The following is a 114,282-nucleotide window of genomic DNA, read 5'->3' as shown; positions in this document are numbered from 1 at the left end:
GCCGCACCGGAGGTGAAGGCCGGCAGCCGCCCGGAGAGCACCGCGGTCTCCAGCGCGTCCAGGCCGGGGCCCCGGGTCACCCGGTTGAGCACGAAGAGCCGGAACACCCCGTCGACCGGCTGCCCGGCGACCAGCGGCGTCCCGTCTTCGGCGAGGCTGACCGAGGCGACCGCCTCGATCGGCATGACCAGGCCGAACCGCGCGGCCCGCTCGGTGACCGGTGCGAGGACCCGGCGCATCAGGTCCGGGTCGTCCAGGCCGGGGTAGTCGGAGTCGAAGTCCAGCAGCAGCGGCACCACGGCACCCTCGGGCAGCCCGAGGGTGGACCGGATCGCCGCGAACCGGGTGTCCATCGCCGACGGTGCCGGCCGGACCGGGACGGTGTCGAGGATGCCCCGCTGCTCGTAGATCCGGGTGAACCGCTCGAGGACGGTGTCGGCGTCCAGGACCCCGCCGATGCTGCTGTCGATGTTGAACTCGACGACCCGGGGCACCCCGTCGCTGAGCAGCACGTCGGGGCGGACGGCGGCGAGCAGGTGCGCGTCGAGCGGCTCGTCGGTGGGCAGCATCCGCGTCCCGACCGGGTCGACCCCGAGCACGGCGGCCAGCTCACCCGTGGTGCGGGCCCGGCGCTGGGCGGCCTCCAGCAGCAGCTGGGCCAGCCGGTCGACGGTGGCGACCAGCACCCGGTAGCTCTGGGCGGTCAGCACCGGTGGCCGGGCCAGCCGCCACTGCTTGTTGTAGGTGGCCCGGCCGTGGAAGATCTCCGCCCAGTTCTCGGCACCGGCGGCCACCATGCCGGCGCGGACCGACTCCGGCAGGTCGAACCACGCCTGTCCCGCGGCGGGCCAGGCGTACGTCGCGTCGATCATCTATCCGTCCTTCGTGACGTGGTGGATGGCGGCGGTGAGCTGTTCCCGGCTGGGCTGCACGGCCCGGTCCAGGGCCTGCGCGAACGGCAGCACCGCGCCGTCCGGGCGGGTGACCCGGGCCGGGGGCGCGACCATCCGGACCCGTTCGGACATGGTCGCGATGATCTCTCCGGCGATGCCGCAGGAGCGGTTGGAGTCGTCGACGACGACCAGCCGGCCGGTCCGTTCGACGGAGGCGGCCAGCCCGTCCCAGTCGAACGGGTAGAGGGTGCGCGGGTCGAACACCTCCACCGACACCCGGTCGGCGAGGTCCTCGGCGACGGCGAGCGCGTCGTGCACCAGGTGACCGACGGCGACCACGGTGACGTCGGTGCCGGGGCGACGGACCGCGCCGGCCCCGATCGGCACCGGGGCGAGGGCGGCGAAGTCCACGTCGGCACGGACCCCGAGCGCCCCGGCCGGGGCGAAGACCACCACCGGGTCGTCGTGCCGGATCGCCGAGACCAGCAGCCCGTACGCGTCGGCCGGGGTGGCCGGCACGACGGTGGTGATCCCCACGTGCGCGAAGAGGCTGTACGGGTGGTCGGAGTGCTGCCCCGCCCAGCCGGTCCGTGACCCGGAGCCGGGCACCAGGTAGGTGACCGGGGCGGCGCACTGCCCCCCGGTCATCAGCGGGAACTTGTGCGCGTGGTTGACGATCTGCTCGAAGACCAGGAACAGCAGCGACGGGATCTGGAACTCGATCACCGGTCGCATCCCGGCCAGCGCCGCGCCGGTGGCGAAGCTGGTGAACGCCTGCTCCGACAGCGGGGTGTCGAGCACCCGCTCCGGCCCGAACCGCTTGAGCAGCCCGGCGGTGACGTTCGACGCGCCGACCCGGATGTCCTCACCGAGCAGGAACACGTCCTCGTCGCGGGCCAGTTCGTCGCCGAGCGCCCGGTTGAGCGCCTTGAGGTACGACAGCCGTGGCATCAGTGGCCTCCCGCCCGGGCGACCAGCCCGCTCGCGTACAGGTGGTCGAGGGCCCCGGCCGGGTCCGGCTCGTCGCCGGAGAGGGCGAACTGCACCGCCTCGGCCAGCAGCGTCTCGATCTCGGCGTCGACCCGCGCCCGGACGTCGGCGGCGAGCCGGTCGCCCTGAATGGCGACCGGGTCACGGGAGCGGCCCCGGGCCACCTCGTCGGCGTCGCGGTAGTCGAGGCGTACCGCGTGCTCGAAGGTGTGGTGGGCGTCGAAGCGGTAGGTGCGGGCCTCGATCAGCTCCGGTCCCCCGCCGGAGCGGGCCCGCGCCACGGCGGCGGCCGTGACGTCGCGGACCGCCTCCGGGTCCTGGCCGTCCACCACGGTGGCCCGGATGCCGAACGCCTCGGCCCGGCCGGTGATGGTGCCGGCCACCGCGCCGTCGACCGGCATGGTGGTGGCGTAGCCGTTGTTCTCGCAGACGAACAGCACCGGCACCTGCCAGAGGGCGGCCAGGTTGAACGCCTCCAGCAGCATGCCCTCGTTGACCGCGCCGTCGCCGAAGAAACTCACCCCGACCTGGTCGCCGCCCCGGCGGCGCAGCGCCCAGACCGCCCCGGTGATGATCGCCCCGGACGCGCCGACGATGGCGTTCGCCCCGTAGACGCCGACGCCGAAGTCGGCGGCGTGCATCGAGCCGCCCCGGCCGCGGTTGAGGCCGTTCTCCCGGCCGCACAGCTCGGCGAGCATCCGGGCCGGGTCCGCGCCCTTGGCGAGCACGTGCCCGTGCCCCCGGTGGGTGCCGGCGACGATGTCGTCCGCCCGGAGGGCGCCGCAGACACCGGCCGCGACGCCCTCCTGTCCGAGGTACGGGTGGATACCGCCGACGATCGCGCCGGAGCGGACGAGGTCGATCGCCCGCTCCTCGAAACGCCGGATCAGCCGTACGGTCCGGTAGAGCCGGACCGCCTCGGGCTCCGCCACTATCCGCGTCCCTCCTTGACGGCCGCGAGGATGTCGTCCCAGAGCCGGGCCCGGGCGGCGAGCGCGGTGTTGACGGTGTCCGCGCACTCCTGCCACTTGGTGTCGTCGTCGCCGCAGAGGTCGGCGAGCATCTGCATCGCCATCGGGGTGTGCTGCTCGCCGTCGACCTCGATGTGCCGCTCCAGGTAGTCGACGAACTTGTTGAGCTTCTGGCTGCGCTCGTTGACCGCGACGACCTGGGTGAACATCTCCGGGATGAGGTCCTCGCGGCCGAAGGCGAAGGCCGCCGCCTGGCAGTGCACCGGGGTGTTCTCGATGATGTTCCAGGTGGTGCCGGCGAACGCCGCCGATCCGGCGGGCACGCCCGCCTCGGCCAGCGCCTCGGTCACGCCGCGTCCGGCGCGCAGCAGGTCGACCAGGGTGTCGACGGCGGTGGTGTCCGCGCCGGCCTCCCGCATGCCCTGCACGTACAGCTCGAAGTGGCTGATGTAGCCGTCGCCGAGCTCGTCGCTCTCCTCGACCATGACGATGTCGTTGATCAGGCGGCGGCTGCCGGTGGGCCCGGTGGGGATCCACGGGACGGTCACGCAGGTGAGCTGCCGCTGGAGCGACTTCAGCAGGGACATGAAGTCCCAGACGGCGAAGACGTGGTGCTCCATGAAGGTCACCAGGGCGGCATGGGTGTCCAGGTTGGCGTAGAGCGGGTGCTGGACCACCACGTCGCGGCGGGCGGTGACCGCCTGCTCCAGCCGTTCGATGCCCGGGTGGGTCTTGCCCCAGTCGTACCGTGACATGTCAGTCTCCCTGCGGGGCGCTCGCGCGCCAGATGACCGGGCAGATTTCGGGGTCGGCGTAGTCGGGCCGCCCGTCGGCGGTGCGGCGGACCAGCACGTCGTGGTTGTACGCGGCGAGCGTGCCGTCGGAGAGCGGGTACTCCCGCCAGCGGTTGGCGCCGTCCTGGAGGTGCAGCGAGACGGCCCGGCGCGGGCGTCCGCTGACGTTGGCACCGCTGCCGTGGTAGGTGCGGCAGTGGTGGAAACTGACGTGTCCCCGGGGGATCACCACCGGGATCTTGCGGATCTCGGCGTTGTTGTGGGCCGCGTTCTCGGCCAGCATCTCCTCGAGCTGGCTGCGGTCGCGGTCGGCGAAGTGCCGCACCACGGTGTCGTCGGCCCCGATCTCCTGCCAGCGGTGCGAACCGTCGACCATGGTGATGGTGCCCATCTCCTCGCCGCAGTCGTGGAACGGGATGAACGCGGTGAGCATGTTCTCCGAGGACGACGACGCCCAGTAGTGCTTGTCGAAGTGCCACGGCACGATGTTGCTCGGCTCGCCGGAGATCGGCGGCTTGTAGATCAGCGTGGACTGGAACACCCGGATCTCGTCGGCCCGGGCGAGCCGGGCGGCCACCGCGCCGAGCAGCGGCTTGCGCAGGATCCGGCTGAGCGCGTCGTGCTCGTAGTGGACGTAGTCGTTGTGCCGCTGCACGTCGCCCCTTGCCGGCTCCCAGTAGGCGAGCTTCGGCGGGCGCACCGGCAGCCGCCGGTCCCGTTCGCCGGCGTAGTACCGGTCCGAGGCGGCGACGAGTGCGTCGACCTCGGCGTCGGTGAACAGTTTCTTCGACAGGTACCAGCCGTGTTCGGCGTAGAAGGCGACGTCGTCGTCGGACGGGAGGAGCGCCTCCTCCTCGGCGGTCAACGTCGGGTCGGTGATGGTCTCGGTCGTGGTCATGCCCCCACCTTCTGTAGAGCCGCCGCGGTGGCGGCCAGCTCCCGTTCCTTTGCCTCGTAGAGCGCCTTGATGTTGCCGCTGCCGAAGGTGAGCGCCCCCCGGCGCTCGATCAGCTCCAGGAAGAGCGTCCGGCGGACGTGCATCGACTCGGTGAAGATCTGCAACAACTGGCCGGCGTGGTCGCGGTCGACCAGCACGCCCAGGTCCCGCAGCCGCTCGATGGGAGCCCCGACGGCGCCCACCCGCTCCTCCAGGCCGTCGTAGTAGCTGCCCGGGGTGCCGGCGAAGCGGACGCCCCGGGCGCCCAGTTCCTCGACGGCGGTGATGATGTCGTCGGTGCGCAGCCCGAGGTGTTGCACCCCCGCCCCGGCGTGCTGGGTGAGGAAGGCGTCGATCTGCCCCGGCCGGCGGGACACGTCCGGCTCGATGATCACCAGGGTGACCTGGCCCGACGGGCTCTGCACCACCCGGGAGTGCATGCCCTGGCCGGCCACCTCGATGTACTCCTCGAAGATCTCGGCGAAGCCGAAGACCTCCCGGTAGCGCCGGACCGTGTCGTCGAGCTGGCCGGGCGGCACGCAGATCGCCAGGTGGTCGATGCCGGCGAGCGGCCCGCCGTCCACCCCGGCCGGAGCGGGCAGCATCTCGACCGCGCCGGGCAGGAACTCCGTCCGGTCACCGGCGCGCTGCACCAGCCGGTGCCGCACGTCGCCGAAGCCGCCGACCTCGGCGAGGACCACCTCGGTGTCCGCGCCGGTGTAGGTGCGTGGCGGGGTCACCGCCGTCGCGCCCCGGGCGACCAGTTCGGCGTACGCCCCGGCGGCGTCGTCGACCGCCAGCGCCACCACGGCGATGCCGTCGCCGTGCCGCTGCACGTACGTCGAGGCGGGGTGCTCGGCGGTCAGCCCGGAGGTGAGCACCATCCGGACGTCGGCCTGGCGCAGCAGCAGCGAGCGCTGGTCGGTCAGGCCGGTCTCCGGACCGCCCTGCCCGCAGAGGTGGAAGCCGACCGCCGTGCCGAAGTAGAAGGCCGCCTGTCGGGCATCCCCCACGAACATTTCGATATGGTCAATTCCACGGATTTCCATTGCACAACCTCTCCACAGATCCCCCCGTGAGGTTCGGACCGGGCGCGTCGCCCGGGTGCTGCGTCGATCACCTCCCCGGCCCGGCGACGCGGCCGAACAGCAGGCTGACGTTCTGCCCGCCGAAGCCGAAGGAGTTGGACAGCGCGTACTCCGGCGTGGCCGCGCGGGCCCCGACGCGGATGTGGTCCGCCGGGCAGTCCGGATCCGGGTCGTCCAGGTGGTACGTCGGCGGCAGCAGTCCCCGGCCCAGGGCCAGGGCGGTCACCGCCGCCTCCAGCACCCCGGACGCGCCGAGCAGGTGCCCGGTGAGCCCCTTGGTGGAGCTGACCGGCACGCCGCCGGCACCGAAGACCGCGGCCAGGGCGGTGGTCTCGGCGATGTCGCCGAGTTTCGTCCCGGTGCCGTGCGCGTTGACGTAGCCCACATCCGTCGCGTCGACGTCCCCGCTGGCCAGGGCACGGCGCATGCTCTCCGCCGCGCCGGTGCCGTCCGGCCGGGGCGCGGTCGGGTGGTGGGCGTCGGTGGTGACCCCGTAGCCGGCGAGCGTGGCGTAGCCGGTCACGCCCCGGGCGCGGGCGTGCTCGGCGCGCTCCAGCACCAGCAGCGCGGCCCCCTCGGCGAGGACGAACCCGTTGCGCCGCCGGTCGAACGGTCGACTCGCCTCGGTCGGGTCGGCCCAGCCCCGGGCCAGGGCGCGGGCGTTGCCGAAGGTGTCGGCAAAGGTCGGGAAGAGCGGGGCCTCGCTCGCCCCGCACAGCACCACGTCGGCCTCGCCGGAGCGGATCAGCCGGATCCCGTCGGCGACGGCCTGCGCGCCGGACGCGCAGGCGGTGCCGACCGAGGACGCGTAGCCCCGGATGCCGTGGGCGATGGCGATCCGCGCCGCCGGCATGTTCGGCAGGATGCCGGTGAGCAGGTACGGACTCACCGCCGCCCGGCCCCGCTCGGCCCGTGCGACGGCCTGCGCCTCCAGGGTGGCCAGTCCGCCGACTCCGCCGACGATCACGCCGATCCGGCCCGGGTCGACGTCCCGGCCGACCTCGATACCGGCGTCGGCGAGCGCCTCGGCGGCGGTGAGCAGCGCCAGCACCACCGTGCGGTCCAGCACCCGGGTCTCCGGGCCGGAGGCGACCGTGCGCGGGTCGACCTCCGGCAGGAACCCGCCCACCTCCAGCGACGCCTCGGCGGGGTGTCCCGCCGGGGGACGGCCCAGCCCGGACCGGCCGGTGGTGAGCGCCTCGAAGGTCTCGGCGACGCCCCGCCCGGCCGGGGTGAACAGCCCCATCCCGGTGATCAGCACGGTCATGACGGTGTCTCCGTGAGGTACCGCTCGCGCAGCACCACCTTGCGGACCTTGCCGGTGACGGTGACCGGGATGTCCGCGCTGTTCACCGGCACCACCCGGCGCAGGGTGGCCCCGACCTCCGGCCCGAGCGCGGCGCGGACCGCCTCGGTGCGGTCGGTGGCGGGATCCGCTCCGGCGGCCAGTTCCAGCAACACGTCGGTGACCACGCCGTCCGGCTCGCGGACGATGACCGCGGTGCAGTCGACGACGTCCGGGCAGGCGGCGAGGATCCGTTCCTCGCTGAGCGCGGTGAAGAACCGCCGGCCGTCCCCGGCGTCGACCGAGTCGACCGCGCGGTCCAGGTGGTAGTAGCGGCCCTCGTCGTCGGCGTACACGAGGTCGCCGGTGAGGTACCAGCCGCGCAGCCGGGACCGGTGGGTGGTCACCGAGTCGTTCCAGTAACCACGGAACAGCGACGGCGAGTCGATGCCGAGCCAGCCGACCTCGCCGGGCGGGAGCGGGTCGCCCTCGGCGTCGAGGACGGCGACCCTGGCGAACTCGTACGGGCGGCCGACGCAGCGGCCGTACCGGTCGGTGTCGGTGCGGTGGGTGATGTGGAACATCGAGTGTCCCATTTCGCTGGAGCCGAGCCCGTCGATGAAGACCGAACCGGGCACCCGCCGCACGCCCTCGCGGGTGACGGTGTCCCGGGAACCGACCGCGACCAGCTTGCGCACGTGCGGCTCGTGCGAGCAGTCGCCGGTGTTGAACCAGAGCCGTACCGAGTCCAGGTCGTAGCCGGACAGGTCGAACCGGGCCAGCTCCGCCCAGGTCACCGAGAAACCGAAGACGCCGTCCGGCCGCCAGCGCTGGATCGCGTCGAGCACCCGCTCGCCGCTCTGCTCCGAGAGCAGGAACATCTCCGCGCGGTTGCCGAGGGCCTGGTTGACCATCAGCACGGTGGCGGTGTGCGGGGCGGGCAGCGCGTTGAGGATCCGGCTGGTGCCCTGCGCCTGCGGCATGGTGAGCAGGTGCCGGGTGGCGGCGAAGAGGCTGGCGTGCGAGTGCAGCACCGCCTTCGGGATGCCGGTGGTGCCGGAGGTGTGGGTGATCACGATCGGGTCGTCCGGGTGGTGCCGGTACGGCGCCGGGGCGGTGGCCGGGTCGCCGCCGCCGGTCTCGGCGGGCGTACCGAGCAGCGGCACGCCGAGGTCGTGCCCGGCGAGCAGGGCGGTGTGGTCGGCGTCGGCGAGCACACCGGTCCCGCGCAGCCGGCGGATGTACTCGGCGGCGATCTCCGGCCGCAGTTTGCCGTTCATCAGGGCGGGAATCGCGCCGAGGCGGGTCAGGGCGAGGTAGCTGAGCACCATGTCGGCGGCGGTGCCGGCCCAGACCGCGATCGGGTCGCGGGGCCTGACCCCCCGGGTGTGCAGCCAGGCGGCACGGGCGTCGACCATCCGGTCGAGCTGGCCGAGGGTGACCGGGTGTTCGGCCGGGTGGCCGTCGACCGGCGTGTCGAAGGTGAGACCCGGTCCGTCCGGGTCGGCGCCGTGGGCCAGCACCCGGGCCAGCACGTTGCCCGCGCCGATCAGCTCGTCGGCGGCGAGCCGTCCGCGAAGTCCCCTGGAACGCATGCGGTTTCTCCTTGCCCCAGCAGCACCGCGACCGCGTGGTCGCCGGTCGCGGTTTGTTCGATCAGGACCAGCAACGCCTCGTCCGCGTCGCCGTCGTACAGCAGCAGGTCCGCCTCGGCGGTGGCGTCGGCGCGGGCGTCCCCGGTGGGGCTCAGGCAGAGCACCGGCCCGCCGAGACCCCAGCGCGCCGCCACGTGCCCGGCGACGCTGTTCGGCACGGACTGGAAGAAGAACAGCGGGCCCGGCCGGCCGCCGGAGGCCACGGTGTCGTGGACGTGCCCGGCGCTGGCCTGGTCGCCGCTGGCGCTGACCAGCAGCACGGCGGTCCGCGCGCCGGGCCCGGCCGGGGCGGGCGCGGTGCCGTACCGCCGGGTCAGGCAGCGGTCGGCGACCGCGGCGACCAGCGGCGGGAACGTGGAGTGCACGAACCCGGGCACGGTCGGGGGCGCGGTGTCGCCCGGTTCCGGCCAGCGCGCCTCGGCCAGCACCCGCAGCGGGCCGGGGACCCGGTCGGCCGGTCGCCCCGCCGCGTCACCGCTGCCGTGGCCGCCGGCCCCGGGGGCGGACGGCGTGGTCGCGCTCATGCCGCACCGACCAGCAGGGCGGTGTTCGCGCCGCCGAAGGCGGCGTTCAGACTGAGCGCGTACGGGGTCGCCGCCGGGCGGGGCGCGTCCAGGACCACGTCCAGCGGGCACGCCTCGTCCGGGCCGAGGAAGCCGGCGTTGACCGGCAGTTTCCCGTGCCGTACGGCGAGGACGGTGACCACCAGTTCGAGCAGCCCGGACGCCTCCAGGGCGTGCCCGTGCACCGCCTTGGTGGAACTGACCGGCACCCGGTCGACCGCCGCGCCCAGCGCCCGCCGCAACGCGTTCGCCTCGGAGGCGTCGCTGAAGCCGGTGCCGGTGGCGTTGGCGTTGACGTATCCCACCGCGTCGGCGGGCAGGCCCGCACGGTGCAGCGCCGCCTCCACCGCCCGGGCCAGGCCCCGCCCCTCGGGGTCCGGCCGGCAGGCGTGGAAGGCGTCCCCGGCCCGACCCCAGCCCAGCAGGTCGGCCAGCGGCCGACGGGCGACCGTGGTGGACTCCAGCACCACCGCCGCCACCCCGTCGCCGAGCAGCAACCCGGCCCGGCCGGCGCTGAACGGCCGGACCGCGCCGTCGGTGGCGAGCGCGCGGCCGGCGTCGAAGAGCGCGTACTGGTCGGGCTCGACGAGGTAGCCGGCGGCGACCACCACCCGGTCGGCGTCGCCCCGGCGGATCAGCGCGGCCGCGTCGGCCACCGCCGAGCTGGCCGACACGCAGGCGGTCGTGTAGACGCGGCGCGGCCCGTCGATCCCGGTGCGCCGGGCCAGGCCGGCGGCGAGCGGACCGGCGTCCGGTCCGCCGTGGACGGCCAGCAGCAGGGCGGCGGCGGTCCGGTCGGCGGCGGTGAGCCCGGCGTCGGCGCAGGCGGCGTCGACCGCGGCGGCGAGTTCGTCGGCGAGCGGGCCGACATCGGTCAGGGTCGCCGCCCGGTCCACCCGCCGGGCGGTCGTGTCGAAGCGGGTCACCGGCCCGAACGCCGGTTCCCCGGCGAGGACGCCGGCGAGCTGCGCCCCGGCTCCCCGGCCGAGGGCGCTGGTCGCGTGGACACCGGTGATGCGGGCGACGGCGCTCCCCTCAGCCATCTGCGGGGGCGGTCAGGCAGGCGCGGAAGACCTCCTGGGCGTCGTCGACGGTGCGGATCCCGGCGAGCTGGTCGTCGGTGAGGTCGAGGCGGGTGTCGTAGCGCTGCTCGACGAGGTGCACCAGCCAGGCCAGCTCCATCGAGCCGAGCCGCTCGGGCACCTCGGACGCCGGCTTGTTGGTCAGCTCGGCGAGCATCTCGACCAGTTCCGCCCGTTCGGGTCCGGGGCGGGCGGCCATCAGGCGACGTCGCTCGTGGCCTTGGCGGAGACCCGGTCGGCCACCATGCGGGTGAACTCCCCGACCGTCATCAGGGCCAGCTTCTCGTTCTCGTCGTCGGCGAACTTCAGGCCGTAGTGGTCCTCGACCCGTACGGCCAGGTCGGCCAGGGCCAGGGACTCCAGGTCGACGCCGGCGGGGCCCAGCGTGGTGTCGTCGTCGATGTCCTCGACGTCGTAGTTCATGTCCGTCAGTTGCTCGATGACGAAGGTGCGGACCTCGTCGGACATGGGGTTAACCTCTTTTCCGTGAGCCAGCTACCGGTGCCCGGTCGGGACACCGTGTACGTGTGGATCAGCCGTACCTGCGACGGTCAGTCGGAGGTGACGCGGCGGCTGCTGGTGCGCGCGGGGGTGGCACTGCTCGGCCGCGACGGGTCGGAGATCTCGGTGGAGCGGGAGGCGGGTGGCCGCCCGCGGGTCCGGGGCAACGGCGTGGAGCTGCCGGTGAGCGTCAGTCACGTCGACGGCGTGGTCGCCGTCGCCGCCTGCCGGGACGCCCCGGTCGGGGTGGACGTCGAGCGCCACCGGCCGGTGCCGGCGGTGGCGTTGGCGCGGCGGTGGTTCGAGCCGGCGGCCGTGGCGTGGCTGCGCGACCGTCCGGCCGGCGACCGGGCGGAGGGTTTCCTGCTGCTCTGGACGGCCAAGGAGGCAGTGGGCAAGGCCCTCGGTGTCGGCCTGCGCGACGGCGGGCTGACCCGACCGGTGCCCCGGCCGGACGGGGTGGGGCCACTGCTGCGCCCGGTGCCCGGCGACGGTGGCCTGTGGGTGGGCCACCCACCGGCCGGGCCGGGACTGGTGCTGGCCGTGGCGGTCGGCGGAGTGCCCCGCGAGGTCGTCGTGGTCGACGCCGGGGGCCCCGGTCATGAGGTGGCCGCCCGCAGCACCTCGGTGGCGCGGACCAGCTTGCCGGTGGTGGTCCGGGGCAGCTGGTCCAGCAGGTGCAGGGTGCGCGGACGTTTGTAGCCGGCGAGCCGTTCGGCGAGCTGCTTGTCCAGGGCGTCCTCGGTGAGAGGTCCGGCCGGTTGGACGTAGGCGGTGATGCCGTTGTCGTAGACGACGACGGCGGCGGCCACCCCGGGCAGGGCCGCCACGGTCGCCTCGACCTCGGTGAGGTCGACCTTCATGCCGCCGACGCTGACCTGCGAGTCGAGCCGTCCCCGCACGGTGACCAGGCCGGTCGTCGGGTCGACCGTGCCGGCGTCGCGGGTGTGCAGCCAGCCGTCGGCCCACCGGGTCGGATCGGACAGTCCGATGTACGGCGAGGCCGGGCAGCTGATCAGCAGCTCACCGTCGACGACGCGGACCTCGATGCCGGGGGCGGGCGTGATCGACGGGCGGTGCCGGCCGTACAGGTCGGTGCCGATGACGCCGACCTCGGTCATCCCGTACATGTTGCCCAGCGGCACGCCGTAGCGGTCGTCGAAGGCCTGCGCGACGGCGGCCGGGACCAGCTCGCCGCCGGTGGTCATCCGCCGGAACTGCGGCAACGGGGCCGGCGGCCGGGTGGAGGCGAGCAGGCCGATGTGGAACGGTACGCCCAGGACGGTGGCCGGCGAGTCCTGCGCGGCGATGGCGGCGAGCACGGCGTCACCGCTGAGCCGCTCCGGTGGCACCAGCTCGACCCGGGCGTGCAGCCCGTAGAGCAGACCGCCGACCAGCCCGAGGACGTGCACCATGGACGGCAGCAGGATGATCCGCTCGCCGGGCCGGGCGACGCCGTCGATCTCGGTGTAGCGGCGGACCTCGGCGACCAGGTCCTCGGCGGTGCGCCCGATGACCTTGGACGGTCCGGTGGATCCGGAGCTGAGCTGGACGACGGCGTGCGGGCTGCCGGCCGGGCGGTCCGAGTAGGCGATCAGTCCGGCGGTGACGTCGACGAAGACCCGCAGCGCCCCGCCACCCGTGCGCACCGGCGCGACGACCACCTGCGGGTGGAGGCGTTCCAGCGCACGGTCGACCTCGTAGTCGGTGAGCCGGTGGTCGAGAAGGACGGCCTGACCGCCACCACGCCAGACCGCCAGCAGGTGGACCACGTAGGACAGCGAGGGGGGCAGGCGCAGCGCGACCGCGCCGCCGGGACGGAGCCCGGTCTCGGCGAGTCGGGTCTGCGCGTCGGCGACCAGCCGGCGAAGGGTGCCCCGCTCGACCGGTTCCGGCAGCCGCAGGCAGACGTCCGTGGCCGGGCCGGCGAGCAGGACGTCGTCCACCCAACCCGCATCCGGTGCCGCAGGATCTTCCGCCGAACGCATCATCGTCACCGCCGTCCAGCGCTCAGCACAAAATTGGGCGGTTACGCCCATTCCGTACATCTGATTGGTTGCTGCGGGAACCCTACGACAGCCGTTCGAGGCGTGACCAGATGCGAATGGCTAGATCAATTAGAGCGCCGGGTCCGATTGCCGGAAGCCGGCCGGCACGGCAGGATCGTCCAGCTGAGCACCCCTGGGGCGGGTGTCCTGTTTGACTGTCCGATCAGTCAAGTTGGGCCGATCGTACGATGGATCGACATCTTTCGTCGGCCCGACGGTCAGCGGCCGACGCCGGTCGGGGCTACCGACGCCCGAGGGCCGTCCGGTCGCCGGCCGGGCACGCCGACGGGCCCGGCGGCCGGACGACACCGTCGTCCCGACCGCCGGGCCCCGACCCGCCGGTGTCCACCTCACCAGTGCGCGACGTCGACCTCCGCCGGGACCGAGCAGACGGCCTCCGGTGCGGGAGTCTGGGCGTGCACCAGGAACCGCAGCGACCTCGCCTCGGTGAAGCACTCCCGCATCGGCCGCAGCAGCTCCCGGTGCCCGGCGCTGCGCTCCCACGCCTCGAAGTCGGCCAGGGTCGCCCACTCGCTGGTCACCAACCACTGCTCCGGATCGACGGCCGACCGGCAGACCTGGTCGACCAGGTGCCCCGGCACCCCGCTGACCTGGTGCCGCACCAGCTCGTACGCCCGGAGGAAGTCCGCCGTCCGGTCCACCGCCACCCGTACCAGGAACAGCACACGCGCCCGTCGTTCGATCATGGTCCCCCGCTCCCTTCCCCAGACGGCTGCGCCCGGCGCAGCACCAGTGCGCTGTTGAAGCCGTCGAAGCCGCGGGCGCACACCACCGCGACCCCGGTTTCCGGCCGCCGTGGCCGGCGCAGGAAGTCCAGCTCGCAACCGTCCGCCGGGCGCGCCGGCCCGGCGGAGACGGGCAGCTGGCCGTGGTGCAGGGCGAGCAGCGCGGTCGCGACGTCCAACGCCGACCCGCCCTGGTGGGCCCGCCCGGTGAGAGGCTTCTGGGTGGTGACCGGCGGCGGCCGGCTGCCGAACACCGCCCGCAGGGCCGCCGCCTCGGCGCGGTCGTGGCGGGCCGTGCCGAGGGCGTCCGGCAGCACCACGTCCACCTCCTCCGGGTGCACGCCGGCCCGCCCCAGGGCCAACCGCACGGCCCGCGCGTAGTGGACCGGGTCCCCGGTGCTCTCCGCCGTGGTGTGCGCCGCGTCGTGGGTGGCGCCCCAACCGGTCACCTCGCCGTAGATCCGCGCGCCCCGGGCCACCGCGTGCCCCCGCTCCTCGACCACGAAGACCGCGCCGCCCTCGGCCGGCACGTACCCGCTGGCCTCGACGTCGAACGGCCGGTAGGCGCGCTCCGGGTCGGTGACCGCGCTGAGCAGTCCGGAGCGCAGCTGGCAGGCCAGCGCGTACGGGCTGAGTGGACACTCGGTGGCCCCGGCGACGACCACCGGGGTGCCGCGCCGGACGGTCCGCGCCGCGTGCGCCAGGCTGTCCAGCCCACCGGCGGACTCGGTGACCAGCACCCCGCACGGCCCCTTGAGCTGGTGGTGGATGGAGAGCTGGCCGACGCTGGCCGCGTAGAACCAGGCGATCGACTGGTACGCCCCGACCGTGCGGGACGGCCCGTTCCAGAGTCGTTGCAGCTCCCGCTGGCCGAACAGGTTGCCGCCGGAGGAACTGGCCAGGGTGACCGCGTACCCGTACGGGTAGGGGGCCCGCTGGGGCAGTCCGGCGTCGGCCAGCGCCAGCGCGGTGGCCGCGAACCCCAGGTGCGTCCAGCGGTCGGTCTGCACCAACCGCCGGTTGTCGACGTACCGGGCGGCGTCGAAGCCGGGCACCTCGCCGGCGATCCGGGTCGGGTAGCGGTCGTCCGGGTCGAAGAGGGTGATCGGCCCGGTCGACCGGGTGCCCGCGGTCACCGTGCGCCAGTGCGCGTCCACGCCGATGCCGCTCGGGGCGACCACCCCGATGCCGGTGACCACCGCCCGGGGGCTCACTCCCGCACCGACCCGGCCAGCCGACGGAAGATCAACGCGGACTGGAAACCACCGAAACCGCTACCCACCGAGAGCGCCACGTCGACCGGCACCTCCCGGGCGACGTTCGGCACGTAGTCCAGGTCGCACTCCGGGTCCCGGGTGGCCCAGTTCGCCGTCGGCGGCACCACCCCGTACTCGATGGCCAGGGCGCAGGCGGCCATCTCGATCGAGCCGATCGCACCGAGCGAGTGCCCCACCATCGACTTGATCGAGCTGATCGGCACCCGGTACGCGGCCTCGCCGAGGGCACGTTTGAACGCGGCGGTCTCGTGCCGGTCGTTCTGCCGGGTGCCGGAGCCGTGGGCGCTGACGTACGACACGTCGGCCGGAGCCAGCCGGGCCTGCCGCATCGCGTCGGTGATGGCCAGGGCCATCTCCAGCCCGTCCGGGCGCAGGCCGGTCATGTGGTAGCCGTTGCTGCGGCTGGCGTAACCGACCACCTCGCAGTAGACGTGCGCGCCCCGACGCCGGGCGTGCTCGGCCTCCTCGAGCACCAGCACCGCCGCTCCCTCGGCGAGGACGAACCCGCGCCGGTCGGCGTCGAACGGCCGGGAGGCGTGCGCCGGATCGTCGTTGTCCGGACTGGTCGCCTGGATCGCGTCGAACGAGGCGACGGTGACCGGGGAGATCGGCGAGTCGGACGCCCCGGCGAGCAGCACGTCGGCCTCGCCGTCGACGATGAGCTGGTGGGCGTAGCCGATGGCGTCGATGCCCGACGTGCAACCGGTGGAGACCACCTGCGCCGGGCCGTGCAGCCCGTGCCGGCAGGCCACGTCGGCGGCCAGGCTGCTGGGCACCAGCGCCTGGTAGAGGTACGGGCCGGCGCGACCCGGGTCGACCAGCCAGTGTGTGCCGTGGTCGCTGACCCGGACGTACTCCTGCTCCAGCGCGGTGGTGCCGCCCACCGCGGAGCCCAGCACGACCCCGGCGTTGTCCCGTACGGCATCGGTGAGGTCCAGACCACTGTCGGCGAGCGCCTCGGTGGAGCAGGCCAGGGCGAACTGGACGTACCGGTCGGCGCGGCGGCGTTCGGCGAGGGTGAGCCCGGCGGCGTCCGGGTCGAAGTCGCACTCCGCGGCGATCCGGGACCGGAACGGGGACGGGTCGAAGAAGGTGATCCGACGGGTGGCGGTGCGCCCCTCGGTGATCGTCTTCCAGAACCGGTCCCGGGTGGCGCCGCCCGGGGCGACCACCCCGACACCCGTCACCACCGTGCGGCGCCCGCTCATGACGTCGCCTCCGCGACCTCGGTGTCGACGTGACCCAGCTCCGGTCGGGGCGCCAGCGGCCCGAGGTGGAACACCACCTCGGCCGGCTCGTCGCCGGTGTTGCGCAACCGGTGGCGCGTGTTGACCGGCACGAACAGCGCCTCCCCGGTGGCGAGCGGCACCGGCCGGTCGTCGAGGTCGACGGTGATCGCGCCCCGGGTGACGTAGAGGAACTCCTCGCTGTAGGGGTGGTAGTGCTCGGCGATGCGCTCCCCGGGCAGCAGCGCCGCCACCCCCATGAACCCGGAGGTGGAGCCGACCGTCTTCGGTCCGAGCAGCACCCGCAGCTCCGCGCCGCGCCGCCGGTCGGCGGCCACGTCGCGGGCCGCGACGACCCGGTCGGTGGTCTCACTCATCGTCGTCCGCCTCCAGACCCCGCTGCCGGGCGATCCGCTCGACCTTGTCGCGGATGATCGTCATCTGCTCCCGGGTGCCGGCGTTGAGCCGGGCCTCCATGCCCCGGTCGTCGACCGGCGCGTCGGGCCGCAGGTGGAAGTCCTGGATCCAGGTCATCCGGGTGCCCCCGTCGGGTTCGGAGTCGTAGCGCCAGTGCAGGCGCATGTACTCGAACGGCCCGGTCTCCACCCGGTGGGCGTGTACCTGCCAGGTGGCCGGGTCGGCGGTGCGTTCGCTGACCCAGCTCCACACCGTGCCGTCCGGGTCGGGGTGCATGGTCAACCGGAACCGCACCGTGTTCCCCTCCCGGTGCAGCACCTCCACCGACCGGTACTCGGTGAACAGGTCGGTCCAGTTCGCCACGTCGTTGGTGAGGTCCCAGACCAGCCGTCGCGGCGCGTCGATCACGATGCTGTTCTCGGTGTGACCGGGCCGGTCGGCCCGCTCCGGGGAGTCGAGCGGGCCGGTCTGCTCGACGACCAGGTCGGCGACGGCGGGGATGCTCAGGTGCCCCGTCTCGGTCGGGATCCGCGCGCCGTACCGGTCGGCGACCACGGCCTGCAACTCCAGCAGGGCCAGGGAGTCCATGCCGAGTTCCGCCAGGGAGGCGTCCGGGGCACGGGCCGCGGCGTCGGGGTCGAGCCCACAGTGCACGACCAGGATGTCGGTGATCTCGTTGGTCAGGGCCGCTCCGGCCGGTCCTCGGGTGACGGTCATGGTGGTCCTCCTCAGCTGTGGCCGGAGCTGCGGCGGGGGCGTCCGCGCCGGGCCGGTACGGGTGTGGGTGGTGCGGTCGCGGTCACGGCTGTCGCCCGGTGCGGGAGGCGTCCCAGCGGTAGAAGCAGCGCGCCATGGCGTCGCGGGGGGAGCGCCAGGTCGGCAGGTACGGCGAGATGTACGGCCGCAGCCGGTCGCTGACCCGGACGAACTCGGCGTGCCGGCGGACGGTCTCCACCGCCCCTTCCCCCGCCGACTCGGTCTCCAGCAGGTGCACGTAGAGGTCGTGCAGCCGGTACAGCGACCGGTGGTGCACCCCGGCCAGGCGCGGCAGTTCGGTCGCGTCCGACTCGGCGAAGATCTCGGCGACCCGCGACTCCGCGGTCGGCAGCACCTTCGCGACGATCAACGTACGGTCCATCGATGTCTCCCCACGGCGGACGTCGGCCCGCGCGGCCGGACGACTGCCGACACGATGCCGAGACCGCCGTCACCACGCCGTCACCACGGACCGTCCACTGACACCCCACAGTCGTGACGCTGGGTTGACGGCGAACGGGCACACTGCGCGGCGCACCTGCCCGCGCAGCGGGAGGAGGAGACAGATCAATGCAGCTCAGAGGCATTCTCAGGGACGCGCCGAGAAGGTCGGAATGACGACCACTCGGTTGACCCAGCGTAACCGCTATTGATAATCTTCGTCGCTATCAGCCCGGCGGTGGCGCTCGCCCCGCGACGGGACACCGACGTCGCGGGCACCCTCCGACGGGCACCGTGGACGACAGGACGAGGGTTCCGCTGCAGGGGGGTGCGCGGCCGTGGCCTCTGACACCAGCACGCCGACGACCACTCCCCGGGTGCGCCTGCTGCTGCTCGGCGGCTTCCGCCTGCTGCACGACGACCAGCCGGTGGTCGTCCCCCGTGGACTGCAACGGATCATCGCGCTGATCGGGCTGCGCCCCGGTGCCACCCGCAGCCACGTCGCCGGGCTGCTCTGGCCCGACGCACCCGAGGACCGCGCCCTGTCGTCGCTGCGCACCGCCCTGTGGCGACTGCGCCAGGACCCCTGCTGCCCCATGCTGACCACCGGCGACACCGTACGACTCGACCCGGCCGTCCACGTCGACGTCGACGAGCTGGTACGGACCGCCGCCCGGGTCGGCGACGGTGGCGACCCGCGCGGCGCCGCCGCGGCGCTCGCCGCCGGTCGGCACGACCTGCTCCCCGGCTGGTACGACGACTGGGTCCTGCTGGAGCGGGAACGACTGCGCCAGCTCCGCCTGCACATGCTGGAACACCTCGCCCGCACCCACCTCCAGGACGGTCGACACGGCGAGGCCCTCCAGGCAGCCCTGGAGGCGATGGCCGCCGAGCCCCTGCGGGAGACCCCGCACCGGCTGGTGGTGCAGATCCACCTCGCCGAGGGCAACGCCTTCGAGGCACTGCACGCCTTCTACGTCTACCGCGACCTGATCCTGCGGGAACTCGACCTGGAACCGTCGGCGGCGATGTGTGCGCTGCTCGACGACACCCTCGCCCCGATCCGCCGCCGCGCCGCACCACCCGGCGCCCGGCGCCCCACCCGCCCGGCGACCGGACCGTCACCGCCCACCGACTCGCGGTGACGGCGACGTGACAGGCACGCCGGCAGGGTGGGACCCACCAGGGTGTCCCACAGGCTCGCGGGATGCCGGCCGCGAAAGGGGACCCGATGAGTCGGCTTCTGATCGTCAGCAGGATCGTCCCGGGCACGGAGGAGCAGGTGGCGGAGATCTTCGCCGAGTCCGACGCCACCGAACTGCCCGCCATGACCGGCGTCCGGCACCGCTCCCTGTACTGCCTGCACGACCTCTGCGTCCATCTGATGGAGACCGACGTGGACCCCGGCGCCGTCGCCGCGGCCCGCACCCACCCGCTCTACCTGCGGGTCAACGAGCGGCTGGCCACGCACACCTCCCCGTACCTGCCGACCTGGCGCTCACCCCGGGACGCGATCGCCGGCTGCTTCTACCGCTGGGACGCCGCCACCGCCCCGGCCGTCGGCACCGTCGACTGACCCGCGCAAGGAGCCGTGATGTCCTCCAGCCGTCCACACGTCCTGGTGATCGGCGCCGGCACCGGCGGGATGTGCCTGGCCCACGGCCTGCGCCGGGCCGGGATCAGCGTCGCCGTCTACGAACGCCACCGCACCCGTACCGACGGACTGCTCGGCTACCGGGTCGGCATCGGGCCGACCGGCAGCCGGGCGCTGCGCGAATGCCTGCCGCCGGAACTGTTCGACACCTTCGTCGCCACGTGCGCCCGCTCCCCGCGCTACTTCAACGTCATCACCCAGCGGCTGCGCCAGACCGCCTCCTTCGAGCTGCGGCCCGACACCGACCCGGTGAACACCGACCGCTCGGTCTCCCGGATGACCCTGCGGCAGGTCCTGCTCACCGGCATGGAGGACGTCGTCCACTTCGACCGGACCTTCACCCGGTACGAGCAGCACGACGACGGCACGGTCACCGCCCACTTCGCCGACGGCAGCTCCGCCGTGGGGGACCTGCTGGTGGCCGCCGACGGCACCCACTCCGCCGTACGCCGGCAGTACCTGCCGCACGCGGTGACCCGGGACGCCGGCAGCATCAACATCGCGGTGAAGATCCCGCTCACCGAACACACCCGCAGCCTGCTGCCGCCACGCGTCCTGGAGGGCATCTCCCTCATCTTCGGCACCCACGGGATGATGGGCATCCTCCACGTCATGGAGTTCAAGTGGGACAGCGGCGGCGGGCTCAAGTCCGGTATCGGCGGTGCCGACGCCGACCTGCTGGAGCGCTGGCCCGGCCTGCTCTACGACAACACCCGCGACTACATCAACATCATCATCTGGAGCACCGCCCGCCGGTTCCCGGCCGACGTGATGCGGCGGCGCGGCGACGACCTCGTCCGCCTCGCCCTGGAGTTGACCCGGGGCTGGCACCCCAACCTGCGCGAACTGCTCGCCCGCAGCGACCCGGGCAGCTGCCTGCCGATCAAGGTCGCCACCTCCGAGCCGGTTCCGCCGTGGAAGCCCAGTACCGTCACCCTGCTCGGCGACGCCATCCACACCATGACCCCGGGACGCGGGGTCGGGGCGAACACCGCGCTGCGCGACGCCGCCCTGCTCCGCCGGCAGCTCACCGCCGCGGTGGCCGGCGACAAGCCGCTGCTGGAGGCGGTCGGCGACTACGAGGCGCAGATGCTGCCGTACGGCTTCGCCCGGGTGGCCGACTCGCTGAAGAACAACGGCACCAACGGCGACGACCCGCTCTACCGCCCCGTCGTCGGACGGCTGGCGCTGCTCGGTGCCCGCGGCTACTTCGGAGTGACCAGCCGGGTACCGAAGCTGCGCCGCAAGTTCGTCGACGACCTCTACGCCTACCGGGGCGCGGAGGACTGAGTCCCCTCCCCACGGCGGTGCCGGCACCGCCGTCACGGTGCGCCACGGACCGCCCCGACACCCCACGTCGACCCACGCCCGAGCCGCCCGCTCCGACCGGCGGCGACGGGATCCCTCCCGGCCACGCTGAGGCCGGTAACACGCGTATGCGAAGCTGCGGCGGACTTTTCTCGCACTTTCGCCGTACGCACTGGGAGGTACGCCGTGGCGTGGACGTTCGGACACTCGTTGTTACTCATCCTGGCGGTGGCGGGCGGCGTGGCCGCCGGCTGGGCGCTGCGCGGCCGGCGGGCCCCCGGACGCCCGGCGTCCCGGGTGGACCCGGTCCGGCCGGCCACCGTCACCCACACCGCCCCGACGCTCGACACCGCTGACCGCCCCACGGACTCCGCCGTCGAATCGGAGACGGTCGACGTGCCCGCGACGCCCGACCGGTCCGACGACACGCCGGACCGCTACCTCGCCACGGACCCGGTTCCGGCCGGCCCCACCCCGACCCCTGCCGCGCACGCCGAACCCGTGGACGCTCAACTGGAGCCGGTGGACGCCCAGGCCGAACCGGTGACGGCCCAGGTCGAGCCGCCGGCCCCGCCGGCGGGGGTGCAGGTCGAGCCGGTGGACGCGCAACTCGAGCCCGTCGAGGAGCAGACCGAGCCGGTGACCCCGCAGCCGGAACCCGCCGAGCCGGAGCTGACCCCGGTCCAGCCGTCGACCACGCAGCAGACCCAGCCCCTGCCCGCGCCGGTGGCGGAGGCCGCACAGGCCCGGGCGACCAGCATCGAGCCCGACGCGGACGAGCCGGCCGAGGTCGAGCCGACGACGGCCGAGGTCGAGTCGGTGGAGGTCGAGCCCACGGCGGCCGAGCCGACCGTGGGCGCCGCGCCGGCCACGGCCGAGGAGAACGTCACGGCGGTGCCCGCGCCGCGGGAGGCCGACGTCGCCGCTGACGACGACTTCCGGCGGATCCAGGGCATCGGGCCGAAGATCGCCGCCGCCCTCCAGGCCGCCGGCATCCGCACCTACCGGCAGCTGGCCGAGCGGGACGAGGCGGGGCTGCGCGAGGTGATCCGGGGCGCGGGCCTGCGCTCCGCTCCGGGCCTGGCGAGCTGGCCCCAGCAGGCCCGAATCCTCGCCGACGCTCCGGCCGAGGCCGACAAGGTCTTCCCCGCCCCCACCGCCTGACCCGCTACCGCCCCGCCGCCGCGCACACCGGTCGGTCCGCCCGCCGTGGCGTCCGGTCCCCGTCGCGTCCCTCGTCGTCACCGGTCCGCGAGGGACGCGGACCGGTGCGCGCGGCGGCGGCCGGCGGATTCGCCGGTCACGCCCCGGCACGGTTAGCCGTTCACCGCGTCTGGGTACAACTCGCCTCACTCGACCCACCGTTACCAGGGAGGCAGCCATGCGGCGTGGCCCGTCGATATTCGGAGTACTCGTGGTGATCTGGCTCATCATCGGCGCGATCGCCGCGGCACAGCGCGGTTACTTCAAGGGTGACGACACCAACTGCGCCGAGGCCGGCACCATCCTGGTCACCGTCGTGGCCGGGCCGCTCAACTACGTGGGCGCCAACCCGAAGGTCGACTGCGAACTACCCCAGCCGTCCGAGTAGGCCCCGCTCTCCCGCTCCGGCCCGCGCCCACCGTATCCGGTGGACGCGGGCCGCGTCGTGTCCGGAGCACCCCGGCTGAAAGGCACGCCATACCGCACACCGCGGTGGGGCGGGGCGGAAACCGTCCGGCACCGTCTTCCGCATCGACAACTCTGCGCGACCTCGCCGCCGGTGGGAAGGTCCTCTTCGGAAGCTGTCGAGCTGCCCCATATCTGGGGCACGCCACCGATCGGCGATGCGATCCGCAGACGTTGATCCTGCGCCCTGGTGGACCACCTACCGGAATTTCCTTACCTACTGGGACCTGCGCACCTGGGACAGGACCGAACTGAGGCCGATGACCGGATGGAAGATCGTCCCGGACACCGGAGGGAGCATCGTGCGATGGGAGGTCGCGCTCGATCAGGACGGCAAACGTGCACTCATCGCCCAGCGCAACGATCCCGTGCCCGCAGGCAAGCCGGACCCGCCACGCTCCGAGGTGCAACTGTGGGCGCTCGACACTCTGGCCGGCTTCCCCCGGTTTTCTCTCACCGGCTGAGGTACGCGCCCGTGGTATCCGCTTGCCGTGCGACATCCGGCACGCGACCGGCGCCCGCCGCGTGGACGGCGGCGTCGGGGTCAGGTCCGGCTGACGGTGAACTCGTTGCCGTCCGGGTCGGCCAGCACGACGGCGCCGTCGGCACCGGTCTCCAGCCGGGTGGCCCCGAGGGCGACCAGCCGGTCGACCTCGGCCTGCTGGTCGCCGCCGGTCGGGGCGAGGTCGAAGCGCTGCCGGTTCCGCCCCACCTTCGGGGCCACGGGCGGGCCGCCCCAGGCGACCTTCGTGCCGCCGTGCGGTGACTGGATCGCGGTCTCCTCGTTCTGGTCCCAGACCAGCGGCCAGCCCAGCGCCGCGCTCCAGAAGAGGCCGACCTCCCGGGTGCCGTCGCAGGCGACCTCACCGAACAGGCCGCACCCGGCGAGGTAGTTGTTGCCCGCCTCGATGACACAGAGTTCGTATCCCTCGGGGTCGGCCAGGACGACGTGGCCCTCCTCGGGGCGCTGCCCGACGTCGAGGTGGTCGCCGCCGAGCCGCAGCACCGTCGCCACCGTCTGCTGCTGGTCGGCGGGGCTGGCGCTGGTCAGGTGCAGGTGGATCCGGTTCGGCCGGACCATCTCCGCCCCACCGGGCGCGAACCGGAGACCGACCTGGGTGTCGTCACCGGGCAGGAGCGCACCACCGGCGTCCTCGACGACCGTCCGACCGAGCAGAGCGGCCCAGAACCGGGCCAGGCGAGCCGGGTCGTGCGCGTCGAAGGTCACCGACAACAGTCGCAAGGGCATCACCGTACGGTAGGCACGGGCCACGAGGGCGACAAGGCAATATCCCTTTGAGCCCGGCGGTGCGGCGGTGTTTGGATCAGGACGTGTCGGTCGTGATGAGCACACCAGCAGTCGACGGGTTGGACGAGGCCGTGCGCGTGCTGGGCCGGTGGCAGTACGACGGGGCACCGATGCAACTGCATCCGGGCGACCTGGGCTGGCACTGGAGGTTCGGCGCGGAGGCGACGGCCCGCGCGGTCCGGACCTGGAGCCGCGACGGAAGGATCCTCGCCCTCGGGCTGGTGGACGGTCCTGGTCTGCTGCGGGTCGGGATCGCCCCTGGCGCCGACCAGGACGAGGAGCTGGCCCGTCGGATGGCCGCCGACGTGACGCGGCCGGAGCACGGCGTCCTTCCGCAGGGGAGCGTCTCCGTCGAGGCGCGATGCGACGGAGTGTTCCGTGAGCTGCTGCTCGATGACGGGTGGGACCTCGACGAGCCGTGGACACCGCTTCGGCGTGACCTCGCGGAGCCCGTGGCGGACTGCGGCGTACGGGTCGAGGCGATCGGCCCGGAGCAGGCCGACGTGCGGGTCGCCGTGCAGCGCGCGGCGTTCGACGGGTCGACGTTCACGCGGGAGCGGTGGCACGCGATGGCCACCGGATCGCCGTACGCCGACGCCCGCTGTCTGGTCGCCTACGACGACCACGGCACCGCGGTGGCGACCGCGACGGTGTGGTCGGCCGGTTCGGGAAGGCCCGGGTTGCTCGAACCGGTGGGCGTGCACCGCGACCATCGCGGCCACGGCTACGGCAGGGCGATCACCCTCGCCGCGGCGGCCGCCCTGCGGCAGATGGGCTCGTCGAGCGCGATCGTGTGCACCGAGAGCGCCAACATCGGGGCCGTCGCCACCTACCGGTCGGCCGGCTTCCACCAGCTCCCCGACGTGCGGGACCTACGCCGGAGCACGTGAGGCGGTCGTCGCGTGGCGCTGGCCAGCAGCGACGCGCCGGTGCTGGCCAGCGGCGGAACCCTGTGCTCCCGAGGCACACCCCGTACGGCATCCTAGGAGGATGGGCTGGCGGCTATTGCAACAACGCGCCCAGTGGTGAGAGCAGCAGCCGGCCGAGCCGGGCGGCGGTGCCGTCGAGCCGGTCGCGCTCGCCCTCCCGGGCGTGGGTGTCGTGCCGCACCCGCCAGATCCGCTGCGCGTTGCGCCAGGCGACGCCCCTGGTGTACTCCACCAACTCGCCCTGGTACCAGTCGTCCAGGTCACCGTTGAGCGTGTCGATGATCAGCTGCCACCGGTCCAGGTAGCCCCGGCGCAGCGTCGGGATCGACTCGGCGAAGATGGCGTTGATCTGGAGATAGTCCCGGTGCTGGTCGCCGCCGTCGACCGGCTCGGACTCCAGGTGGTCGAAGGTGGTCACCAGGGCGAACGGCAGGTCGAAGTTGATGTGCGCGTTCACCCCCGCCGCCGCGGCCGGCAACGGCCGGACGTCCGGCCCCTGCATCCGCTCGAAGATGCACGACCAGGCCTGGGGCGTGTACGGGCTCGACTCCGTCCACAGCCGTAACGCGTCGAAGTAGCGGGCGGCGAACTCCACGTCCAACCGGGACAGGAACACCGGGTCGGCGAAGCGGCCGTCGTAGAGCCGCTCCAGCACCTTCCCGGTGATCGTCAGGTAGAGCCCGTTGAAATCCGCCAGGGGGCAGCTGGCCTGCAACGGCGGCAGCCGGACCAGGACGTCCTGGAGCTTGGTCAGGTGGTCGACCACCGCCGGCACGTCGGCGGGGTGGTGGGCGAGCAGATCGGCGACGTCCTGGTGGACGGGCCCCCAGACCGCTTCGGTCATGTGTTCCTCCCCTGTGGTCCCGGCGGCGCCCCGTGTCGCCGCCGGTGCACAGCGTGGCAGCCGGAGGGGACGCGGGAATCAGTAGAACGACGTATCCCGCTGCCGACGGACCCCGGACGCGCCCCTCAGCGGGGCCGGTGCCGCAGGTGGATCGCGCTGGCCTGGACCCGGGTTCGGACCTGGAGCTTGTCGAATATGTGCGAGACGTGCACGCCGATGGTCCGCTCGCTGATGAACAGCCGTTGACCGATCTCCCGGTTGGTGAGCCCCTCGGCCACCAGCGCCAGGACCTCGCGCTCGCGCGGGGTGAGCGCGGACAGCTCGTCAGGGGCTCCCCCGGCTTCCCCGGCGCGGCCGCCGTCCTGGTCGGACGCCCCGTCCGGCACCGGCACCCGGGCACGGGCCGCCAGCGCGGCGATCTCCTCGCTCAACGGCCGCGCCCCCAGCCCCTGCGCCGTCTCGTACGCCTGGCGCAGCAGGGCGGCCGCGGTGGCGTCCCGGCCACGCCGGGCCAGCAGCGCCTCGGCCTGCCGCAGCCGCGAGTAGGCGGCCGGGTAGGGGTGCCTGCGCCGGTCCCAGACCTCGGCCGCCCGGGCCCAGAGGACCGGGTCGCCGGGGCCGTCGAGCCGCCCGACCTCGGCGGTGCAGAGGGCGAGGAAGGCGTCCACCACGTCCCGGACCGGCCGGGCCGCCTGGACGCTGGCGCGGCGGACCCGGTTGGTGACCTCACGCAGCCGGCGCACCGCCGTCAGGTCGACCCGGCCGGTGCGGCTGGCGTACGCCTCGGCCTCCGCGCGCAGCCCGTGCCAGGCGAGGGTGGCCAGCAGGACCAGGTCGTCGGAGCGGGTCTCGGTCAGCCCGTGCGCGACGGCCTGGCGGGCTTCGTCGTGCCGCCCCTGCCACATGGCCAGCCCGGCCCGGAGGGTGAGCAACGGCAGGACGTGCCGGGCACCGCCACCGGCCAGCAGGGTGGCCACCGCCTCCAGGTCCCGGTCGGCGGCCTCGACCTCCCCGTACGCGACGGAGAGCCGGCAGCGGGCCAGCAGCAGCTCGGCGGCGTCGGCACCGGAGGGGCGGTGCCGCAACGCGTCGGCGATGACCTTCTCCGCCTCGGCCCACTGTCCCACCCGGAACAGTCCGTTGGCGGCGACGGCCAGCAGGCGGGTCTCGAACGTCCGGCCCAGCCCCAGATCGGTGACGTGTTCGGCGCCCCGGCGGGCCACCACCACGCCTTCCTCGATCATGTTGAGCGGACCGGTCAGCAGCTCGGCGAGGTGCAGGTAGGCGAGGGCGACGTCCTCGGGCCGGCCGGAACGCTCGGCGGTGGCCAGCGCCTCGCGCATCACCGGCAGGCCGGCGTCCGGGTCCTCCAGGTACGCCTCGCTGAAGCCGAGTGCGGCGCTGGCCAGCACCACCTCCGAGGTGGAACCCTCGACCGACGCCGAACGCGCCAGCGCTTCCCGGGCGCGTCGGCCGGCCTCGGCGTACCGGCCGAGGTGCAGCAGCAGCTCGGCCAGGTGCGCGGCGGCGGTCGCCCGCTGGCGGGGGGTGCAGTCCGGGGCGGCCAGGGCGTGCTGGTACTCCGCCTCCGCCAGGGCGGAGCGCCCCGCGTGGGCGAGGTATCGCGCCCGACGGATGTGCAGGGCGCAGGTGGAACCGCCGGCCAGGGTGGCCTGCTCCTCGAGCAGGGCCAGGGCCCGCGCGTGCTCGCCGCAGTGGTGGGCGGCCTCCGCCGCCTTCTCCAGCAGGGCCACCCGCTCCGGCCCGTCGAGACCGGTGTCGGCTGCCGCCGCCAGGGCGAGCGACCAGTGCCGGTGCGCCTCGGCGTAGCCGTGCAGCCGTTCGGCCTCCTCCGCCGCGGCCATCGCGGCCCGCAGCGCCCGCACCGGCTCCCCGGCCAGTCGCCAGTGGTGGGCCGACCGGGCGTGGCGCAGGGGTGCCGACTCGGCGCCGAGCGCGTCGGCGTAACGCCGGTGCAGGGCACCCCGCTCGGCGGGGAGCAGCTCGTGCTCCAGCACCTCGGCGACCAGCCGGTGCCGGAGGTGGTACGCGTTGTCGGTGCAGACCAGCAGCCGGTGCGCGATGGCCGCGTGCACCGCCTCGATCAGCTGCTCGTCGGGGAGCCGGACCACCCGGGCGAGCAGGTCGTGCTCCACCGGTTCCACCCCGACGGCGATCGCCTGGACGACCTCGTGGGCGTGCGGAGGCAGCGCGTCCACCCGGTCGAGGAAGATCTCCCGGAGGGTGTCGGAGAGCCCGTCCCGCCCGTCGCGCAGGTCGCGGGCCAGTTCCTCCACCACGAACGGGTTGCCGCCGCTGCGTCGCCAGAGCTGCTCGGCGGCCTCCGGCGGCAGCGGCCGTCCGACGATCGCGGTGGCGAGCTGGTCGGTCCCGGCGCGGTCCAGCGGGGGCAGGTCGAGCACCCGCACCGACCGCAGCCGCCGCAGTTCGGTGAGAACCCGACGCAGCGGATGGGCGCCCTGCAACGCCTCGGCCCGGATCGCGGCGAGCACCGAGAGCTGCATGTCACCGAGCCCCGCCAGCAGGTAGAGCAGGAGCTGCCGGGTGCTGCGGTCGACCCACTGGAGGTCGTCCAGGACGAGCACCAGCGGGCGGCCCTGGGCGATCAGGTGCAGCCCCCGGGAGACCCGCTCCAGCAGGGTGCCGGCACCCTCCCGGCCGGGGGTCTCGTCGGCGAACATGTTGAGCAGGTTGCGCACGGCCGAACAGGTGCGGGCGTGGGACACCTCGGCCTCGAAACGGCGCAGCGCCTGGAGCAGCGGGTGCAGTGGGGAGGCGTCGCCGATGTCGAGGCAGCTTCCGGTGAGCACGACCGCTCCCGTCGCGCGCAGTCCGGCCGCCACCTCGCCGAGAAGCCGGCTCTTGCCCACCCCGCTCTCCCCGTTGACGAAGACCGCGGCGGTGTGGCCCTGCGGAACCCGGTCGAGCAGGGCGGCGCGCACCATCGCGACCGTGTCGGCACGGCCGACCAGCGGGGCGGCGTCCACATCGCTGGCCATGGCAAGCAGCCTAATAGGGGCGGCTGGGGCGTTCATAAGGGTAAATCGGTCCTGTGGTACTCCTCGCGTCGAGATGGCGACGGAAAGTTGCCGGACGGCGACATACGTCGTTCGGCAGATCCGCCGTCGGTCCGGTGGTGCGAATCTCCGAGATGTCGTCCGGCACCACGGGGGAAAGGTGAACGCGATGCAGGTCAGCAGAGTCACCCAGCCGGCATCGGCGATGGCCGCGACGCGGCACTGGCCGGTACCGGAGGAGCGGCGTACGGTCAGCGTCCTCTTCGTCGACATCGTCGGTTCGACCGCGCTGGTCGACCGGCTCGACCCGGAGGACGTCCGGGCCCTGCAACAGGAGTACTTCGGCACCGTCGCGGCGGTCCTGCGCCGGTGGAACGGGGTGGTCGAGAAGTACGTCGGCGACGCCGTCATGGCGTTGTTCGGCGGCGTCGAGTCCGACGGGTTCGACGCGTACCGGGCGGTGCGCGCGGGCCTGGAGATCCAGCGGGTCCTGGACGGGCGTCCGCTGGCCGGCGGGACGGTGGTGCGGCTGCGGGTCGGCGTGGCCACCGGCGAGGCCGTGGTCGACCTGGCCGCGGCGCGCGACGCCGGCCACGGCGCGGTCAGCGGCGCGGTGGTCACCCTGGCCGCCCGGCTCCAGGAACACGCTCCCCGGGGCACGGTGATCGTCTGCGCGGCCACCCGGCGGGCCACCGCCGACCTGATCGACTACCGGGACCTGCCGCCGGCAACGATGGCCGGCAAGCCGCTGCCGGTCGCCGTCTGGCGGGCCGACGGGATCGCCCCGACCCGGCCGACCGGCGGTGACCTGCCGTTCATCGGCCGGCGACGGGAACTGGCCGCCCTGCGGGACCAGGTCGTCCGGGCGGTGCGGGAGCGGTCGGCGCGCTGGGTCTCGGTGGTCGGCCCGGACGGCATCGGCCGCAGCCGGTTGCTGGCGGAACTGGCCCGGACCGTACGGCAGGTCGACGGGGTGCCGGTGCGCTGGTGCGGTGCGCAGTGCCCGCCGTACCCGGACGTCCCGGCCGCTCCGCTCGCCGCGCTGCTGCGCGACCACGCCGGGATCCGGGCCGGCGACGCCCCGGCCGACGCCGGGAAGGCCGCGGGCAGGTGGCGGGAGGTGCTGCTCGCCGCCGCCGAGCGGACCCCGCTGGTGGTGGCGGTGGACGACGTGGACCGGGCGGCCCCCGAGGTGCTCCTCTTCCTGCACGAGCTCTTCGCCGCGGCGACCGCGCGGGTGCTGCCGCTGGTCGTGGTGGTCACCCACCCTCCGGAGTGGGGTGATCTGCTTCCCCTCGGTCCGACCGACCGTCGGCACCGGCTGACCGTGCCGCCCCTGGGTACGGTCGACACCGGACGGCTGCTGCGCCACCTGCTCGGTGAGTCGGCGGCGGTGACCCGGCTGCTGCCCCTGGTCGCGGGGCACCCCGGCTACGCCCGGGCGTACGCCGCACAGGCCGGTGACGACGGCCACCCGTCGGGTGAGCCGCCGGTGCCGGAGGTGGTCCGCCGGATGGTCGCCCCCCGCCTCGACCGGCTCGGCGGGACCGGACGGGCGGTGGTGATGGCCGGCGCGGCGCTCGGGGTGGTCACCGCCGAACGGCTCGCCCACCTGCTCGACCTGGATCCGGAGCAGCTGCGGCCGGTGCTGCGGGCCCTGGCGGAGCGGGGCCTGCTGGTGTGGCGCTCCGCCCGGCAGGGGTACGAGGTGGCGGACCGGACGCTGGCCCGGGTGGCGTACGAGCGGCTGCCGAGGGCCCTGCGCGCCGAGTTCCGGCGCCGGTCGGCGACCCCCGTCCTCGACGAGACACCCCGTCCGGTCCGGCTGGTCGGCACGACCGCACCGGCAGCGGCCGGACCGGTCGCGGCGGGGACGACCGGCCGGGCGGCCCGGACCGCCCGGCCGGTGGTGTCCGTGACGCCGGCCACCACCCCACCGCTGGCCGCCAGCGCCTGAGCGGCACCGCCCGCCCGGTCCACCGGGTCATCAGCCGTCGTTCCCGCGCCGGGCGGTCAACGCGAAGCGGTAACGGTCGCCGCGGTAGTACGACACGGCCAGCTCGACCGCTCTCCCCCGCCCGTCGAACCCGATCCGCCGCACCTCCAGCAACGCGGCCACCGGCGGGATCTCCAGCAGCTCGCACTGGCGCGGGGTGGGCACCACCGCGGCGATCATCTGCTGGGCGACGACGACCTGGACGTGGTAGCGGTCGCGCATCGTCTCGTAGAGCGCGCCGTCGAGGTTCTCCACCAGCAGACCGGGGAAGAGGTCCGCCGGCAGGTGCACCTCCTCCAGGCACATCGGCGCGCCGTCGGCCATCCGCAGCCGCTCGACCCGGTAGAGCAGCGAGCCCTCGGGCAGGCCGAGCTCGTTGGCGAGGGCATCCCGGGCGACCACCGCGTCGGCGTCGAGCATCTTGCTGCTCGGGGTCATGCCCCGGGCCCGCATGTCCTCGGTGAAGCCGCTCAGGCTGGTGCCCTTGGCGATCCGGGTGTCGGAGACGAAGGTGCCCTGACCCCGGATCGTGTAGATCAGGCCGTCGGTGGTGAGTTCCCGCAGCGCCTGCCGCAGCGTGGTCCGGCTGACGCCGAGTTCCTCGGCGAGGTCCCGCTCGCGGGGCAGAGCGGTGTGGGCTTCCATGTCCGCCACCCGGCTGCGCAACACGGTCCGGATCTGGCTCAGTTTGGTGGTCATCGTGACTCCACGGGGGCATGCGGGCATGCGGACACGAACCGACGGGTGGTGTTCACCGGGTCGGAGATGGCGGTGCCGACGACGACAGCCCACGCCCCCTCGTCGAAGGCGGCCGCGACCTGGGCAGGGGTACGGTACCGGCCCTCGGCGATGACCGGAACCGGGCACCACCGGCTGATCGCGGCGACCAGCCCGAGGTCCGGCCCGTCCGGCACCGTCGCGCCGGTGTAGCCGGCGAGGGTGGTCCCGACGAGGTCGGCTCCCGCGTCGACCGCGGCGAGGGCGGCGTCCACACTGTCCACGTCGGCCATGAACAGCGCCCCACCGGCGTGGGTGGCGGCGATCAGGTCGGCCAGCCGTTCCCCGCCGGGCCGGGGCCGGTCGGTGGCGTCCGCGGCCACGATCTGGGCGCCGGCCCCGATCAGCGCGTCCACGTCCGCCCGGCCCGGGGTGATGTAGACCGGGTTGCCCGGGGTGTGTCGCTTGACCAGCCCGACGACCGGCACCCCGAGGGCGACCATGGCCCGCACGTGCGCCACCCCCTGACCGCGCAGCCCGGCCGCGCCGCCCAGCACCGCCGCGCTCGCCATCGCCATCATGTGCGCGGTGTCCAGGAACGGGCTCTGGTGGTCCTGCGCCTGGCACGAGACGACCAACCGTCCCCGGATGGCCTCGGCCACGTTCATCGCTTTCCTGCCTTTTCCTCGATACAGCAGTGGACGACCAGTCCGGCCAGCAGCGTCTGCCCGGTGGGGTGGGCGCAGAGCGCCAGCGCGCCCGCGAGCGGGTCGGCCGCGGCGGTGACCGGACGGGCGTGCGGCGCTCCGACGCGCAGCGCCCGGGTGAAGGTGGGCAGCAGCAGGTCGGCGGCGGCGAACACGCCACCGGTTCCGGCCACCGGCACGTCCGCGCCGGCCAGGCCGGCCCGGCGCAGCGCGGCCACCGCCGAGTCGGCCAGCAGCACGCCAGCCCGCCGCCAGACCGACCGGGAGTCCGGGTCACCGGCGCGGGCCAGCTCCGCCACGGTGCCGGCGAACCCGGCGAGCTGCTCGGGCGTGGGTGGCCGCTCCCGCCAGCGGGCCGGCAGGGTCTCCATCAGGCCGAAGGTGGCCACGGTCGCGTCGAGCAGCGCTCCCGCCCGGTCCCGGTCCCGCTGCCGCAGGGCCAGCCGGAGCGCGGCCCGCCCGATCCAGTGGCCGGAGCCCCGGTCCCCCAGGGCGGCTCCCCAGCCGTCGACCCGGGCGGTCCGCCCGTCGGGTGCGGCGGCCAGCACCACCACGCCGGTGCCGGCTGCGACCACCGCGCCGGGCACCGGCCCGAGCGCGCCGAGGTAGGCGGTGACGCTGTCGTCGGCGACGTGCAGCGTGCCGCGCAGCCCCCGGTCCCGCAGCCGGGTCCGGAGGTCGTCGGTCGGCGGCGTCTGACCGTTGAGGCCGGTCATGCCGACGCCGACCGCGACCGGCCCGTCGGGCACCGGCCCGAGGTCGGCCAGGGCCGCGCCGACCGCGTCGGCGATCCGCGCGGCGGGCTGCCCCGACCAGAATCCGGGGGTACGGCCCTGGCCGCTGCGCCCGTCGTGGTGGGCGACCGCGCGACAGCCGCCCTGCCCCAGGTCGACGCCGATCCGCACGACCGGTGCGCCGCCGGGGTGGGCGGCCCGGAGCTGCCCGACCTCAGGCCGCGTCTCGGGCATGCCCTCGAATCCGCCCACACCGGTCCTGATGCGGTCCACGCCAGGCCTTCCGTAGTTGCGCGCCAGTTTTGAGCTAGGTATGCACCTAGCTCGCCTAGTTGTACACCTGATCGCCGTGCCGGGCAAGCCCGGGGTTCACCTGCTCAGCAGCCGTTCCGGGCGGTCTCTTCCGGGGTCACGGCGATGTGCACCGTGGGGTGGTAGCGAGCGGCGAGGGTGCCGTGGCAGGCGGCCGGAGCGCGGTCGCGTTTGGACGGACATTGACACCTCAGGTGGCTACACACGAAGATGCCGTATGACGCCGGTGCCAGGTTCGGTCCCCTTCACTTCCCGGGTCAACCGCCGCAGGTTCCTCCAGATGGCTGCCACTGCCGGTGCGCTCGCTGTGGTGTCGGTCGCGCCGCCCGGCCCGGAACCGGAACCGGAACTCCTCGCCGACGATGCGGTGGCCCAGACCTACCACCGTGTGTTGTTGCGGCATACCCGGTGGGCTGAGACGCAGTGGGACGCGGCCGCCGGACACTACCGGGCCACGAACTTCTCCTTCACGGTGGTTCTCGGCAACGCGCTGGTGCTGACGCGTGGCACGTATGACGAGGCGCTGGCGGGCATCGACGCCGAGACCCTGAGGGCGCACACCGTGGCGACGTTGTCGCACTTCGCCGCGTCGAACCGGTTGACCGGTGGCACCGAGTGGGGCAAGACCCTCTACTTCGACAGCACATTCCAGCTGTACTTCCAACTTGCCGGCCGCCTACTCTGGGACGACCTCGACGCGACCACCCGGGCCAACCTGGACCAACTCGCCCAGTTGCAGGCGGCCTACACCGCGTCCCTCGGCACCGGCGACGACCCGCGGTCACCGGGTTGGACGACGAACGGGCTCGCCGGTGGCTGGATCGGCGACACCAAGCTGGAGGAGATGGGCGTCTACGCGCAATCCCTCGCACCCGGCCTCGCCTGGGCACCCGACGCGCCGGACGCCGCGGCCTGGCGCACCCGATTCGGCCAGTGGAGCCGGAACCAGACCGGCCTTCCGGTTGCCGACCTCGCGAATCCGACGATCGTCGACGGCGTCGCCGTGTCGGCGAACACCGCGCGGAACCTGTACGACACGTTCGTGGTCGAGAACCACGGCTCGTTCGGCCCGCACTACCAGTGCGAGCTGTGGCGGACCTCCGCACGCAACTGCGTACATTTCATGATCGCCGGGCAGCCGATGCCCGAGGTGATGAGAGCGCAACCCAACGGCGATCGGCTGTGGCGCAGCATCCTGTCGGTGATGAGTGACGCCGGCGAGCCGCTGATGCCGATGGTGAACGACCGCGAACACCTCTACGGCCGCGATGTCGTCCCGCTCGCGTTCCTCGCCCAGGTGCTTGGCGACCGGAGCGCCGCCTGGGCGGAACAGGCGATGGCCGACCGGCTCGAGGCCTACCAGCAGTATCCGCCGCAGTATCGCATCACCAAGTTCTCCGGAGAGCCGAAGTACGAACCGGAGGCGCGGGCCGAGGTGGCGATCAGCTACCTGCTACACGAGTGGCGGGCGCGCAGTGGCGAACCGGTTGTCCCGTTCAGCAAGGACGACGTGTTCGCGGCGGCCAGCGGCGTCACCGACTTCGGCACCGGCCCCGGCCTCCTGTCGCACCAGTCGAGGAACAGTTGGGCCGGTGCGGTCAGCAGAGCCGGCTATGTCAAGTTCGTCTGGCAGCCCGCCCACGACGACTGGTTGTTCCTGATCAGCGGCGCCACCCCGATGTTCCTGCCCCGCACCGCAGGCACCGTTCGCAAGCGCAGCGTCGCACTGTGTACCGCGTTGCGCGACGGGTTCGACGGCAGCGCCACCGTGCTCGGCTTCGACACCGGCTGGGCCGGATTCGCCACGCTGCCCGGCGGTTCGGTCGTCTATGCCACGAGTGGGATCGCGGCCGGGGAGGGGCACCTCGAGGTCTACAACCTCACCATGCCCGGCGTCGCCGGCCTGGACGGCAGCCGGACCTACACCGCCGCAGAAGGAACGGTCACCGTCGCGTCGCAGGATTCGGGCGGTGCGACTCCACCCCCGGGGGTTGCCCGCGTCGACACGGTCACCTTCCCCACGACGACCGCGCAGTGGGTTCGGATGCTCGGCGTCCAACCCGATCCGACCTATGGCTACTCGATCGTCGAATTCGAGGTGCGCAACGGCGAGACCGGCCCGAACCTGACGCTCGGTAAGCCCACCACCGCGTCATCCGCCGACACGGGGCGCGGCGCCGCCCTCGCCACCGACGGCACCATGACCACGCGCTGGGCGGTGTCCCGCGCCGACCGGCCGCGCCCCGCCAGTTGGCTCGCCGTCAACCTCGGCGGGCCCAACACGTTCGATCGGGCGGTCATCTACTGGGAAGCTGCCTCCGGACGCCGTTATCGCGTACAGGTCTCCGACGACGGCGTCACCTGGCGCGACGTCGCCACGTATCCGCAGCCGAACCTGTCGAGCACCGGCGGTTGGCTCGACATCGACGGTCGCGCCAGCCTGGTGGTGCGGGGCCCGGTCAATCCGATCACCGTCACCGGCAACGTCATCACCCTGTCCGACGGGCCCGCCGCACCGCTGCTCGTGGAGGGCTACCCCCGGCTCGCTCCCGGGCGGACGCGGGCGGTGGCCGCGCAGCCCGCCCCGACAACATCGCAGGCATCGGTACGTGCCAGCACCGCCGAGGGCCATCTGAGCCTGTTCAACCTTTCGGGCTCCGCCGCCACCGCAACCGTCTCGTTGCCGCAGTCACGGACGAGCGTCCAGCTGTACGCGGGGACGCAGACGGTCACCGCGACCGGCACCGACTACACCGCCGTCCTCGAGGCGTCGAGCGCCGCGGTGCGCGCGCCACGGTTCACGGTGCGGACAGTCGGCGAGGGCGAGCTGCCGGTGGGCCTGCACGCCGAGGTGATCGACGGGCAACGCCTCCGGCTCAGTGGCCCGACCTGCCAGGTGCGCGTGAGCTCGCCGGCCGCACCGGGCGACACAGTCGTGGTCGTCGACACGCAGCCACGTGACATCGTGCTACCGAACGCGCCGGCGTACCCGCTCACCAACCTGGCGCTCGGCCGAGTCACCTTCCCGACCAGTCCGCTGCCGCCGGGGATGTCCGATCCCGCCGCGGCCGTGGATGGCCGATCGGAGACCGCTTGGACGCCGGGGGTGGACGGACGGATGGTCGTCGACCTCGGCCAACAGCAGGCGCTCGGGAGCATCGAGCTGGACTGGAACGGCGATCGATCACCAGCCGTGGACGTGGCGACCAGCACCGATGGAACCACCTACACCCACGCGGTACGACTGCCCGCCGGGCGCGGTTCGGCGCTGCTCACCGGCGCAGCCCGCTACGTCGCGGTACGGGTCGTCGGCTGGCAGCCGGGTGGTCCCTCGCTCCGTGGCCTGGTGATACCGCCGACGTAGGGCGGTTCCTGCCCTAGCCGAGGAAGGCCTGCACCCGGCTCCAGAGCCGGTCGGCGTCGGCCGGCGCGTACCCGGGCAGGTCGGGATCGGTGAAGAAGTGGTCGGTGCCCGGGTAGCGGTACACCTCGACCTCGGCCCCGGCCGTGGCCATCGCCCGCCGCCAGGCGTCCACCTCGGCGGGCGGGTCGTAGGCGTCGGGATCGGCGATGTGCAGGTGCACCGGCAGGCCGGCGCGGACCGCCTCGGGCGACCCGCCGGTGCCGTGCAGGAGCAGCAGCCCGGCACTGGCGGGCCGGTCGGCCAGCAGGGCGCCCGCCACCCCCGCCCCCATGGAGAGCCCGGCCAGCACCGTGTCGGCCGGCAGGTCTGCCACGGCGGCCCGGGCCCGGGCCAGGACGGTCTCGGTGCCGATCCGGCCGAACAGCGCGAAGCCCTCCTCGATGGTGTCGACGGCGGGCACCCCGTACAGGTCGGGGGTGACGACCCGGTGCCCGGCGGCGCGGAGCCGGTCGGCGGCGGCCAGGACCGCCGGGCGGAGGCCGTACACGGAGTGGAAGAGCACGATGTGCCGCATGGGGTCATCGTGCCCCGCGCCGGGGCGGGCGCGACGCGCCGACACCCCGGGACGGTCAGATCGTCAGCAGCGTCTTGCCGGTGGTCGTCCGTTCCTCGATCGCCCGGTGCGCGTCGGCGGCACGTTCCAGCGGAAAGGTCTGCCCGATCAGCGGGGTGAGCCGTCCGGCGGCGGCCGCGTCGAGGGCCCGGACCAGGTGCCCCCGGGCCACCTCCGGCGGGAACCGGATGTCGTCGATGCCGACCACGGTGACGCCCCGCGCCTGCGCCCGCTGCGGGTCGGGCACCGCGAACGCTCCGGCCGGGGTGCCGTGGGCGGAGAAGCGGCCGTCCGGTGCGAGCAGCTCGAAGGCGGCCCGGCCGTACGCGCCGCCGGCCCCGTCGAACACCACGTCGAGACCGCCGGTCGCCGCACGCACCCGGTCCGTCCAGTCCGGTGCGGTGTAGTCGACGACGTGGTCCGCGCCGAGTCGTCGGAGCCGGTCGAGTTTCGCCGCGCCCCTTGCCGCCGCGACCACCCTGGCTCCGGCCGCGTGGACGCACTGCACGAGCAACGCGCCGAGGCCACCACCGGCCGCGGTGACGAGCACCCGGTCGCCGGAGCGCGGCGGGACCAGGTCGAGCAGCCCGAAGGCGGTGGTGCCGTCGTGCAGCAGCGCCGCCGCCTCGCGGAGGCCTACCGGGTCCGGCACGGCGACGAGCCCGTCGGCCGGGACCGGGACGCGCTCGGCGTACCCGCCGTGTTCGCCGGTGCGGGTGACCACCCGTCGGCCGGCCCAGGCCGGATCGACGTCCGGGCCGACCGCCGCCACGGTGCCCGCCACGCCCACGCCCGCCCGGTACGGCGGCTGGACCGGGAAGTACCGCCCGCCGCGACCGCTGCGGATCATCGTTTCCACCCAGAGCACGTCCGCCACGGCGACGTCGACCACGACCTCACCCGGTCCGGGTACCGGATCAGGCGCCTCGACCAGGGTCAGCACCTCCGGCCCACCGAACCTGGGCACCTCGACCACCCGCATGTCACCCTCCCCGTCCTGTCGTCGACGCCGACCAGCCTCGGACGTGAACCGGGGTTGAGGTCAAGGGCGGGTCAGGGGTGTCCGGGGTCGAGCCCCCGCTCGCGCAGCAGCGCGTCCAGCTTGGCCTCGATGCGCTCGTCGGACTCCCGGGACTGCGAGGAGCCCCAGTAGTAGAAGAGGGCCAGCCCGGCCGCCTGCCAGATCAGCTGGAGGAACTCGCTCTGCCAGTTCTCGAAGGTGCTCGCGAGGAACTGGGGCAGGAACTCGCCCCAGGCGAACGACTCTCCGTGCTGACGGGCCTCGTTGCTCGCCACGGTCATCTGGAACAGGAACTGGCCGATCCAGGAGAAGACGAAGAGCGCGCCGGTGACCAGGGCGAAGCCGTACGCCCTGGGCCAGCGCGGTTTCCGGAAGGGCGGGTCCTTCCGGCGGGTGTCACCCGGACGGCCCATCGGGGTCGACCGGTCCGTGGTCGACGCCGCGCTCTCCCCCACCATGTCGCTCCCTCCGCTGGACGACGCTGTCGTGACCGACATTGCCCCAGGCCAACCAGGCTGAAACCGACATTGGGGATGCGGCCTGCGGCCGGTGGGCCGCGTGGCGCGTCCCGTTAGGCTGGCGTCCGGGCGTGTCCCGACGGTTCCGCCCGGCGTCCTGATGCTCGTGGAGGAACGGTGTCCGACAGTCCCCGGACCGAACCCGACGTCGATCCACTCGGCCCGGCCGTCCGGCCGGTGCGTCCGGCGGTGATGCTCGCGGCCGTCGCCGCGGGTGGCGTGGTCGGGGCGCTGGCCCGGGCCGGGGCACTGGCCGCGTTCCCGTACCGGCCCACCACCTTCCCCTGGTCGACCTTCACCGTGAACGTGCTCGGTTGCCTGCTGATCGGCGTGCTGATGGTGCTGCTCACCCGGGTCTGGACGGGTCGACCGCTGCTGCGTCCGTTCCTCGGCGTCGGGGTGCTGGGCGGGTTCACCACCTTCTCCACGTACGTGCTCGACGTGCAGCAGGCCGTCCGGGCCGGCGCGCCGGAGACGGCACTGGCCTACCTGGGCGCGACGGTGCTCGCCGCGCTGGGCGCGGTCTGGCTCGGTGACGCGGCCACCGGGTGGCTGCTGGACCGGACGCGGGCGGGCGGGGCGGCCCGGTGACCGTGCTGCTGGTCGCGCTCGGCGCGGCCGTCGGTGCGCCGCTGCGCTACCTGACCGACTGGGCGCTGCGGGCCCGGTTCGGCTCGGTGCTGCCCTGGGGGACACTCGCCGTGAACGTGGCCGGTTCGTTGCTGCTCGGCGTGGTACTCGCGGTGCCGGTCGGCCCGGCGGCGACCGCCGCGCTCGGCACCGGCCTCTGCGGTGCGCTGACGACCTGGTCCACGCTCTCGTACGAGACGCTGCGTCTGGGCCGCGACGGCCGGCGGGGGGCCGCGCTGGCCACCGTGCTGCTCAACGTGACCGCCGGACTCGGCGCGGCCTGGACGGGCCTGCTCCTGGCCCGACTGGTCACCGGTTGACGCCACGGACGATCACCGGCCGCGCCGGGAAATTCCGTTGCGGGCCGCGCCGGTGTGCCGGAGATTGCCCGAGGACGACGGGAGGTGCCCGGTGGCGCACGCCGAGGCGGTCACCGCGGCGCGGAACAACGCGGCGTGGTGCGACGCGGTCTGCCGGGCCCACGGCACGACCGGGGTACGCGACGCCGACGCCTGGTCGGTGCCACGCCGGTCCCCGCCGTGGTACCCGGACGCGGTGACCCTCCGGCCGGAGGCGACCGTCGCCGCGCTGCTGCGCCGGGTGGACGCCGGCCCGGGCGCGTCGGTCAAGGACAGCTTCGCCGCTCTCGACCTGGCACCGTACGGGTTCCGGGTGCTCGTCGCGGGGCGGTGGATCCACCGCCCCGCCGGCGACGTGCCGGCCGGTCCCCCGCTGACCCCGGTGACCACCGCCTCCGCGCTGGCGGCCTGGGCCGACGCGCACGGCGGGGTGGCCCTGCGCCACCCGGCGCTGCTGGCCGACCCGTCGGTCACGGTGCTGGCCGCCTACGGTCCGGCGGGCACGGTGACCGGCGGCGCGGTGGTCAGCGCGGGCGGTGGGGCGGTCGGCGTGTCGAACGTGTTCGGCACCGACCCGGCCGTGGTGTGGCGCGGGGTGTGCGCCCGGTTCGGCACCGGGCCGCTGGTCGGCTGGGAGACCGACGACGACCTCTCACCCGCCCTCGACGTCGGGTTTCGCCCGGTCGGGCCGCTCCGCGTCTGGCTGCGACCGGGAACCTGACCGGGGATCGGGCGCGTCGCCGACGACCCACGGCACCGTCGCCGCCGGGCGGGAACCGGTCAGACCGGCGCGATCGTGTGGACGGTGGCGGTGACCTCGATCGTGCGGGTCCGTTTCCCCTCGGCGTTGGTCACGGTCAGCTGGTACGTGTGCCGCTGGGTGTCCCCCTCCTCCCCGGAGCACGGGAAGGTGAGGGTCTCGGTGCCGGTCGGCGGGTAGTTGTCGGCGTACACGCCGGGGCCGTCGACGGACAGGGCCACCCGGTCGACGTCGCGGGCCTGCCACTCCAGCACCACCGGGCTGCCGGGGACGGGGTTCACCGTGGTGCCGGCCGGGCAGGAGGGCTTCCGCTGGACGCGGAAGTAGACGATCTCCGGTCGGCCGTCCGTGGTCGGTCTCGGCGTCGGCTTCGTGGCCGGCGGCGTCGTCGTCGGCGGCCGGTGCGGCTCACCGCCGCCGGTGGTCGCGGGGGTGCCGCCGTCACCGCTGCCGTCGGCCGGACCACTGTCGACCGGGCCGGACACGACGGTGCTCGGCGCGATGCTCAGGCCTTCGGTGCTTCCCTGGGTCGTCTCGTCCGGGTCGGTGGAGCATCCCGGGACGGCCAGCGCGGCGGCCAGCGCGGCGGCGACTGCTCGGGTGCGGGCGGGACTGCGCATCGTCTCTCCTCGACGGGTGCCACCGGCGCAGGAGCCGGCGGTGAGGTCTGCACAGTAGGGATGCCCGTCAACCTCGCCGGACCGGTGTGGACGGTGCCCGGTGGACGTCGTCAGGTTCCGTCCCGGTCGCCCGGCGGGCCCGCCGTGGGCAGCGTGCTGCGGTACGGCGGCATGAAGCGCAGCCGGGGCATCTGGTCGGCCAGCACTCCGCCGTCCACCACCAGGTGGGTGCCCGTGACGTACCGGCCGGCGTCCGAGGCGAGCAGGAGCAGCGCACCCACACAGTCGGCAGGGGTTCCGTACCCGCCGCGCAGCGGGATGCGCTGGGCCCAGGCCGCCTCGAACGCGGCCCGGTCGAACGGGAACTCCCCGTCGATCGGCGTGGCGATCATGCCGGGGGCGATGGTGTTCGCGGTGATCCCGTGTGGGCCCAGTTCCGCGGCGAGCGACCGGGTGAGCAGCTCCACCGCACCCTTCGAGGCGTTGTAGTGGGCCAGCCCGGCCTCGGCGACCAGGCCGTTCTTGGAGGAGATGTTGACGATCCGGCCGGACACGCCGTCGGCGATCATGTGCTCGGCGACCCGCTGGGCGCAGAAGAAGACGGCGTCCACGTTGACCCGCATCAGCTCCCGCCAGCCGGCCACGGTGATCTCGTTGAAGTGCTCCAGCCGGGCGACCCCGGCGTTGTTGACCAGGATGTGCAGCGGGCCGTGGGCGGCCCGCAGGTCGTCCACCCAGCCGGCGATCACCTCGGTGTCGGCCAGGTCGAACGGGTGCCGGTGGGCGGCCCGACCGAAGCCGGTGACCTGCTCGGCGACCGGACCGAGGTCCACCCCGGGCCGGTCGACCAGGACCAGGTCGGCCCCGGCGGCGGCCAGGCCGGCGGCGAACGCGGCCCCGAGCCCCCGGGCCGCCCCGGTGACGACGGCGAGCCGGCCGGTGAGATCGAACGAGGGCGGTACGGCGGTCATCGCAGCCCCAGCAGGTCGAGCGACGGACGGTGGATGAGCTGTTCGATCTGGTCGACGTCGAGCGGGTCCAGGCCCGGGATGCCGGGCACCCGGCCCACCCGGCGCAGCCCCTCGACGGAGGCGTCGACGGTGGTGAACGGGTAGTCGCTGCCGAACAACAGCTTGGGCCACACCCCGTAGTCCTGCACCAGGCGCAGGCTGTGCCAGAGCTGGAACGGCCGGTAGTGCAGGGCGGAGACGTCGGCGTAGACGTACCGGTGCTTGCGGATCACCGCGATGCACTCCCCCTCGTACGGGTGGCCGAGGTGGGCCAGGACCATCCGCAGCTCGGGGTGGCGGATGGCCACCTCGTCCAGGTGCACCGGCAGCGCGTAGCGCAGGGGCGCGGTGGAGACGAAGGTGGTGCCGGTGTGCACCAGCAGCGGCAGGCCGTGCCGTTCGGCGTAGGCGTACAGGTCGTCGTACGCCGGGTCGGCGGGGTCGAAGCCGGCGTACATCGGCATCAGCTTGATGCCGCGCAGGCCGAGGTCCCGGTGCCCGTGCTCCAGTTCGTCGCGCCAGCCGGGCTGGGTCGGGTCCAGGGCGAGGTAGCCGATCAGCCGTTCCGGCTGGGCGGCCACGTACGCCGCCACCGCCGCGTCGTCGACCCAGAGGCCCGAGCGGCGGGCCTTGCCACCGACCACGACGGTACGGGTGCCGGCGGGTGCGGTGGCCGCGTACTCCGACCACCGCACCGTCAGGTCGACCTCGCCGCCGTGCGCCCGGGACGCCTCGGCGGCGAACGGGTCGCCGACGTGCTCCGGGCAGTCGAACAGGTGCGAGTGCACGTCGACGATCATCGCCGGTCCCGCTTCTCCCAGCCCTCGGCGAACATGTTCCAGAAACCGTGGCTCGGCGGGTGCTCGGCGAAGACCTCGTCGACGAGTTCGACCCCGAGACCCGGGGCGGTGGGGAGGGCGACGTGCCCGTCCACCACCGGCAGGGCACCCCGGACGGCTTCGAAGACATAGTCCTCCAGCAGCCCGTCGAAGGTCTCCAGGATCGTGAAGTTGGGCATGCCGAGCACGGCGTGCACCGACGCGGTGGTGCACAGCGGTGAGTTGGAGTTGTGCGGGGCGACCAGCATGGCGTGCTGGTCGGCGATGGCCGCGAGCTTGCGGACCTCGGTGAACCCACCCGCCATCGACAGGTCCGGCTGGATGATGTCCACCGCGTTCGTGGCGAACAGCCGGGCGTACTCGTAGCGGTTGTGGAAGTGCTCCCCACCGGAGATCGGCATGGTCGCCCGGGCGCGCAACTCGGCGTAGCGCTCGATGTGCGTCCAGGGCAGCGGCTCCTCGAACCACCCGAGGTCGAACGGGGCCAGTTCGCGCACCAGTCGGGACGCGGTGGGCATGGCGAACCGGGCGTGCCCCTCGACGAAGAGGTCCACGTCGGGGCCGACCGCGTCCCGGACGGCGGCCACGATGTCGACCGACCGGCGCAGTTCGGTGCGGGACAGCTCGCCCAGTCCGGCGCCGAAGGGGTCGAACTTGAGCGCGGTGTACCCCTTGGCGACGGTGGCGACGGCCCGCTCGGCGAACGCGGCCGGCTCCCGGTCGCCGGTGTACCAACCGTTGGCGTAGACCCGGACCCGGCTACGGCACGCGCCGCCGGTCAGCCGGTACGCCGGCACGCCGAGCGCCTTGCCCATCAGGTCGTACAACGCCTGGTCGACGCCGGAGACGACGATCCCGCCGACGTCCCCGCCGCGCAGGAAGTCGCCCTGGTACATCCGCAGCCAGATCTCCTCGACGTCGAACGGGTCGGCGCCGATCAGGTGCCGTCCGGCCATCGCCTCGGTGAGCTGGCAGGTCTCCCGGCCCCGGTACGGGTGGGTGATCTCGCCGACCCCGGTCAGTCCGGCGTCGGTGTGCACCCGCACGTAGGAGAAGTCCCGCCAGGCGGTGCCGAGGGTGAGGGTCTCCACCCGGCTGATCCGGCCGGCCGGCCCGACCGGGCGCGTGGTGTCGACGGTGAGCATCAGGACACCCCCCGGGCCGGGACCGCGCCGCCCATGGTGGCGGTGTTCGCCAGCTCGGTCACCCCGCCGGCCGCGACGGTGTCGCGGACCGCTGCCCGGGTGGCCTCGATCAGGTGGTCGACGTCGGCGTCGGTGTGGGCGTAGGAGACGTGGTTGCGCTTCAGGTTGAGCGGCAACTCGAAGATGCCGTGCTCGGGCATCCGCCGCCGGTAGCCGATGAACATGCCCGCATCGTTGCGCAGCAGGTCGTCGTAGGTACGCGGAACCGGGCCGGACATGAAGTAGCTGACGAAGACCGAGCCGTGACCGGTGACCACCGCCGGGACGTCGAGGTCGGCGAAGACCTCGGTCAGCCCGGCGCGGATCCGCTCGCCGAGCCGGAAGACGTGCTCGTGGACCGGTTCGGCACGCAGCTTGTCGAGGGTGGCCAGCGCGGCGGCCACCACGGCGGGGTGCCCGTTGTAGGTGCCGGCGAAGAAGGCGGGGGCACCGGGGCGGGTGCTGAACAGGTCCATCAGGTCGGCCCGACCGCCGAGCGCGCCGACCGGGTAGCCGTTGGCGATGGCCTTGCCGAGGGTGGTCAGGTCCGGGGTGACGCCACTGATCTTCTGCCAGCCGCCCAGGTCGTGCCGGAAGCCGGTGATCACCTCGTCGAAGACCAGCACGCTGCCGGCGCGGGTGCACTCCTCGCGGAGCGCGACCAGGAAGTCCTGGTCGGGCAGGAGACAGCCGACGTTGTGCGGCACCGGTTCGACGATCACGGCGGCGATGTCCGCGCCGTGCGCGGCGAAGGCCGCCCGGACCTCGGCCACGTCGTTGAACCGCAGCACCAGGGTGGCGTCGAGCACCTCGGGCAGGATGCCGGTGGAAATCGGGTCGGGTCGGCCCACCCGGTCCGGTGCGGAGATGACATTGAGGCTGACCGAGTCGTGCCAGCCGTGGTAACAGCCCTGGAACTTGACCACCAGGCGCCGGCCGGTGGCGGCCCGGGCCACCCGCAGGGCATGGAAGGTGGCCTCGCTGCCGGTGCTGGTCAGCAGGACCCGCTCGATGCTGGGGACCAGTTCGGCCAGCGCCTCGGCGAGCTGCACCTCGCCCTCGGTGACGGCCAGGCCGCACAGGTCGAGCCGTTGCCCGACCTCGGCCACCGCGGCGTTGACGTCGGGGTCGTTGTGTCCGAGCAGGGGTGGGCCGAAGGCCGCGTGGTAGTCGGTGTACGCCCGCCCGTCCGCGTCCCAGAAACGCGCACCGGCGGCCCGGGTGATCACCAGGTCGGTGAGGCCGGGGATGCTGCGCTGCCCGCTGTTGACGCCTCCGGGAATGACCCGGCGGGCGCGCTCGGCGAGCAAGGTACCGGACGGGGCCGATCGTGGATTCACACCTTCTCCTCATCGGTGCGGTGCCGTGACCCAGCCCGGTCACGACACCGCGGTGTTGTCCGCCGCGAGAGGAACACTTGTCAAAATCTCAGAACACTGTTCGGCAGTACCAAACGATGTTCGGCATATTAGGCACGAGAATTCCGCATGGTCAACCGGGAGGGACCAGATTTCCCGAACAACTTTGTTACGCTGTTCGGCCTTGACGAACACTCGCGGCCATACTGGCCGAACACCCTCCGACCCGCTGACCGAAGAGAGGACCATGACCGTCACCGAAGAAACGGACGGCTCCCGCTACCTGGTGCGCAGCGTCAGCCGTGCGGCCGAGGTGCTGGAGGCGCTCGCCGCCGCCACCCCCGGCCACGGCATGAGCGTCACCGACGTGGCCCGGGCCTGCGGACTGTCCAAGAGCGCCGCCTTCGCCACCCTGCACACCCTCTGCCAGCACGGACTGGCCGCGGACGACGGCGAGGGGATGAACCGGCGCTACCGCCTCGGCATGGCCCTGGCCCGGCTCGGGGTCCGCGCGCAGGAGCAGCTCTCGCTGCGCGACATCGCCCGCCCGGTGCTCGCCGCCCTGACCCGCCAGACCGGGCTCACCTCCCGGCTGGCCGTGCCCGAGGGGGCGCACGCGGTCGTCATCGACCAGGTCAGCAACGGTGAGCGGATCCAGATCGAGCTGCGGATGGGCACCCGGGAACTCCCGCACTGCACCGGGCTCGGCAAGGCGCTGCTGGCCGAGACGTCCGCGCCGCAGGTCCGCGAGCTGATCGAGCGGGTCGGCCTGCCCCGGCGGACCGATCACACCATCACCGACCTGGAGTCGCTCCTGGCTCACCTCGACGACGTCCGGCAGGCCGGCTACGCGCTCGACGACGAGGAGGACGCCGAGGGCGTGTTCTGCATCGGCAGCGCGCTGCGCGACCACACCGGGGCCTGCTCCGGGGCGATCAGCGTGACCGGGCTCAAGCTCGCTCTGCCCAGCTGGCGCTACCAGGAGCTGGGTCGACAGGTTCGACAGGCCGCCGAGGAGATCTCCGTACGCCTCGGCCACGCCGGACCACCCCTGGCCTCTTGACACCTGGTTCACCAGCTGTTTAACGTCACCGCCAACGTCACGACCTGCGGGTCGTGACGGGTCGGGGCCCAGGTCACGACCACTCTCGGGCGAACATGCTGACGCCCGCCGCGCCGCAGCCCCGGCGCCGGGCCGTACGGTCAGCAGCTCCGCCGCCTGCGCGCCTCGCGCGTTTGCCCGACCTTCCCCCGCCCTGCGGCGCTTCCCCGCGCCGGACGGGCACCCCCGCACCGCCGGACGGCGACGCCGTCGTCCGCTGGACCGCGAAGGTTGAGGCTCCCCATGGGTCAACCCGATTCGTCCGTGCTCGCCCGCCCACCCGTGCTCCAGGTCGACACCATCGCCGACCTGCGCCGACTCACCCCCGCCGACCTGACCGCCCGGACCCTGGTGCGGGTCGCCGGTTACCGCAGCCCCGGCGACGGGGGCGGCTCCCTGCTGCGCTGGTCGCCGACCAGCACCGCCGCCACGAACGGCGGCACCGTGCACGACCCGTACGGTCGGAGCACCGGCCGCTGGCTGGCCGTGCACGACGGGGTCGGCGACTTCCGGATGTTCGGCGTCCTCGGTCGGGACACCCCCGCCGACGCCGCGCTGGACGCGATGGTCACCGATCCCACGATCCACCGGATCGAGGCCCACACCGACCTGCGCTTCGTCAAGCGGCACACCTTCGGCCGCAGCGACATCGAGCTGGACTTCGGCGGGCACACGGTGCACACCGACGGCATCGAGCGCAACACCCACGACAATCCGTTCGGCGCGGTGCTCTACTTCCGGGGCAAGGTCACCGACACGGTCGTCACCCACACCCTCACCGAGACGGTGCCGGAACTCACCGACGTCTTCGAGGTGCCGGACTCCGGCCGGTTCGCCGTCGGGCAGTGGTGGACCGCCACCAGCAACGCCCTCACCGGCCTCGACGAGCGGGACCTGCAGAGGATGGTGCAGGTCACCCAAATCGTGGACGGCCGGCACATCCGGGTGAACTACCTCAACGGCTGGGAACTCGCCCCCGGACGCACCGTCACCTGGCGGCGGGTCGAACCGGTGCAGCGCGCCCACGTCCGCAACATGGTCTTCCTCGGCCACGTCGCGTTCACCGGCGAGTACCCCGGCTCCGGACCGGACGACCGGGAGTACAGCGGCTCCCACCCGATCGCCTACGAGTACGCGGTGCGCTGCGACGTCTCCGGCATCGACGCCACCGGCACCTGGTGGCCGGTGATCATGCGACGCTGGTGCACCCACTTCACCACCGCGAACTGCACCCTGAAGAACCCGCCGACCGTCATGTACGGCGGCGCGGGCTACCTCACCCAGCAGATCTACTGCCTCTACGGGCACATCGTGGACTGCCGCAGCTCCAACGCCCGGCACCTCAACGACCTGACCGCCTCGGCGTACTGCCTGGTGGAGAACTGTCACGGCGACGGCGACGACGCCGGCGGCAACCCCTTCACCACCCACGGCCAGTACGAGCACGACCTCGTCTTCACCGGCTGCTCCGGACTGATGGACATCGCCAACAGCGGTGGGCAGTGGGGCATCAGCGCCAAGCGGATCACCATCCGCCGGCACGTCTGCTCCTGGTTCGTCGCCGGCACGAAGATCACCGACCTGACCCTGGAGGACGTCCGGGTGATCGCCCGGTCGACCTTCGACCCGGCCGGCACCCTCCAGGTCAACGCCGACGGCGTCCAGATGCGCGGCTGCTCGGCGCGGACCCTGAGCATCGCCCAACGGTCCACCCGCTCCCGCCGACCCAACATCATCGCCGACTGCGACTTCGACCAGCCCGCCGGCACGGTGGTCGTGCAGACCCCGGTGAGCAACCCGGTGCACTTCGTCCGGACCACCTTCCGGGGGCTCGACGGAGCGATCCTGCGCGGATCCGGGCCGGTGCACCTCACCGACTGCACGCTGACCGGCAGCCCGACCGCCGCCCCGCTGAGCGTCGGCGCGGCCGAGGTGGTGGTGACCGGCGGCACGCTGACCGACACCGGCATCGAACTCACCGCCCTGCGCGACCAGCGCCTGGTGCTCGACGGCGGCGCCGTGGTCACCGGCACCAACTCCCGGGGCGCGCTGCTCGGCCGGGCCGCCGGCCCCGGGCAGGTCCGCGTCGAACTGGGCGACTACCACAGCACCGCGGCGGACGCGCGGACCGCGCACGTGCGCCTCGACACCGGCGTCAACCGGTACCGGGCGGTCGGCTCCCGGTTCACCGGCGGACGTCTGGTGCTCACCCCGGCGGGCTTCGGCACGCCGTCGACGCTGCTGCACACGAGGTGCGTCGAGGAGGGGGTCGAACGGGAGCTGCCCGCCGACTCCCCGCGCGTCGCCACCGGCGACAACCTCGTCCACTGACCGCCCCCGGCTCCCCCGCCCGTAGGAAGAGAAACCCCATGGAACGCTCCGAACCGACCACCCGCCGGGTCCTGCTCCGCGCCTCCGGTCTCGGCGGTCTCGCCCTCGCCGGCACCGCGCTGGCCCTCTCCCCCACCCCGGCGGCCTCCGCCGCCCCCACCGAGCCGGGCACCGGGGCCACCCCGCTGAGCCCGGGCCTCGACGCGGTCTTCCACGTCCCCACCGTCGCCGCCCTGCTCGGCCTGGACCCGAAGCAGGTCGACGACGGCCAACTGGTGCACGTCGACGGCCACCACGCCGCCGGGGACGGCGGCGCCCGCCTGGTCCGCTGGGCCGCCATCAGCACCGCGACCGCCAACGGCGGCACCGTGCTCAGCCCGTACGGCGACCGGCCGGGCACCGGACGCTGGCTCCAGGTGCACGACGGGGTCGTCGAGTTCCGGCACTTCGGGATCTTCGACCCGACGACCCCGGCCGACGCCGCTCTCGACGCCATGGTGAACGACCCGACGGTGCACCGCATCGAGGCCCACTCCGACCTGCACTTCGTCAAGCGGCACCGGTTCACCCGCAGCGACCTGGTGCTCGACTTCGGCGGGCACACCATGTCGACCAAGGGCATCGAGGACGCCGGGCGGGACGACCCGTTCGCCGCCGTGCTCTTCTTCCGGGGCACCGTCACCGACCAGGTGCACACCCACAAACTGACCGAGGTGGTCCGGGAGGGCTGGGACTCGTTCCAGGTCGGTGACTCGTCGGCCTTCGCCGTCGGGCAGTGGTACGCCGTCGAGGTCAACCAGCTCGCCGGCCGCTGGGAGAAGGAACTCCAGAAGCTGGTCCAGGTCACCCAGATCGTCGACGGCACGCACATCCGGATCAACTACAAGAACGGCTGGGAACTGGCCGCCGGCCGGACGCTGACCTGGACCCGGGTCGAACCGGTCAGTCGGGTGCACGTGCACAACCTGGTGTTCACCGGCAACGGCGGGGACCAGTACACCGGCTCGCACCCGCTGGCCTACGAGTACGCGGTGCACTGCGACGCCACCGACATCGACGCCACCGGCTCCTTCTGGCCGGTGATCATGCGGCGCTGGGCCACCTACTTCCACACCGCCCGGTGCACCCTGACCAACCCCACCTCGGTCACCTGGGGCGGCGCCGGCTACCTCACCCAGCAGATCTACTGCCTCTACGGGCATGTCGAGGACTGCCGCACCTCCAACGCCCGGCACCTCAACGACTGGACCGCCTCGGCCTACTGCTACGTCACCAACTGCCACGGCGACGGCGACGACCAGGGACCGTTCGTCACCCACGGGCAGTACGAGCACGACCTGGTCTACACCGGCAACTCCGGGCTGATGACCTTCGCCAACTCCGGCGCGGCCTGGGGCTCGGCAGCCAAGCGGATCACCGTCCGCAAGCACGTCTGCTCCTGGTTCGTGGCCCGGGTGAAGGTCACCGACCTGACCCTGGAGGACGTCCAGGTGATCCGCAAGGACGGCCTGGCCGGCTCCGGCATGATCTGGGTCAACGCCGACGGGATCCAGATGCGCGGCTGCTCCGCCGACGACACATTGATCATCTCGCAGGCGTCCAGCCGGTCCGGGCGGCCCAACACCATCGAGGGCTGCACGTTCCGGCTCGCCACCCGGGCCACCTCGGTGGTGCAGGCGAACGTCACCGTGCCCGTGCACCTGGTGCGGACCACGATCACCGGACTGGACGGGCACACCTTCGACGGCACCGGGGCGCTGCACCTGACCGACGTGACCCTGACCGGCGCGGCCGGGGCCGCCCCGATCGTGGTCAAGGCCGCCGAGACGCGGATCTCCGGCGGCACGCTGACCGACACCGGGATCCGGCTGGCCGGCACCGCCGACCAGCGACTCACCGTCGGCGGCGGGGCGGTGCTACGCGGCACCAATGCCGCGAAGGCGCTGCTCAGCCGGGGTGCGGCCACCGGTACGGTGCGCTGGGAGCTGGGCGGATACCTCAGCGTGGCCGCCGACGCGGACACCGCGCACGTGGTGGTCGAGTCCGGGCGGAACCGGTACTCGGCGGTCGGCACGCAGTTCAGCGGCGGACGGCTGCGGCTGACCGACGCCGGCTTCGGTGAGGGTTCCTACCTGCACCACACCGGCTGCGTCGAGGAGGACGTCGACCGGACGCTGCCCGCCGCCGGGCCGCGGATCCGCGACGCCGGCAACCTGACCGTCTGACCAACCGACCCGCAGCGAGGAGGAGCGACGTGCCGCAGCAGGACCGACCGGTGACCGTGGCGCTGGTGGGCGCCGGCAACCGGGGCCAGACGTACGCACGCTGGGTGGCCGCCCACCCGGAGCGGGTGCGGCTGGTCGCGGTCGCCGACCCGCGTGCGCACCAGCGGTCCCTGGTCACCGCCGCGCACGCGGACGCCGTCGGGTTCGCCGACTGGCGGGACCTGCTGGCGGCCGGGGTGGCCGCGGACGCGGTGATCGTCGCCACCCAGGACCGGGCGCACGTGGAGCCGGCGGTCGCGTTCGCCGCCGCCGGCCACCACCTGCTGGTGGAGAAGCCCCTCGCCCCGACGGCCGACGAGTGCCGGCGGATCGTCGACGCGGTCCGCGCCACCGGGGTGCTCTTCGCGGTCTGCCACGTGCTGCGCTACACCCCCTACACCGACCTGGTGAAACAGGTGGCCGACAGTGGGGTGCTCGGCGAGATCGTCAGCGTGCAGCACCTGGAGCCGGTCGGCTGGTGGCACTTCGCCCACTCGTACGTGCGCGGACCCTGGCGGCGGGAGGACCTGGCCACCCCGATGCTGCTGGCCAAGTCCAGCCACGACCTGGACTGGCTGAGCTACGTCACCGGCCGCCGGATCGAGCGGGTGTCCAGCTTCGGCGGCCTGCGGCACTTCCGCCCCGACCAGCGCCCGGCCGGCGCCACCGACCGATGTCTGACCTGCCCGGTGGAGCCGACCTGCCCGTACTCGGCACCGAAGCTCTACCTGCCGACGCTGCGCGAACGCGGGCCGATCTGGCCGGTCAGCGTGGTCACCGACGGCACCGACGAACCGGCGCTGCTCGACGCGCTGCGCACCGGCCCGTACGGGCGCTGCGTCTACTCCTGCGACAACGACGTCGTCGACCACCAGGTGGTGGCGATGGAGCTGACCGGCGGGCTGACCGCCACCTTCACCGTCACCGCCTTCACCGAACAGACCCACCGGCAGACCCGGCTGTTCGGCACCCACGGCACGCTCACCGGCGACGGCGAGCGGGTCCGGGTGCACGACTTCCGCACCGACCGGATCGAGCAGATCGACGCCGGCACGGTCGGCGGCGCCACCGCCGCCGACGACCACGGTGGTGGCGACAGCGGCGTGATGGACGCCTTCGTCCGCGCCGTGGCCACCGGCGACGGCCACCACATCCGGTCCGGACTGGACGAGTCACTCGCCAGTCACCTCGCGGTCTTCGCCGCCGAGACGGCCCGGCACACCGGCACGGTCGTGACCGTGCCCGCGCACTGACACCCAGAGAGGACGAGACAGATGCGAGTACGCAGGTTCGCGCCGGTCGCGGTCGCCGCACTGCTGACCGGGCTGGTCGCCGCGTGCGGCGGCGGCGACGGCGCCGGGAGCGACGAGAAGCAGACCGTCACCATGTGGATCTACCCGGTGATCCCCGACGAGGCCACCCACCGGGGCTTCTGGGACCAGCAGGTCTCCGCGTTCCGGGACAAGCACCCGAACATCGAGGTGAAGGTGGAGATCTTCCCGTGGGCGAAGCGGGAGGAGTCGCTGACCACGGCGATCGCGGGCGGCAAGGGGCCGGACGTGGTGTACCTGATCCCGGACCAGCTCGGGAAGTTCCACAACGTGATCGAGCCGGTCGACGGGCACCTGCCCGACGACGCCAAGGCCGACTACCTGGACAACGTCCGCGCCGCCGTCACCCTCGACGGCAAGATGCTCGGCGCGCCGATCCTGACCAGCAGCAACCCGCTGATGTGCAACGCGAAGGTGTTCACCGCGGCCGGGGTCACCGCGTACCCGAAGACCTGGGCCGACCTGCTCGCCCTCGCGCCCACCTTCAAGGCCAAGGGCTTCGACGTCACGAACTACTACGCCGACCCGAGCGCCACCCTGAACCAGTCGTTCTACCCCCTGCTCTGGCAGGCCGGTGGGGACGTGTTCAGCGCCGACGGGAAGTCGGTGGCCTTCGACGGGCCGGAGGGGGTCCGGGCGTTGACCTTCCTCAAGCAGCTCGTCGACGGCGGGTACGTGCAGAAGGACCTGATCACCAGCATCCCGGCCTTCGAGCAGACCAACGTCGCCAAGAACAAGGTCGCCTGCACCTGGCAGCACGTCCCGGCCGACGTCGAGCAGTTCTGGGGTAAGGAGAACATCAAGATCTTCCCGCCGCTGGCCGAGGCGAAGAGCGTCGGGTACGGCACCGTCGGCAGCCTGTCGATCCTCAAGGCCAGCAAGGCCAAGAAGGCCGCCGGCGAGTGGGTCGGCTTCGTCACCGACCCCAAGGTGGCCACCGCCTACGACAAGCAGGCCAACTACTTCTCGGCGAAGAAGTCCGCCGGCCCGCTCTACGCCGACGACCCGGCGCGCAGCGCGATGGAGCAGACCCTGACCAGCACCACCGTCGGCACGCTGCACGAGAAGAGCCGTGAGGTGATGGGCGTGCTGGCCCCGGAGATCCAGGCCGCGCTGATCGGCAAGAAGACCCCCGAGCAGGCACTCACCGACGCGGCCAAGGCCGCCGACGCGCTGCTCTGACCCGTCGACACGGTCCGCCGCCGGTTCTCACCGGCGGCGGGCCGCACGGCACCGGCCGGGCCGGTCGGTGCCGGACCCGAGACAAGGAGGACGAGATGGCCGTACCGGCACAGGTGGTGGCCCGACGGTCCCGGCGGGTGGTCGCGCGGCGCGAGGCCCGCTGGGGCCTGCTCTTCGTCCTGCCCGCGTTCCTGCTCTTCCTGGCCTTCCGCTTCGGCCCGGCCATCGCCGGGCTGGTACTCGGCTTCATGGAGTACACCATCGGCGGCGAGGCCGAATGGACCGGCCTGGAGAACGCCCGCCGACTGGTCGACGATCCGGTGTTCTGGCAGTCGCTGCGGGTGACCGTCGTCTACACCCTGCTCTACGTGCCGCTGACCGTGGTCACCTCGGTCGGACTCGCGCTGCTGGTCCGCCGGGGCTTCCGGGCCGTGGGGTTCTTCCGGTCGGTGTTCTTCCTGCCGGTGGTCACGAGTCTGGTGCTGGTCGCGACGATCTTCGCCTGGGTGTTCTCCGCCGAGGGACCCTGGTCGCGGATCCTGGGCTGGCTGGGCCTGCCCGACGAGTCGTGGCTCGCCTCCAGCACGCTGGTGCTGCCGGCGCTGGCGCTGGTGGGGGTCTGGTCGCACTTCGGCTACGGCATGCTGATCGTGCTGGCCCGCCTCCAGGACCTGCCCCGCGAGCAGGAGGAGGCGGCGCTGACCGACGGCGCCGGTCCGTGGCAACGGTTCCGCTGGATCGTGCTGCCGCAGCTCAAGCCGGTGCTGTTCTTCCTGCTGGTGATCGAGACGACCGCCTCGTTCCAGGTCTTCGACCTGGTCTACGCGATGACCGGTGGCGGCCCCGCCCGGGGCAGCTACACGCTCGTCATGGCCCTCTACGACCAGGGCTTCAAATACTTCGACCTCGGCTACGCCAGTGCGATCGGGGTGGCCCTGTTCGTGATGACCCTGGTCGTCGCGCTGATCCAACGGCTCGCCCTCGGGAGGGACAAGTGACCGCCACGACCACCACCCCCGCGCCGACCACCCCGACGCCCACCCCATCCGGTCGGCGTCGCCGCGCCTACCGGGCGCTGGAGCCCGGACCCGCCGGCCGGGTGGTGCGGTACGCGCTGCTCGCCGTGGCCAGCGTGGTCACCCTCTTCCCGTTCTACGCGATGGTGGTGCTGAGCCTGAAGCCGGCCGCCGCGATCGAGTTCCCGGCCAGCCTGCTCCCCTGGCCGGTCGACGTCGGCGCGTACCAGGAGGTGCTGGCGTCGCGGAGCATCCTGCGCTGGCTGCTGAACACGACCATCTACTCGGTGGTCAGCGTGGTCGCGGTGCTGCTGCTCGCCGCGATGGCCGGGTACGCCTTCGCCAAGAAGCGGTTCCCCGGCCGGGAGACCATGTTCTGGTCGTTCCTGGCCATGGTGATGGTGCCCTACCACGTCACGCTGATCCCCACGTTCATCCTGATCGCGAAGGCCGGTGGGGTGGACACCTACTGGGGGCTGATCCTGCCCACCCTGGCCAACGCGCAGGCGGTGTTCCTGATGCGGCAGTTCATCGGGGGCCTGCCGGACGAGCTGTTCGAGGCCGCCAAGATCGACGGTGCCTCGGAGTGGCGGACCTTCGTCCGGATCGTGCTGCCGCTGTGCAAGCCGATCCTGGCCACCCTCGGGGTGTTCGTCTTCCTGTGGCACTGGAACGACCTGCTCTGGCCGCTGATCATCGGGCAGAGCGGGGACATGCGCACGCTCACCGTCGGCATCGCCTCCCTCCAGCAGGAGCAGGTGCCGCTCAACGTCATGCTGGCCGGTTCGGTGGTCGCCTTCGTGCCCATCTTCGCCGCGTACCTGGTCGGCCAGCGCTACTTCACCGAGGGCGTCACGATGTCCGGAATCAAGGGTTGAGACGAGTGTTCACGAACGAGAGTGAGTTGGAGGAGCGGCTGGCCCGCCCGTCGGCGGCCCTGGTCGCCGACCTGGCCGGCGGTCGTGGCGACCTGGTGGTGCTCGGCGCCGGCGGCAAGATGGGACCGTCGCTGTGCCGGCTGGCCCGCCGAGGGCTGGACGCCGCCGGCCGCACCGGCGACCGGGTGTACGCGGTGTCCCGCTGGACGGACCGGGCCGCCGCCGAGTCGCTGGCCGGCGACCGCGTCGAGCCGGTGCCGTTCGACCTGCTCGGCGACGCCGACCTGGGCGGGCTGCCGGACGCCACCGACGTGGTCTTCATGGTCGGTGCGAAGTTCGGCACCTCGGCCGCGCCCTACCTGGCCTGGGTGGTCAACGCGGTGCTGCCGGCCGCCGTGGCCCGCCGCTACCCGGCCGCGCGGATCGCCGCGTTCTCCACCGGCAACGTCTACCCGATGGTGCCGGTCGGCTCCGGCGGCTCCGTCGAGACCGACCCGCCCGGCCCGGTCGGCGACTACGCGATGAGCTGCCTCGGCCGGGAGCAGGTCTTCGCGCACGCCGCCGCCACCCGGGGCACCCCGGTCGCGGTGCTCCGGCTCAACTACGCCGTCGACCTGCGCTACGGGGTGCTCGCCGACATCGGGCACGCGGTGCTGGCCGGCGAGCCGGTCGACGTGACCACCGGACACGTCAACGTGGTCTGGCAGGGGTACGCCAACGAGGTGGCGCTGCGGTCGCTGCGGCACGCCACGCCGGAGGTGTTCACCCTCAACCTGACCGGCCCGGAGACCGCGCCGGTGCGGCGGATCGCCGCCCGGATGGGCGAGCGGCTGGGCCGACCGGTCACCCTCACCGGCACCGAGGCGCCCACCGCGCTGCTCAACGACGCCACCCGCTGCCACGCGCTGTTCGGCTACCCGGACGTGCCGCTGGGCACCCTGGTCGACTGGCAGGCCGACTGGCTCGCCGCCGGACTGCCCACCTCCGGCAAGCCGACGAGGTTCGCCGTCCGGGACGGGAGGTTCTGACATGTCCCTGGACCTGCTGCGCGACGGCACGGTGATCCCCGCCCACCCGCTGGCCCTGACCGCCGACCGCCGGCTCGACGAGCGCCGCCAGCGGGCGCTGACCCGCTACTACCTGGCCGCCGGGGCGGGCGGGCTGGCCGTCGGGGTGCACACCACCCAGTTCGCCATCCGGTCGGCCGGGCTGCTGGAGCCGGTGCTCGCCCTGGCCGCCGAGGTGGTCGACGGCGAGGCCGGACGCCCGGTGGTCAAGGTCGCCGGGGCCTGCGGGGACACCGCGCAGGCGGTCGCCGAGGCGGAACTCGCCGCCGGACTGGGCTACCACGCGGTGCTGCTCTCCCCGGTGGTGCCCGGCGCGGACGAGGTCGCCCTGCTGGAGCGGGCGAAGGCAGTCGGCGAGGTGCTGCCGGTGATCGGCTTCTACCTCCAGCCGGCGATCGGCGGGCCCCGCCTGTCGACGGCGTTCTGGCGGGCCTTCGCCGACCTGCCCCCGGTGGTGGCGGTCAAGCTCGCCCCGTTCGACCGGTACCGGACCCTGGAGGCGGTGCGCGGCATCGCCGCCGCCGACCGGGGTGGCGAGGTGGCCCTCTACACCGGCAACGACGACCACATCGTCGGCGACCTGCTCGGCGAGTTCGCCGGCCGGCGGTTCGTCGGCGGGCTGCTCGGCCAGTGGGCGGTCTGGACCCGGGCGGCGGTGGAGCTGTTCGGGCAGGTGCGGGCGGCCCGCGCCGGGGACGCGGCGGCGCTGGCGCTGCTCACCGACCGGGCGGCGGCGGTCACCGACGCCAACGCGGCCGTCTTCGACGCCGCGCACGACTTCCACGGCTGCATCGCCGGGGTGCACGAGGTGCTGCGCCGGCAGGGGCTGCTCGACGGGGTGTGGTGCCTCGACCCGGCCGAGGGGCTCTCCCCCGGCCAGGCCGAGGAGCTGACCCGGGTCGCCGCCGCCTACCCGTGGCTGACCGACGACGAGTTCGTCGCCGCGCACCGCGATGACTGGCTCCGCTGACCGGCCGGGCGGCGCCACCCGCCGTCCGGTCGCCGTGGTGAGCGTGCCGCCGCCGCTGCGCGCCCAGTTCTTCCCGGACCGGGTCGGCGAGCGGCTGGCCGCCGTCGCCGAGTGCACGCTGCTCGACGGGCACACCGTGCTCACCCACCCCGGGCTCGCCCCGGTGCTGGCCCGGGCCGAGGTGCTGGTGACCTCCTGGGGCGTCCCTGCGCTCGACGCGAGCATGCTGGACCGGGCCCCGGCGCTGCGGCTGGTCGCGCACACCGGCGCGTCGGTCAAGCCGTTCGTCACCGACGAGGTCTTCGCCCGGGGCGTCGCGGTCACCCAGGCCGGGCAGGGCATGGCCCGCCCGGTGGCCGAGGTGGCGCTGGCGTTCACCCTGGCCCTGCTGCACCGGCTGCCCCGCTTCGACCACGCCCTGCACACCGGCGCCGAGTGGCACGTCGCCGAGGCCGCCCCGCCCCGGCACGAGCTGCTCGGCTGCCCGGTCGGGGTGGTCGGGGCGTCCCGCACCGGGCGGGCGTACCTGGAACTGGTGCGGCTGCTGGGCGCGGAGGTCGCGGTGGCCGACCCGACCCTGACCCCGGCGGACGCCGCCGCCCTCGGTGCCCGACTGGTCGGGCTGGACGAACTGCTGGCCGGCAGCCGGATCGTGGCGCTGCACGCCCCGACCCTGCCGGAGACCCGGCACCTGATCGGGGCCCGGGAGCTGGCCCTCCTGCCCGACGGCGCGGGGCTGGTCAACACCGCCCGGTCCTGGCTGGTCGACGAGGCGGCGCTGGTCGACGAGCTGACCTCCGGCCGGATCGACGCGGCGCTGGACGTGTTCGACGACGAACCGCTGCCGGTCGGGCACCCGCTGCGTTCGCTGCCGAACGTGCTGCTCACCCCGCACCAGGCGGCCGGCACGGTGCAGGGCCGCCGCCGGCAGGGCGAGATCGTGGTGGACGAGATCGTCCGGTACGCCACGGGCCGGCCCCTGGCCCACGCGGTGACGCCCGACCTGCTCGCCCGGATGGGCTGAAACACGAGGAGGAACACCATCATGCGGTTCATGCGGATCGGGCCGGCCGGCGCCGAACGTCCGGTGCTCGTCGACGGCGCCGACCACTTCGACCTGAGCGGGGTCACCGCCGACATCGACGCGGCGTTCCTCGCCGCCGACCCGGTCGCCCGGGTGCGGGCGGCCGGGCCGCTGCCCCGGGTCGACGTGACCGGTCAGCGGGTCGGCGCGCCGGTCGCCCGTCCCGGGGCGGTGCTCTGCATCGGGCAGAACTACGCCGCGCACGCCGCCGAGAGCGGTGTCGCGCCACCGGCCGCTCCGATCCTGTTCCACAAGTCGCCGAACACCGTGGTCGGGCCGTACGACGAGGTCCGGGTCCCCCGCGGGTCGACGCGGACGGACTGGGAGGTCGAGCTGGCGGTGGTGATCGGTTCCCGGGTGCGCTACCTGGACTCGCCGGCCGAGGCGCTGGCCCACGTCGCCGGGTACGCGGTCACCAACGACGTGACGGAGCGGGAGTACCAGTTCGCCGACCCGGGTGGGCAGTGGGCCAAGGGCAAGTCGTGCGAGACGTTCAACCCGCTCGGCCCGTGGCTGGTCACCCCGGACGAGGTGGGCGACCCGCAGGCGCTGCGACTGCGGTCCTGGGTCAACGGCGAGCCCCGGCAGGACTCCCGCACCGCCGACATGATCTTCGACGTGGCATTCCTGATCTGGCACCTCTCCCAGTTCACCGTCCTCGAACCGGGGGACGTGCTGAACACCGGCACCCCGCAGGGCGTGGCGCTGTCCGGCCGGTTCCCGTACCTGGGCGCGGGGGACGTGATGGAGGTGGAGATCGAGGGACTGGGCCGGCAGCGCAGCCTCCTCGTTCCGGCGTGAGCGCGCCGGTCGGCTACCGCACGGCCACCCCGGAGGACCTGCCGTCGCTGCGGTCGACCTGGGCGGAGGCGTTCCCCGCCACGGACGTCACCGCGCTCTGGGCGACGGATCCGGGGCGGTTCGCGCGGACCTTCGTCGCGGTGCGCGACGGCCGGGTGGTGGCCGCCGTGCACTACCTGCCGCGTCGGCTGCGCGCCGCCGACGGGACGGTCGACCGGGTGGGCGGGGTGGCCAACGTGGCCACCCGCCCGGCGGAACGGGGACAGGGGCACGTGCGACGGCTGCTGGAGCAGGCCCTCGCGGCGATGGACGTCGACGGGTGTGCCTGGGCACTGCTGTTCACCGGCACACCGGCCGTCTACCTCGGCAGCGGTTTCCGGACCTTCCGCCTCGGCTACCCCAGCGGCCGGCCGGCGCCGCCGACCGGGCCGCCACCAGGCTGGACGGTGCAGCCGGGTTCCTGGGCGGACTGGCCGAACCTCGCGCCGCTGCACCGGGCGTTCAACGCGCACCGCCCGCTCAGCACCGTCCGCGACGACCACGACTGGCGGCACCGGGTACCGGCCTGGTACGCCCCGCCCACCGAACTGCTGGTCGCCCACCGGCACGGCGAACCGGTGGGGTACCTGGTTAGGGAACGCTCCGCCGGGCTGGTCCGGGTGGTCGAGGTGGCCGGCGGGGTGGACGCGCTGCGGGCGCTGTTCGGCGCCGTCGCCACGACCGCGCACGCCGACCGGACGGTGCGGTGTGTGGCCCGGCTGCCCGCCGACCCGGTGGTCGGGGCGGCGTTGCCGTGGCTGCTGCGCGACCCGGTGCCCGAGGTCGACGAGACCGGCATGGTCCGCCCGGTGCGCGCCGACGCCGACCGGGTCGCCGCGACCACCGGCGCGCCGGGCGCGTTCCACTGGCCGGGGGACTACCTGTGAGGGCTCCCGGGCGGCTGGTCGCCGAGCAGGTCACCCCGGTGGTCGCCGACCACGGCGAGGGACCGGTGTGGTGCCCGGACGACGACCGGCTGCGGTGGGTGGATCTGCTGGCCGGGGACGTGCTGGCCCTCGACCCGGCGGCCGGCGTGGTCACCCGCCGGCACGTCGCCGGGGTGGTCGCCGCCATCCGGCCCCGGTCCGGCGGCGGTCTGGTCGCCGCCGTCGAACGGGGCTTCGCGCTGCTCACCGACGACACGGTGGAGCTGCTGCCGGAGATCTGGTCGGATCCGACGGTCCGGATGAACGACGGGGCCTGCGACCCGCTGGGCCGGTTCCACTGCGGGTCGATGGCGTACGACGCCGCGCCCGGTCGGGCCGCGCTGTACCGGCTCGACCCGGACGGCACGGTGACCACCGTGCTGACCGGGGTGACGGTCTCCAACGGGCTCGCCTGGACCGCCGACGGCGGCACCGCCTACTACGTCGACTCGGCCCTGGGACGGGTGGACGCGTTCGACGTCGACCGCGCCTCCGGGGAGCTGACCGGTCGGCGGCCGGTCGTGGCGGTGCCGCCGGAACAGGGGGTGCCCGACGGGATCTGCGTCGACGCGGCCGGTGGGATCTGGGTGGCGCTCTGGGACGGCGGGGCGGTGCACCGCTACACCCCGGACGGCGAACTGTCCGCCGTGGTGGACGTGCCGACCCGCCGGCCGACCGCCTGCGCCTTCGGCGGCCCGGAGCACACCGACCTCTACGTCACCACGTCCCGCCAGGGGTCGCCGCCGGGCGACCGGTCCCCGGCGGGGGCACTGTTCCGCGTCCGCCCACCGGTGCCCGGCTTCGCCGCCCACCCGTTCGCCGGGTGACCCCGCCCGGGAGGCCGCGGGGGCGGACGGCGGGGGCGGACGGCGGGGTCGGCGTCGGTCACGGTCGGCCGCCCCCGGCTGCGGCGGGGCGGAGCACGGCCCCGGCGTCGCCGGCCGGGCGGGCACTATCGTTGCCGGTCATGGCCCTCATCCACTGCGACTTCCACTCCGAGACGCTCGGCATGGGCACCTCGATGACGGTGCTCCTGCCGCAGCGGACGACGTCCCAGATCGGGCTGGCCGGCACCGCACCGGCCGGTGACCCGCCGGTGCTGTACCTGCTGCACGGGCTCAGCGACGACCACACCATCTGGCTGCGGCGCACCTCCATCGAGCGGTACGTCGCCCCGCTGGGCCTCGCGGTGGTCATGCCCCGGGTCGACCGCAGCTTCTACACCGACGAGGAGCACGGCAACCGGTACTGGTCCTTCCTCAGCGAGGAACTCCCCGAGGTCTGCCGGTCGTTCTTCCGGCTGTCCGACCGGCCTGCCGACACCTTCGTGGCCGGGCTCTCGATGGGCGGGTACGGCGCGGTCAAGTGGGCGCTGCGCCACCCGGACCGGTTCGCGGCCGCGGCCAGCCTGTCCGGGGCGCTGGACATCGCCGGCCGCTCCCCCGGCACCGACGGCCACCCGGTCGACGCCCGGCTCTGGCACACCCTCTTCGGTGACCGGCCGGTGGTCGGCTCCCCGGACGACGTGCTGCACCTGCTGGACGCGGCGGCGGACCGGGCACGGTCACTGCCCCGGCTCTACGTCGCCTGCGGCACCGAGGACTTCCTCTACGACGACAGCGTGCGCTTCGTCGAGGCGGCCCGGAGGCGGGACGTGCCGGTGACCGTCCGGTTCGGACCGGGCGGTCACGACTGGGCCTACTGGGACGAGTGGATCCGGGACGTCCTCGCCTGGCTGCCGTTGTCCCGACACGCCGGCTGACCACCGTCGGCGCCCGCAGGCGACCTGCCGGTCCACGATCGCCCAACCGGACAACCGTACGGTGGACACCGGCACGGTGATCACCGCCCGCTATCCTGTCGGTGGGGAAACATCGACAGTGGACAGGAGTTCCCAGGTGCCGCAGACCGGTGACCACGTCGTACCGGAGCCGGCGGCGAGACCGCCACGGGTGGACCCGTCCGTGGCGCACAACGCCCGGGTGTGGAACTACTGGCTGGGCGGCAAGGACAACTTCGAGGCCGACCGCCGGGTCGGCGACCACGTCCGCCGGGCGTTCCCGGTGATCGGGGACGTGGCCCGCGCCGACCGGCGGTTCCTCGCCCGGGCGGTCGGGTTCCTGGCCGGCACGGCCGGCGTCCGGCAGTTCCTCGACATCGGCACCGGGCTGCCGAGTGCCGACAACACCCACGACCTCGCCCAGGCCGTCGCGCCCGAGTGCCGGATCGTCTACGTCGACAACGACCCGATGGTGCTGGTGCACGCGCGGGCGCTGCTGACCAGCCGGCCCGAGGGTGCGACGCGCTACGTCGAGGCCGACATCCACCGGCCGGAGGCGATCCTCGCCGCCGCCGCCGAGACGCTCGACCTCGGCCAGCCGGTGGCGGTCATGATGCTGGGCATCCTCAACTTCGTCCTCGACACCGACGAGGCGTACGCGATAGTGCGCCGGCTGATGGACGCGGTGCCGTCGGGCAGCTATCTGGCCGTCACCCACCCCACCGTGGAGCTGGGCGGCGAGGCGAACGTGGCGGCGATGGCGTTCTGGAACGAGAACGCCGCCCCACCGATCCGGTCCCGTACCGGCGCGGAGATCGCCGGCTTCTTCACCGGGCTGGAGCTGGTCGCACCGGGTCTGGTCTCGTGTTCCCGCTGGCGGCCCGGGCCGGACGAGGCCGACGCCGCGCCGGTGCCGCAGTACGGCGGGGTGGCCCGCAAGCCCTGACCGGGCCCGGGTCGCGCGGTCGGGTGATACCGCCGACGTGCGCCGCGGGCTGGTCAGGCCGGGACGACGGTGAGCCGGCCACCGGTGGCCGGGGGCGTGCCGGCCAGGCTCAGCAGGGTCTGTCCGGTGGCGTCGTCGACCAGGGCGACGCGTACCGCAGCCGGTTCCGGATCGGCCAGCGGCACGGCGAACACGGCGGTCGCCGGCCGGCCCTGGTAGCGCGCGGCGTGCGCGGCGAATCGCCAGCCGTCTTCGTCCCAGTGCTCGCGGACGTCGGACCGGAGCAGCGGGGCCACCCGTCGGTAGACGTCGCTGAGCTGGAGCTGCTGCACGCTGGCGAGCAGCGGCACACCGGAGCCGCCGCGTAGCGGGTGGGTCAGCCGGGCGCGCAACCGACGCAGTGGCAGCAGCCAGGTGGCGTCCAGCTCCGGTGAGAGCGCCACCACCACCGCCAGCTCGGCGAGCAGCACGGCGGTGCCGGCCGCCGGCCGGTCGGCGAGCGCGTCGAACCAGGCTGCGGTGCCGGTGAGGGCCAGCGCACCGGCGACCACCAGCAGGCCGGCCCGGAACAGGCTGCGCCCGGAGACGGGAGTCGGCTGGGCGCTGAGGCAGCCGCAGGAGGCCGTCGGCGCCACCCGCCGGGTGTAGCCGAGGTAGGCGAGGAAGCCGACGGCCAGCACGGTCGCGGCCGTCGCCTCCAGCCGGGACACGGGGGGCAGCAGGAGCAGTGCGCCCAGGGTCAGCTCGACGGCGCCGAGCAGCCGGTACGCGGGCAGGGCCCGACGCTCGCCGAGCAGCACGACGAGCGCGGACCGGTGGGCGGCCGCGGTGGCGTGCCGGCTGAACAGCTTGACGCGGGCGGACCAGACCAGTACCGCACCGACGACCAGCGGTTGCAGCGCCGCGATCATGTCGATCATGGGTTCTCCCCTCAGGTGATCCGACGGGTGGCGCCCCGGGCGGTGCGGTCACCCGGGGCGGGTGGTCAGGCGGCGGCGTAGACGGTGGCGATGTCGATCTCGTTGGTGCCCGGGTGCCAGGCGCCGAGCACCTGGACGTGGCGGCCGACCCGTAGCAGCGACAGGTCGCTGACCGCCGGGGTGCCGTTGTAGACCGCCGCGGAGCGGTCCGGCACCACGTGCGCGACGATGCGGCGGCCCTTGTGGTCCAGGTGCACGACGTTGCGGCCGACGGCGGCGATGTGGCCGTGCAGGTTGACGATGTTGACCCAGACGGCGTCCGCGGCGAGGGTGCCGTCGGGCAGCCGGACGCCCCGGGCGTAGAGCCCGTCGCCGACGGCGACCCGGTCGAAGGTGGTCGGGTGCAGCTTCCAGATGCTCGTGCCGTCGGTGATCCGGATCGAGTGCAGCACCTTGTCGGAGCCGGTCACCATCAGCATGCTGCCGGAGATCGAGCTGATCAGACCCTCGGCGAAGTTCGGGTCGGGGGCACCGGGCTCGACGCCGACGGCTTCGGCGGCGAAGGCGGCCTCGGGTGCGAGCGAGCCCAGTCCGGTGGCGCCGACGACGCCACCGAGGGCGGCGGTGGCGAGCAGTTGCCGACGGTTCACTGTCTGGTTCATCCTGGACCTCCTGTCAGACCGAGTCGACCGAACAGGGCCGCAGCCCGGTGGAGAGACTGGCGATCACGCTGTACGCCGCGGGCGTCAGGTCGATGATCCGGTTGCTGCCGCAGGCCGACCCGCAACAGGTGCGCTCGCCGCACCACAGGTCGGTCTGCGGGCCGCAGTCGGCGATGGTGGTACCGATCCGCGCGCCGTTGCAGAGGTTGGTGGTGTAGTGCCGGTAGCCGCAGGTACGGCGGCTCATCCCGGTGATCCCGCAGGCGTCCGGCCGGGTGATGGCCAGGCACGCGTCCGAGGCGTTCGGCCACGCGTGCTGGTAGTTGCCGGAGCTGCACGTGCCACAGGCCCCGAACCCGGTCGAGCCGCACGGCCCCCAGGCGTTGCCACAACAGAACCAGGACACCTCGCCTCTGAGAGCTACCACGGATGCCTCCCTCCTCGTCCGCGATCGATACATCTATCGATCGCGCTCGATATTGACGGAGATTTTTGTGTCAGGATTCACCGGAGTCAACGGTCAAGGGGAAGGTTTCCTCCACCATGGCGAAAATCGCCCGGCCGGCGACGCGACAGCCGGGCACGCGCGCCTCGGCGTGCCCCGCACCGCCCCCTCGGGCGGGTGACGACCCGTACCGTCATCGCGGCCGCCCGCCGTCGGCCGGTCGGGTCGCCGGACGGCCCGGTGCGGTGGCCGCGCCGCCCTACCGCCCGGCCGGCGGGGCGGCGCTGTCGCGGACGACGAGTTCGGTGGCGAGTTCCACGCGCGGGCTCTCGATCTTCTCGCCCTGGGCCAGCCGCAGCACGGTCCGTGCCGCGAGCATGCCCATCTCGGCCAGCGGCTGGCGGATCGTGGTCAACGGCGGGGAGCACCAGCGGACCTCGGGCAGATCGTCGAAGCCGACCACGCTGACGTCGTCGGGCACCCGCAGGCCGCGCTTGCGCACCGCCTCGTAGACACCCAACGCCATCTGGTCGCTGGAGGCGAAGATGGCCGTCGGTGGGTCGGGCAGCGCCAGCAACTGGGTGCCGCCGGCGTACCCGGCCTCGTGGTAGAAGTTGCCGGGACGCACGAGCGTGTCGTCGAAGGCGATGCCGGCGGCCTCGAGGGCGGCGCGGTAGCCGTCCAGTCGCGCCCGGCTGCACATCAACTGCGGCGGCCCGGCGATGAACCCGATCCGGCGGTGGCCGAGGCCGAGCAGGTACTGGTTGGCCCGCAGGCTGCCCGCCCAGTTGGTGGCCCCGATCGTCGCGGCCTCCTGCGGGGCCACTCCGGCCGGGTCGACGATGACCACGGGGATGTTGAGGCGGCGCAGCTCGGCCTGCAACGGCGGCGCCACCATCGAGGTCACGAAGATGACCCCCTCGGTGGAGCGGGTGCGCATGTTGTCGAGCCACTGCTTGGCCGACGAGGTACGCCGGTGGATCGCCGACACGACGGTGCCGACCCCACTGCCGTGCGCCACGTCCTCCACCCCCCGGATGATCTCCACCGCCCAGGGACTGTCGAGGTCGTTGAAGACCAGGTCGACCAGGCCGGAGGAGGGACGCTGGCTCGGTGGACGGCGACGGTAGCCGTGCCGCGTGAGCAGCTCCTCGACGCGTTCCCGGGTCTGCGGGGAGACGTCGGACCGGCCGTTGATGACCCGCGAGACGGTGGGCACGGAAACGCCGGCCAGGTGCGCGATCATCGCGATGGTGACGTTTCGACTGTTGTCGGCGCCCACGTTCCGCCCTTTCGTCATGGCTCGAGCCTACGGTCGGTGAAGGCTACCGGAGCCGGTGTGGCTCAGCCCTTCACGCTGCCGGCCAGACCACCGATGAGCTGGCGTTCGGCCACGGCGTAGAAGCCCAGGGCCGGGAGCATGGAGAGCACCACGTAGGCGAGCACCCGGGCTGTGTCGTCGGCGTACTGCCCCTGGAAGGCTTGCACCCCGACCGGGAGGGTCCACCAGCTCTGGTCGGTGAACACCACCAACGGCAGCATGAAGTTGTTCCAACTCGACACGATCGCCAGGACGGAGACGGTGGCCAGCGCCGGACGGGCCATCGGCAGCAGGATCCGCCAGAAGAACCCGAACGGACCGCAGCCGTCGAGCACGGCGGCCTCCTCGACCTCGCCGGGGATGGTGCGGAAGAACTGCCGCAGGATGATGATGGTGACCGGCAACCCGAACGCGGCCTGCGGCAGGATCACCCCGAGCGGGTTGTCCAGCAGGCCCATCCCCCGCAGCAGGACGAACAGCGGCAGGATGGCCACCGCGAACGGGAACATCAGCCCGACCGCGAACAGGGTGAACAGCAGCTCCCGGCCCCGGAACGCGAAACGGGCGAAGACGAACGAGGCCATCGCCGCCGCGCCGACGACGACGAGCGTCGTGGCCACCGCGATCAGGACACTGTTGCCCAGCTGCCGCCAGAACACCCCGGATCCGAGAATCCCGGTGTAGTTCTCCGTCACCCACGGGTCGGGCCAGCCGAGCGGGTTGGTGGAGAGCTGACCGTTGTCCTTGAAACCGCCGAGCACCCCGAACCAGAGCGGCACGACGATGAGCGCGCCGACGGCGACGCAGACGAGGTGCAGCACGAGGCGGCGGGTCCGCAGCGCGGGGTTCGCCGTGCCGGTCATCGTTGGCCTCCCTGGGTGGTGAGGGCGCCCTCGGTGTCGCGCCGCAGCACGAACCGCTGGTAGGAGAGGGCGAAGACGAGGCTCAGCAGGAACATGACGATGCTGATCGCGCTGGCGTAGCCGACCTCGAAGCGGCGGAAGCCGTACTGGTACATCGTCACGGCCATGGTCTCCGAGGCGTGGATCGGGCCGCCGCCGGTGAGCACCCAGACCATGTCGAACAGTTGGATGGTGCCGATGACCGACAGGAACACACTGATCCGGATGGTCGGGCCGAGCAGCGGCAGGGTGACGTGGCGGAAGGTCTGCCAGGCGCCGGCACCGTCGGTGGTCGCGGCCTCGAAGAGCTCCTTCGGGATGCCCTGCCGCCCGGCGAGGTAGAGGATCATGTGGAGGCCGAAGTACTTCCAGGAGATCACCAGGAAGACCGCGACCAGCACGGTGTCCGGGTCGGCGAAGATTGCCCCCGCGTCGGCGCCCAGCCACCGCGACAGCGTGTCCCCCAGTCCCCGGTTGGGCGAGAACACCAGGGTGAACAGCACGGCGGTGGTGACCTCGGAGAGCACGTACGGGGCGAAGAAGAGCAGCCGGTAGACGCTGCGCCCCCGCAGCGGCTGGTTGAGCAGCATGGCCAGGCCCAGCGCGACCGGCAGTTGCACCACCAGCGACAGCACGACCAGTACGAGGCCCCGCCACAGGTCCCCCCGGAACGTGGGGTCACCGAGGGCCCGGGTGTAGTTCTCCAGCCCGACGTGGTTCTCCGGCAGGCCGAAGCCGTTCCACTTGTACAGGCTGGCGTAGCTGGCCACCACGATCGGGGCGACGACCAGCAGCAGGAAGAGCACCAGCGCCGGGGTGAGGAAGGTGACGATCGCGCCGAGGCGACCCGGCCGGGGCCGGCGGCGGCGCGGTCGCGTGCCGTCCGGCCCCGGGACCGAGGAGCCGGCCGCACCGCCGGCCCGTGGGCCGGACGTGGTCGATGCCGTGGTCATGCCTGATCCACCCGCCTCTCGCGACCGACCCCGGGTCGGTGGTCGGTGACCATGCCTACTGGTTCTTCGCCACCGTGGTGATGTCCTTGACGATCTGCGCGGGCGTCCGGTTACCGGCGATCAGCTCGGCGACGCTGTCGTTGACCTGCTGGCCGACGGCCGGCGGGTACGCCTGGTCGAGGTAGAGCTGGAAGCCGGTCGCGGCGGCCAGGGTCTGCGCGACCACCCGGTTGTTCGCGTCGGCGATGGCATCGGCGGCGGCGGTCACCGTGGGGAGCACCGCGCCGGTCGCGGCGGCCTTGCGCTGGTTCTCGACCGTGAGCAGCGCGCGGAGGAAGTCGACCGTCGACGCGGGGGCGTCCCTGCCGACCGCGAAGCCGTTGCCGCCGCCGAACGCCTCCGACGCCGCGCCCCGGCCGCCCTCGACCGCCGGGAACGGGAAGAAGCCGAGCTTGTCGCCGAGCCCCTTCTTGCTGGTGGACGCGGAAGCCTGCACCGACGGGGCCCACTGGCCCATCAGCTCCATGGCCGCGCCGCCGTTGCCCATCGTGGCGGCCTGCCCGTCCGGGGAGCTGTAGTCCGCGCCGAGGAAGCCCTTCTGGAACGGTTGCAGGGCGACCAGTTCCTTGAGGCGTTCACCGGCGGCGACGAAGTCGGGGGTGTCGAAGTTGCCGTCCTTGGCGGCCTGTTGCAGCGCGCCGAGTCCACCGATGCGCATCGCCAGGTACGCCCAGTAGTAGTGGCCCGGCCACTTCTCCTTGCCGGCGAGCGCGATGGGCACGGTGCCGGCCGCCTTGAGCCTGCGGACCGCGTCGAGGAACCCGGCCCAGGTGGTGGGCGCGGTGGTGACGCCGGCGGAGGCGAAGAGGTCCTTGTTGTACCAGAAGCCGACCATGCCGACGTCGAACGGGACACCGTAGATCTTTCCGTCGACGGTGAACGGCTGCACCGCGGCCGGCAGCAGGGTGTCGATCCAGGGCCGTACGTCGTCGGTGAGGTCCTTGACCAGGCCGGCGTCGACCTGCTGGCGGAGCACACCTCCACCCCAGGACTGGAAGAGGTCGGGCGGACTTCCGGCCTGGGTGGCGGTGGTCAGCTTGGCCTTGAACGCCTCGTTCTCCAGGGGCTGGATCTCGACGGTGACGCCGTCGTGCCCGGACTGGTACTCCTTCGCCATCGCCGCCCAGACCGGCAGCATCGGCTCGGTGTTCTGGATGTGCCACCAGTTGATGGCCTGCGGGCCGTCCGGGTCGCCGGAGTCCCCGCCGCCGCAGGCGCTGAGCAGGTAGGCGCCGGCACCGGCGCCGACGAGGCCGAACAGCGTTCTGCGGGAGAGGTGCGCTGCCATGGTCCATCCCTTCGGGGACTCACGAGGTGCTCGGATGCCGATCAGACCGGCGCGACCCGGCCATGGTTTCCGGAACTTTCGGTGTGGTGCCGGTATTACCGAGTGATGGCCGGCACGCTACGACGTGGTTGCACACCGGGTCAAGGGGTCTGTCCTATCCCGCCTTGACCGGTTACCGTGGTCGATACTTCCAGAGAATCCGGGCCGAGCTTCCGGAAGTTTGCCGAAAGCTGCACCAGAGGAGCCGACATGTCGACCGAGACCGCTGACGTGGCGACCGCCGCCCGGTCGATCCGCAATCCCGTCCTGCCGGGGTTCCACCCGGACCCGTCGATCCTGCGGGTGGGCACCGACTACTACCTGGCCACCTCGACCTTCGAGTGGTATCCGGGGGTCCGGCTGCACCACTCCCGCGACCTCGTGCACTGGCGGCCGCTGGGCGGGATCATCACCGAGCGTCGCCTGCTCGACCTGCGCGGCTGCGGGGACTCCAACGGCGTGTGGGCGCCGGACCTGTCCCACCACGACGGTGAGTTCCTCCTGGTGTACAGCGACGTGGCCAGCTTCGCCAGCGGCTACTGGGATCCGCAGAACTACCTGGTCACCGCGCCCGACATCGCCGGCCCCTGGTCGGATCCGGTGAAGCTGCACGGGCGCGGCTTCGACGCCTCGCTGTTCCACGACGACGACGGCACCAGTTGGCTGCTGAGCATGAGCGCCGACTGGCGGCCCGGCCGTGACCGGTTCGCCGGCATCGAGATCCAACGCTACGACCGGTCCCGACGCCGCCTCGTCGGCCGGCCCCGGACGATCTTCACCGGCACGCCGGTCGGGCTCACCGAGGGCCCGCGTCTCTACCGGCACGACGGCTGGTACTGGCTGGTCACCGCCGAGGGGGGCACCAGCTGGGAGCACCAGGTCACCGTGGCCCGGTCCCGCGAGCTGTTCGGGCCGTACGAGGTGGACCCGGCGGGGCCGCTGCTGACCTCCGTCGGCCGCCCGGACCTGCGTCTACAGAAGGCCGGCCACGGCAGCCTGGTCCGCACCCCGGGCGGCGAGTGGTACCTGGCCCACCTGGTCGGGCGGCCCTACACGCCGCTGGGCAACTGCGTGCTGGGCCGGGAGACCGCGATCCAGCGGGTCGAGTGGGCACCGGGCGGCTGGCCCCGCGTCCCCGGGGGCGTGCCGGCGGACGAGGTCGTCGCGCCCGACCTGCCCGCGCACCCGTGGCCGGCGGAGCCGGCCACCGACCACTTCGACGACGACCGACTCGGCCCGTGCTGGTCGACGCTGCGCCGGCCCGCCGACCCAGACTGGCTGGACCTGCGGGCCCGCCCGTCCCACCTGCGGATCTACGGGGGGCAGTCGCCCGTGGGCCGGCAGACGCCGAGCCTGGTGGCCCGGCGGGTGGAGGCGACCCACTGTTCGCTGGAGACGGTGGTCGAGTTCGACCCTCTCGACCACCGGCACCTGGCCGGCATCACCGCGTACTACAACACCCTGAACTGGCACTACCTCTACCTGACCCGGTCCGACGACGGGCCGATGGTGCTGGAGTTGCTCAGCGCGGACAGCGGGCGACGCCGGCCGTACCCCGACCTCACCGTCGAGGTCGGCGACACCCGACGGGTCGGGCTGCGGGCGGTGTTCGACGGTCCGGTCGTCCGGTTCGGATACGACCTCGGTGCCGGCTGGCGGGAGCTTCCGACGGCGCTGGACGCGACCATCCTCTCCGACGAGCACGCCGCACTGATCATCGACGGGGAGCCGGCGGCGTGGGGCTTCACCGGGGCGTTCCTCGGCCTGTGGGTCCAGGACCTGGGCAACGACGGCGTCCACGCCGACTTCGACCACGCCACCTACCTCGAACACTGAGCCCGCCGTCGACGCGGGTCGACCCCGGGGTTCCGGCACCGAGAGGACGACCGATGCCACCCTCCGCCGCGATGCGCCGGCCCCACCCGGTCGGCGCGCCCGGTCCGCCCCCGGCCGCCAGCCCCGCCCCGGCGCGCCCGGTCAGCGCCGACCTCGTCGACACCGCCCGGGGCGGTGGCCGCGTGGTCAGCCTCACCTTCGACGACGGACCGAACCCCGCCGACACCCCGCGGCTGCTGGCCGTCCTGCGCCGGCACCGGATCGCGGCCGTGTTCTGCCTCTGGGGCGAGCACGTCGACGAGCACCCCGACGTGGTCCGCCGGATCGTCCGCGACGGGCACACCCTGTGCAACCACGGCATGCGCCACGACGACATGGGCTCCTGGTCGCCCGAGCGGATCGCGGCGGACCTGCGGGAGACCAACGACGCCATCCGGCACGCCGTGCCGGGTGCCCGGATCCGGTACTTCCGCGCCCCGTACGGCGCCTGGGGGCGGACCCCGGCCGTGGCCGCGTCGCTGGGCATGCGGCCGCTCGGCTGGCGGCTGGCCGTCGGTGACTGGGAACCGCCCGGCACCGACGAACTCGTCCGGCGGCTGCTCGACGGGGTGACACCCGGCGCCGTGGTGCTGATGCACGACGGGGGCGGCGACCGCGGCCAGACCGTCGACGCGGTCGACCGGGTGGTGCCCGTCCTGCGGGCTCGGCGGTGGCGGTTCACCCTGCCGGCGCGGGGGCCCGCGCTGCCCCGGACCAGGCGGCCTCAGACGCCGAGGTAGCGGAGCACCGCCAGCACCCGGCGGCTGTGGCCGGTCGCCTGCGACAGGTCGAGCTTGTCGAAGATCGTGTTGATGTGCTTCTCCACCGCACTCTGCGACACGTGCAGCCGCGCCGCGATGGTCGCGTTGGTGTGCCCCTGTGCCATGTGGTGCAGCACGTCGCGCTCGCGCGGGGTCAGCCGGGTGAGCGGGTCGGTGGGATCCGTCCCGGCCAGGATCTGCCGGACCACCTCGGGGTCCAGCGCGGTCGCGCCAGCGGCCACCCGGTCGAGTGCGTCGAGAAAGTCGTCCACCTGCGCGACCCGGTCCTTCAGGACGTAGCCGACGCCCTCCGGGCGGTCGGCGAGCAGCCGGGTGGCGTACCGCTTCTCGACGTACTGGGAGAGCACCAGGATGCCGGTCGCCGGCCACCGCCGCCGGATCTCCAGGGCGGCCCGCAGCCCGTCGTCGGTATGCGTGGGTGGCATCCGCACGTCGGTGACGACGACGTCGGGCCGGTGCCGGTCGACGGCCCCGACCAGCTCCCCGGCGGAGGCGACGGCGGCGGCGACCTCGTGCCCCTCCTCGGCCAGCAGCCGGACCAGCCCCTCGCGCAGCAGGGTGGAGTCCTCGGCGAGCACTATCCGCACGGCAGTTCCACGGATACGGTGGTGGGTCCGCCGGTGGGGCTGTCGACGCGCAGCCGCCCGTCGAACGCCCAGACCCGGCGGGCCAGGCCGGACAGCCCCCGACCGGCGGGATCGGCCCCGCCCACACCGTCGTCGTGCACCGTCATCCGGACCACCCCCTCCCCGGCACCGATGTCGACGGTGATCAGGGTAGCGGCGGCGTGTTTCGCCGCGTTCGTGAGCGCTTCGCAGGCCACGAAGTACAGCACCGTCTCGACCTGGCGGGCGGGCCGTGCCGGCAGGTCGCAACGGACCCGCACCGGCACGTCGGAGCGCTGGGCGACCAGCTCCAGCACCTGCCCGAGGTCAGCGTCGTCGAGCGCGGACGGGTAGACCCGCCAGGCCACCTCCCGCAGTTCCACGACGGCCTGCTGGACGTCGGCGTGGGCCTGGGCGAGCAGGTCGGCCGTGCGGGCGGCGTCCCGGCTGCGCCGGGCCCGGCCGAGCAGCATCCCGAGGGCGACGAGCCGTTGCTGGAGTCCGTCGTGCAGGTCCCGCTCGATGCGCTGCCGCTCGGCGTCCACCGCGGCGATCACCCCCGCGCGGCTGACGAGCAGTTCCCGGACCCGGTTCTCGAGCAGGTCCCGCCGGCTCGGGCCGAGCAGGCGTCGGGCGAGCCGCACGTCCAGCGCACCGACACTCACCACGGCCTGCACGTTGACCAGGAGCAGCGCGGCACCGACGACCACCTGCACCAGCGCGTCCCCCGCGCCGAGCCCTCCGCGGAACACGGCCAGCAGCACGATCGACGCCAGCACCACACCGACGGCGAGCACCCCGTACGCCAGCAGGCCCAGTGCCCCGGGCACCAGGCGTACCGCCAGGTAGCCCACCTCGCGCCACCCGCCCGACGTGGCGGGCGGAACGTCGGCGTCGTGGAACCGGGCCAGACGCCAGCGCTCGCACCGCACGAGCGCCGAGGCGTACCGCCGGATCGTGCCGCGCACCCGACCGCGGGCCGGCGGCACGGCCCCGGCGGCGGCCAGGGCGACGGCCGCGACCGCGAGGAGGAGCACCCCGACGCCGGCGGTGAGAATCCCGAGGGCGACCCCGACCGGCGCCCCCGCCAGGCGCGACGCCCCCGACCGGTTCTCCGCCACCGGCTCAGGACCACCCGTCGGGGTTCCCACCGGTCGACGATCCGTCCGGACGGGCGCTGCGGTAGATCGTGCCCCGCCCCTGCGGATCGGGGGCGTGCCGCAGCGGGGCGGGATCGACCGGCGAAACGGGGTCGACGACCACCGGTCCACCCCGCCGGGCCCGGACGAGGCGGGAGACCACGAACCAGCCGACGGCCAGCACACAGCCGAGAACGACCACGTTCTGGAGCACGCCGACGTACCCCTCGACCAGGTGCCAGTTGTCGCCGAGCAGATAGCCGGCCAGCACGAAGGTGCTGTTCCAGATCAGGCTGCCCAGCGTCGTGTAGAGGGCGAAGGTCCCCAGGGACATCCGCTCCACGCCGGCCGGCACGGAGATCAGGCTACGGAAGATCGGGATCATCCGGCCGAAGAAGACAGCCTTGACGCCGTGCCGTACGAACCACGCCTCGGTGCGGTCCACGTCACTGAGCTTGACCAACGGCAGCCGCGCCGCGACCGCCCGGATCCGGTCCCGGCCGAGCGCCGCGCCGATCCGGTAGAGCGCGAGAGCGCCGAGCAGGGACCCGAGGGTGGTCCAGAGGATCGCCCCGACCACGCTCATCCGTCCCTGGGCCGCCGCGAAGCCGGCCAGCGGCAGGATCACCTCGCTGGGGATCGGCGGGAAGAGGTTCTCCAGCGCCACGGCCAGGCCCGCTCCCGGGCCGCCGAGCCGGTCGACCAGGTCGGTGACGTGGCCGACCAGGCCGTCCTCCGGCGGCGCGGACCGGCCCGTGGCGGCACCGGCGGTGAGCAGGGTGTGCGCGGTACGAAACATACTCCACACGCTACGAACCGGCTGGCGTGCCGACCACGGGGACGGCCACCGGATCCACCGGCGACCACCACAGCCGGTGGGTGCGGAGAACCACAGGGGGTACCCGCCGGCCGCCGGAATCTCCGCCCCCGCCGACGGCCGACCGGCCGGTAACCTCCCGCCATGACACACGAGCGCGAGATCACCGAACCGGTCGAGCTGTGTCTGCCGGACGGACGCCTCAATCCCGACGCGGTCGGCTGGACCCGCCGGCCGCTGCACCGGGCCAACCTGCGCGGCTGGGGCCGGCGCAAGCGGTGGGAGTACTGGGGTGTGGTCACCCCCACCCACATCCTCGGGGTCGTGGCATCCTCCCTCGACTACGCCGGGGTGCACAGCGTCTACCTGCTCGACCGGGCCACCGGCACCGAGACGGCCACGGAGGCGGTGGTGCCGCTGGCCCGTGGGGTCGTCCTGCCCGAGCGCAGCGGCACGGGCCGCGTGTCGGTCGGGGCCGGCGCGGTGACCGTGACCGTCGACCAGACGCCCGAGGCGACCGCCCTGCGGGCCACCGCCGGGCAGGTCGAGATCGACCTGACCATGCCGGTGCCACCGGGGCGCGAGTCGCTCGGCGTGGTGGTGCCCTGGGGCCCGCACCGCTTCCAGTACACGGTCAAGGACGTCGGGCGGCCGGTGCGCGGGCGGTTCCGGGTCGGCCCCACCTGGCACGACGTCCCGTCGGCGGACTCGTTCGCGGTGTTGGACCACGGGCGGGGCAAGTGGCCGTACGCGATCCGGTGGAACTGGGCCGCGGGAGCCGGTGCCGGGCGTGCGATCCAGCTCGGCGGGGCCTGGACCGACGGTACCGGGAGCACCGAGAACGCGCTCGTGGTCGACGGCCGGCTGCACAAGATCGGTGACGAGCTGCGGTGGCGGTACGACCGCTCCGACTGGACCCGCCCGTGGCGGATCAGCGGCCCCCGGGTCGACGTGACGTTCCACCCCTTCCACGAGCGGGTCTCCCGCACCAGCCTCGTGGTCGTCGCCAACGAGACGCACCAGTGCTTCGGGCACTTCACTGGCTGGGCGGCCACCGACGACGGCGAGCGGGTCGACCTCGACGGCCTGGTCGGCTGGGCGGAGGAGGCCCGCAACCGCTGGTAGCGCCATCCCGCGCCGCGCGCGGGCCGTGGCGGACGCCGGTCGGCCGGTAGGGTCGTCCGCGTGGATCTGGACGACATCGCCGCCCGACTCGGGGTGCCCGTCGAGGACGTCGACCGCGTGCACCGGCTCGCCGGCGACCCGCCGTCGGCTCCGCTGCCCGCCAAGGCCGACGCCCCCGCGATCCTCGACCGGCTCGCGGTACGGCCGGACGACGCCACCGAGATCATGGCGGGCTGGCCCGACCCCGCCTCTGCACTGTGGACCCCGGAGCTGCGCTGGCTGCTCGACCGCTCGACCGCCCTGGTCCACGCCGATCTCGGCGGCCACGGCTGGCTGTCGCCCGGTCCGGCGCTGCCGCGCGACCGGGGCCCCGCCTGGCGGCATCTCTACGTGTACGCGTACCTGGCCCTGGTCGACGTCGTCCGGGGGTACCACCGCGACCACGGCATCGCCGATGCCGTGTCGTGGAGGACCCTCGCGGACCTGGGCCGCAACCTCGCGATCGACCGGCGGATGCACCGTGAGGGCTGGCCGGTCATGCAGAGCTGGCTGACGCTGCACGCACGCGGCGGCATCTACGAGCTCGGCCGGTTGCAGTACCAGCGCGGCGACACCACCCTCGGCCTGCACATCCCCGAGGCGGGGCCGATGACCCCGGAGGCGGTCACGGCGTCGCTCGACGAGGCCCGCGCGTTCTTCCCACGCCACTTTCCCGACGAGCACTACACGGCGTTCTCCTGCGGCTCGTGGCTGCTCGACCCGCAGCTGCGGGAGTACCTGCCCGAGGACTCCAACATCGTCCGGTTCCAGCGGAGGTTCGAGCTGGAGCCCTACGAGGAACCGGAAGGGCTGGACGCCGACGTCGAGGTGCTGCGGTTCGTGTTCCGGACCCTGACCACGCCGCTCGACCAGCTGCCGTGCCGCACCGTGCTCCAGCGCGCGGTCGTCGACCACCTGAAGGCCGGCCGCCACTGGCAGTGGCGCCGCGGCCGCTTCCCGATCTAGCCGGTGTCACTGGTGGAGCTGAGGGTTTGTGAACCCTGACCCCCTCGACACGAACTGGCGGTGGGCGGGCCGGTTCGGGTGTCGTCCACGGTCATCCGGGCTGCTGAGACCCGTCCGGGTCGGGTGGGGCCGCTCGGTTGCTGTACTTCGCTGGCGGCGCGGAGGACGTTGCGGGCGGCGGTGGCCACCGGGCAGTCTGTGGTTCGGCAGATTGGGCAGCGTCCGTCGGGTCCGGGTCGGTGGTCGCGGAGGATCGCGCGGGCGGTGAGGATCAGCCGGTTGCGGATCTGCGCCAGGGACAGGAAAGGCGCGGTCAACGGTCAGCCCACCCCGAGGGTTGCGGCGAGATGGATGAGCCTCGTCGGGGCGGCGGGGTCGCGGGCGACCTGGGCGAGTACGTCCCGGCCAGCCGGTCGGTGGCGGATCTCGGCGGGTGCGATCCGGTGGGCCTCCGTCAGGATCCGACCGGCGTTGATCGGGTCGTCGGTGTGGAGGTAAGCGCGGGTGACGTCGATCAGGTGAGCCGCGCGGTGTTCGGCGGGCAGCCACCGCCAGCCGTCCCGCGTGGTCGCCCTCTCGTGCCAGGCCACGGTCTCCTCGGCGTCACCCAGTTCCACCGCTGCGGCGACCCGGGCAAGCTCCACGGCCGTCGGTCCGAACCCGGTGCGGTGGTGGTCGTGACCGTCGCTGACCTGGGCGGCCATCTCGGCGGCCTCGTCGATCAGCTCGGCAACGGCACGGTCGTCCCCGTCACGGGCGGCGGCCAGGGCGGCCTGCACCAGCAGGGTTCCGCACAGGGACAGTTCGGGTGGGCTGCCGTACTCGATGACAGGCGGGGCGATCCGGTACGCGGCGGCCAGCATCACCGGCTTCGCCATCCTCGTCCGCCCTGACTCCCGCAACACCTGGCCGAGTTGCACGGCAGCGGCAGCCACCAGCACCCGGTCACCGGTAGCGGCGATCATGGCCCGGTCGACTGCCAGCCACGCCACGTCGGGGGCACCGAGCTTCAGCAGCAGCGACGCCGTCACCCGGTACGCCTCCACCAACGGCACCCGGCCCGGCCCGGAATCGTGGGCATGGGTGCGCTGCGCGTCGGCCACCAACTCCGGCACCAGGTCGACGACCTGCGGGTAGCGGGCGTGCTGGAAGGTGGTCCACACGTGCGCGACATCCCGCACCAGGCGGTCGGCCGGCAGCACGCGGCGGGCCGCCGGGCGCTCCAAGGCGATCTCGTACGTCGACAGAGCCGCGCGGATCCGCTCCACACCCTCGACGCGCTCGGCCACCCCGGCCGGCTCGGCGTCCCGCCCAAGCAGCACCGCCGTATCGATCCGCAGAACGACGGCGATGTCCTGAAGCGTCGACACCTTGTCCAGCGACCGGACACCCCGCTCGACCTTGTCCACCCAACTCTTCGACTTGCCCAACCGATCGGCGAACACCTGCTGCGACAGCTTCCGCCGCCCCCGCCAGTACGCCACCCGACGACCGACCGGCAGCAGATCAATGCTGCCCACGACGCCACCGCCGATCCGGTACCGCCTGGGTCGTCTCCTCAACCGGTATCCGATCCGCGTCGGCGTGCGCAAGAATCCGCCGCTTTGCTGCCTCCCGCTCGGCCGCCTGGATCTGCTCGCCCCGGCTCACCACCGGGTCGTCGCCATCACCCTGCATCCCCACCTCAATCAGCAGAACCACGGCGGCAAGCCCGGCCGTCGCGTGCCATCCACGATGACGTCCACATGTCACCGAGCGCGACGGCACAAGATGCGACAACCCGGTCACTTTTCTGGCGACATTTGGGCGACATACCGCTATGGTGACGGTCATGACCGTCCCGAACACCGCCCTGCGCGCTGTCCGTACCGGAATGCGCATGAGCCAGGACGACTTCGCTCGCGCGCTCCAAGCCGCCGGCCACCGCGTCGGCGAGCCCAACGACGCCAACAAGAGACTCGTCCAGCGATGGGAGTCCGGCGCGATCGCCGCGCCGCGACCCGTCTACGCCCGCGCGCTGGAGGTCGTCACTGGCCTACCCATCTCACTGCTCGGCTTCGCCGCGGTGCCCGACGGCCATGTCGCCGACGACCAGCACGGTGGCCACGACCTGACGTCTCCCCTGTCCAACCTGGCCACGCCGACGCCAACGTCCAGGCCAGCCACGGTCCACCGGTCGTACGAGGGCGTGTGGCTCAGCCGCTACCAGTACTACTCCAGCGGCCGGGAGGAGTCCTTCGCCGGGCAGCACTTCGTGGTCGTGCTCCAACACGGCGACCGGCTGACCGCGCGAAGCCTGCCTGGCTCGGCCGCATCGTCCCTGTCGCTGGACCTCACCGTGGACGGTGCCGTCATCACTGGCACGTGGGTGGAGCAGACCGACTCGGCCGGCTACTACCGGGGCGCCCGATACCACGGCGCAATCCAACTCCTGGCCGAGCCCACGGGTCGACGGATGGCCGGAAAGTGGGTCGGATTCGGCAAGGACATGGACGTCAACACCGGCCCGTGGGAACTCATCTTCCGGGACGCCTCGACGTCCAAGACGACGCTCGATCAGTACAACACCTCGGCGACGTAGCGCGGCTTCCGTCTCGCGAACGACCTCGGGGCGGCTCTCCGGATCGAGCCGAGCCTGAACGCGTGGCCGACGGGTAATTGACTGGCTGGCAGTGCGGCCGGGTTGATACCGTGCCCCGGATCCGTGACCCGGCCGAGGAGGTGAGACCCGTGGACGCAGTTCGCACGTGGTGCTCTCTCCCGTCACGGACGGGCGGCTGAGGTAACCGTCGCCGGGAGCGCCCATCAGGATGGCACTCCCGAAAGGCACCAGACCATGAATTCTGTACGTTTCACCGCTGAGACCTCGTCCGACGGTGTCGTCGAACGCGACTTCCTCGTGGGCGAGATCCCGGGTGTGCTCTGGGCACCCGTATCCGGCGCCGACCATGCCCCGATCGTGCTCGTGGGGCACAACGGTGGCATGCACAAGAAGGCGCCGGGGCTCCGGGCCCGCGCCCTGCACACCGCGGCCACCTGGGGGTTCACCGTCGTCGCGATCGACGCGCCGGGACACGGCGACCGCCCGCGTACGGACTCCGACGAGCAGGCCCGTACGGAGATCCGGGAAGCCCTGACGGCGGGTGACTCCCTGCGGTTCGCGGCGGCCAGCGTCCGCTTCATGGCCTCGGTCGCGGAACGGGCGGTACCGGAATGGCAGGCGACGCTGGACGCCCTACAGGCGCTGCCGCAGATCGGCCCGGACGCGCCGGTCGGCTACGGCGGCGGCATCTCGATGGGCACGGCGATCGGGGTACGACTGACCGCGGTCGAGCCCCGGATCACCGCCGCGATCTTCGGCGGCGGGTTCCCTGTGGACGAACCGGTGATCGAGGCCGCGCGACGGATCACCGTGCCGGTCCAGTTCCTGCTGCCGTGGGACGACGAGCACGCCGACCGTTCGTCCGGGCTCGCGTTGTTCGACGCGTTCGCCTCCGCGGAGAAGACGTTGCACGCCCGACCGGGCGACCACCGCAGCGTCCGGTGGGTCGGGGTGGACGACACGTTCCTGTCCCGCCACCTCGTCCGGGCCTGACCTGACCGGTACCGGCGTCCGGCGCGAAGCTGGACGCCGGCACCGGCGGGGCCAGACCCCTTTCTTTGCATCGATGTGCGTGGTTGTATTTCGGCATGCGCCGACTCCTCGCCTGTCTGGTCGCCGCGCTCGCGGCCAGCCCTCTCGTCCTCACCGCACAGCCGGTCGCCGCCGCGACCACGGCACCGGCGCTGGTCATCGGCAGTGACTTCCCCGACCCCGACATCCTCAAGGTCGGCGACACCTACCACGCCTACTCGACCAACAACGGCAACGGCAACGTCCCGGTGGCCACGGCGACCTCGCTGACCGGCCCCTGGACGCGACGGCCGGACGCCCTGCCCACCCTCGGCGCCTGGGCCAGCGGTGGGCGCACCTGGGCCCCCGAGGTGTTCCGCCGCGCCGACGGCAGGTACGTGCTGTACTACACCGCGCTCAGCCGCAGCGTGGGCCGGCAGTGCATCGGCGCGGCCACGTCCACCTCGCCGCTGGGTCCGTTCACGCCGGTCGGCACCGGGCCGCTGATCTGCAACGGTGGCGAGGGCGGCGACATCGACGCGTCCAGCTTCGTCGACAGCACCGGCCTGCGGTACATGCTCTACAAGGACGACGGCAACGCCATCGGCCAGCCGACGAGCCTCTGGCTCCAGCAGGTCGCCGCCGACGGGGTGACGTTGCAGGGCTCCCGGGTGGAGCTGCTGCGCAGCGGTCGCCCCGAGGAGGCCGGGGTGATCGAGGCGCCCGTGCTGACCAAGGTCGGCAGCCGGTACGTGCTGTTCTACTCGCTCGGCGGCTACGGCGGCGACGCCTACCAGACCAGCTACGCGACCTCGACCGCGCTGACCGGTCCGTACACCAAGGCCTACCGCTCGTTGCTGACCACGGCCAGCCTGGACAACGCCGTCCGGGGCCCCGGCGGCGCCGACGTCGTCCGGGAGGCCGGCGGCGACCGGATCGTCTTCCACGGCTGGATCAACAACAACACCGCCCGGGGAATGTACGTGGCCGACCTCGGCTGGGCCGACGGCAACCCGGTGGTGCGGGGCAGCCGGGTGCGCCACGAGGCCGAGCGGGGCCGGCTCAACAACTGCGCGGTACGCAGCACCACGACCGCCTCGCAGGGTCAGGCCGTGGCGTACATCGACCACGCCGACAGCTGGGTCGAGGTGACCGTCTTCGCTCCCCGCGCCGGCGGCTACACCGCGCACATCGCGTACGCCGCCGGCTACGGCGACGCCCAGCACACCCTCACCGTCAACGGCGGCGCCGCGCAGGTGGTCACCTATCCGAACTCGGGCTGGGAGACCTGGCGGCAGGTCCGGGCCGACGTCACACTCAACGCCGGCTACAACACCCTCCGACTGACCCACCACAGTCGCTGGGCGGAACTCGACTTCGTCGAGATCGCCTAGGCTCCCCCGTCCCGGGTCGACCGCACCGGTGGTCGGCCCGGGACACCGTCGGCCGCCCGCGGGTCACGCCACCCCGGCGTCACCCGCGCGGGGCAGCGGGGCGTCCGGCGCGGCCAGCAACCGGCGCAGCAGCCGCTGGTAGCGGTCGAGCCAACCGGCGACGGTGCCGGCGTCGAACAGGTTCGCCGCGTACTCGATGAGCAGCGCCATCCCACCGTCGGGCAGCGGACGGAGCTGCCAGGTCAGGTCCCCCCGCGAGCCGGCCAGCACGACGTCGCGGGCCGGGGCCGGCTCCAGGCCGGTCAGGTGCAGCACCGGGTCGGCCATGTCGAGCAGGTCGAAGTAGACCCGGCACGGGAAGTTGGTGAACGCCTCGCCGAGCGCCGCGATCTGCACCACCGAGGGCACCGCCTGGCGGGCCAGGGCCTGCCAGGTCACCCCGGCCGTCCGCCGGACCAGCTCGTCGAAGGACGTCACGCCGACGACCGGGACGAGCAACAGGGCCGCCTGGGCGAAGACCCCCACCACCCGGTCGTACCGGGGATCGGTGCGGTTGGCCACCGAGGCGGCCAGGTTGACGGTCGGCGCGCCGGTCAGGTCGTGCAGCAACCAGACGAAGGCCGCCGCGAACACCGCGTACGGGGTAGCGCCACGCCGTACGCCGTATGCCGTCACCGCCGCGACGAGGTCGGGTGGGAAGGTGTGGTGGAGCACCCCACCGGGGTCGGTGGCGACCGGGACGCGCGGCCGGTCGGTGGGCAACCGCATCGGGACGGTACCGGCGGGAAGCCCGTCGACCCACTCCCGGAGCATCCGACGGGTCTCCGGCCGGGCCAGGTACTCCGCCTCCCACCGGCAGAAGTCGACGAACTCGGCGGGCAGCGGCGGCAGGTCGGCGGGGCGACCGGTCACCGCCGCCCGGTAGAACTCCGCCAGGTCGTCCAACATCGGCTGGGCCGACCAGCCGTCGACGAAGCCGTGGTGGATGGCCAGGGCGAACTCGTGCCAGCCGACGGGTGGCCCGGCCGAACCGTCGGTCGGCTGGAACAGCACCGCCCGGAACGCCGGTTCGCGCTCCAGGGCGAACGGGAGCGAGGCCCACTCGTCGACGGCACGGTCGAGTTCGTCCACGGGTACCGTCCGCACCGGCAGCGGCACCGGCCGGGGCGCGAGCACCTGCTGCCACACCCCGTCGTCGCGGTCCGCGAACCGGGTCCGCAGGGCCGCGTGCCGGACGGTCAGGTCGGCCAGCGCCCGGCGCAGCGCCGTGACGTCGAGCGGACCGCGCAGCGTCAGCCGGAAGGCGACGGTGAGCACCTGCGGGAAGGAGGTCTCCCGGGTGATCTGGTACTGCCGTGCCTGGCCGATGCTGGTCGGCGCGGTCACCAGCACCGACCAGTCGTCCCCGCCCCCGTCGGCGCGGAGTCGGTCCAGCAGCGCCGGCTTGAGCCGACGCATGGTCGCGATCAGGTCCGCGTCGAGCGCGTCGGCGGGCGCGTCGTAGTCGAGCTGCCCGCCGCGTACGGCGAGCCGCACGTCCCGGCGGCGCAGCTCGCGCAGCAGGTCGTCCAGATCGGTCGACTCGGGTGCGGTCACAACGTCCCCCTGATCCGGGCCGGCTGCGCGGCGGCCCCGGTCGGCTCCGACCCCGCCTCGCGCAACCGCCGTGCCATCGCCCGTACCGTGGGCGCGCGCAGGAAGTCCAGCACCCCGATGGTCCCCCCGGTTTCCGCGCGGACCCGGTTGAGCAGCCGCATCGCGGTCAGCGACGTGCCTCCCAGCGCGAAGAAGGTGGTCTCCACCCCGAGCGCGGGCAGGCCCAGCTCGGCGCACCAGAGGTCGTGCAGCCGGCGTTCCAGGTCGTCTGCGGGCGGGGTGCCGGTGTCGGCCCACTCCGCCGACGTCCGGTCCGGCTCCGGCAGCGCCGCCCGGTCGATCTTGCCGCTCTCCGTGGCCGGCAGCGCGGACAGGATCGTCCACGCGGTCGGCACGAGGTAGTCCGGCAGGCGGGCGGCGAGCTGGCGGGCCAGTTCCGCCGGGTCCACCCCGGGATGGTCGGGAACCACGTACCCGGCCAGGTAGTGCCCGCCCGCAGGATCGGCCCAGCCCCGCACCGCCGCGTCCCGTACCCCGTCGAGACGGCGCAGGTGGTGCTCGGGCTCGCCGGGCTCCACCCGGAAGCCACGGATCTGCACCTGGGCGTCGGCGCGGTGCAGGAACTCCAACTGCCCGTCGGGTCGCCACCGGAGCACGTCGCCGGTGCGGAAGACCGGACCGTACTCGGGGTGGTGGAGGAAGCGGGCGGCCGTCTCCTCCGGCAGGTCCAGGTAGCCCCGGCCCAGTTGCCGACCGCCGAGGTACGCCTCCCCGGGTACGCCGACCGGGGTCGGCCGGCCCTCGTCGTCGAGCACCCGGATCCAGGTGCCGGGCACGGGTCGGCCGATCGACGGCGGCTCGTCGCCGACGGTGGAGCCGTCGAGGTGGACCCAGGTGGAGACGACGGTCGCCTCGGTCGGCCCGTACACGTTGGTGAGCGTGAACGGCAGGTCCGGCGCGGCCCCCCGGCGCAGCCGGTCACCACCGACGACGAGGTGGCGCAGCGCCGGCCGGGGTCCGGCGGACCAGTCCAGGTCGAGCAGCAGTTCCCCGACCGGGGTCGGGAAGAACGCCACGGTGATGCCGCTGTCGACCAGCCAGTCCCGCAGGCGGACCGGGTCGAGGCGGGCCTCGTCGGGGACCACGTGCAGCGTGGCGCCCGCCCGCAGCGCCGGCCACACCTCCAGGCACGAGGCGTCGAAGCCGGGGCTGCAGAACCAGCTCAGCCGGTCGTCGGCGGTGATGCCGAGGTCGCGGGTGTACCAGGTGACGGTGTTGCTGATCGCCCGGTGCGGGATCACGCAGCCCTTGGGGCGTCCGGTGGAGCCGGAGGTGAACAGCACGTACGCCGGGTCCTCCAGCCCGACCACCGGATCGGTACCGCCGCCGTGGTCGGCACCGCCGGCCTCGTCGGCGGTGATCCGGTCCACGTGCAGGGTTCCCGCCGCGCCGGGCAGCGCGGGCAGGTCGGACCGGGACACCACCACGCGTGGCGCACCGTGGTCGACCACGTCGGCCAGCCGGGCGGTGGGCTGCTCGGGGGCCAGCGGTACGTAGGCCGCACCGGCGCGCAGCGCACCGAGCATCGCGGCGACCGCGTCGGCGCTGCGGGGCAGGTGGATGCCGACGAGGTCGCCGGGGCCGACGCCCGCCGCGCGCAGCGCCGCGGTCACCGCCTCCGCCCGGCGGCACAGCTGCGACCCGGTCAACCGCCCGTCCGGACCGACCACGGTGGCCCGGTCGGGACGCAGCAGGGCGGGCAGCGGCGCGTCGGCGCCGGGGGGCGGCGGGCCACCGTCCTGCCAGGCCGGATCCGGCAGGGTCACCACGGCCGGGTCGACCGGCCCTCGGCGCGCCCGCCCGTTCGACCCGGCGGGATCGGCGTCCCCGTGGTGCATCCGCCCGTTCGCCCCGGCAGGATCGGCGTCCCCGCCGGTGGGGCGGACCAGCGCGGCGAACGGTTCGTCCGGGCGGTGCGTGCCGGCCTGCAGCACCGCCACCAGCCGGTCGAGGACGCGTTGCGCGGTGCCGGGGTCGAACAGGTCGGTGGCGTAGTTGAGCTGGCAGCGCAGCGTGTCCCCGAGGTCGGTGACGAAGAGGGTGAGATCGAACGGCGCCCGGCGGACGGCCGCGTCGAGCAGAGTGGACCGGACGTCGGGCAGGTCGAACGCGAAGGCCGGCTGGTTGTCGTACTCGATGACGACGTCGAACAGCGGGTGTCGGCCGGCCTCGGGTTCCACGCCCAGGGCCCGCGCGATGCGGCCGGCCGGCACGTCACGGTGGTCGTGCGCGTCGAGCAGCGCGGTCCGGGCCGCCCGGACGACGTCGCCGAAGCTCGCCTCGGGGGCCACCGACAGACGCAGCGGCAGCGTGGTGACGAACAGTCCGACGGCCTCCTGCGCGGCGGCGGGGCGGTGCGCGACCGGGGTGCCGAGCAGCACGTCAGGCTGGCGGCCGTCGTCGGCGAGGACCGCCGCGAACCCGGCCAGCAGCACCATGAACGGGGTGGCCCGGTGCCGTCGACCGGCGTCCCGCACCGCCCGGGTGAGCTGGGCGTCGAGTTCGACCCCGGCGACCGCGCCGGTACCGCTGGGGACCGCCGGACGCCGACGGTCGGTCGGCAACCCGAGCCCGGACGGGCGTGACCCGAGACGGTCCCGCCAGTACGCCAGCTGGGCGTCGACCACCTCCGGCGCGGGTTCCTCCGTGGGGATCGGCCACGGCGGGGGTGCCGGCAGCTCGGCGGGCCGGCCGGCCAGCGCCGCACGGTACCCGGCGGCCACCTCCCGGGCCAGCACCTGGGCCGAGAGGGTGTCGATGACCAGGTGGTGCATGCGGAACACGAGCAGGTGCAGCCGCTCGTCCACCCGGACCAGCCGGGGCGCGAACAGCGGGCCACCGGCCAGGTCGAACCGGTGCCGGGTCTCCTCCTCGGCGATCTGCTCGGCGAGGCTGGCCACGTCCCGGCCGGTCGCCTCGTGCACCGGCAGGTCGACCGGGCCGGGCGGGCGCGGCACCAGGCGCGGCTCGCCGTCGACCTCCCGGACGGTGGACCGCAGTGCCGGGTGTCGTCGTACGACGAGGGTCAGGGCGTCGCGCAGGGCGGGCACGTCGAGCGGGCCGTCCAGGCGGACCACCAGGGACTCCGTGTAGGTGGGGCGACCGGGCAGGACCCGCTCGGCGAACCAGATCTCGCGCTGCGCCTCGGTCAGCGGGCCGGTCTCCTCCGCCGGCCGGTCGACCGTGCGCTCCGCCGCCGGCCCGTCGGGTGCCCCCGACCCGGGGGTCGGCTCCGGTCCCGCCGGACCGTTCAGGAGCGTGTGCAGCCGCTCGACGCCGGGAAGGCCGGCCAGCATCCGGCCCGGGGAGAGACCGAAGTCGACGAAGCAGCCGATCTCGTCCACGCCCAGCGCGGTGAGGCGTTCCACCAGCGACCGGGCCTCCGCCGGGCTGCCGATCAGCGCCCGGTCGGCGGTGTACCGGGCGTAGGCGCGGCGGAGCAGGTAGTCGACGTCCTCCGGGGTGGTCGAGTCCAGGTCGATGGTGACGCCGAGGCTGTTGGTCACCTGACCGAAGAGGGCCAGTGACGACCGGAGGTAGTCGCAGAACGGGCCGAACGCCTCCTCGCGGGCCCGGTCGCCGTCCTCGCCGAGGTAGGTGTGCAGCAGCAGGACGATCCGCCCGGCGTCCGGGTCCAGGCCGTGCTCGGCCCGGGTCGCCCGGTAGAGGGCGATGTTGGCGGCCAGTTGCGCCACGTCCTGGGACATCAGGTTGGTGATGATCCCGAGGTCGGCCGCCGCCGCCCGACGGTAGCTGTCCGGGTTGCCCACCACGGCGGTGAACAGGGGCGGCATCGGCTGGACGGGGGGCGGGAAGAGCCGCACCTCGACCGGTTCGCCGTTGCCGGCGGTACGGGTGACCGCCTGGCCCTGCCACAGTTGGCGGATCTGGTCGAGGGACTCGTACATCGCCTCCCGGTGCCGTCCGTACGTCTGCGGGGCGAGCACGAAGTCGCGGGCGTGCCAGCCGCTGGCGCAGCCGATGCCCACCCGGCCGCGCGAGAGGTTGTCCACCACCGACCACTCCTCGGCGACCCGGATCGGGTCGTGCAGCGGCAGGACGGCGCATCCGGCGTGGATGCGGACCCGGTTGGTCCGGGCGGCGACGGCGGCGGCCAGCACCGACGGGTTGGGGAAGATACCGCCGAACGAGTCGAAGTGCCGCTCGGGCAGCCACACCGCGTACAGGCCGTGGGTGTCGGCGAAGGTCGCCGCGTCGAGTACGGCGTCGTAGCGGTCCTGGACGTTCTCCTGCGGGTAGTCGCCGAAGAAGTACAGGCTGACGTCGACCCGCGCCGCCGCCCGTTCGCGCGCCGGAGACGGCACGGCCACCGGGGACGGCACGACGGCCGGTCCCCGCCCGTTGGCGACCGGCACGGCAGGCGCGGACGGCACGGCAGGCGCGGACGGCACGGCGGGAGCGGACGGCGGGCCGGGCAGGAATCCCCCGGCACGCAGGGCGAGCAGGCTGTCCCGGACGGCGTCGACGATCCGGTCGACGTCGGCGTCGGTGTGCGCGTCGGAGAGGAAGAAGTTGCGCCACTCCCAGACGTGCACTCCGGCCAGCACCAGGTGGTGGAAGAGCAGGTCCAGGTTGACCTCGGAGGCGAACCGGAACAGCGACCCGAAGCGGTGCACCCGCAGCGGGAAGCCCTCCTCGGCGCAGAACGCGTTCACGGCGCTGGCCAGCCGCTCGGTGCGGCGGTTCAGCCCGTCCTGGAGCGCCGGCCCCCGGTCGCGCAGTTCGGTGAGCACCGCCCGGGCCGCCACCATCGAGAGCGGATGCTGGATGTACGTGCCACCGAAGAAGGTGGTGTCCTGCGGCGGGTAGCTGTCGTCGCCGTAGCGCCAGAAGCCGCCGTCGACCCAGTCCATGATGTCCGCGCGCCCGGCCACCGCGCCGACCGGATACCCGCCGCCGATCACCTTGCCGTAGGTGGCGAGGTCGGCGCGGACGCCGAAGACGCCCTGCGCGCCCTGCGGGTGCGGACGGAAGCCGGTGAGCATCTCGTCGAAGAGCAGGACCATGCCGTGCCGGTCGCAGGCGGCGCGCAGCGCGTGGAGGAACTCCGCCGGCTGGCGGTCGGGGTGCCGGCTCTGCACCGGTTCGACCACCACGGCGGCGATCCGGTCGGCGGACCGCTCGATCGCCGCCAGGCTCTGCGGGTCGTCGTACGGCAGGACCATGACGTCGGTCACCGCCGAGTCCGGGATGCCGGCCGAGACCGGCACGGTGCGCCAGGTGTCGCCGTCGCGCACCCCACGGCCCAGCACCGGGTCGATGTGGCCGTGGTACGACCCGGTGAACATGACGATCAGCGGCCGACCGGTGTACGCGCGGGCCAGCCGGAAGGCCGCCGAGTTGGCCTCGGTGCCGGTGGTGGCGAAGGCGGCCCGGTCCATGCCGGTCAGGTCGCAGAGCAGTTCGGCCGCCTCACCGGTCTCCTCCCCCCGGGGACCGAGCCGCAGCCCGCCGTCGAGGTGCTCGGCGATCGCCCGGGTGAGGAAGTCCGGCTCGTGACCGAAGAGCAGGGCCCCGAAGCCCATGGTGATGTCGACGTAGCTGTTGCCGTCGACGTCCTCCAGGTGGGCGCCCCGGGCTCGTCGCGCGGCCAGCGGGTAGAGCAGTTCCTTGGTGGCGCGGCGGAAACCGACGACGGCCCGGCTGTCGGCCAGCCGCCGCCGGTGCCGCTGGGCCAGCGCCTTGGAGGTCGGGGTCCGCGCGGTGTAGCGACGGACCAGGTCGGCGAAGTGCTCCTGCTGGCGGGGGTCGAGGCGGCCACCGCCCAGCCCGGCGCCGACCCGGGTGGGCCGGGGGCCGACCTGGGCCGGCACCGTCGCCGGGTCGGTCCGGGCCGAGGAAGCCGGCGCGGCGCTGCCCCCGGACACGACCGGCCAGGACACGGCCGACGCGGGCACGGCCGGCCCGGGCACGGCCGACGCGGACACAGCCGACGCGGACACAGCCGGCGCGGCGGGCACCGACGGGTCGGGCGCGGCGGCCGGCGGCGCGGGGGCGGGCCGCGGGACGGCGGCCAGTGCGGAGAGTTGGCGGGCCATCAGGTCGGTGAACTGCCCCATCAACGCGAGTTGACCCCGGAGCAGCTCACCGGCGACGGGGTCCCCGGTCACCGGGGCACCGGTCGACGGGGGTACCAGGACGGCCGCCGACCCCGCACCGGTGGCCGGGGCTTCGGCGTACCCGTCCGGCACCTCGCCGAGCACGGGCGGCACCACGCCAGACAGCGCCGGCACCGGCGCGGCGGGCACGGGCGGCACGACGGTGGGCGCGAAAGGCACGGCGGGCACTGGCGGCACGACGGGGCGGTCGGGGACGACGGTCCCCGCTCCGGACGGAACGGCCGTCCCCGGGGCGGCACCACCGGCCACCGCGACGGTCGGCGCAGCGACCTCGGCGGGCATTCCGTCGGCAGCGGGCCGCGCGTCGGCGACCGGCGCGCCCAGTGCGGCGAGCCGCTCCGGTGCCGCCCGCTCGACGATCGCCGCCGTCAGGCGGCTCGGGCTGTCGAGTTCCTCGAACAGTTCCCGCATCGGGACCCGGATACCGAAGGTCGTCTCCAGCTCCCGCAGCAGGTTGATCATCAACAGCGAGTCGGCACCGAGGTCGAAGAAGGGCGTCTCCTCCGGTACCCGGTCGACGTCGGTGCCGAGCTGGTCGGCGGTCAGCTCCCGCACCCGGCGCAGGACGAGCGGGGTGGCGGATGCCGGGGTGGCGGCCGGGGACATGACGGGACCTCCTGGGACCGGGGGGTCGGACGGGGCGGACGGCACCGGACGGGGGACGGCGGCCCAGTGCCGGGTCCGCTGGAACGGGTACGTGGGCAGGGGCACCCGGCGGCCGGTCGGCGTCAGCGCCGCCCAGTCGACCTCGACGCCCCGGCAGAACAACTCGGCCAGCGCGGCCAGCACCTCGGCGGCCCGGTCGGCGCGGCCCCGCTGCACGGGGATCCACCGGGTCTGCGGCCACTGCCGGCCGAGCATGGCCAGCAGCGCCTCCGGACCCAGCTCCACGAACGTGGTGCAGCCGTCGGCGACCAGTCCCGCGACACCCGCGCCGAAGTCCGACCGCTCGCGGGTGTGGCGCCGGACGTGCGTGGCGTCCGGCAGCGTTCCGGGGGCCAGGCGTGCGCCGCCGAGCCCGGTGACGAGGGGGATCCGCAACGGTCGCCAGTCGAGGGTGGCGGCGTGCGCGGCGAGATCGTCGAGGACCGGTTCCAGCAACGCGGAGTGGAACGCCCGGTCGGTCGGCAGCGGTCGGTGCCGGAGGCCGGCGTCGTCGAGCTGCCGCCCGAAGTGGCGCACCGCCGAGGGCGGCCCGGCCACCACGTGCCGGCGCGGCCCGTTGGACACGGTCAGCTCGACCTCGGGTGCCCGGCGCAGCAACGGTTCCAGTTCGGCCTCGTCGGCCAGGACGGCGAGCGCCGCGCCCGGTGGCGTACCGCGCTGGATCAGCTCGCCGCGCACGGCCGCGAGGTGCAGGCCGTCCTCGACGGAGAGCGCACCGGCCAGGCAGAGTGCGGCGTACTCCCCCGCGCTCTGTCCGATCACGACGTCGGGGCGGACGCCGACCGACTCCAGCAGTCGGGCCTGCGCCACCTGGAGGGCGAACAGGGCCGGCTGCACGGTGGCGGTACTCCACTCGTGCGCCGCGCCACGCAGCGCCGCCAGCAGGTCAATGCCCCAGTCCTGCCGGTACCGGGCGGCGCAGGTCTCCAGCACCTCACGGGCCGGCTCGTAGGCCAGCAGCCCGACCGCCGCCGCACGCAGGTTGACCCCCTGTCCGGTGCAGGCGAGGACGACCGGCCCGGGTCCACCGTCGGGGACCACGCCCGCGACCGAGGCTGCCGGGCCGCCCGCCTCGTCCGGCCGGCTCCGCAGCACCGCCGCCGCCTCGGCCGGGCCGGCCGCCCAGGCCACCAGCCGGTGACGTCGTCGCTGCCGACCCGCGCCGAGCGTGACCAGCACGTCCTCGGGGCGCGGCGGGTCGGTGGCGAGCCGGTCGGCCATCCGCTCGGCCAGCGCGGCCAGCGCGGCGGGTGTCTGCGCGGACAGTGGCACGACGGTGGGCGCGGCGGGATCGGGGACGGTCGACGGCGCGGGGGCGGTCGGGGGCTCCTCCACGACCACGTGGGCGTTGGTGCCGCCGACACCGAGGGACGAGACCCCGGCCCGGCGCGGGCCGGGCACCGGCCACGGCTGGACGGACGTGGGCAGCTGGAACGGCCCGTCGGCCAGGCGGAGTTCGGGGTTGGGGCGGCGCAGGTTGGCCACCGGTGGGATCCGACCGTGCCGGACCGCCAGCGCCGCCTTGATCAACCCGGCCATGCCGGCGGCGGTGTCCAGGTGGCCGATGTTCGCCTTCACCGCGCCGAGCGGCAGCGGGGCGGGACGGTCGGCGAAGACCGTCCGCAGGGCCGCCACCTCGATCGGGTCGCCGATCCGGGTGCCGGTGCCGTGGGTCTCCAGGTAGCCGATCGACGCGGCGGGCACGCCCGCCACGGCCAGGGCGTCCCGGATCACCCCGGCGTGACCGTCGGCCGTGGGCGCGGTGTAGCCGCTCTTGGCGGCCCCGTCGTTGTTGACCGCCGAGCCGAGGATCACCGCGTGCACGGTGTCGCCGTCGGCGATCGCGTCGTCGAGGCGCTTCAGCAGGACGGCCGCGACCCCGTTGCCCCCGACCGTGCCGTCGGCGTCGGCGTCGAAGGCCCGGCAGACGCCGGTGCGGGAGAGGATCGACCCCTCCGCGTGCCGGTAGCCGGCCACCCGGGGCACGTGCAGCGCGGCCGCGCCGGCCAGCGCCAGGTCGGACTCCCCGGCCAGCAGCGACCGTACGGCCAGGTGCACCGCGACCAGCGAGGTGGAGCAGGCCGTCTGCACGCTCAGCGCCGGTCCGGTCAGCCCCAGCCGGTACGCCACCCGGGTGGCCAGGAAGTCGGGCTGGTTGCCGATGGTCACCTGCAACGCGGTGAGGTGGTCGACCGGGTCCGTGCCGGCGAGCTGTTCCAGCAGGTAGGAGCGGAGCGAGTAGAGGTGCATGCCCGAGCCGGCGAAGACCCCGACCCGTCGTCGCGTGCCGGCGTACCCGGCGTCCTCCAGCGCCTCCTGGCAGACCTCGAGGAAGATCCGCTGCTGCGGGTCGGTCAGCGTCGCCTCGCGCGGGGCGATGCCGAACGCCTCGGCGTCGAAGCTCTCGATGTCGTCGAGCGCGCCGCTGACCGGGACGAACTCCCTGTCGTCGACGAGGGCGGCGGGCCAGCCGGCGGCGAGCAGTTCGGCGCGGTCGAACCGGCGCACGTCGACCTGCCCGGCGAGCAGGTTGCGCCAGTACCGGTCGGCAGTGTCGGCGCCGGGCAGACGCAACGCCATGCCGACGATCGCGATCCGCCCGTCCCCCGGGGCCCGTGCGCCGGTGGCGTCGCCGGTCGGGGCCGCCGATCCGGCCAGCAGGTCCACCAGGTACGCCACCAGCGCGGCCGGTGTGCCGTGGGTGAACAGGGCGGTCTGCGGGAAGCGCGTGTCCAGTGCCTGTTGCAGCAGGGTGTGCAGCCGCAGCAGGCGTACCGAGTCGAGGCCGGCGTCGTGGAACGCCGTACGGTCCTCGATCCCGGCGGGCAACGCCTGGCGCAGCACCTCCCGGACGGTGCGGGCCACGGTCAGCGGGTCCCGGGCCGGTGCGCCGGAGGCCGGAGCCGACCGGGGCCCGGGTCCGGACGACGCCGCCGGTGCCGGCGCGGAGGGTCGGGCCGGGACGGGCGACGGTGCGGTGGGGGTGGCCGCCGCGGACCGGGCCTCCGGCAGCGGCCGGCGCTCCGGGTCACCGGCCGGTGCCGCCGGTGGGTCCTGCGGGTCGTCCGGCGCCACCAGCGCCGGAGTCCCGAACACGTCCAGCGGGGCCGGTGCGGGGGTGCCCGACCCGTCCACCGGATCCGGCGCGGTGACCGCCTCCAACGGCCGGACGGGTCGCACCAGGTGCCGGACGCGCGGCGCGTCCGGGTCGACGCCGGCGAGGAGGTGCCCCGGCGGCAGGCGCAGCGCCACCCGGGTCAGCGCGAGTCCCTCGGTGGCGGAGAGGGTCCGCAGGTGGCGGCGGGTGGCCTGCTCGACGCCGCCCCGGGTGGCGCTCATCCCGACACCGCGCCACATTCCCCAGCTCACGCACTGCACGGGCCGCTCGGTGCCCAGGTGCGCGCAGAGCGCCTCCAGGAAGGCGTTGCCGGCCGCGTAGCCGCCCGTGCCGACCACCGGCACCAGCGCCAGCAGGGACGAGAACGCCACCAGACGGGCCCCCGGCCGGTGCCGCAGCAGGCGGGCCACCTGTATCGAGCCGTCCACCTTGGCCGCCGCGCCGGCGCGCCACCGGCGGGGATCGATCTCGGTCAGCGGGGCCTGGTGGTAGTCACCGGCGAGGTGCAGCACCCCGTCCAGCGGCGCCTGCCACTCCCGCTCGGCGACGTCGACCGCGGCCCGCAGGGCGGCGCCGTCGGCGACGTCGGCGACGGCGTAGCGCACCCGTCCGGTGCCGCCCGCCAGGTCCGCCACGGCGGCGGAGACCTGCGCCGCCGGCTTCCGGCCGACCACGAGCAGGTGCAGGTCGAGGTCGGCGGCGAGCCGGCCCAGCACGGCCCGGGACACTCCGCCGAGGCCGCCGGTGACGAGCCAGCGGGTGCCCGGTGGGACCACCGGCCCGTCGCCGGTGGTGACGTCGGGAGCGTCGACCCGGTGCAGGGTGCGGACAAGCGGGCCGTCCCGCCAGGCCACGACGTTCTCCCGGTGCCGCCAACCGGTCGCCGCCGCGAGGACGGCGGCGTCGGCGGTCACATCCGGGCCGGGCAGGTCGAGGTGCCAGGTGCGGACGTCGGGGTGCTCGACGCCGAAGGTCTCGCCGAGGCTGGCCGTGAGCGCGGCCGGATAGCAGCCCGGTTCGTCGCCCCGGATGCGGTACAGACCCCGGCTGACGGTCAGCAGGGTGCCCGTCCAGCCGACCTCGGCCAGCGTCCGGAGCAGGTGCAGAAGGTGGGTGCCGCAGGTCTCGACGGCGGCGTCGACGGCCGACGCGTCGTCCGGGTCGGGGGCCGGCAGGTAGCTGGGGGCGAAGACGACCAGCGCGGGCGTCCGGTCCGGTGCGACGAGCGCGTCACGCAGACTGGTCGGGCCGCCGTCCGCCTCCGGCGTGCCCGCCGGCGCGCCGTCCCCGGCGGCGGTCAGGCCGTCGACGAGCACGACGTCGGGCAGCGCGTCGCGCAGCGCCGTGGCGAGTCCGAGCCGGTCGGTCACCACGAGCACCGGTCCGGGTGGCGGGTCGGCGCTCATCGTCCGGGGTGCCCAGGCCGGGCGGTGCAGGCAGTCGGGGATGGTGTCCGGGCCCGCCTCCAGCAGGTCGGCCCGGCGTTCGGCGGCGGCGTACCCGCCGTCGAGCAGGCGGGCGCGCATGCTGCTGCGCTGGATCTTGCCGCTGGTGGTCTTCTCGAACCGGTCGCGCTCGACCGGGACCAGGCGGGCGGTGGCGATCTGGAGCCGGTCGGCCAGGCGGCGGCGGACCCGGGTCAGCAGGGCGGTGTCCGGTTCGCCCTCGGCGACGAGGAGCACCACGATCTGCTCGGTGCCGTCGGCGTCCGGCGCGCCGACCGCGGCGACGAAGCTCGCCGCGACACCGTCGACGTCGCCCACCACGTCCTCGATGTCGTGGCAGAAGTAGTGGACGCCGTTGACGATGATGACCTCTTTGCCGCGCCCGGTGATGGTCAGCCGGCCGTCGGCGAGGAAGGCGAGGTCGCCGGTGTCGAACCAGTCGCCGTCGGGGAAGGCGGCCCGGTTGGCCTCGTCGTTGCCGAGGTAGCCCGGGGTGACCCGTGCCGACCGGACCTGGAGCCGGCCGATGTGCCGGTCCGGCAGGGCGGTGGTGCCGTCCGGGGCGGTGATCCGGAACTGCGCGCCGGGCGCTGCGGGGCCCATGCTCAGGAAGCCGGTGACGCCGGGGCCCGGCTCGTCGTGCAGGGTCACCCGGATGCCGTCGGCGGCGAGTTCCACGTGCTGCACCGCCGAGGCGACGGCCGGCTGGTAGCTGATCGCCGTGCAGGTCTCGGCCATTCCCCAGGCCAGCAGCAGGGCGTCCGGCTCGATGCCGAAGCCGCGCACGTCGGCCAGGAACTGCCGGGCCACCGGTACGGTGCACTGCTCACCGGCGTTGACCAGGCTCCGGACGTGTCGCAGGTCCCAGGTCCGGTCCGGCCGCGTCCGCAGCGCCTCGGAGACGAGCTTGTACCCGAAGTTCGGTGACCAGCTGTGCTGGATCCGGTGGCGCTCCAGCAGGTCGAGCCAGAGCAGCGGGTCGGCGAGCACCAGGGCGGTGGCGACGTGGGTGGTGCCGCAACCAAGCACGACCGGGCCGATGTGCATCATGACGATCCCGGCCACGTGGTCCAGCGGCAGCCAGTTGAGCACCTCGTCCCCGGCACGCATCCGGCCGACCTGCCGGGCGCCCCGGGCGTAGTCGACGATGCCCCGGTGGGTCATCGGGATCACCTTCGACCGGCTGGTGCTGCCGGAGGAGAGCTGGAGCATCGCCACGTCCCGCGGGTCCGGCCGATGCAGGTCGGCGGCGGGCGGGTGGTCGCGGCAGTCGGCGACGTCGAGCACCCGCATCCCGTCCAGGCCGTGCCGGTCGGCGTACCGCGTCAGCGCGGCCACGGTGCCGTCCCCGGAGAGCACCGGGGGCCGGTCCAGGCCGCGCCAGGCGTGCTCCAGCTTGTCCAACGTGGCGTTGCGGTCGGTGTAGCCGGGGGCCTGGGCGACCGCCACGGCGTGCAGGCCGCCGATCAGGCAGGCCCAGAGCGCGACGCAGTGGTCGAGCAGGGAGGGCATGTGCAGGATCACCGGGTCACCGGCGGCCAGGCCGGCGGCGCGCAGGCCGGTCAGCGTCCGTCGGGCGGCGGCGAGCAGGTCGGGGTACGGCAGCAGCCGGGTGCCGTCCTCCTCGACGACCCGCAGGCCCCGGGTGGGCCACTGTTCCGCGACCCGGACCAGGGCCTCGGGCAGCGTCTCCGGGTCGTCGGGGTGGGCGATGGTCGCCGGGCCCTCGGCGACGGCCGGCGGTCCGTCCGGTGGCGGCGGGGTGTCCGGTGCGGTGGCGTGGGGCGCGGTGGCCGTCGTCGCCCACCGGGCGGGGAGGTCGATCAGGTCCGCCAGGTGTCGCCGCTCCGCCGTCGCTGCCGCCGGCCGGACCGGGGCCCCGACGGTGCCGGCGACCGGCAGCGCCGCCAGCGCGGCCCCGTCCGGGGTGCCGTCGGCGGTGCGGGGGATGCCGGAGACCACGGCCACGGTCACCGGCGGTGCGGCCCGCTCGCGCCGGGCCACGGCCACCGCCTCGGCGGCCCGCCGGGCCCGGAGCGGGGGCACCGTGGCGGCGGGCACCACGTAGGCGATCCGCCGGACCCGTCCGTCGTGGGCGGTCCGGTCGAGCACGGCGGCATCGACGATCTCGGCGCGGCCGGTCAGGGCCCGGATCAGGTCGTCCACGGTCATCGTCCACTCTCCTCGACCGGGTTCGTCACGGCGACCGTCGGGCCGGTGGCCACGGGCACGGTGCCGCCGTTCGTGGCGGCGGGACGGGCGCGGTGGCGCAGCGCGCCGGCCAGGGCGACCGCGACGGCCAGGACGACCACGGTGCCGTGCATGGCCGCCGCCACCGGCAGCGGTCGCCACAGTTCGAGCAGGCCGGCGGCGAGCAGCATGCCCACGCCCAGTCCCCCGTTCTCGGCCATCGCGGTCGCGCCGAAGAAGTACCCGCGCTGCGGGTCGGGTTCGGCCTGGAGCCGGGTGGTGTAGCTGATCTCGGTGAAGCCGTCGGCGGCGCCGGCGACCAGCGCCACCGCGAACACCCAGTAGCCGGGCAGGTCGACGAAGGCCGCGACGAAGGCGGTCGACATCACGCAGGTGCCGACGATGAAGGCCAGTTCGCTGCGGCGCGGGTCGTCCAGTCCCGGTCCCCGCCGGTTCAGCCGCTTGACCAGCTGGTGGGCGGTGAGCAGGCCGACGGCCCAGACGGCGAAGAAGTTGCCCACGAAGGCAGCCGGGTCCTCCGGTCGCACCTGGGTCGCGTAGATCGGCAGGCCGACGTTGTGGGACGCGGACCCGAGCGCGTCGGCGGCGCGGACCACCACGATGACCAGGACGGCCGGCGCGGCCAGCAGCGCGGCGAGCGCCAGCCGGCGTCGCCGCCGGCCGTCCGGGCGGTCGGTGGCGTCGGTGACCGGCCCGGCCGGGCGGGTCCGGTGGTTCGGGAACGGCAACGGCAGCGCGGCCAGCAGCAGGCCGGAGAAGAGGAACGTCCCCGCGTCCACCAGGAACGCCGCCCGGTAGCCCAGCCAGCCGACCAGCAGACCGCCGGCGGCGAAGCCGAGCGTCATCGCGACGGCCCGGCCGGTGACCAGCAGTCCGTTGGCGGTGACCCGGTCGGGACCGGGGACCAGGTCGGGGACGCTGCTGCGCAGCAGCACCGAGGAGGTGGTGCCGAGCAGCCCGCCGGCCACCGCGACGACCGGGAGCAGGCCCAGGCGGACCGACGCGGGGCTGACCGCCAGCGCGACGAGCGCGGCGGCCTGGGTCAGGTCGCAGGCGACCATCACCGGGCGGCGCGGCAGCCGGGCCGCGACGGTGCCCCCGGTCAGGCCGGCGAGGAAGCCGGCGGCCAGTCGCAGGGCCATGAAGGCACCGGTCTGCAGGGCGCTGCCGGTGGCCTGGTAGACGAAGAGGTTGAGCGCCACCATGTTGAGGTAGCTGCCGAACGCCGAGACCGAGGTGCCGACGACGAGCAGCCGGAACAGCACCAGGTGTCGGGGGGTACGGGTCTCCGGCATCAGGCGTGCCGCCCGGCGGGTGCCGGCCGGCGCGCGGCTGCGGTGCGGCGGAGAGATTCCACGTGTTCCACCCCGTATCGACATCAGGGACGGCCACTGACGGCCGTCGATCATGCGGATCCGCAACAGTCTGCCGAAAAGGACCAGTCGTGGCCAGCGGAAGCCGGGGGATAACTTTGCGTGACCGTCACGGCGGGCGGAACGGCTGTCGTGGGGCGTACCGGCCGGGTCGCGGCGCTGTCTCCTGTGCGGGCACGCAACAGGAAACACCTACCCGGGGCATCCGCGCTGCTCAATGCTGGTAACCACCAGATCGGACGCCCGATCCACCGGGCGCCGGCGACGCGGGTGGACGTCCGCGTCGGAATCCCCCACCACGGCAAGGAGAAGCCCGTGTCCGAGAACCGCACCACCCGTCACCTCGTCCGGATCGCTCTGGCCACCGGAGCCGCCGGCGCCCTCCTGCTGACCGGCACCCCGGCGTCCGCCGCCGGCCCCTACATCAGCTCCAACTCCGGCGGCGCGAACATCCGCAGCTGCGCCAACACCGGCTGCACCTCCAACGGCTACTACGGCAACGGCACCGGGGTCACCATGGTCTGCTTCACCGACGCCCAGTGGGTCTACCCGCCCAGCTCGAACTACGCCTCCAACCGCTGGTTCAAGGTGAACAGCCCGACCACGGGTTACATCCACTCCTCGCTGGTCGCGAACCAGGTCTCCACCCCCCGCTGCTAGCGACGGCCCGGGTGCCCGGCGTCCGCTGTGGACGATCGGGCATCCGTCCGGGTCGTGCGCCCGATGCCGCGTACCGGCGTCGTTGGTACGGTCGGGCCATGCGTCGCCCCGCAGCCGCCCGGTGGGCCGCCGTCGTCCGTCTCCGCCCGGGCCCGGACCGGCGGCCGTGGCGGTGACCGACCCACCGCACGACGGCACGGACCGCCCCGAGAGCCTCGGGGAGTGCCTGCGCCGCCACCGGCAGGCCGCGAAGCTGTCCCTGGCCGACCTGGCGAAGCGGGTCAACTACAGCCGGGGGTACCTCAGCAAGGTGGAGACCGGCCGGGCACCGGGCAACCTCGCGTTGGCCCTGCGCTGCGACCAGGCCCTGGCGACCGGCGGTGTGCTGGCCGCACTCGCGCGTCACGCGTCCCCGGCGGCACCACCCGGCGGGGCGGACCGGGCCGCGTCCGGCCGGACGCGGCCCGGCCACGCGGAGGGCGGGACGGCACGGGACCGGCCCCTCCGTCCCGGGGTCGAGGCCGTCCTGCCGACGTCGGTGCCGCTGCCACCGGGACTGGCCAGCGGGGTCGCCTTCATGCTCGCCCTGGACGCCACGCACGGTGCCCTCCGCCGGGTGGCCAGCGCCGACCTCCCGCCCGAGCACCGGTACGACGCGGCCAACCGGGCGCTCCACGACGCCGCGCTGTACGTCGCCCGCGAGCAGTTGCTCGTCTCCGCGACCGTGCCGGTGGTGACGGCTGGTGAGGCCGCGTTCCTGCGGCTCGTCGCCATCCGGGACGCGATCAGGACGGGCGCCGTCCTCGCCGGCCCGGAGTACCACGCCGCCTACCACCCCTTCGCCGAGTCGCTCTGGACGTTCCGGATGGCGCTGCGGCAGGAGTTCGGGCAGGAGCCGGTGACCCCCGCCCTCCTCGACCGGATCGACTGGTCCGATCGGGAACGCTGCGCCGACTGCGGTGCCGTCGTGTCCCACTGACCGACACCGCCCGCACGCGTGGCCCCCGCTGCCTCCGGAAGCGACGTTCGCCCTGCTCAGGAGGGGCACCACAGCCCCGCAGGGTGACCGGACCGGCGCGCTGCGTCCACCACGGATCCGTTTGCCTCGATCAGCCACACTCGTCCGGTGTCCCCCTTTCGCCTGCGAGCTGACCCGGGAGTGGGCTGGTCATGTGGCTGATCTGGCTGACCGGCGGCGTGCTGCTGGTCGCGGCGGGTGTCGCGGCCACGCTGGTACCCCGCTGGCGCACGCGGGAACGGGACCGGCGGGTCGCCTGGTCGGCGGCCCGGGCGGCGATCGACAGTGCGGCGGTCAGCCGGGACGCGGCTTCGCACCGGGTGGCCGAGGCGGAGCAGCTGATGAGCCGCGCCGAGCTGATCGCCGCCGGGCGCGGTGGCCCGGACGCGGCCCGGCTCGCGGCCGGGTACGCCGAACAGGCCGACCGGTTGTGGCGGGCGGGTCACGATGACTGAGCGGACGCTGCGCCGCCGCCTCGAACCGGTTCGCTGGGTGGCTCTCGGGCTGGCCGTGCTGGTGCTGGTGGTCTTCCTGGTCGCCCAGCGGCAGAGCATCGACGTCAGCTACGGCCGATCCCCCGCCTCGGCCGCCGTACCGGAGGGGTCGGCCGGCGAGTTGACCGACACGACGGTGCCGTCGGTGGCCGAGATGGACGCCATGGTCGCCGCCGCGCCGGTGGTGCGGCTCCCCGGGTCGGTGGCGTCCTGGGACGAGCAGCGGGTCCGCGAGGCGATCGGCGACCGGGACGTCCGCATCCTCGTCGCGCCGCCCGGCCTCGACGAGGCCGAACGGGACCGGATCCGGGATGTGGAGGACGTCACGGTCCGGGTGATCGGTCTCCAGGTCAGCGGGGGCCTGTACCAGGCCACCGCCGACACGCTGCCCAGCTGGCGGGCCCAGTTCGCCACCGGGGACGTGACCGGCCTGCTGGTGACGCTGATCGCCGCGCTCGGGGACGCACCGACGCCGCCGGACCACGACGGGTTGCGGTGGCGTGAGCCGGGTGCGGCCGAACTCGCCACGGTCACCGCCGACCTGCGGGCCAGTGGACGACACGTGGCGGACGGCGCGACGCTGACCGCCGTACCGGCCAGGACGGCGGCCAGCGCCTTCCCCGACGGCGACGCGCTGTACGTCGCGCTGCCCCGGCAACCGCGGGGCGAACCCGTCCCCCGGTACGGGCCCGCGCTGGCCCGGGTCTTCCCGGGCCGGCCGATCGTGGTGCTCTACGGCGCGTGGATCGAGTACCACGGGCCGCACGGCGAGGAGTTCGCCGAGGTGACCGGGGCGAGCTTCTACGGGCAGTTCGGCGACCGGCTCAGCCGTTACGAGTATCCGCAGGACAACGTGCTCAACGCCTACCTGGCCCGGGTGACCGACGTGCGGTACGCGGGGTTGTTCGAACGGCCCCTGCCGTACCGGCCGGTGGATCCCCTGCGGGTGGCGCTGCCGGCGCTGCCCTGGCTCTTCGCCGGCTGTGTCGTGGGGTTCCTCGCCCTGTCCACGCGGTCGCTGTGGCGCGGCGTCGGCCGCAGCGGCGCGGTACGGGGACCGGGTACGACCGCGCGGCTGGCCGGACTGACCGCGTTGGCCGTAGAGATGTCCCTGTTGACCGACCGGCGCAGTGACCCCGGGCTGACCCGGGGCGTGGCGAAGCTCCAGGCGGCCCGGGCCGCGCTGGACGAGGGACTGCCCGACCCGCACGTCCGGGCCCTGCTCACCGACGCCGAGGCCGAACTGGACGACACCGCCCGCACCATGGGCGTCGCCGGTTACCGGCCGACGTTCTACCTGCGGGAGAGGCTGTCGTGACCGGGCCGGAGCAGGCACGCGACCCGAAGCGACGCGACGCCGAGCGGACGGACCCGGTGCGGCAGGACCCGCAGGGGGCACGGGAGCCGCTGACCGCCCGGGTGGCGCGGTTCCTCGGCGCCCCGTTCGGCCTGGGCGTACTGGCCTGCCTGGTGCTGGCCGGCTGGGCGCTGTGGACGGGCGGGATCACCGACGGTCCGGTCGCCCGCGACGTGCGCTCCTCCTCCGTCCACGTCGCCCCCGGCGTCGACCTGGACGAGGCGGCGGCGGAACGGATCATCGGCAACCGCCGGCTGGTCGTGCTGCTGCTGGAGCCGGGGGCGGACCTGCGGGAGGGCTGTCAGGACGTCAAGCGGGCCGCGGACGGCACGGTGGTGCTGGTGCTCAGCCGCGAGGACGACGAGTACGACACCTACGGTTGCGCGCTGCTGCCCGGACGCGACGACGGGAACTTCGGCCGGGCCTTCGTGGCGGAGATGACCATCAGCAACGGCATCGACGGCTTCGTCGACCGGCCGTTGGAGGCGCTGAAGGTGGTCACGGTCAACTACGACCGGCTGGTGAAGGCGGGCACCGTGCCGGACGGCACCCGGACCATCAGTCCGTCGCTGCCCCGCTATCTGGTCGCGGCGGCGGCCGTGCTGGCCGTCCTCGTCGGCTCGGCGCTGGTCTACGCGACGGGCCTGCGGGCCGGCCGGCTCGCCGCCGACCGCCGCCGTCTGCGCGACGCCCACGCCGACCGCAGCAGCGCGTTGAGCGCGGCCACCGCCGTCCTGGCGCAGCAGGTCATCGACCTCGACCAGCGGTACGCCCGGATGAAGCCGACGGCCATCGCCGGCGACGCCGACCACAAGGCGTTCGTCCGCGACTACCCGGCGCTGGTCAGCGACTACACCGACCTGCTCGACACGGTGACGCCGGGGCGCGACCGGGACGACACCGACCTGACCGGGGTGATCCAGCGGGTGGAGTCACTGAGCCGCCGGGCCGACCAGTTGGCCCGGACGGCCCAGACGGCCCGGATGGCCCGGCCCCGGTCCGGGACGGGTGCGGCCGACCGCTCGGAGCCGGCCGGAAACCGTTCGGCGGCCCGGTCCGGCGCCGGACACAATGAGCGCCATGCGGAGATCGACGAGTCGCCTCCTCGGTGAACTGGACGTCCTGCCGTACCCGGAGCGGATGGCGACCCTGGCCCGCCGGGCGCGGGGGCTCGCCGCCACCGGCGACCTGCCCGACGTCCTGACCGATCTGCGCGCGGGGCCGGGTCACCACCGGTTCCTGGCGCTCACCGCCGCCAAGGTCGTCGGGCGACCGGGAGACGGTACGGGCGATGACCACCGATCCGCAGCGGACGATGCGCGCGGTCGCGGTGAAGGCTCGCGGCGCAGCGGTGGGCCCGGCACGCGGATCCGACGACCGACGGGAATCCGGTCCGGGCGGCGGCCCGGGACCTGGCCCGGCATCCGGCGTACCTGGCCGGGGCGGCCGGGGTACTGACCGCGTTGCTCCGCTTCTCCGGGGTGCCGTCCGCGCAGCTCACCGCCGACGTGGTGGAGATCGCCGAGCTGGTCGGGGGACGACCGGCGCTCGCCGCCCGCCTGGCCTCGCGGCTCGACGACCGGCGTCGACGCGACCCCACGCCGATCGACCCGACGGTGGTCCTGGACACCGCCCGGGCCCTCGCCGCCCGGGGTGACCCGACCACCGGGCTGTTCGCGGTGGCGCTGGCCCGCCGGGGCGCGGAGTACGGCTGGTCGCGACCCTGGCGGGACCTGCTGCACGCGCTGCGGGCGCACCCGGTCGACGACGTCCGCGACCTCGCCTTCGACATCTCGATGGCGGCGTCCTGACCGATCCCGCGGCGGTCGGGCGGAAGGTCGCCGGGCGCGGGCCGGGTCGGAAAAGGGACACAGTGGATCACCCGCGCGGTGGTAGAAAGCAGGGCAGTGCCTTACTTCCAGGAGATCATCGTGAAGCGTAACCCCGTGTCCCGTCGGTCGCTGCTGGCCACCGGCGGGGCCGCCGCCGTCGCACTCGGCGTCACCGTACCCTCCCGACCGGCGGTGGCCACCCCGGCCGAGCCGCCCGTCGTCACCCCGGCCGAGGCGTGGCGTCGACTGCGTAACGGCAACCACCGGTTCGTCACCGGGCACAGCCGTCATCCCCACCAGAGCCTCGCGGACCTGCGCCGCCTGGCCGCCGGCCAGCACCCGTTCGCCATCACCCTCGGCTGCGCGGACTCCCGGGTCGCTCCGGAGGTGCTGTTCGACCAGGGCCTCGGCGACCTGTTCGACAACCGGGTGGCCGGGAACATCGTCGACGACCTGCTGCTGGGCAGCATCGAGTTCGCCGTGGAGGAGTTCCACAGCCCGCTGATCGTGGTGCTCGGCCACGAACGGTGCGGGGCGATCACCGCCACGATCGACGCCATCCGGACGGGCGGGTCCGCACCCGGCCACATCGGCACGATCGTCGAGGGGCTGCGGCCGGTGGTGGCGCCGGTGCTCGGGCAGCCGGGGGACGTGGTCGACAACGCCGTCCGCGCCAACGTCCGCGCCCAGGTGCGGGCGCTGACCGTACGGAGCCCCATCATCGCCGAGCGGGTGCACGAGGGTGCGCTCACGGTCGTCGGCGCCCGGTACGACCTGGACAACGGTCGGGTCACGCTCGTGGACTGACCTTCGTGCCGGTCACCCGACCGGTGCCCACAGCCGGCCGCTCGCAGGCGATCCGGCCGTCAGCACCGGTCGGGTCCTCCGGGCACGGTGGCGGACCGACGGGCCGGCGGGGCCCACGGCGAAGCGGGCCGCTTGACCAGTATTGATGTGCGGCGATAGGTTCGGGCAACGGGAAAGCGCTTGCCGGACTCGTCGGCGCGTCCGGTGGGTCTGCTCGCCACCATCCCCACCGAGGAGCCTTCATGGCACCAACCACCACGTCCCGACGCCCACGGCGCTGGCGTCCCGCCCTGCTCGCCACCGTCGTCCTCGCCCTCGTCGGCGTCGACGCGGCCGTCACCGCCCCCGCCGCGTCGGCGGCGACCGTCGACACCGGCGCCACCTACGTCTTCGTCAACCGGCACAGCGGCAAGGCCATGGACCTGTACGGCTGGTCGACCGCCGACGGCGCGCCGGTCAACCAGTACGCCCGCAACGACCTCGCCGTCCAGCAGTGGCGGTTCGTCGACGTGGGCAGCGGTTACTACCAGGTCCGCTCGGTGCACAGCGGCAAGGTGCTCGAAGTGCCCAACGCCGACGACGGCGTGCAGCTCGTGCAGAACACGGCGGCCAGCGGCAACACCCGGCAGCACTTCCGCCTCGCCGACTCCGACAGCGGGTACGTGCGGTTCGTCAACCGGCACTCCGACAAGGCCCTCGACGTCTGGGGGTGGTCCACCGCCGACGGTGCGATGATCTCCCAGTACCAGGACCTCGGCGGAGCCAACCAGCAGTGGCAGATGATCACGCTCGGTTCCGGCACCGGCTGCGGCAGCGGCTCGTTCCAGGCCGAGGCGGTGCTCAGCGGCGGCACCTGGACCGCCCGCAACGGCAGCAGCACCGTCTACACCGGCGGCGACATGCGGGCCGCCGTCCAGGCGGCGGTCAACAGCCTGACCGCCGGCCGCACCTCGAAGCAGCGGGTGGTCGTGCGCGGGTCGGGGTCGATCAGCGCCGGCTCGCGGATCTCCCTGCCCAGCTACACCACGATCGACGTCTGCGGCACCGTCAACGTCACCGGCTCGGGCTCCGGCGACCAGGCGCCGATCTACTCGCGCGGCACCACCCAGGTCGAGGTGCAGCACCTCACCGTCACCGGCACCCCGCTGTACGGGATCTTCATGCGCAACGTCACCAACGTGATCCTCGGTCAGATCGACATGCGACTCTCCGCCGGTCTCGGCGTCCGCATCGACAACCGGGGCGACACCAGCCAGTGGAGCCGGAACATCCGGATCGACAACGTGTACGTCTCCGGCGCCAGCTCGCACGCGGTCGAGACGTACGGCGTGGACGGTCTGACCGTCGGCACGGTAACCGCCCGCAACGTCGGCGAGTCCGGCCTGCTGCTCAACCAGACCATCAACGCCACGGTCACCACGGTGGACGCGGAGAACGCCGGCACCGGTACCGGGTACGCGGCGTTCCGGATGGCCAACCGCAACGGCCGGGTCGGCGACAGCTACCCCACCAACATCCGGGTCGGCACGGTCCGGGCGCGCGGCGGCGGCCGGGGCGTCTTCTGCGTCTCCGAGTCCGGTGGCGCGACCATCGACCGGGTGGACATCGCCAACACCGGCAACAACGCGATCCTGATCGAGAACTGCTACGGCGTGAACATCGCGGCGAACGGTGGCACGGTCAGCGGCGGCGGCGAGATCCGGCTGGCCGAGCGCACCGAGTTCCCCGGCAACCGGGACATCACCCTGCGCAACTTCACGCTGGTGAACAACCGGATCCTGGAGAGCCCCTGCGCGGACAACTTCACCATCAGCAACGTGGTGCTGTCCAACTCGACGATCAGCCGCTGCTGACGCCGGGCTGAGTATCCGTCTCCGCAGACGCCCACGGTCGACGCTCCGCCCCCAGCACGGCGAAGCGTCGGCCGTCGGATTTACCGTCGGGTGGACCAGCCCGCTCGAGGTCACCGACTGGGGTCAGACTGCCGGCCGGGACAGCTGGCGGGAGGCGCTGCACTGGTGCCCGTGGCGGGACGAGGCCCTCGCGCCGGATCGAAGACGCCGGAGCGCAGGGCTGCGGCGGCCGCAGCGGCAATACGCTGCGCGAACTCCTCGTCGATGGGTTCGTTGACGACGAGCAGCCGCAGGAAGAAGGGCGCGCCCAGGAGCTCGATCGCGGCCCGGGCATCGGTGCCTTGAGGCAGGTCGCCGCGGGCGACGGCGTGGTTGACGACGGCCTCGGCCAGGCCGAACCGTTCGGCGAAGAAACTGCGGACGATCTGCGCGGCGCGCGGGTTGCGGGGCGCGGCCGCGGCTAGGGCCGTGATCAGGTCGCCAGGCTCGCCAGTCATGCCGCGCCGGATCAGCAACGCCAGTTCTTCGAGGTCAGTGTCGAGCTCGCCGGTGTCGGGGATCGGGACGACCTCACTGGCGTACTCGCTGAGCAGGTCGCCGAGGACGCCTTCCAGGTCGGTCCACCGGCGGTAGACCGACGTCTTGTTGACGCCGGCCGCCTGGGCGATCCGTTCGACGGTCAGCTCGGCGTACCCGTCGACGAGGAGGCCACGGGCGGCCGTAAGGACCGCAGCCCGGACACGGGCGCTGCGCCCGCCCGGCCGCTGGCCTGCAGACATCGGACACCTCCTTTAATGCACCGACTGTTGCGTTACCTCCTTTCATCATGGCAGTCTGAAAAAGCAACACAGGTTGCGGTTGGAAGGTTATGAAGACCACTGTCTGCGTCGTCGGCGGCGGGCCCGCAGGACTCGTCCTGGGGCTGCTGCTCGCCCGGCAGGGAGTGGAGGTCACCGTGCTGGAGAAGCACGCCGACTTCCTCCGGGACTTCCGCGGCGACACGGTGCATCCCTCCACACTTAACATGCTCGACGAAATCGGGCTCGGCGAACGGGTGGCGGCGCTACCCGGGCGCAAGGCCGGCGCGTTGCGCACCACCTTCGACGACGGCACCTATACCGTCGCCGACTTCACACGCCTGCCGGCGCCGCACAACTACCTGTACTTCGTCCCCCAGTGGGACTTCCTGGAAATGCTCGCGACCGAGGCGGCGAGGTTCCCCACCTTCACGCTGCTCCGCTCCACCACCGTGACGGGCCTGCTCCGCGACGCCTCCGGCGCCGTCACCGGCGTGCGCGCCGCGGGCCCGGAGGGCGAACTGGAGATCGAGGCATCGCTCACCGTCGCCTGCGACGGCCGCGATTCCGTGGTACGCCGCGAGCTCGGCCTGCAGCCGGTCGGCTACGGCGCTCCCATGGACGTGCTGTGGTTCCGGATCTCGCGCCGCGCAGACGACGGTGACGGCCTGGCGATGCGGGTCAGCGACGGCGGGCTGATGCTCGCCATCGACCGCGGCGACTACCATCAGTGCGCGTACGTCATCGCCAAGGACGGCTACGACGAGATCCGCGCGGCCGGGCTGGAGGCGCTGCGGGAGCAGGTGACGCGCCGGCACCCGGTCCTCGCCGACCGGGTCGGTGAACTCGCCACCTGGGACGACGTCAAACTGCTGACGGTGAAGGTCAACCGACTGGAGCGGTGGCACGCGCCCGGCGCGCTGCTCATCGGCGACGCCGCACACGCCATGTCCCCGATCGGCGGCGTCGGCATCAACCTGGCGGTGCAGGACGCCGCGGCCACCGCCCGGATGCTGGGCCCGAACCTCGCCGCCGGGCAGCCAGTCACCGAAGCGGACCTCGCCGCGGTACAGAAGCGCCGGCACTTGCCGACGGTGGTGACGCAGAACATCCAGCGCGCCGCGCAGCGGCGCGTCGTCGACCCGCTGCTGCACGCCACCGGCCGCATCGAGGCCCCGGCACCAATCCGCCTGCTGCAGCGGTTCCCGGCGCTTCAAGCCCTCCCCGCCAGGCTCGTCGGCATCGGCGTACGCCCCGAACACCTGCGCTGACCGACGTCCCGGCAGCCGGACGGAGACGTGATCCGCTGCGACGGGACGGACTTCGGTTCTGCCGGTTGCGCCCGCCACCCCAAGTGTCGGACTCATGCGGCATCCGGATCTGCCGCACCGCGCTCATGCCGATGGGCGGGCACGTCTTTCCACCCGCCCATCGGGAGAGGCAACATGGCACTCATGTCCCTGCCCACCCCCACGCTGCACACCACTCGCCTGCGACTGCGTCCCTTCAACGACGCGGACGCGAACGACCTCTTCGCGCTGCACAGCAGCGCCTACGTGCTGCGCTACTGGGACGCGCCGCCCTGGACCGAACGTGTGCGCGCTGAGCGGTTCATAACGGCCTGCCGGCAGATGGCAGAAGCAGGCACCGGGGCGCGGCTGGCCGTGGACCGTGTTTTCGACGGGACGTTCATCGGCTGGTGCAGCCTGAACCGGTGGAATCCGGACTACCGCAGCGCATCGCTGGGCTACTGCTTCGACGATGCAGCGTGGGGCCACGGCTACGCGACGGAGGCCGCGCACGCCTTGCTGCGGTGGGCATTCGACACACTGGACCTGAATCGCGTCCAGGCCGAGACCGATACACGCAACGTGGCATCTGCCCGGGTGCTGGAGAAGCTCGGGTTCGTGCGTGAAGGGACGTTGCGGGAGGACTGCGTCGTGAACGGCGAGGTCTCCGACTCGTGGGTGTACGGGCTGATCAGGCGGGAGTGGCGGCCGTCGTCCGAGCCGGTTCCCGCCCGCTGACGGCGCCGCGACGCGCCGTTCGACCAGGCTCTCGGCGTCGACTCTGCCGCATTGCGGGTGACAATGCCGGTCCGGACCGCCACCATGGCGCCCATGAGAGCGAACGAGGCAGGGCTCCCTGAGCAGCCTGAGGTGGTCCTCATGTGCGGGGTTGCCGGCTCCGGCAAGACGACGTACGCCAAAGACCTCGAGGCCAGAGGTTACGTCCGGCTGTCCGTCGATGAGGAGATATGGCATCGCTTCGGTCGCTACGGCGTCGACTACGAGCCCGACCGATACGAGGAGCACACCGAAGTCGCGAGGCGGGCTCTGCGGGAGCGGTTGCTCTCACTCGTGGCACAGCGTCGCAACGTCGTCATCGACTCCAGCTTCTGGCAACGGTCACGACGGCAGGCATACAAGGATCTGGTCGAACGAGCCGGGGGCTGTTGGCGCCTCATCTACCTCAAGGCCGACCCGGCGCTGCTACGGCAGCGTCTCCGTACGCGAGCTGAACGCTTCGACGCCAACGCCGCTTTTCCGATTACTGACGAACTGCTGGACCGCTACCTCCAGAGCTTCGAGCCGCCGTTCGGCGAGGGGGAGGAAGTCATAGTGGTGGCCGCCGACTGACGAGCCGGCGCAAGTGCTCTCGACGGCACTCGGAGGAACCTGTTCACCGACTACCGTCAGCCGAGGCCCCCGCCCAGTCCGTGCGCTGCCTGGACATCGTCGAGCACGCGCTGCGCGAGGCCGGTGCGGGGCTTGCCGACGTCATCCGGGCCAGGGTCATGCTCGTCGACATCACCCGTCGACGCGAGGCGGCACACGCCCATGGCGAGCGGTTCGCTGGCGTACGGCCGGCGTGCACGTTCGTGGAGCGCCTCGTCGATCCGACCAGGCTGGTGGAGTCCGAGGCCGACGCCGTGGGCGGCCCGGAACGGCCGGTGGTCCGGCCGGGGGTGCCGGCCGGACCACCATCTGGCGTACGAGGGTCAGGCGGTGGTGCCGGTGACGCTGCTGCCGGACCTGGTGACCCGGTAGGTCACCTTCTCCCCGCTCCAGAAGTGGAAGGTCAGGGTCACCGGGGCGTTGTCGTTGACCTCGGCGAAGAACTCGGGCTTCAGGACGATCCGGTTCCCCGCGTAGTCCGGCGCGAAGGCCACGTCGAACTCCTTGTACGACGTCCAGTTGTGCGGGCCGGCGTTGCTGCCGTCGGCGTACTTCGCCTCCATGGTGGCGAGCTGGTCGCCCTTGAACTGGGTGGGGATGCCGAACGCGCCCGTCGTGGCGGTGGCGCCCGACAGCACCGGCCGGTCGTACGTGATCACGTCGATCCGCCACGGCACGCCGGCGGAGAAGTGCGCGTGCAGCGTGGCGTTCACGCCGTACGCCCGGCTGCCGTGCAGGCGGGTGAGCGCGGCGGCGGTGAGGGTGAGCTGGTCGCCGCTGAGCGTGTAGTCGGTGCCCCGGACCAGGTCGGTGGTGCCCTGCCGCAGCGCGACGAACGAGGTGCCGTTCAGGTTCAGCGTCAGGGTCTTGCTGGTGATCGCGCTGGCCCGCGCGCTGAAGACCTGGTCGGACGAGGCGGTGCCGGATCGGGTCGTCCAGCTCGACCTGATCTGCGCGAACAGCTCCGGGTCCTGCCACCGGAACCCGGTGCGGTGGAAGTGCTGGCCGTTGTCCCAGAGCATGGTGGTCAGCTTCTTCGTCCGGGCGTAGTGCCCGAGGAACTCGAAGAACTTGAGCTTCTCGCCCTGCTGGACGGTGCCGGTGTGCCGGTCGAAGCCGAGCAGGCCGTACTCACCGATGATCACCGGGATGCCCCGGGCGACGAAGGCGTCGTGCACCCGGTCGAAGGCGTCGGTCAGGTCCTTCTGCACGGTCGCGTCGAAGCGGGTGCCGCCGGCCACGTTCACGCTGAACGGCCAGTAGCCGTAGAAGTGCACGGTGGCGATCAGGTACCGGTCGTTCAACCCGGTGAACGTGGTCAGCAGCTCGTCGACGCGGGCCTGCTCGGAGGAGGTGTGCAGGGTCGGCAGCACCAGCAGCCGGGTGGCGTTGTTGCCGCCGGAGGCCCGGACGATGCGGTGGAACGAGGTGTTCAGCTCGTGCAGCAGCGTCGCGTTCTGGGCGTCGCCGGAGCTGCCGGTGAACTGCGGCTCGTTGACGCTCTCGAAGACCAGCTTCGACGAGGAGCCACGGAAGGCGGTCGCCAGCTGGGTCCAGATCGCGTTGTACTTGTTGAGCACGTTCGTACGGTCGGTGGGCATGGTGTTGACCCACTGCCACGAGTCGTGGTGAATGTTGATCATCACGTAGAAGCCGTCGGCGAGCGCCCAGTCGACCACCTCCTTCACCCGGTTGAGGTACGCCGCCTCGATGGGGTAGCTCGGCGCACCGCCCAGGTGGGCGCTCCAGGTGACCGGGATACGGATGCTGCGGAAGCCCTGGGCGCGGACGTTGTCGAGCAGCTCGGGCGTGATCCTCGGGTTGCCCCAGGCGGTCTCGTCGCTGCCGACCGAGTCCAGGGAGTTGCCGAGGTTCCAGCCGGGTTGCATCGCGGCCACGGCCGTCATCGCGTCGGAGGCCGGCGGCGGGGTGGTCGGGGGCGGGGTGGTCGGGGGCGGGGCGGAGGTCGGCGGGGCGGAGGTGCCGCCGACCGAGCCGGTGCAGGTGACCCCGTTCAGGGCGAACGACGTCGGCGCGGTGTTGCTGCCCGACCAGGAACCGTTGAAGCCGAACGACGTCGACGCGTTGGTGGCGAGCCCGGCGTTGTAGCCGACATCAGCGGCGGTGACGGTGGCGCCGGAGGAGGTGACGGTGGCGTTCCACGCCTGGGTGACCTGCTGGCCGGAGGGGAAGGTCCAGGTCAGTCGCCAGCCGTTGACCGCATCGCCGAGGTTCGTGACGGTGACGTTGGCGCTGAAGCCGCCCTGCCACTGGCCACCGACGGCGTAGGTCACCTGGCAGCCGACGGCGGCCTGCGCGGTGCCGGTCATCATCAGGGCGAAGCCGACCACCAGCGCCGTGATGGTGCCGGTGACCAGGCCGATCCGCCATCGGGTTCGTCGTAGGGTGCCGCGGATACCGGTCATGACGCTCCTTGCGGGACGGTGGTGCTGCTCCGGTGGGGGTGGGACGCCCGCCGCGCACGCCGGCCACGTCCACGTCCACATCCCGCGCAGATTAAGTTTAGATTCCAAACTTTGTCAATCGGCCAACGCCGATCAATGTCCAGCACGCCCCCCACGGGCTTCATCTGCTCACGGCGACCTGACGACACGCACTGGGGTGCTTTTCATCCCGCCGGGCAAGTGTGGCCCAGAACGAGGTTGGCGGCGGCGCGGGCAGCAGCGTCGACGGGCCCCGACGCCTACCCCGTCGATCATGGAGTTGTGGCGCACGATTCGCGGCTGTTGCAGAGGTTTGATTGGTGCCCGGACTCCATGATCGACGGGGCGAGGAGGCCCGGAGGAGGAGTTTCCCACTCGCGAGACCCGATCGACCGCTACGTCCTGGGTCGCCTCGCGCCCAGGGGCGAGGTTGTCCGTCCGTCCACCCAGGACGGCTCACGGGCGCGACGGTGTCCGCTCGCCTTCGCCGGGCCGCACGGCCGGGCCGCCCTCTGGCACTGGCCGGCTCACCGCCGGTCCACCCCCGGCACCTCGCGTCCGGCGCTGCATGCGAAGATCGTCGCCGCTGACGACCGGGCCGCGCTGATCAGCAGTGCGAACCTCACCGACCGCGCGTTGCGACACAACCTCGACGTGGGCGTGGTGGTACGTGAGATAAGCAAATTTCGTACAAGACCCGGAACGTCACCAAAAGTCAATATTTGCGGTATGCAAACCAGTTCCACACCCGTGCGACCCGATGATACGAACTCCCCGTCACACGTCGACGCGCACCTGTACCTGCTGACCACGATGGCCTTCTTCGGCAGTGCGTTCGCCAGCTCGAAGGTGGTGGTCGGTCACCTGCCCCACCAGGTCGCGGCGGTGCTGCGCTTCGGCGGCGGGGCGGTCATCCTGCTGCTGATCACACTGGTCATCAGTCGACGGGGCACCGGCGCCTTCTCCTGGCGGGACGCGCTGCGCGCCGGCGCGGTCGGGCTCCTCGGCGTCTTCGGATACAACGTCTTCTTCTTCTGGGGCCTCTCGCTCGCCCCGTCCATCGACGGCACCGTCATCGTGCCCGTCCTCAGTCCGGTGATCACCACTGCCGTGATGATCGCCATCGGTCGGGAACGCCCTTCCACCTCCCGGCTCACCGGCCTCCTGCTCGGCCTCGGCGGGGCGGTGGTGTTCTTCCTCGGCGCCGGGGTCGCCATCGACAGTCGACGGCTCACCGGGGATCTGATCTACCTGGCCGGCGCGGCGGCCTGGGCCGCCTACAGCATCACTTCCAAACGGGTGCTCAACCGGACCGATCCGTTACGGGCGACCACGGCGGGCACCGTGGTCGGCGCGCTGGCCCTGGCGTTGTTCGCGGCGCCGTCGGCCGGGGACGCCGACTGGTCGGCGGTACCCGGGCACGTCTGGGCCAACGTCGTCTACCTCGCCGTCGGCCCGACCGCCGTGGCGTACCTCTTCTACTACCGGGGCCTGCGCTCGGTGAGCCCCACCACCGCGACGGTGATGATGTTCGCCGCCCCGCTGTTCGGCATCACCTGCGCGGTGGCCTTCCTCGACGAGTCGTTCCACGCCCTCCAGGTGGTCGGCGCCCTGATCATGGTGGTCGGCGCGCTGCTGGCGGTGGGGGGACAGTTCGTCCGCCGCGCCCCCGCCCCGGCGGGCCGGGCGCCGGAGCGCGCCGGGCACGGGTCGACGTTCGCGCCACCGGACCGTACCGGCCGGGGTTGAACCCGAGGATGCGCTTGAAGTGGCGGTTCAGGTGCGACTGGTCGTAGAAGCCGACCGCAGCCGCCGCCTGCCCGGCGGGGAGTCCGTCGCGCAGCAGGCCCCGGGCCAGGTCGACCCGACGGGAGATCACGTACTGGTGGGGTCCGATGCCGTACTCCCG

General features: G+C 73.5%; 98 protein-coding genes and 1 pseudogene (2 of these 99 running past the window's edge). 48 read left to right on the top strand and 51 right to left on the bottom strand.

The window, feature by feature from the left end; genetic code table 11:
* The 12 genes from IGA62_RS26960 to IGA62_RS26905 form a co-directional block, all read right to left on the bottom strand.
* Positions 1-872, bottom strand: the 5' portion of a protein-coding gene (locus IGA62_RS26960) for a hypothetical protein (RefSeq protein ID WP_145818178.1). Its footprint begins 487 nt before the window's first position; only the first 872 of its 1,359 coding nucleotides appear in the window; it begins with the start codon at positions 870-872; its stop codon lies beyond the left edge, outside the window.
* Positions 873-1,844 carry an alpha-ketoacid dehydrogenase subunit beta gene (locus tag IGA62_RS26955; RefSeq protein WP_145818181.1) on the bottom strand — a complete coding sequence of 324 codons (972 nt, stop codon included), beginning with the start codon at positions 1,842-1,844 and terminating at the stop codon, positions 873-875. It lies immediately after the preceding gene.
* Complete coding sequence (locus IGA62_RS26950) at positions 1,844-2,815, bottom strand: thiamine pyrophosphate-dependent dehydrogenase E1 component subunit alpha (RefSeq protein ID WP_145818183.1); 972 nt, start codon at positions 2,813-2,815, stop codon at positions 1,844-1,846. Before IGA62_RS26950 ends, IGA62_RS26955 begins: the two co-directional genes overlap by 1 nt.
* On the bottom strand, positions 2,815-3,609 hold the full coding sequence (locus tag IGA62_RS26945) for a DUF3050 domain-containing protein (protein ID WP_145818185.1): 795 nt from the start codon (positions 3,607-3,609) through the stop codon (positions 2,815-2,817). The genes IGA62_RS26950 and IGA62_RS26945 overlap by 1 nt, the downstream gene beginning before the upstream one ends.
* A 1-nt stretch (position 3,610) precedes the next feature.
* Positions 3,611-4,546, bottom strand: coding sequence for a phytanoyl-CoA dioxygenase family protein (locus tag IGA62_RS26940; RefSeq protein ID WP_145818187.1), 936 nt, complete (start codon positions 4,544-4,546; stop codon positions 3,611-3,613).
* Positions 4,543-5,634 (bottom strand): 4-hydroxyphenylpyruvate dioxygenase, encoded by a 1,092-nt coding sequence (hppD, locus tag IGA62_RS26935; RefSeq protein ID WP_145818189.1) that lies wholly within the window; start codon positions 5,632-5,634, stop codon positions 4,543-4,545. The genes IGA62_RS26940 and hppD overlap by 4 nt, the downstream gene beginning before the upstream one ends.
* Before the next feature lie 67 nt (positions 5,635-5,701).
* Complete coding sequence (locus IGA62_RS26930) at positions 5,702-6,940, bottom strand: beta-ketoacyl-[acyl-carrier-protein] synthase family protein (RefSeq protein WP_145818191.1); 1,239 nt, start codon at positions 6,938-6,940, stop codon at positions 5,702-5,704.
* Positions 6,937-8,553 (bottom strand): class I adenylate-forming enzyme family protein, encoded by a 1,617-nt coding sequence (locus IGA62_RS26925; protein WP_145818193.1) that lies wholly within the window; start codon positions 8,551-8,553, stop codon positions 6,937-6,939. The genes IGA62_RS26930 and IGA62_RS26925 overlap by 4 nt, the downstream gene beginning before the upstream one ends.
* Positions 8,508-9,041 (bottom strand): hypothetical protein, encoded by a 534-nt coding sequence (locus IGA62_RS26920; RefSeq protein WP_145821979.1) that lies wholly within the window; start codon positions 9,039-9,041, stop codon positions 8,508-8,510. Before IGA62_RS26920 ends, IGA62_RS26925 begins: the two co-directional genes overlap by 46 nt.
* Before the next feature lie 92 nt (positions 9,042-9,133).
* On the bottom strand, positions 9,134-10,219 hold the full coding sequence (locus tag IGA62_RS26915; RefSeq protein WP_145818196.1) for a beta-ketoacyl-[acyl-carrier-protein] synthase family protein: 1,086 nt from the start codon (positions 10,217-10,219) through the stop codon (positions 9,134-9,136).
* Complete coding sequence (locus IGA62_RS26910) at positions 10,212-10,457, bottom strand: acyl carrier protein (RefSeq protein WP_145818197.1); 246 nt, start codon at positions 10,455-10,457, stop codon at positions 10,212-10,214. The genes IGA62_RS26915 and IGA62_RS26910 overlap by 8 nt, the downstream gene beginning before the upstream one ends.
* The gene (locus IGA62_RS26905; RefSeq protein ID WP_145818200.1) at positions 10,457-10,726 is read right to left on the bottom strand and encodes an acyl carrier protein; all 270 of its coding nucleotides are present in this window, start codon (positions 10,724-10,726) and stop codon (positions 10,457-10,459) included. The genes IGA62_RS26910 and IGA62_RS26905 overlap by 1 nt, the downstream gene beginning before the upstream one ends.
* 18 nt (positions 10,727-10,744) lie before the next feature.
* On the opposite strand from IGA62_RS26905, the gene IGA62_RS26900 reads away from it, so the two are divergent.
* Positions 10,745-11,461 carry a 4'-phosphopantetheinyl transferase family protein gene (locus IGA62_RS26900; protein ID WP_145818202.1) on the top strand — a complete coding sequence of 239 codons (717 nt, stop codon included), beginning with the start codon at positions 10,745-10,747 and terminating at the stop codon, positions 11,459-11,461.
* Here IGA62_RS26900 and IGA62_RS26895 read toward each other — a convergent pair.
* From IGA62_RS26895 to IGA62_RS26865, 7 genes are all read right to left on the bottom strand, one after another.
* Positions 11,359-12,750: a class I adenylate-forming enzyme family protein gene (locus tag IGA62_RS26895; protein WP_145821980.1), complete on the bottom strand. Its 1,392-nt coding sequence runs from the start codon at positions 12,748-12,750 to the stop codon at positions 11,359-11,361. The genes IGA62_RS26900 and IGA62_RS26895 overlap by 103 nt on opposite strands.
* Positions 12,751-13,157: 407 nt before the next feature.
* Positions 13,158-13,514 carry an antibiotic biosynthesis monooxygenase family protein gene (locus IGA62_RS26890; protein ID WP_145818204.1) on the bottom strand — a complete coding sequence of 119 codons (357 nt, stop codon included), beginning with the start codon at positions 13,512-13,514 and terminating at the stop codon, positions 13,158-13,160.
* Complete coding sequence (locus IGA62_RS26885; protein WP_145818206.1) at positions 13,511-14,767, bottom strand: beta-ketoacyl synthase N-terminal-like domain-containing protein; 1,257 nt, start codon at positions 14,765-14,767, stop codon at positions 13,511-13,513. Before IGA62_RS26885 ends, IGA62_RS26890 begins: the two co-directional genes overlap by 4 nt.
* A complete protein-coding gene (locus tag IGA62_RS26880) occupies positions 14,764-16,038 on the bottom strand; it encodes a beta-ketoacyl-[acyl-carrier-protein] synthase family protein (protein ID WP_145818208.1) in 1,275 nt (424 codons plus the stop codon). Before IGA62_RS26880 ends, IGA62_RS26885 begins: the two co-directional genes overlap by 4 nt.
* On the bottom strand, positions 16,035-16,433 hold the full coding sequence (locus tag IGA62_RS26875; protein ID WP_145818210.1) for a cupin domain-containing protein: 399 nt from the start codon (positions 16,431-16,433) through the stop codon (positions 16,035-16,037). Before IGA62_RS26875 ends, IGA62_RS26880 begins: the two co-directional genes overlap by 4 nt.
* Positions 16,426-17,190, bottom strand: coding sequence for an SRPBCC family protein (locus tag IGA62_RS26870; protein WP_145818212.1), 765 nt, complete (start codon positions 17,188-17,190; stop codon positions 16,426-16,428). Before IGA62_RS26870 ends, IGA62_RS26875 begins: the two co-directional genes overlap by 8 nt.
* Positions 17,191-17,272: 82 nt before the next feature.
* Positions 17,273-17,611: a TcmI family type II polyketide cyclase gene (locus IGA62_RS26865; RefSeq protein WP_145818214.1), complete on the bottom strand. Its 339-nt coding sequence runs from the start codon at positions 17,609-17,611 to the stop codon at positions 17,273-17,275.
* A gap of 397 nt (positions 17,612-18,008) precedes the next feature.
* Between IGA62_RS26865 and IGA62_RS26860 the strand changes: the two genes are divergently transcribed.
* The 6 genes from IGA62_RS26860 to IGA62_RS26835 all read left to right on the top strand — a co-directional run bounded on the left by IGA62_RS26860 (position 18,009) and on the right by IGA62_RS26835 (position 22,764).
* Positions 18,009-18,815, top strand: coding sequence for an AfsR/SARP family transcriptional regulator (locus tag IGA62_RS26860; protein ID WP_145818216.1), 807 nt, complete (start codon positions 18,009-18,011; stop codon positions 18,813-18,815).
* A gap of 86 nt (positions 18,816-18,901) precedes the next feature.
* Positions 18,902-19,246, top strand: coding sequence for a TcmI family type II polyketide cyclase (locus IGA62_RS26855; protein WP_145818218.1), 345 nt, complete (start codon positions 18,902-18,904; stop codon positions 19,244-19,246).
* 18 nt (positions 19,247-19,264) lie between these two features.
* On the top strand, positions 19,265-20,614 hold the full coding sequence (locus IGA62_RS26850; RefSeq protein ID WP_145818220.1) for an FAD-dependent oxidoreductase: 1,350 nt from the start codon (positions 19,265-19,267) through the stop codon (positions 20,612-20,614).
* A 204-nt stretch (positions 20,615-20,818) separates the two neighbouring features.
* On the top strand, positions 20,819-21,796 hold the full coding sequence (locus IGA62_RS30365) for a hypothetical protein (protein WP_232624790.1): 978 nt from the start codon (positions 20,819-20,821) through the stop codon (positions 21,794-21,796).
* A gap of 217 nt (positions 21,797-22,013) precedes the next feature.
* Entirely contained in the window at positions 22,014-22,223 is a 210-nt protein-coding gene (locus tag IGA62_RS26840; RefSeq protein ID WP_091462109.1) for a hypothetical protein, read from the top strand.
* A gap of 235 nt (positions 22,224-22,458) precedes the next feature.
* Positions 22,459-22,764 carry a hypothetical protein gene (locus IGA62_RS26835; RefSeq protein ID WP_145818222.1) on the top strand — a complete coding sequence of 102 codons (306 nt, stop codon included), beginning with the start codon at positions 22,459-22,461 and terminating at the stop codon, positions 22,762-22,764.
* Between the two features lie 80 nt (positions 22,765-22,844).
* Here IGA62_RS26835 and IGA62_RS26830 read toward each other — a convergent pair whose 3' ends face one another.
* Entirely contained in the window at positions 22,845-23,549 is a 705-nt protein-coding gene (locus tag IGA62_RS26830) for a VOC family protein (RefSeq protein ID WP_145818223.1), read from the bottom strand.
* A 95-nt stretch (positions 23,550-23,644) separates the two neighbouring features.
* Between IGA62_RS26830 and IGA62_RS26825 the strand changes: the two genes are divergently transcribed.
* Positions 23,645-24,499 (top strand): GNAT family N-acetyltransferase, encoded by an 855-nt coding sequence (locus IGA62_RS26825; protein ID WP_232624789.1) that lies wholly within the window; start codon positions 23,645-23,647, stop codon positions 24,497-24,499.
* Positions 24,500-24,611: 112 nt separating this feature from the next.
* Here the strand turns inward: IGA62_RS26825 and IGA62_RS26820 are convergent, their stop codons facing one another.
* Both IGA62_RS26820 and IGA62_RS26815 read right to left on the bottom strand, forming a co-directional pair.
* Positions 24,612-25,382 carry a DUF5995 family protein gene (locus tag IGA62_RS26820; RefSeq protein WP_145818227.1) on the bottom strand — a complete coding sequence of 257 codons (771 nt, stop codon included), beginning with the start codon at positions 25,380-25,382 and terminating at the stop codon, positions 24,612-24,614.
* 125 nt (positions 25,383-25,507) lie between these two features.
* On the bottom strand, positions 25,508-28,402 hold the full coding sequence (locus IGA62_RS26815; protein WP_145818229.1) for a helix-turn-helix transcriptional regulator: 2,895 nt from the start codon (positions 28,400-28,402) through the stop codon (positions 25,508-25,510).
* Positions 28,403-28,589: 187 nt separating this feature from the next.
* Between IGA62_RS26815 and IGA62_RS26810 the strand changes: the two genes are divergently transcribed.
* Positions 28,590-30,377 (top strand): adenylate/guanylate cyclase domain-containing protein, encoded by a 1,788-nt coding sequence (locus tag IGA62_RS26810; RefSeq protein ID WP_145818231.1) that lies wholly within the window; start codon positions 28,590-28,592, stop codon positions 30,375-30,377.
* 30 nt (positions 30,378-30,407) lie between these two features.
* On the opposite strand, the gene IGA62_RS26805 is transcribed toward IGA62_RS26810, so the two are convergent.
* From IGA62_RS26805 to IGA62_RS26795, 3 genes are read right to left on the bottom strand one after another with little or no spacing between them, the layout of a single operon-like run.
* Positions 30,408-31,115, bottom strand: coding sequence for a GntR family transcriptional regulator (locus IGA62_RS26805; protein ID WP_186499846.1), 708 nt, complete (start codon positions 31,113-31,115; stop codon positions 30,408-30,410).
* Positions 31,112-31,801, bottom strand: a complete 690-nt coding sequence (locus IGA62_RS26800) for an N-acetylmannosamine-6-phosphate 2-epimerase (RefSeq protein ID WP_145818235.1) — start codon at positions 31,799-31,801, stop codon at positions 31,112-31,114. Before IGA62_RS26800 ends, IGA62_RS26805 begins: the two co-directional genes overlap by 4 nt.
* Positions 31,798-32,847 (bottom strand): N-acetylglucosamine kinase, encoded by a 1,050-nt coding sequence (locus IGA62_RS26795; RefSeq protein WP_145818237.1) that lies wholly within the window; start codon positions 32,845-32,847, stop codon positions 31,798-31,800. Before IGA62_RS26795 ends, IGA62_RS26800 begins: the two co-directional genes overlap by 4 nt.
* A gap of 40 nt (positions 32,848-32,887) precedes the next feature.
* On the opposite strand from IGA62_RS26795, the gene IGA62_RS26790 reads away from it, so the two are divergent.
* Entirely contained in the window at positions 32,888-36,250 is a 3,363-nt protein-coding gene (locus IGA62_RS26790) for a discoidin domain-containing protein (protein WP_377464293.1), read from the top strand.
* A gap of 13 nt (positions 36,251-36,263) precedes the next feature.
* Here the strand turns inward: IGA62_RS26790 and IGA62_RS26785 are convergent, their stop codons facing one another.
* The 3 genes from IGA62_RS26785 to IGA62_RS26775 all read right to left on the bottom strand — a co-directional run bounded on the left by IGA62_RS26785 (position 36,264) and on the right by IGA62_RS26775 (position 38,342).
* Entirely contained in the window at positions 36,264-36,824 is a 561-nt protein-coding gene (locus IGA62_RS26785) for a dienelactone hydrolase family protein (RefSeq protein ID WP_145818241.1), read from the bottom strand.
* A gap of 55 nt (positions 36,825-36,879) precedes the next feature.
* Positions 36,880-37,845, bottom strand: coding sequence for a zinc-binding dehydrogenase (locus IGA62_RS26780; RefSeq protein WP_145818243.1), 966 nt, complete (start codon positions 37,843-37,845; stop codon positions 36,880-36,882).
* A gap of 71 nt (positions 37,846-37,916) precedes the next feature.
* Positions 37,917-38,342, bottom strand: a complete 426-nt coding sequence (locus IGA62_RS26775; RefSeq protein WP_145818245.1) for a DUF6766 family protein — start codon at positions 38,340-38,342, stop codon at positions 37,917-37,919.
* Between the two features lie 177 nt (positions 38,343-38,519).
* On the opposite strand from IGA62_RS26775, the gene IGA62_RS26770 reads away from it, so the two are divergent.
* The 3 genes from IGA62_RS26770 (at position 38,520) to IGA62_RS26760 (ending at position 40,112) form a co-directional block, all read left to right on the top strand.
* On the top strand, positions 38,520-38,993 hold the full coding sequence (locus tag IGA62_RS26770) for a fluoride efflux transporter FluC (protein ID WP_145818247.1): 474 nt from the start codon (positions 38,520-38,522) through the stop codon (positions 38,991-38,993).
* Positions 38,990-39,352, top strand: coding sequence for a fluoride efflux transporter FluC (locus tag IGA62_RS26765; protein ID WP_145818250.1), 363 nt, complete (start codon positions 38,990-38,992; stop codon positions 39,350-39,352). Before IGA62_RS26770 ends, IGA62_RS26765 begins: the two co-directional genes overlap by 4 nt.
* A 91-nt stretch (positions 39,353-39,443) precedes the next feature.
* Positions 39,444-40,112, top strand: a complete 669-nt coding sequence (locus IGA62_RS26760; protein ID WP_145818251.1) for a hypothetical protein — start codon at positions 39,444-39,446, stop codon at positions 40,110-40,112.
* Positions 40,113-40,171: 59 nt separating this feature from the next.
* Here IGA62_RS26760 and IGA62_RS26755 read toward each other — a convergent pair whose 3' ends face one another.
* From IGA62_RS26755 to IGA62_RS26735, 5 genes are all read right to left on the bottom strand, one after another.
* A complete protein-coding gene (locus IGA62_RS26755; RefSeq protein ID WP_145818253.1) occupies positions 40,172-40,771 on the bottom strand; it encodes a hypothetical protein in 600 nt (199 codons plus the stop codon).
* A gap of 110 nt (positions 40,772-40,881) precedes the next feature.
* Positions 40,882-41,742, bottom strand: coding sequence for an SDR family NAD(P)-dependent oxidoreductase (locus IGA62_RS26750; protein ID WP_145818255.1), 861 nt, complete (start codon positions 41,740-41,742; stop codon positions 40,882-40,884).
* On the bottom strand, positions 41,739-42,581 hold the full coding sequence (locus IGA62_RS26745; protein WP_145818257.1) for an amidohydrolase family protein: 843 nt from the start codon (positions 42,579-42,581) through the stop codon (positions 41,739-41,741). Before IGA62_RS26745 ends, IGA62_RS26750 begins: the two co-directional genes overlap by 4 nt.
* A complete protein-coding gene (locus tag IGA62_RS26740; protein WP_145818259.1) occupies positions 42,578-43,765 on the bottom strand; it encodes a mandelate racemase/muconate lactonizing enzyme family protein in 1,188 nt (395 codons plus the stop codon). The genes IGA62_RS26745 and IGA62_RS26740 overlap by 4 nt, the downstream gene beginning before the upstream one ends.
* Positions 43,765-45,144 carry an aspartate aminotransferase family protein gene (locus IGA62_RS26735; RefSeq protein WP_145818261.1) on the bottom strand — a complete coding sequence of 460 codons (1,380 nt, stop codon included), beginning with the start codon at positions 45,142-45,144 and terminating at the stop codon, positions 43,765-43,767. The genes IGA62_RS26740 and IGA62_RS26735 overlap by 1 nt, the downstream gene beginning before the upstream one ends.
* 265 nt (positions 45,145-45,409) lie before the next feature.
* Here IGA62_RS26735 and IGA62_RS26730 point away from each other — a divergent pair, with 265 nt between their 5' ends.
* The 15 genes from IGA62_RS26730 (at position 45,410) to IGA62_RS26660 (ending at position 62,879) form a co-directional block, all read left to right on the top strand.
* The gene (locus IGA62_RS26730; RefSeq protein ID WP_145818263.1) at positions 45,410-46,225 is read left to right on the top strand and encodes an IclR family transcriptional regulator; all 816 of its coding nucleotides are present in this window, start codon (positions 45,410-45,412) and stop codon (positions 46,223-46,225) included.
* Between the two features lie 282 nt (positions 46,226-46,507).
* A complete protein-coding gene (locus IGA62_RS26725) occupies positions 46,508-48,595 on the top strand; it encodes a hypothetical protein (RefSeq protein ID WP_198501127.1) in 2,088 nt (695 codons plus the stop codon).
* A gap of 38 nt (positions 48,596-48,633) precedes the next feature.
* Positions 48,634-50,820: a peptidase C14 gene (locus IGA62_RS26720; protein ID WP_186499847.1), complete on the top strand. Its 2,187-nt coding sequence runs from the start codon at positions 48,634-48,636 to the stop codon at positions 50,818-50,820.
* A 29-nt stretch (positions 50,821-50,849) separates the two neighbouring features.
* Positions 50,850-52,112, top strand: a complete 1,263-nt coding sequence (locus tag IGA62_RS26715; protein WP_232624788.1) for a Gfo/Idh/MocA family protein — start codon at positions 50,850-50,852, stop codon at positions 52,110-52,112.
* A 21-nt stretch (positions 52,113-52,133) separates the two neighbouring features.
* A complete protein-coding gene (locus tag IGA62_RS26710) occupies positions 52,134-53,372 on the top strand; it encodes an ABC transporter substrate-binding protein (RefSeq protein WP_145818265.1) in 1,239 nt (412 codons plus the stop codon).
* 95 nt (positions 53,373-53,467) lie between these two features.
* Positions 53,468-54,370 (top strand): carbohydrate ABC transporter permease, encoded by a 903-nt coding sequence (locus IGA62_RS26705; RefSeq protein WP_145818267.1) that lies wholly within the window; start codon positions 53,468-53,470, stop codon positions 54,368-54,370.
* On the top strand, positions 54,367-55,266 hold the full coding sequence (locus tag IGA62_RS26700) for a carbohydrate ABC transporter permease (RefSeq protein WP_145818270.1): 900 nt from the start codon (positions 54,367-54,369) through the stop codon (positions 55,264-55,266). The genes IGA62_RS26705 and IGA62_RS26700 overlap by 4 nt, the downstream gene beginning before the upstream one ends.
* 5 nt (positions 55,267-55,271) lie before the next feature.
* Positions 55,272-56,294 carry an NAD-dependent epimerase/dehydratase family protein gene (locus IGA62_RS26695; RefSeq protein WP_145818272.1) on the top strand — a complete coding sequence of 341 codons (1,023 nt, stop codon included), beginning with the start codon at positions 55,272-55,274 and terminating at the stop codon, positions 56,292-56,294.
* A gap of 1 nt (position 56,295) precedes the next feature.
* Positions 56,296-57,303: a dihydrodipicolinate synthase family protein gene (locus IGA62_RS26690; protein WP_145818274.1), complete on the top strand. Its 1,008-nt coding sequence runs from the start codon at positions 56,296-56,298 to the stop codon at positions 57,301-57,303.
* Positions 57,287-58,327, top strand: a complete 1,041-nt coding sequence (locus tag IGA62_RS26685) for a hydroxyacid dehydrogenase (RefSeq protein ID WP_145818276.1) — start codon at positions 57,287-57,289, stop codon at positions 58,325-58,327. The genes IGA62_RS26690 and IGA62_RS26685 overlap by 17 nt, the downstream gene beginning before the upstream one ends.
* 21 nt (positions 58,328-58,348) lie before the next feature.
* The gene (locus IGA62_RS26680; protein WP_145818278.1) at positions 58,349-59,188 is read left to right on the top strand and encodes a fumarylacetoacetate hydrolase family protein; all 840 of its coding nucleotides are present in this window, start codon (positions 58,349-58,351) and stop codon (positions 59,186-59,188) included.
* A complete protein-coding gene (locus IGA62_RS26675; RefSeq protein ID WP_145818280.1) occupies positions 59,185-60,114 on the top strand; it encodes a GNAT family N-acetyltransferase in 930 nt (309 codons plus the stop codon). The genes IGA62_RS26680 and IGA62_RS26675 overlap by 4 nt, the downstream gene beginning before the upstream one ends.
* Complete coding sequence (locus tag IGA62_RS26670; RefSeq protein ID WP_198501126.1) at positions 60,111-60,980, top strand: SMP-30/gluconolactonase/LRE family protein; 870 nt, start codon at positions 60,111-60,113, stop codon at positions 60,978-60,980. Before IGA62_RS26675 ends, IGA62_RS26670 begins: the two co-directional genes overlap by 4 nt.
* Before the next feature lie 140 nt (positions 60,981-61,120).
* Positions 61,121-61,915, top strand: a complete 795-nt coding sequence (locus tag IGA62_RS26665; RefSeq protein ID WP_145818282.1) for an alpha/beta hydrolase — start codon at positions 61,121-61,123, stop codon at positions 61,913-61,915.
* Between the two features lie 136 nt (positions 61,916-62,051).
* Entirely contained in the window at positions 62,052-62,879 is an 828-nt protein-coding gene (locus tag IGA62_RS26660) for an SAM-dependent methyltransferase (RefSeq protein WP_198501125.1), read from the top strand.
* 53 nt (positions 62,880-62,932) lie between these two features.
* Here IGA62_RS26660 and IGA62_RS26655 read toward each other — a convergent pair whose 3' ends face one another.
* The 7 genes from IGA62_RS26655 to IGA62_RS26625 all read right to left on the bottom strand — a co-directional run bounded on the left by IGA62_RS26655 (position 62,933) and on the right by IGA62_RS26625 (position 69,430).
* Positions 62,933-63,799: a MauE/DoxX family redox-associated membrane protein gene (locus tag IGA62_RS26655; protein WP_186499848.1), complete on the bottom strand. Its 867-nt coding sequence runs from the start codon at positions 63,797-63,799 to the stop codon at positions 62,933-62,935.
* A 65-nt stretch (positions 63,800-63,864) separates the two neighbouring features.
* On the bottom strand, positions 63,865-64,461 hold the full coding sequence (locus tag IGA62_RS26650) for a cell wall protein (protein ID WP_145818284.1): 597 nt from the start codon (positions 64,459-64,461) through the stop codon (positions 63,865-63,867).
* A 13-nt stretch (positions 64,462-64,474) separates the two neighbouring features.
* Positions 64,475-64,888, bottom strand: coding sequence for a septal ring lytic transglycosylase RlpA family protein (locus tag IGA62_RS26645; protein WP_232624787.1), 414 nt, complete (start codon positions 64,886-64,888; stop codon positions 64,475-64,477).
* Positions 64,889-65,165: 277 nt separating this feature from the next.
* A complete protein-coding gene (locus tag IGA62_RS26640) occupies positions 65,166-66,206 on the bottom strand; it encodes a LacI family DNA-binding transcriptional regulator (RefSeq protein ID WP_232624786.1) in 1,041 nt (346 codons plus the stop codon).
* A 44-nt stretch (positions 66,207-66,250) separates the two neighbouring features.
* Positions 66,251-67,090: a carbohydrate ABC transporter permease gene (locus IGA62_RS26635; protein WP_145818288.1), complete on the bottom strand. Its 840-nt coding sequence runs from the start codon at positions 67,088-67,090 to the stop codon at positions 66,251-66,253.
* Entirely contained in the window at positions 67,087-68,082 is a 996-nt protein-coding gene (locus tag IGA62_RS26630; protein ID WP_145818290.1) for a carbohydrate ABC transporter permease, read from the bottom strand. Before IGA62_RS26630 ends, IGA62_RS26635 begins: the two co-directional genes overlap by 4 nt.
* A gap of 55 nt (positions 68,083-68,137) precedes the next feature.
* Positions 68,138-69,430, bottom strand: a complete 1,293-nt coding sequence (locus IGA62_RS26625; protein ID WP_145818292.1) for an ABC transporter substrate-binding protein — start codon at positions 69,428-69,430, stop codon at positions 68,138-68,140.
* Between the two features lie 249 nt (positions 69,431-69,679).
* Between IGA62_RS26625 and IGA62_RS26620 the strand changes: the two genes are divergently transcribed.
* Positions 69,680-71,305, top strand: a complete 1,626-nt coding sequence (locus IGA62_RS26620; RefSeq protein ID WP_145818295.1) for a glycoside hydrolase family 43 protein — start codon at positions 69,680-69,682, stop codon at positions 71,303-71,305.
* Positions 71,306-71,358: 53 nt separating this feature from the next.
* On the top strand, positions 71,359-72,084 hold the full coding sequence (locus IGA62_RS26615) for a polysaccharide deacetylase family protein (protein ID WP_269780471.1): 726 nt from the start codon (positions 71,359-71,361) through the stop codon (positions 72,082-72,084).
* On the opposite strand, the gene IGA62_RS26610 is transcribed toward IGA62_RS26615, so the two are convergent.
* The 3 genes from IGA62_RS26610 to IGA62_RS26600 are packed head-to-tail and all read right to left on the bottom strand — an operon-like array spanning position 72,069 to position 74,669.
* Positions 72,069-72,713: a response regulator gene (locus IGA62_RS26610; protein ID WP_186499849.1), complete on the bottom strand. Its 645-nt coding sequence runs from the start codon at positions 72,711-72,713 to the stop codon at positions 72,069-72,071. The two genes, IGA62_RS26615 and IGA62_RS26610, sit on opposite strands and share 16 nt — an antisense overlap.
* Complete coding sequence (locus IGA62_RS26605; RefSeq protein ID WP_232624785.1) at positions 72,704-73,882, bottom strand: sensor histidine kinase; 1,179 nt, start codon at positions 73,880-73,882, stop codon at positions 72,704-72,706. The genes IGA62_RS26610 and IGA62_RS26605 overlap by 10 nt, the downstream gene beginning before the upstream one ends.
* The gene (locus tag IGA62_RS26600) at positions 73,857-74,669 is read right to left on the bottom strand and encodes a DedA family protein (protein ID WP_145818297.1); all 813 of its coding nucleotides are present in this window, start codon (positions 74,667-74,669) and stop codon (positions 73,857-73,859) included. Before IGA62_RS26600 ends, IGA62_RS26605 begins: the two co-directional genes overlap by 26 nt.
* 162 nt (positions 74,670-74,831) lie before the next feature.
* Here IGA62_RS26600 and IGA62_RS26595 point away from each other — a divergent pair, with 162 nt between their 5' ends.
* The gene (locus IGA62_RS26595) at positions 74,832-75,812 is read left to right on the top strand and encodes a DUF2804 domain-containing protein (RefSeq protein ID WP_145818299.1); all 981 of its coding nucleotides are present in this window, start codon (positions 74,832-74,834) and stop codon (positions 75,810-75,812) included.
* 60 nt (positions 75,813-75,872) lie between these two features.
* Entirely contained in the window at positions 75,873-76,817 is a 945-nt protein-coding gene (locus tag IGA62_RS26590; protein WP_145818301.1) for an acyltransferase domain-containing protein, read from the top strand.
* Positions 76,818-77,137: 320 nt separating this feature from the next.
* On the opposite strand, the gene IGA62_RS26585 is transcribed toward IGA62_RS26590, so the two are convergent.
* Together IGA62_RS26585 and IGA62_RS26580 are read right to left on the bottom strand one after the other, a co-directional pair.
* Positions 77,138-78,337: a helix-turn-helix domain-containing protein gene (locus IGA62_RS26585; protein WP_232624784.1), complete on the bottom strand. Its 1,200-nt coding sequence runs from the start codon at positions 78,335-78,337 to the stop codon at positions 77,138-77,140.
* Positions 78,324-78,650 carry a hypothetical protein gene (locus IGA62_RS26580; protein WP_186500377.1) on the bottom strand — a complete coding sequence of 109 codons (327 nt, stop codon included), beginning with the start codon at positions 78,648-78,650 and terminating at the stop codon, positions 78,324-78,326. Before IGA62_RS26580 ends, IGA62_RS26585 begins: the two co-directional genes overlap by 14 nt.
* On the opposite strand from IGA62_RS26580, the gene IGA62_RS26575 reads away from it, so the two are divergent.
* From IGA62_RS26575 to IGA62_RS26565, 3 genes are all read left to right on the top strand, one after another.
* On the top strand, positions 78,637-79,398 hold the full coding sequence (locus IGA62_RS26575; RefSeq protein ID WP_145818306.1) for a helix-turn-helix domain-containing protein: 762 nt from the start codon (positions 78,637-78,639) through the stop codon (positions 79,396-79,398). The genes IGA62_RS26580 and IGA62_RS26575 overlap by 14 nt on opposite strands.
* Positions 79,399-79,653: 255 nt before the next feature.
* Positions 79,654-80,412, top strand: a complete 759-nt coding sequence (locus IGA62_RS26570; RefSeq protein ID WP_145818308.1) for a dienelactone hydrolase family protein — start codon at positions 79,654-79,656, stop codon at positions 80,410-80,412.
* A gap of 95 nt (positions 80,413-80,507) precedes the next feature.
* A complete protein-coding gene (locus IGA62_RS26565; protein WP_145818310.1) occupies positions 80,508-81,824 on the top strand; it encodes a family 43 glycosylhydrolase in 1,317 nt (438 codons plus the stop codon).
* Between the two features lie 63 nt (positions 81,825-81,887).
* Here IGA62_RS26565 and IGA62_RS26560 read toward each other — a convergent pair whose 3' ends face one another.
* From IGA62_RS26560 to IGA62_RS26550, 3 genes are read right to left on the bottom strand one after another with little or no spacing between them, the layout of a single operon-like run.
* Positions 81,888-83,420 carry a condensation domain-containing protein gene (locus tag IGA62_RS26560; RefSeq protein WP_145818312.1) on the bottom strand — a complete coding sequence of 511 codons (1,533 nt, stop codon included), beginning with the start codon at positions 83,418-83,420 and terminating at the stop codon, positions 81,888-81,890.
* Positions 83,417-97,021, bottom strand: a complete 13,605-nt coding sequence (locus tag IGA62_RS26555; protein ID WP_190289220.1) for a non-ribosomal peptide synthetase/type I polyketide synthase — start codon at positions 97,019-97,021, stop codon at positions 83,417-83,419. Before IGA62_RS26555 ends, IGA62_RS26560 begins: the two co-directional genes overlap by 4 nt.
* Positions 97,018-98,355, bottom strand: coding sequence for an MFS transporter (locus IGA62_RS26550; protein WP_186499852.1), 1,338 nt, complete (start codon positions 98,353-98,355; stop codon positions 97,018-97,020). Before IGA62_RS26550 ends, IGA62_RS26555 begins: the two co-directional genes overlap by 4 nt.
* Positions 98,356-98,748: 393 nt before the next feature.
* On the opposite strand from IGA62_RS26550, the gene IGA62_RS26545 reads away from it, so the two are divergent.
* The 9 genes from IGA62_RS26545 to IGA62_RS26505 all read left to right on the top strand — a co-directional run bounded on the left by IGA62_RS26545 (position 98,749) and on the right by IGA62_RS26505 (position 106,454).
* A complete protein-coding gene (locus IGA62_RS26545; protein WP_145818321.1) occupies positions 98,749-99,093 on the top strand; it encodes a hypothetical protein in 345 nt (114 codons plus the stop codon).
* 166 nt (positions 99,094-99,259) lie between these two features.
* Positions 99,260-100,072 carry a helix-turn-helix domain-containing protein gene (locus IGA62_RS26540; RefSeq protein WP_145818323.1) on the top strand — a complete coding sequence of 271 codons (813 nt, stop codon included), beginning with the start codon at positions 99,260-99,262 and terminating at the stop codon, positions 100,070-100,072.
* A gap of 191 nt (positions 100,073-100,263) precedes the next feature.
* Positions 100,264-100,566: a DUF6403 family protein gene (locus IGA62_RS26535; protein ID WP_145818325.1), complete on the top strand. Its 303-nt coding sequence runs from the start codon at positions 100,264-100,266 to the stop codon at positions 100,564-100,566.
* Positions 100,559-101,923 (top strand): hypothetical protein, encoded by a 1,365-nt coding sequence (locus IGA62_RS26530; protein WP_186499854.1) that lies wholly within the window; start codon positions 100,559-100,561, stop codon positions 101,921-101,923. Before IGA62_RS26535 ends, IGA62_RS26530 begins: the two co-directional genes overlap by 8 nt.
* Positions 101,920-103,074, top strand: coding sequence for a hypothetical protein (locus IGA62_RS26525; protein ID WP_186499855.1), 1,155 nt, complete (start codon positions 101,920-101,922; stop codon positions 103,072-103,074). The genes IGA62_RS26530 and IGA62_RS26525 overlap by 4 nt, the downstream gene beginning before the upstream one ends.
* Positions 103,043-103,420 (top strand): hypothetical protein, encoded by a 378-nt coding sequence (locus IGA62_RS26520; protein ID WP_145818327.1) that lies wholly within the window; start codon positions 103,043-103,045, stop codon positions 103,418-103,420. Before IGA62_RS26525 ends, IGA62_RS26520 begins: the two co-directional genes overlap by 32 nt.
* A gap of 5 nt (positions 103,421-103,425) precedes the next feature.
* A complete protein-coding gene (locus tag IGA62_RS26515; RefSeq protein ID WP_145818329.1) occupies positions 103,426-103,773 on the top strand; it encodes a hypothetical protein in 348 nt (115 codons plus the stop codon).
* Between the two features lie 120 nt (positions 103,774-103,893).
* A complete protein-coding gene (locus IGA62_RS26510; protein WP_145818330.1) occupies positions 103,894-104,601 on the top strand; it encodes a carbonic anhydrase in 708 nt (235 codons plus the stop codon).
* 242 nt (positions 104,602-104,843) lie between these two features.
* Complete coding sequence (locus tag IGA62_RS26505) at positions 104,844-106,454, top strand: RICIN domain-containing protein (protein ID WP_145818331.1); 1,611 nt, start codon at positions 104,844-104,846, stop codon at positions 106,452-106,454.
* Positions 106,455-106,564: 110 nt separating this feature from the next.
* Here the strand turns inward: IGA62_RS26505 and IGA62_RS26500 are convergent, their stop codons facing one another.
* Complete coding sequence (locus IGA62_RS26500) at positions 106,565-107,233, bottom strand: TetR/AcrR family transcriptional regulator (RefSeq protein WP_145818332.1); 669 nt, start codon at positions 107,231-107,233, stop codon at positions 106,565-106,567.
* A gap of 89 nt (positions 107,234-107,322) precedes the next feature.
* Between IGA62_RS26500 and IGA62_RS26495 the strand changes: the two genes are divergently transcribed.
* The 3 genes from IGA62_RS26495 to IGA62_RS26485 all read left to right on the top strand — a co-directional run bounded on the left by IGA62_RS26495 (position 107,323) and on the right by IGA62_RS26485 (position 109,890).
* Complete coding sequence (locus IGA62_RS26495; RefSeq protein ID WP_145818333.1) at positions 107,323-108,522, top strand: FAD-dependent oxidoreductase; 1,200 nt, start codon at positions 107,323-107,325, stop codon at positions 108,520-108,522.
* Positions 108,523-108,705: 183 nt separating this feature from the next.
* The gene (locus IGA62_RS26490) at positions 108,706-109,278 is read left to right on the top strand and encodes a GNAT family N-acetyltransferase (RefSeq protein ID WP_145818334.1); all 573 of its coding nucleotides are present in this window, start codon (positions 108,706-108,708) and stop codon (positions 109,276-109,278) included.
* Between the two features lie 93 nt (positions 109,279-109,371).
* Positions 109,372-109,890, top strand: a complete 519-nt coding sequence (locus tag IGA62_RS26485; RefSeq protein WP_198501124.1) for an AAA family ATPase — start codon at positions 109,372-109,374, stop codon at positions 109,888-109,890.
* Between the two features lie 362 nt (positions 109,891-110,252).
* Here IGA62_RS26485 and IGA62_RS26480 read toward each other — a convergent pair whose 3' ends face one another.
* Positions 110,253-112,355: a cellulase family glycosylhydrolase gene (locus IGA62_RS26480; protein WP_190289219.1), complete on the bottom strand. Its 2,103-nt coding sequence runs from the start codon at positions 112,353-112,355 to the stop codon at positions 110,253-110,255.
* Positions 112,356-112,490: 135 nt separating this feature from the next.
* On the opposite strand from IGA62_RS26480, the pseudogene IGA62_RS30825 reads away from it, so the two are divergent.
* Positions 112,491-113,957, top strand: a pseudogene (locus tag IGA62_RS30825) (EamA family transporter); the annotation flags it as partial.
* A 31-nt stretch (positions 113,958-113,988) separates the two neighbouring features.
* Here the strand turns inward: IGA62_RS30825 and IGA62_RS30360 are convergent.
* On the bottom strand, positions 113,989-114,282 hold the 3' end of the coding sequence (locus IGA62_RS30360) for a helix-turn-helix transcriptional regulator (RefSeq protein WP_190289218.1). The gene runs 606 nt beyond the window's last position; only the last 294 of its 900 coding nucleotides appear in the window; its start codon lies beyond the right edge, outside the window; it ends in the stop codon at positions 113,989-113,991.

This window comes from Micromonospora sagamiensis, assembly GCF_014680085.1.
In the GTDB taxonomy this organism is placed as follows: Bacteria; Actinomycetota; Actinomycetes; order Mycobacteriales; family Micromonosporaceae; genus Micromonospora; species Micromonospora inyonensis.
The sequence above is the reverse complement of the archived record's forward strand: the minus strand, read 5'-3'. Positions and strand labels throughout refer to the sequence as shown.

What these genes read in the sequence shown, in the direction of transcription:
- IGA62_RS26680 (WP_145818278.1), top strand. Translation starts at nt 58,349, where the DNA reads ATGCGGTTCATGCGGATCGGGCCGGCCGGCGCCGAACGTCCGGTGCTC.
- IGA62_RS26620 (WP_145818295.1), top strand. Translation starts at nt 69,680, where the DNA reads ATGTCGACCGAGACCGCTGACGTGGCGACCGCCGCCCGGTCGATCCGC.
- IGA62_RS26595 (WP_145818299.1), top strand. Translation starts at nt 74,832, where the DNA reads ATGACACACGAGCGCGAGATCACCGAACCGGTCGAGCTGTGTCTGCCG.
- IGA62_RS26750 (WP_145818255.1), bottom strand. Translation starts at nt 41,742, where the DNA reads ATGACCGCCGTACCGCCCTCGTTCGATCTCACCGGCCGGCTCGCCGTC.
- IGA62_RS26685 (WP_145818276.1), top strand. Translation starts at nt 57,287, where the DNA reads ATGACTGGCTCCGCTGACCGGCCGGGCGGCGCCACCCGCCGTCCGGTC.
- IGA62_RS26780 (WP_145818243.1), bottom strand. Translation starts at nt 37,845, where the DNA reads ATGCGGGTGGTCGAGGTGCCCAGGTTCGGTGGGCCGGAGGTGCTGACC.
- IGA62_RS26865 (WP_145818214.1), bottom strand. Translation starts at nt 17,611, where the DNA reads ATGGACCGTACGTTGATCGTCGCGAAGGTGCTGCCGACCGCGGAGTCG.
- IGA62_RS26850 (WP_145818220.1), top strand. Translation starts at nt 19,265, where the DNA reads ATGTCCTCCAGCCGTCCACACGTCCTGGTGATCGGCGCCGGCACCGGC.
- IGA62_RS26825 (WP_232624789.1), top strand. Translation starts at nt 23,645, where the DNA reads ATGAGCACACCAGCAGTCGACGGGTTGGACGAGGCCGTGCGCGTGCTG.
- IGA62_RS26570 (WP_145818308.1), top strand. Translation starts at nt 79,654, where the DNA reads ATGAATTCTGTACGTTTCACCGCTGAGACCTCGTCCGACGGTGTCGTC.
- IGA62_RS26880 (WP_145818208.1), bottom strand. Translation starts at nt 16,038, where the DNA reads ATGAGCGGGCGCCGCACGGTGGTGACGGGTGTCGGGGTGGTCGCCCCG.
- IGA62_RS26720 (WP_186499847.1), top strand. Translation starts at nt 48,634, where the DNA reads ATGGAACGCTCCGAACCGACCACCCGCCGGGTCCTGCTCCGCGCCTCC.
- IGA62_RS26840 (WP_091462109.1), top strand. Translation starts at nt 22,014, where the DNA reads ATGCGGCGTGGCCCGTCGATATTCGGAGTACTCGTGGTGATCTGGCTC.
- IGA62_RS26480 (WP_190289219.1), bottom strand. Translation starts at nt 112,355, where the DNA reads ATGACCGGTATCCGCGGCACCCTACGACGAACCCGATGGCGGATCGGC.
- IGA62_RS26790 (WP_377464293.1), top strand. Translation starts at nt 32,888, where the DNA reads ATGCACCTAGCTCGCCTAGTTGTACACCTGATCGCCGTGCCGGGCAAG.
- IGA62_RS26520 (WP_145818327.1), top strand. Translation starts at nt 103,043, where the DNA reads ATGCGGAGATCGACGAGTCGCCTCCTCGGTGAACTGGACGTCCTGCCG.
- IGA62_RS26775 (WP_145818245.1), bottom strand. Translation starts at nt 38,342, where the DNA reads ATGGTGGGGGAGAGCGCGGCGTCGACCACGGACCGGTCGACCCCGATG.
- IGA62_RS26730 (WP_145818263.1), top strand. Translation starts at nt 45,410, where the DNA reads ATGACCGTCACCGAAGAAACGGACGGCTCCCGCTACCTGGTGCGCAGC.
- IGA62_RS26870 (WP_145818212.1), bottom strand. Translation starts at nt 17,190, where the DNA reads ATGACCGTCACCCGAGGACCGGCCGGAGCGGCCCTGACCAACGAGATC.
- IGA62_RS26710 (WP_145818265.1), top strand. Translation starts at nt 52,134, where the DNA reads ATGCGAGTACGCAGGTTCGCGCCGGTCGCGGTCGCCGCACTGCTGACC.
- IGA62_RS26615 (WP_269780471.1), top strand. Translation starts at nt 71,359, where the DNA reads ATGCCACCCTCCGCCGCGATGCGCCGGCCCCACCCGGTCGGCGCGCCC.
- IGA62_RS26690 (WP_145818274.1), top strand. Translation starts at nt 56,296, where the DNA reads ATGTCCCTGGACCTGCTGCGCGACGGCACGGTGATCCCCGCCCACCCG.
- hppD (WP_145818189.1), bottom strand. Translation starts at nt 5,634, where the DNA reads ATGGAAATCCGTGGAATTGACCATATCGAAATGTTCGTGGGGGATGCC.
- IGA62_RS26650 (WP_145818284.1), bottom strand. Translation starts at nt 64,461, where the DNA reads ATGAACCAGACAGTGAACCGTCGGCAACTGCTCGCCACCGCCGCCCTC.
- IGA62_RS26665 (WP_145818282.1), top strand. Translation starts at nt 61,121, where the DNA reads ATGGCCCTCATCCACTGCGACTTCCACTCCGAGACGCTCGGCATGGGC.
- IGA62_RS26555 (WP_190289220.1), bottom strand. Translation starts at nt 97,021, where the DNA reads ATGACCGTGGACGACCTGATCCGGGCCCTGACCGGCCGCGCCGAGATC.
- IGA62_RS26830 (WP_145818223.1), bottom strand. Translation starts at nt 23,549, where the DNA reads ATGCCCTTGCGACTGTTGTCGGTGACCTTCGACGCGCACGACCCGGCT.
- IGA62_RS26940 (WP_145818187.1), bottom strand. Translation starts at nt 4,546, where the DNA reads ATGACCACGACCGAGACCATCACCGACCCGACGTTGACCGCCGAGGAG.
- IGA62_RS26550 (WP_186499852.1), bottom strand. Translation starts at nt 98,355, where the DNA reads ATGCCGGAGACCCGTACCCCCCGACACCTGGTGCTGTTCCGGCTGCTC.
- IGA62_RS26635 (WP_145818288.1), bottom strand. Translation starts at nt 67,090, where the DNA reads ATGACCGGCACGGCGAACCCCGCGCTGCGGACCCGCCGCCTCGTGCTG.
- IGA62_RS26855 (WP_145818218.1), top strand. Translation starts at nt 18,902, where the DNA reads ATGAGTCGGCTTCTGATCGTCAGCAGGATCGTCCCGGGCACGGAGGAG.
- IGA62_RS26815 (WP_145818229.1), bottom strand. Translation starts at nt 28,402, where the DNA reads ATGGCCAGCGATGTGGACGCCGCCCCGCTGGTCGGCCGTGCCGACACG.
- IGA62_RS26725 (WP_198501127.1), top strand. Translation starts at nt 46,508, where the DNA reads ATGGGTCAACCCGATTCGTCCGTGCTCGCCCGCCCACCCGTGCTCCAG.
- IGA62_RS26890 (WP_145818204.1), bottom strand. Translation starts at nt 13,514, where the DNA reads ATGATCGAACGACGGGCGCGTGTGCTGTTCCTGGTACGGGTGGCGGTG.
- IGA62_RS26630 (WP_145818290.1), bottom strand. Translation starts at nt 68,082, where the DNA reads ATGACCACGGCATCGACCACGTCCGGCCCACGGGCCGGCGGTGCGGCC.
- IGA62_RS26875 (WP_145818210.1), bottom strand. Translation starts at nt 16,433, where the DNA reads ATGAGTGAGACCACCGACCGGGTCGTCGCGGCCCGCGACGTGGCCGCC.
- IGA62_RS26640 (WP_232624786.1), bottom strand. Translation starts at nt 66,206, where the DNA reads ATGACGAAAGGGCGGAACGTGGGCGCCGACAACAGTCGAAACGTCACC.
- IGA62_RS26915 (WP_145818196.1), bottom strand. Translation starts at nt 10,219, where the DNA reads ATGGCTGAGGGGAGCGCCGTCGCCCGCATCACCGGTGTCCACGCGACC.
- IGA62_RS26955 (WP_145818181.1), bottom strand. Translation starts at nt 1,844, where the DNA reads ATGCCACGGCTGTCGTACCTCAAGGCGCTCAACCGGGCGCTCGGCGAC.
- IGA62_RS26505 (WP_145818331.1), top strand. Translation starts at nt 104,844, where the DNA reads ATGGCACCAACCACCACGTCCCGACGCCCACGGCGCTGGCGTCCCGCC.
- IGA62_RS26625 (WP_145818292.1), bottom strand. Translation starts at nt 69,430, where the DNA reads ATGGCAGCGCACCTCTCCCGCAGAACGCTGTTCGGCCTCGTCGGCGCC.
- IGA62_RS26945 (WP_145818185.1), bottom strand. Translation starts at nt 3,609, where the DNA reads ATGTCACGGTACGACTGGGGCAAGACCCACCCGGGCATCGAACGGCTG.
- IGA62_RS26925 (WP_145818193.1), bottom strand. Translation starts at nt 8,553, where the DNA reads ATGCGTTCCAGGGGACTTCGCGGACGGCTCGCCGCCGACGAGCTGATC.
- IGA62_RS26910 (WP_145818197.1), bottom strand. Translation starts at nt 10,457, where the DNA reads ATGGCCGCCCGCCCCGGACCCGAACGGGCGGAACTGGTCGAGATGCTC.
- IGA62_RS26485 (WP_198501124.1), top strand. Translation starts at nt 109,372, where the DNA reads ATGAGAGCGAACGAGGCAGGGCTCCCTGAGCAGCCTGAGGTGGTCCTC.
- IGA62_RS26565 (WP_145818310.1), top strand. Translation starts at nt 80,508, where the DNA reads ATGCGCCGACTCCTCGCCTGTCTGGTCGCCGCGCTCGCGGCCAGCCCT.
- IGA62_RS26740 (WP_145818259.1), bottom strand. Translation starts at nt 43,765, where the DNA reads ATGCTCACCGTCGACACCACGCGCCCGGTCGGGCCGGCCGGCCGGATC.
- IGA62_RS26600 (WP_145818297.1), bottom strand. Translation starts at nt 74,669, where the DNA reads ATGTTTCGTACCGCGCACACCCTGCTCACCGCCGGTGCCGCCACGGGC.
- IGA62_RS26835 (WP_145818222.1), top strand. Translation starts at nt 22,459, where the DNA reads ATGCGATCCGCAGACGTTGATCCTGCGCCCTGGTGGACCACCTACCGG.
- IGA62_RS26655 (WP_186499848.1), bottom strand. Translation starts at nt 63,799, where the DNA reads ATGATCGACATGATCGCGGCGCTGCAACCGCTGGTCGTCGGTGCGGTA.
- IGA62_RS26810 (WP_145818231.1), top strand. Translation starts at nt 28,590, where the DNA reads ATGCAGGTCAGCAGAGTCACCCAGCCGGCATCGGCGATGGCCGCGACG.
- IGA62_RS26705 (WP_145818267.1), top strand. Translation starts at nt 53,468, where the DNA reads ATGGCCGTACCGGCACAGGTGGTGGCCCGACGGTCCCGGCGGGTGGTC.
- IGA62_RS26905 (WP_145818200.1), bottom strand. Translation starts at nt 10,726, where the DNA reads ATGTCCGACGAGGTCCGCACCTTCGTCATCGAGCAACTGACGGACATG.
- IGA62_RS26575 (WP_145818306.1), top strand. Translation starts at nt 78,637, where the DNA reads ATGGTGACGGTCATGACCGTCCCGAACACCGCCCTGCGCGCTGTCCGT.
- IGA62_RS26490 (WP_145818334.1), top strand. Translation starts at nt 108,706, where the DNA reads ATGTCCCTGCCCACCCCCACGCTGCACACCACTCGCCTGCGACTGCGT.
- IGA62_RS26800 (WP_145818235.1), bottom strand. Translation starts at nt 31,801, where the DNA reads ATGAACGTGGCCGAGGCCATCCGGGGACGGTTGGTCGTCTCGTGCCAG.
- IGA62_RS26745 (WP_145818257.1), bottom strand. Translation starts at nt 42,581, where the DNA reads ATGATCGTCGACGTGCACTCGCACCTGTTCGACTGCCCGGAGCACGTC.
- IGA62_RS26500 (WP_145818332.1), bottom strand. Translation starts at nt 107,233, where the DNA reads ATGTCTGCAGGCCAGCGGCCGGGCGGGCGCAGCGCCCGTGTCCGGGCT.
- IGA62_RS26895 (WP_145821980.1), bottom strand. Translation starts at nt 12,750, where the DNA reads ATGATGCGTTCGGCGGAAGATCCTGCGGCACCGGATGCGGGTTGGGTG.
- IGA62_RS26535 (WP_145818325.1), top strand. Translation starts at nt 100,264, where the DNA reads ATGTGGCTGATCTGGCTGACCGGCGGCGTGCTGCTGGTCGCGGCGGGT.
- IGA62_RS26580 (WP_186500377.1), bottom strand. Translation starts at nt 78,650, where the DNA reads ATGACCGTCACCATAGCGGTATGTCGCCCAAATGTCGCCAGAAAAGTG.
- IGA62_RS26820 (WP_145818227.1), bottom strand. Translation starts at nt 25,382, where the DNA reads ATGACCGAAGCGGTCTGGGGGCCCGTCCACCAGGACGTCGCCGATCTG.
- IGA62_RS26930 (WP_145818191.1), bottom strand. Translation starts at nt 6,940, where the DNA reads ATGACCGTGCTGATCACCGGGATGGGGCTGTTCACCCCGGCCGGGCGG.
- IGA62_RS26785 (WP_145818241.1), bottom strand. Translation starts at nt 36,824, where the DNA reads ATGCGGCACATCGTGCTCTTCCACTCCGTGTACGGCCTCCGCCCGGCG.
- IGA62_RS26805 (WP_186499846.1), bottom strand. Translation starts at nt 31,115, where the DNA reads ATGACCACCAAACTGAGCCAGATCCGGACCGTGTTGCGCAGCCGGGTG.
- IGA62_RS26755 (WP_145818253.1), bottom strand. Translation starts at nt 40,771, where the DNA reads ATGCGCAGTCCCGCCCGCACCCGAGCAGTCGCCGCCGCGCTGGCCGCC.
- IGA62_RS26495 (WP_145818333.1), top strand. Translation starts at nt 107,323, where the DNA reads ATGAAGACCACTGTCTGCGTCGTCGGCGGCGGGCCCGCAGGACTCGTC.
- IGA62_RS26530 (WP_186499854.1), top strand. Translation starts at nt 100,559, where the DNA reads ATGACTGAGCGGACGCTGCGCCGCCGCCTCGAACCGGTTCGCTGGGTG.